Source organism: Streptomyces sp. ITFR-6, assembly GCF_031844725.1.
GTDB lineage: Bacteria > Actinomycetota > Actinomycetes > Streptomycetales > Streptomycetaceae > Streptomyces.
The window spans coordinates 3429437-3541063 of sequence record NZ_CP134612.1; the positions used below are offsets into that span (position 1 = coordinate 3429437).

A 111627-nucleotide genomic window follows, 5' to 3' on the forward strand; every position below is an offset into this window, starting at 1 on the left:
CGCCGTCGTTCGAGGCGAGCAGCACATGGGCCTCGCGGGCGGCCCGGACGGCCTCCGGCCAGCCGTGGTGCTCCAGGTAGGCGGAGACCGGGGCGTCGGCGCCGACCTGGTGCATGATGCGCAGCACCCGCAGCACGGCGACGTCCACGAGGGCGGCCTCGCCGGAGTCCCGGAAGACCGTGCCGACGTATTTCTCGGCGGACCAGTTGTCGAGCCAGGTGTCCTCGACCAGGCGGTACACGGCGTCGGTGACGTCGCCGTATCCCTCCCGGCCGGCCAGCCAGCACTCGTGGTGGAAGACGGGGTCGGAGAGCATGTGCAGCGCCGAGCGCACGTTGCTGCGCCAGCGCCACCACGGAACGTCGTTGAGCGGCATGCCGCCCATGGTGGAGGAGCGACGGCCGCGACGGGAAGTGTTCTCTGAACCTTGCTGCACAGCTGTCGATCGTACGTTCCCTTTCCGGCCTTCCGCGCGGCCCCCTGCAATTCACCCGGATGTCACCGAGCGTTGAACGGACCACACTCCGGTGTTACCCGAGGCCGGGAAGGGTCAGGGCCCATGACCGGACGGCAGCGCCCCACCCTTCCCCGCCCTATCAGGCCGCTCATCGGCACAGTGGCGGCAGGGGCCCTGCTGATGACCGGCTGCGGTGTGCTCCCTGGGGCCTCGGGGGACTCCGGGGAGCCCGTCACCGTCGTCACCTGGGCGCCGAGCGGCGCCTCGGGCCCGGACAGCGCCGACATGGCGGGCATGACCGCCATGGCGCAGACGTACGCGCGCTGGATCAACGGCAGCGGCGAGATCGACGGCCACAAGCTGCGCGTCGTCACCTGCGACGAGCAGGACACCTCGATCGGCGCGGGCCGCTGCGCCCGCCGGGCCGTCGAGGAGAAGGCCGTCGCGGTCGTCGGCTCGTACAGCCGGTACGGGCGGGCGTTCATGGCACCGCTGGAGGTGGCCGGGATTCCGTACATCGGCGGGTACGGCGCCTCGGAGGAGGAGTTCCGCAGCTATATGTCCTACCCGGTGACCGGCGGCCAGTTCGCGCTGCTGGCGGGCAACGCCAAGCAGCTGGCCCGCGGTTGCGAGCGGGTCTCGCTGGTGCGGCCGGACACGCTGGGCGGCGACGGGCAGTCGTGGCTCCTCAGAACCGGCCTCGCCGAGGCCCGCCGGCCCGCGCCGACCGACATCCGGGCGTCGGAGACGGCCACTTCCTACGACAGCGCGGCCGGACAGGCGCTCGCCGGGGCGGGCGCGGCGGGCGGGTGCGTGACGGCCGTACTGGGCGACCGCACGGAGACCTTCTTCGACTCCTTCCGGCGGCTGGCGCCGACGACCGCGGCGGTCAGCATCTCCTCGGTGCTCGGCAGCGTGGGCCAGCCGCTCATCGACCGCACGGGCGGCCGCGACAGCCCGTTCGAGGGCGCGTACGTCACCGGCTGGTACCCGGACGCGGGTGACGCCCGCTGGAACCGGATGCGGCAGGTGATCCGCGAGCACGCCTTCGGTGACAACCGGATCGACCCGGACGACACGGGTGCGCAGACCACGTGGATCGCCTACACCGCCCTGAAGTCGATCATCGAGTCGCTGGACGAGCCGGTGATCACCGCGGGGAAGGTCACCAAGGCCCTCGACAAGGGAATCCGGGTCGACACCGGCGGCCTCACCCCCGAACTGCGCTGGCGCTACGAGGACATGATCGGCTCCGACTCGTATCCGCGCATCGTCAACAGCAAGGTGACGTTCCAGGTGGTGCGCGACGGCAAGCTGGTCGCTGACAAGAAGGGCTTCGTGGATGTGACGAAGACCCTGTCGGACGCGAGCGCGACCGGCTGAGACGGGCGGGCGGGAGGACGGGGCCGGGAGCTTCCGCCCGCCTGCCCGCCCGTCCGCGCCGCCGGGCTCAGAGCGCGGTGGCCTCGCGCTCGGTCAGGCCGTACTTCTTCGCGATGGTGTTCCACAGCTTGGACGCCTCGCGCTTGGCCTTGCTCGCCTCGCCGCTCTGCACGTTGGCCGCCTGCGTCTGCGGGGTCGTACGGGCCTTGCCGTGCTTGCAGACCTTCTTGCTCTTGGCCTGCGCGGCCCAGGCGGCGTAGTGGTCGTCGGCGGACGCGGAGGCCTGCCAGGCCTTGGTGAGCGAGGCGGTCAGCTCGCCGTTGTTCGGCAGCTTGTCGACCGAGAGGCCCTTGAGCCGGGTGACCAGGTCGCGGCGCTGCTTCGCGGCGCCCTTGAGGTCCGACACGGCCTTGTCGAGGTTGGTGCAGGTCTTGGTCTTCTCGACGGCGCCGATGACGGCGGCCCGGCTGTTGTTGCTGTCCGCGAGCAGCTTGTCGAGCTCCTCCGCCTGCGGCTTCGCCGGGTCGGGCGCGGCCTCGCTGGAGGGCTGGGCGGCCGGTGAACTCGCCGAGGCCACCGGCTCCTTGCTGTCCTTGTCGTCGTCGCCACCGCTCAGCAGCGCCCCGGCGCCGAGCCCGATGACGGCACAGCCGACGACGACCGCGGCGATCAGCGGGACGTGCGCGGGCCGCTTGCGCCGCTCCTCGCGCCCGTCCCCCGCCGACCCGTCCTCGGGTCCGCTGTACGGGGGCGGCTGCTGGTACGACTGCTGGGGCTGCGGGGGGCCCTGGTACTGCGGGGGCCGCTGCTGCGCGGGGTCGAATCGGGGCATCTGCTGCGTGGCGCCCGCGGGCTCGTCGCTGCGGAAGAGGTTGTCGAACTCGGCGGGCGGCGGGCGCTCGCCGGGCGTGCCGGGCCTGATTCCGTACGGAGCTCCACCGGGCACCGGGGGTATGTACTGGGTCGCGTCGGCGTCCTGGCCGCCCTGCGGCGGCTGCTGGTACCCCTGCGGCCGGCCCTGGCCCAGGTACTGGGTCGACTCCGCGGGGTTCTCCGGCGGCAGTCCGCCCGGCGCGGGGCCCGGGGGCACCGGAGCGATGTACTGCGTGGCGTCCGAGTCCCCGCCCATGCCGGGCACGGCCTCCGGGGGCAGCGGCTGAGCGTACGGGCCCTGCGGCTGGGCGGGCGGCAGCGGTTGCGGCTGCTGGCCGTAGGGCGGTCTCTGGTGGCCCGGCTGTCCCTGGCCGCCCTGCTCGTACTGGCCCTGCTGCCCCTGCTCGTACTGGCCCTGGCCGTACGCCGGGGCCTGCTGCTGCCCCTGGTCGTACTGCCCGTGCTGCTGCCCGTACGCGGGCTGCCCGCCCTGCTGCCCGTACTGGCCCTGCGACGCGGCGTCCTGGTGCGGCGCCTGCGGCCCCCAGGGCTGGCCCCACGGCTGGCCCTCCGCCGGGGCGGGCTGGTTCGCCGGTGCCCCCGGCGTCCAGGGCTCGCCGCCACCCGCGGGCAGCACGACACCCTCGTGTGCGGGTCGTACAGCAGGGAGCTGCTGCTCGTCGCCCTGTCCGCTCTGTGTCACCGGGACTCCTACGTGTGAACCTATGGAATCGTCGGCTCACGCTACCGGGTGGCAGCCGTCGTTCGCCAAGCGCGTGAGCTCACTCACCACCCCTTCACAGCGGCTGTAACACTCAGCGGCCTTAAGACGCAGTTAAGGGGTCGGCCGGGCGGATCCGCCGATCCGGACGCCGCAGCGGGCCCCGGCCGCACCCTCCGCTCACGCCGCCTGAAGCTCCAGGCGGGCCCCGAACTCCCGTACCGCGGGCTCGTCCCCGTACGGCACCAGCCGCTGCTGGAGGTCCTCCAGATACTCCGCGCCCCGGCTGGAGCGCACCGAGCCGAGCAGCTCCATCGCCCGCGTCCCGGTGTGGCAGGCCTGCTCCACCTCGCGCAGCTGCACCTGAGCCGTGGCCAGCAGCGCCAGGCCGATGCCCCGGCGGCGGGCCCGGGACTCCGGGTGGCCGTCCAGGGACTCCTTCGCCCGGCGCGCGGCGGACTCCGCCTGGCCGAGGTCGCGGTGACAGTGCGCCAGTTCGTCGGCCAGATAGGCGTGGTCGAAGTGGGCGATCCAGTCGGGATCGTCACCGCTGTCCGGGTCGGCGCGGTCCAGGGCCGCCTGCGCCAGGTTCGCCACGGAGCGGCAGGTGCCGGCGTCTCCGAGGAGGGCGTGGCCGCGCGCCTCAGCGGCGTAGAACATCGCCTCCGCCCTCGGCGTGACCCGTCCGCGCGCACCCTCCTGCGCGGCCCTGGCCAGCTGGGCGATCTCGCGCGGATTGCCGAGCTGGGCCGCGAGATGGCTCATCGACGCGGCCAGCACATAGCCGCCGTAGGCGCGGTCACCGGCCGCCTGGGCGAGGCGCAGCGCCTGGATGTAGTAGCGCTGGGCGAGGCCCGGCTGACCCGTGTCGATGGCCATGTACCCGGCGAGTTCGGTGAGTCGCGCCACCGCCCCGAACAGCTGACGCCCGGTCGATTCGCGGTACGCGCCCGAAAGCAGCCCGGAGACCACGCTGTTGAGGTAGTGCACCAGGACCGGCCGCACATGGCCGCTGCCGAACCGGTGGTCGAGGTCGACCAGCGCGGCCGTCATCGCCCGCACCGCCTCCACGTCCGGCATCCCGACCCGGGCCCCGGCCGCCCGTGCGACCTGCGGGTCCGCACCGCTGATCAGCCAGTCCCGGCTGGGCTCGACCAGCGCCGAGGAGGCCACCGCCGAGCCGGTGAGGAAGTCGCGGCGGCCGACGTCGCTGCGCCACAGCTCGCAAACCTGCTCGATCGCCCCGATCACCGTCGGGGCGAACTGGAGGCCCACACCGGAGGCGAGGTTCTTGCCGTTGGCCATCCCGATCTCGTCGATCGTGACGGTACGGCCCAGCTTGCGGCCGAGTGCTTCCGCGATGATCCCCGGCGCCCTGCCGCGCGGCTGCTGTCCGCGCAGCCAGCGGGCGACCGAGGTCTTGTCGTAGCGGAGGTCGAGACCGCGTTCGGCCCCGACCATGTTGACGCGGCGGGCCAGGCCCGCGTTGGAGCATCCGGCTTCCTGAATGAGCGCCTGCAGCCGTTCGTTCGGCTGGCGTGCGACGAGAGGCCTGGCTGCCATGTGTGTCCCCCTGAGGCCGCAGTGATCGTTGCCGGATCACTGCCCGACATATACCTGAGAAATGCGCCGATTCATCTTGTTGGTCACTTTCACGACGTCTTGCATCTTTCGTCACAGCAAGCGCTCTAAGATGCGAGTCGAACTGTGCCGGAATTCCCGTATCTGGTTACCCCTCCTTCGCCGTGACGCCTACCGCGCGCCCCCGCCCATGCATCGATGCGCCCCGTATGCGGGAGCGGAGCGGCCCCCAACCGCGCACGTCACGCCCGTAACCCCCGTTGGCGGCGGGAGTTGTGCTGTGCGTGGAAGAGCCCATCGGAGTCATGGAAGCCGCACAGGTCCCCCAGCAGCGTGCCGAGCCGCTGCTCGACGCCGCCGTGCGGTACGCGGAGGAGCGGAACTGGGACGTGTGCCCCGGCACCTGGCTGGAGCCGGCCGACGGGGTGGAGCGGTGCTCGTGCGGCGAGGACCGGTGCGCGGTTCCCGGCGCGCACCCCACCCGGGCCGACTGGGCGGACCTGGCCACCGGCAGCGCCGCGGCGGCCCGCCGGATGTGGGAGCGGCAGCCCCGGGCGTCGATCCTGCTGCCGACCGGCCGCACCTTCGACGCGATCGACGTACCGGAGTCGGCCGGATTCCTGGCGCTCGCCCGGATGGAGCGCCTCAGCCTGCCGCTGGGCCCGGTCACCCGCGCCCCCGACCGCCGGATGCAGTTCTTCGTGCTGCCGGGCGCCGCCGCCAAGGCGGACGCGCTGGTGCGGCGGCTGGGCTGGAGCGCCCCCGCGATCGGGCTGCGCGGCTGCGGCGAGGGCCAGTACGTGACGGCACCGCCGACCCGGGTCGGCGGCAGCGGCTCGGTGCAGTGGGCCCGCCGCCCCACCACCGCGAACCGCTGGCTGCCCGAGGTGGAGGAGCTGATCAGCCCGCTCGCCTACGCCTGCGGCCGGGAAGCGGCCGACGCCCGGACCCGCCTTTCGTAGAGCCTTTCCCAGGGCCTTTCGTAGGGCCTTTCGTAGGGTGGCCCCCACACACGGGGACTTCGAAGGGCGTGCACGATGCCGGACCGGCGCGACACCGACAGGACAGCCAGGGCAGAGCAGGCGGCCGACGTGGAATCGCCGCGGGTGACACCGCCCGCGGTGCGCGTGGAGGGGCTCTGGAAACGGTTCGGGGAGCAGACGGCGGTGGCCGGAATCGATCTGGAGCTGCCCGCGGGCAAGTTCATCGGTCTGGTCGGCCCCAACGGCGCGGGCAAGACCACCACCCTGTCCATGGTCACCGGGCTGCTCCGCCCCGACATGGGCCGGATCGAGGTCGGCGGCCGGGACGTCTGGCGCGATCCGGTCGAGGTGAAGTCCCGGATCGGCGTACTGCCCGAGGGCCTGCGGCTCTTCGAGCGCCTCTCGGGGCGTGAACTGCTCGGCTGCACCGGCCGGTTGCGCGGGCTGCCGGGGCCGGAGACGGACAGCCGGGCCACCCAGCTGCTGGACGTGCTGGATCTGGCGGGCGCCCAGCACAAACTGGTCGTCGACTACTCGACCGGCATGCGGAAGAAGATCGGGCTCGCGGCGGCGCTGCTGCACAACCCCGAAGTGCTCTTCCTGGACGAGCCGTTCGAAGGCGTCGACCCGGTCTCCGCACAGACCATCCGCAAGGTGCTGGAGCGCTACACCCGCTCCGGGGCGACCGTCATCTTCTCCAGCCATGTGATGGAGCTTGTCGAGTCGCTGTGCGACTGGGTGGCCGTGATGGCGGCGGGCAGCATCAGGTCCCAGGGCACCCTGGAGCAGGTGCGCGGGGACGCGCCCACGCTCCAGGACGCGTTCCTGGAGCTCGTCGGCGCGGGCGGCCGCGACGACGGCGACGCCCTGGACTGGCTGGGCGGTGCCCGATGAGCGTGCTCGACACCCCGGCGGGATCCGGGCCCCGGGCGGCCGCCGCGGGCGCCCCGGCCGGTATGGGCGGTACGGCCCTGGTCCCCGTCTTCGTCCGGCTGAAGCTGTCGCTGCTGCGCAACGGGCTGCGGCAGTCCTCGGGGCGGCGGGCCGCCTACATCGCGTCCGTCGTGGTCACCCTGCTGATCGCCGCGGGCCAGCTCATCGGACTGATCGCGCTGCGCGGCAACGCCCACGCGGAATCGCTCGTGGTGCTGCTGGCCGAGGTGGTGGCGCTCGGCTGGGCCGTGATGCCGCTGTTCTTCTCCGACGGGGACGAGACCCTCGACCCGAGCCGTCTGGTGATGCTGCCGCTGCGGCCGAGGCCCCTGATCACCGCGCTGCTGACGTCCTCGCTGGTCGGTATCGGCCCGCTGTTCACGCTCTGCCTGACCGCCGGTTCGGTGGTCGCGCTGGCCCACGGTGCGGGCGCGACCGTGTTCGCGGTCCTTGCCGCCCCGCTCACCCTGCTGGTCTGCGTGGCGCTGGCGCGGGCCGTCGCCACGGCCAACAGCCGGCTGCTGACGTCCCGCAAGGGCCGCGATCTGGCGGTCCTCAGCGGGCTGGTGATCGCCGTGGGCATCCAGGCCGTCAACTTCGGCGCGCAGCGGCTCGGCCAGGCCGGCGGCCTCTCCGCGCTGGACCCGGCGGCGGAGGTGGTGCGCTGGCTGCCGCCCGCTTCGGCCATCGGCTCCGTGCACTCCGCGTCCCAGGGCTCGTACGGCCGGGCCGCCGTTCAGCTGCTGCTCTCCGTGGCGGCGCCGGCCCTGCTGGTGTGGCTGTGGCAGCGCAGCCTGGTGAAGCTGATGACGGCGCCGGACGGCTCGACGCTCGCCGCGGCCGAGCCGAACCGGCCGAAGTCCGGCTCGCGCGGCGCCTGCATCTGGGCGCTGTTCCCGGAAGGGCGCACCGGCACGGTGATGCAGCGCAGCCTGCGCTATGTGGCCCGGGACCCGAAGACCAAGGCGGCGTGGGTGACGGCGCTGGCGATCGGGCTCATCGTGCCGCTGCTCAACGCCTTGCAGGGCACCGGCTCCGTCTACTTCGCCTGCTTCGCCGCCGGGATGCTCGGCATCCAGATGTACAACCAGTTCGGGCAGGACACCTCCGCGTTCTGGATGGTGGCCATGACGATCTCCTCGACCCGGGACGCGTACCTGGAGGTGCGGGCGCGGGCACTGGCCCTGCTGCTGATCACCCTTCCGTACACGGTCCTGGTGACGGTGCTGACCTGTGCGCTGCTCGGGGACTGGCAGCAGCTGCCGGGGGTCATGGGGCTGTCGTTCGCGCTGCTGGGCGCGATGCTGGCGACGGGCGCGGTGGCCTCCGCGAATCTGCCGTACTCGATCCCGCAGGACGGCGCGTTCAAGAACGTGGCGCCGGGGCAGGCCGGGCTCGCCTGGATGTCGATCTTCGGCGGCATGGTCTCGGCGGCGCTGCTGTGCGCCCCGGTGATCGCCGCGACGATCTGGCTGCGGGTCTCGGGTGCGCAGGAGTGGCTGTGGGTGCTGCTGCCGGCGGGTGCGGTGTACGGGGCGCTGATCGCCTGGGCCGGGCTGCGGGTGGCGGCGCCCCGGACCGCGGACCGGCTGCCGGAGATCCTGGCCGCGGTCAGCAAGGGGTGACGGGGGCGGGGTGAGGGCCGGGGCGGAAGGGGCGGGGCGGGGCGGGGCGGGGCGGGCGGAAGGTTACGGAGCCACCGGCTCGCGGTCGTCCTTGTCGTCCCGGTCGTCCCGGTCCTCCTCCGCCAGCTGCTCCAGGAAGGGTTCGACCGCGGCCCGCCAGCCCTCGGGCTGGTCGTAGTGGACGAGGTGTCCGGCGTCGGCCACCTCCGCGTACTGCCCGCGCGGCAGCACCCGGACCATCTCCTGAGCCTCCGCCCGGCCCAGCTCGCCGTCCAGCCCGCGGAGCACCAGGGTCGGGCAGCCGACCTGGGCCAGCTCCTCCCAGTGCGCCTCGAACACCCAGGTGGCGCGGGACTGGAGCATCTGGCGGCGGGAGAAGACGGGCCGCCAGCCGTCGGCGCTCTCAGCCATCACCTCGGCGTAGAACTCACCGCGCGAGGGGTTGGGCCGCTCCACCCAGGGGTCGTCCTCCCCGAACCACTTCCGCACGTCGGACAGTGTCGCGAACGGCACCGGCCAGGACCTGAACCAGTCCTCCCACTCCCGCTGCGAGGCCGCACCCAGTGCGGAGGCCCGCATGTCGCAGATGACCAGTGCCCGGACGAGATCGGGGCGCTTGGCGGCGAGCTGCCAGGCGGTGAGCGCTCCCATGGCGTGTCCGACGAGGGTGACGGGGCCGAGGTCGAGCTGTTCGATCGCGGCCTCGGCGTCACTGACGTACGCCTCGCGCGTGTACGGGCCCTCTGCGGGCTTCTCGCTACGGCCGTGGCCCCGCTGGTCGAGGCCGACCGCGCGGTGCCGCTCGGCGAGCCAGCGGGTGGTGGAGGCCCAGTGCGAGGCCCGGCCCATCAGCCCGTGGAGCAATAAGACGCCGGGGGCGCGTTCGCTCTCCGCGCGCTCCTTGGGCGGATCCGTGAACTCCCAGGCCGCGAGGCGTACGCCGTCGGTTCCGGTCACATCGATGCGCCGCACCATAGTTCTGGCACCCCCTTCTGGTCCCTCGATCACCGTGTGGTCGCGTACCAGCAGACTATCGAACTCTTATTCGAAAACCGGGTTCCGGCACACAACACCGCTCGTTCGAGTGACCGCTTCCAAGGATTGACGTCGGCCGCGGAGGGGAGATCTTCTCCGGGAGGCGGGCCACTCGGGGATGAGGGCCCGCAGGGACCGACCTGAAGAGCTCGGGGCTCCAGGTCGGAAGCAGGGGAGGACAGGCCCCGGTGCCGTGAGGCACCGGGGCCATCCGCCGTTCACGGGGCCCCGGAGCGGGGCCGGAAGCAGGCGTGGGCTCGCGTCCCTTCCGGTGCGCGGGCCGGACACGCACAGACGACGGGCGCATACCCTGCTCCCCTCCCCGACCGCGCGGCCGGGCGGCGGACACTCTCAGGTAATCCCACCGGCACAGCCTGGCACGCGAACCCTCCGGGCGCTGCTGTTCCGTACGGAAAGACGGAAGTGGAGGGGTCCGGGAGCGGAGGAGTCAGCGCTTGGCGACGAAGACGTGCGACGCCACCTCCGAGTCCAGCTCCGCCGCCTCCCCGCTGCTGCCGACCAGCACCCCGCCGGGCGACTCCGTCACGCTGACCACGGAACCGGGCTGCACGCCCGCCCGCCGCAGCGTGTACATCAGCTGGGCGTCCGTCTGGATCGGCTCACCGATCCGGCGGACCACCACGGTCTTGCCCTCGGCGCCCGGGTCGAGATCCGAGAGGCTCACCATGCCCTCGTCGAGGAACGGATCGGCCTCGGCCTTCTCGCCCAGCTCCTCAAGACCGGGGATCGGATTCCCGTACGGGGACTCCGTCGGGTGGCGCAGCAGCTCCAGCACCCGCCGCTCCACGGCCTCGCTCATCACGTGTTCCCAGCGACAGGCCTCGGCGTGGACCTGCTCCCACTCCAGGCCGATCACGTCGACCAGCAGGCACTCCGCGAGCCGGTGCTTGCGCATCACCCGCGTCGCCAGCCGGCGCCCTTCGTCCGTCAGCTCCAGATGGCGGTCGCCCGCGACCTGAACCAGGCCGTCGCGCTCCATGCGGGCCACCGTCTGGCTGACCGTCGGACCGCTCTGGTCCAGCCGTTCCGCGATCCGGGCGCGCATGGGGACCACGCCTTCCTCTTCAAGTTCGAGGATGGTGCGGAGATACATCTCCGTTGTGTCGATCAGTCCGGACATTCGTGCCCCTCGATGCAATCGTGCGCTGGCCCTCACCCAATTCTGACGCATACCGCTGACAACCGTGCCTCGTCGGTCCGATGCGGCCCATCGGACCTGGCCGCGCGAGCTCCGTGCGGTATTGACATGTCACTGGTCCAGACCGCAACGTGATCGGCGGTACGGACGCCCCTGGTCACCTCCACCCCGCCGGAAAGGCCCTCCTCAGATGAGCGAAAGCAAGCTTGCCGGTCAGTTCTTCGACGCAGCGATCGGCCTGCTGGAGCGGGTGCGCGACGAGGAGTCCGGCAACATCGCGGCAGCCGGTGCGGCCATCGCGGACACCGTGGAGGCCGGGGGCCGGCTCTTCGCCTTCGGCGCCGGGCACTCCTCGCTCGCCGCCCAGGACGTCGTCTACCGGGCGGGCGGCCTCGCCCTGATGAACCTGATGGCCGTCCCCGGCGCGCTCGGGGTCGACGTCATGCCCGCGACCCTGGGCTCCGCGCTGGAGCGGGTCGGCGGCCTCGCGGGCGCGGTCCTCGACTCCAGCCCCGCGAAGCCGGGCGACGTGCTGGTGATCATCTCGCTGTCCGGGCGCAACGCGCTGCCGGTGGAGATGGCGATGAACGCGCGTGCGCTGGGCCTGAAGGTCATCGGCGTCACCTCGGTCGCGTACGCGGAAGGCACCCGGTCCCGGCACAGCTCGGGCGGCTTCCTGCGGGACCACTGCGACATCGTGCTGGACAGCAAGATCGCGATCGGTGACGCGGAGCTGAACGTCGACGGGATCGAGGCGCCGTTCGCGCCCGCCTCCACGGTGGTCACCAGTGCGGTGATGCAGGCGATGATGGCGGCGGCGGCGGAGCGGCTGCTGGAGCGGGGCGTGGAGCCGCCGTTGCTGCGGTCCGGGAACGTCGACGGCGGGCACGAGTGGAACGGGCGCGTGATGGCGCAGTACGCGGACCGGATCTTCTACCGGCACTGACCGCCCGGCGGCGGGTGAGCGGGGCCGCCGGTGAGCGGGGCCCGCGAGGTGAGCGCCCACCCCGGCGGCGGTTCCGTCCTCAAACGCCGGACGGGCTGGAATTGCCGGAGCCGCCGGACGGGCTGGGGTTGCCGGAGTCGGCGGCCCTCAGCGCCTTGTACAGGTCCACCGATGCCGCGACGCGGTCCGCCACGCTTTCCGCGTACACCGCGTCCGGGCGTTCGAAGGCGGCACGGTGGGCCGAGCGCAGGAACGTCACCACGCCCAGCGTCCGGCCCCGGCTCCGCAGCACCGCGCACAGGGCGTGCACCGAATCGGCCGGCCACTGCCGCCCCGTCGCCCACTCCCCCGCCTCCCCGGCCCCCGCCGTGGCCCGTACCGAGCCCGTGCGGTCCACCGCCTGGAGGGCGGGGTGGCCGGGTGCGTACCGCAGCGGGATGCCGCCACCGGCCACCGGCAGGCACGGCCCCGGCGCGTCCGACGGGGTCGCGGCCGCGCGGACCAGCCGCTCCCCCGCCACCAGGTCGATCAGCGCGTGGTCCGCGAAGCCCGCGAGCGCGTAGTCGAGCGAGGTGGTCGCCGCCTCCATCGGGTCCTCGCACTCGGCCGCGGAGCGCGAGGCGCGGTGCAGCTGGTTCGAGCGGAAGCGCGCCCGGTCCGCGTCCTGGGCGGCGAGCTTCGACTCCGTGATGTCCTGGAACAGCCAGCCGACGCCCAGCGGCACCGGCTCCTCCGCGAGCGGCGAGGCCAGCCGCATGAAGCCGCTGCGCCAGCAGCGCCGCCGGCTGCCCTCCGCCGTCCGCAGCGTCACCCACAGCTCGACCGGGGCGGGCGGCTCCCCGGCGGCCAGCACGTGCTGGAGCGCGCCCTCCAGGTCCTCCACGCCCTGCACGATCAGCTCGCCCAGCGGCCGCCCCAGCAGGGCCGTGCGGCCGCCGCCCAGCGCGCGGGCGGCGTGGGCGTTGACGACGGTCGGCCGCAGGTCCACATCGACGAGGACCACCCCCCACGACGCGTCCCCGAACAGCGCCTCGCTCAGCGCGATGGCCCGCTCCAGATCGATCTGCGCGTGGACCTCGCTGAACGCGCAGTACACCCCGGCCGGCTTCCCGTCCGCGCCACGCACCCCGGCCGACTGGGTCCGCACCAGCACCCGGCCGCCGTCCTTGCGCAGCAGCGCGAACTCGTGCACCTGCCGCCCCGGCCCGTCCATGACGGCCATCAGCCGCCCCTGGACCTCGCCCGCGTCCGCCCGCCGCACGGCCCATCCGGCGAACCCGGGTCTCCCGACGGCCTCCGCCGCGGACCAGCCGAGAATCCGCTCGGCCTCGCGGTTCCAGTGGGTGACGGTGCCGCCCGCGTCGAAGGCGCAGAGCGCGGCGTCCATTCCGTCGAGCAGGGCCGCCAGCAGCTCGGACCCGGGAATCGCCGCGGGCCGTCCGCCTGCGCCTCCGGGGGCGCCGGGGGCTCCTGCCGTCCCTCCGGGCCTTCCTCGGGCCCGAGAGCGTCGGTGGTTCCGCTGCTCCTGGAAGCACTCATCCCCGTACCCCCTGCAGGACGTGTCCGGCATTACTGCACGTCAGACCATTGAACTCGAACGTGACCCAGCACACAGCGACTTCACCGAAATCAATGACGCGGATAATTCGGTTGTGCGGCCCCCGGGGCGGTTTCTAGGCTGTGGGTACACATGAAGGGAGGTGCTCCGGAAGTGATTTCTTTTCGGACTCGTGAGGTGACTGCGGGCTGACGCCCGTCGTCGCACTCTTGCAGTGCAGGGCCGGTCGCCGGCCAATCCCAAGCAGTCACCGACCCGCAGGCTCGCCGGTCAGTCCGGCCGGCCCCTCCGCAAGGAGGGTCCAGAGCCTGCGGGTTTCTGCGTGTCCGGGGGCGGCGTCCTACGGGCTCAGCCGCTCGACGCGCCACGCGGCCCCGCTGTCGGCGGCCCCGTCCACCCCGTCCGCGTCCTCGCGTACGTAGCGCAGCCGGTCGTGCAGCCGGTTCTCGTGGCCCTGCCAGAACTCGATCGTGGCCGGGACGACCCGGAAGCCGCCCCAGTGCGGGGGCGCCGGGATCCGTTCGCCCTCCGGGTAGCGGGCCGACAGCTCCTCGTAGCGCCGCACCAGCTCCTCGCGGGAGCCGATCACCGAGGACTGGTCGCTCGCCCAGGCGCCGAGCTGGGAGCCGTGCGGGCGGGTGCGGAAGTAGGCGGCCGTCTCCTCGCGGTCGACGCGGGCCGCGCTGCCGGTGACGATGACCTGGCGGGCCAGCGGGTGCCAGGGGAAGAGCAGCGACACGCGCGGGTTGGCGGCCAGCTCGCGGCCCTTGCGGGACTCGTAGTTGGTGAAGAAGACGAAGCCGCGCTCGTCGTACATCTTCAGCAGCACCGTCCGGGAGGACGGCACGCCGTCGGGCGTCGCCGTGGACACGACCATGGCGTTCGGCTCGTGCAGCATCCCGCCTGCGGCGATCTGCCGGAACCAGCGGGCGAACTGCCGCATGGGGTCCGTGGCCAGATCGTCCTCGGAGAAGCTCTCGGAACGGTACTGCTCGCGCATCGCGGCCGGATCGGTGGTGGAATCGAAGGAGGAATCTGCGGTGGACACACGCTCATCCTGCCGCAGCGGCCGAGTCTGCCCGGCGAGGAGGGCCGTCAACCGTTCCGGGAGAGAACGGGGAGCTGTGCCGGATGTCACGCTTCCCGGTCACGTCGGAACCCGCCAATATCGTGGGGCGGGCCGTTCGCGGCCCGCCCGCAGCCGCCGATCCGAGGGAGCCGCCTGATGTCCGACTTCGTACCCGGACTCGAAGGAGTCGTCGCGTTCGAAACGGAGATCGCCGAACCCGACAAGGAAGGCGGTTCGCTCCGCTACCGAGGGGTCGACATCGAGGATCTCGTCGGCCACGTGTCGTTCGGCAACGTCTGGGGGCTGCTGGTCGACGGGGCGTTCAACCCCGGCCTGCCGCCCGCGGAGCCGTTCCCGATCCCGGTCCACTCCGGTGACATCCGGGTGGACGTGCAGTCCGCGCTGGCGATGCTCGCCCCCGTGTGGGGCCTGAAACCCCTCCTGGACATCGACGAGGAGACCGCGCGCAACGACCTCGCGCGGGCCGCCGTCATGGCGCTCTCGTACGTCGCCCAGTCGGCGCGCGGGCAGGGGGTGCCGATGGTCCCGCAGAGCGAGATCGACAAGGCCGGGTCCGTCGTCGAACGGTTCATGATCCGCTGGCGCGGCGAGCCCGACCCCCGCCATGTGAAAGCCGTGGACGCGTACTGGACGTCCGCAGCCGAGCACGGCATGAACGCCTCGACGTTCACCGCCCGCGTCATCGCCTCCACCGGCGCCGACGTGGCGGCCGCACTGTCCGGCGCGGTGGGGGCCATGTCGGGCCCGCTGCACGGCGGCGCGCCGTCCCGCGTCCTCGGCATGATCGAGGAGATCGAGCGGACCGGGGACGCCACCGCGTACGTCAAGAAGGCCCTGAACAAGGGCGAACGCCTGATGGGCTTCGGGCACCGCGTCTACCGCGCGGAGGACCCCCGCGCCCGCGTGCTGCGGCGCACGGCAGAGGAGTTGGGCGCGCCGCGCTTCGAGGTGGCGCAGGCGCTGGAGAAGGCCGCGCTGGAGGAGCTGCACGCCCGGCGCCCGGACCGGGTGCTGGCGACGAACGTGGAGTTCTGGGCGGCGATCATGCTGGACTTCGCGGAGGTGCCGGCGCACATGTTCACGTCGATGTTCACGTGTGCCCGTACGGCGGGCTGGTCGGCGCACATCCTGGAGCAGAAGCGGACGGGCCGCCTGGTGCGGCCCTCGGCCACGTACACCGGTCCGGGGACGCGCAGCCCGCGGGAGATCCCGGGGTTCGATCAGCTGGCGGACCTGGGCAACTGAGAGGTGCTGGGGCGGTCCGGCGGCAGAGCCGGGCCGCCCGTCGGCGCGCCGAGCCGTGCCGCACCCGTCGCATTCCTGTGGCATGCCTGTGTCATTCCCGACCCATTCTGAGATGCGTCTGCTGAACGCACCAGCTGTCGTACCGGCAGCTCTCACTGCCAGTTAGGTCGAGATGACATACAAGGGACGCATCTTCTTCGCAGCCGCTCTCGCCACCATGGGGCTCGGGCTCACCGCATGCAGTGACGGCGACGACTCGGCGGCGGCACCGGACTCGCCGTCGGCGTCCGCCCCCGCGTCGGCCGACCCGGCGGCGTCCGACTCGGCGGCGGCGGACCCGAGCAGCCCCGCCGCGGACCCCGGCGACGACGGTGCCGCCCCGGCCGGTGACGTCACCGCGCCGGGCACGAAGCTCAAGGTCGGTGAGAAGGCGGTGCTGCCGTTCAAGTACGGGACCGACAAGAAGGGCACCATCGCGGTGACCGTCACGGCGATCGAGAAGGGCGCGGAGGCCGACATGGCCGGATTCGGCGCGAAGGCGAAGGGCATGACGCCCTACTACATCCGTATGAAGGTGGAGAACGTCGGCGGTACCGACCTCTCGTACGCCTCGTTGAAGCTGCGCGGCGAGCTGGCCGACGGCGGCCCCACGGGCATCGTCCTCATCGGTGACCTCCCGGGCAAGTGCGATAACGACACCGCGCCGCGCGACTTCACCAAGAAGGGCGCGTCGTACGAGACCTGCTCGCTCAGCGCCACGAAGACCACGCCCATCGCGGCCGCCTCGTTCGACGAGGGCGACGCGTACAGCGACAGCCCGGTCCTCTGGACCAGCTGACCCCGTTCCCACGTCCGCGCGCCGGGCATCTCGTCCCCGACGACATGCCCGGCCGACGGCTGCCCGCCTTCGGGAACGTGATGTCGGTCCACCGGTTGGTGCGCACCGAGTCGCCGTTCGCGTCGTAGTAGGTGAGGTCGTAGTTGCCCGTCGAGATGCGGTCGACCCACCAACTGCCGACGCCGGTACGGCCCTTGTTGGCGTAGCAGTCCACGCTGGTACGGCCGTCCAGGTGGGACCAGATCTTCAGGAAGTTCTCCCCGCCGCGGCACTCGACGTGGTCGATGGCGAAGGCGTTGCTCGTGGGCATGACCACTTCACGAAGATCGCCCAGGGTGGCTGCATATGGCAATCACCCACAACCCACCGGTCCGGAAATGGACCCTTAAATATCCAGATCGAGACGTGAGGGAGCTTTGCCGGCTTTCCAGGAGTTGGACCAGTTCCTGGTGGAGAGCACCAGGAGATATCCGTCCGGGTCCTGGACGGTCACGCCCCAGGTGTCCCAGTACGGATTGTGCGCGGACACCCGCTTGCCGCCGTGCTGTTCGAGCCGCTCCAGCAGGGAGTCCGGTACCGGTTCGCCGAGGTAGACGACCAGCAGGTCCTCCGGGGTGGGGCGCGGCTCGGTGGGGGCGGCGGGGTCGTGGACGAGTTCGAGGTGCCAGGCTGCGTCGGGCCACCCGACCATCAGCAGCGAGTGCAGGCCCGGAGTGCCGTCGGCCTCGTGCCGGTAGAGGACGTCGAGCCCGAGCCCGGAGACCCAGAAGCGTTCCGCCGCCCGGAGGTCGCGGGAGGGGCGGGCGATGCGAATGTGCGCCGTGGCGTCGACCGGCATGGGGCAGCCTCCTGGTGTGCTTGATCCGCTTTGACGGACATCCGAGATCAGGGGTTCAGCCCCGGGAGGATGTCCATCATGGAGAGCATAGGGAAGAAGAAGCCTCGCCGCCCTCGTCGTTCGTTCACGCCGGAGTTCAAGGCCGAGATCGTCGATCTGTGCCGACGGGGTGACCGCTCGGTCGGTCAAGTGGCCAAGGACTTCGAATTGACCGAGACCGCGGTGCGGGACTGGGTGAAGCAGGCCGAGGCCGACGGGGGCGAGCGCAACGGGCTGACCAGCAGTGAGCGCGGTGAGCTGGCCGCGTCGCGGCGGGAGAACCGCCGGCTGCGCGAGGATGTCGACGTCCTCAAGCGGGCCACAGCTTTCTTCGCGAAGGAGACCCGGTGACGGTGCACCCGTTCATCGAGGCGGAGAAGCGTGCAGGTCACAGCGTCAAACGGGCGTGTGAGCTGATGAAGGTCTCCCGAACCGCCTTCTGTGCCCGCCGCTCCGGCCTGCCCGGCCCCCGGGCGGTGCGGGATGCCGAGCTGACCGAGCAGATCACCGCAGTCCATGCGAGATCGCGCGGAACCTACGGGGCCCCGCGCGTGCACGCCGTGCTCAAGCGCGAGGGCGCCGGGTGCGGCCGTCGTCGTGTCGCACGACTGATGGGGTCCGCCGGGCTGCAGGGCCGGCACCGCCGCCGACGGTACGTGACCACGGTCCCCGATCCCAAGGCTGCCTTGCGTCCCGACCTCATCGTCCGGGACTTCCAGCCCGGCCGCACCGGGCTCGACACCCGCTGGTGCGGCGACATCACCTACATCCCGACCGATGAGGGCTGGCTCTATCTGGCCACGGTCATCGACATCGCCTCCCGGCGCGTGGTCGGCTGGGCAACCGCCGATCACCTGCGAACCGATCTTGTTGCCGAGGCGCTGACAGCCGCCTGCCGGCAGCGTCGCCCCACCGGTTCCGTGATCTTCCACTCGGACCGCGGCTGTCAATGCACCAGTCAGCAATTCGCCTCCCTGGCAGCCCAGTTCGGGGTCCGGCTGTCGGTCGGCCGCACCGGTCAGTGCTGGGACGACGCGCTCGCGGAGTCGTTTTTCTCGACCATCAAACGGGAACTGCTCGGCACCTCCGCCTGGCCCAGCCGGGCCACCGCCCGCACCGCGATCTTCGATTTCATCGAGGGCTGGTACAACTTGCACCGACTGCACAGCAGCCTCGGCTACCTCAGTCCCGCCGAGTACGAGACCGCACTCGCAGCCTGACCACATACCGATGGTGTCCGTCAAAGCGGAACAAGCTCACCACCACGCCCGGCAGCAGGACGAACACCGTGCCCAGAACGGCCAGCCCCGCCGCCCCGGCCAGCAGAGCCACGGCCGCACGACGCCCGCCCGGCCCGTCGCGCCATGCCCGCCGCCCGCGGTCCGGTTCCCCATGGGCACAGGAGCCTAGGCTCCGCCCGGTAGGCGATCAAGGGGCGGCGCAGTAGGGCGGTGGCGGCCCGTGCCCGTCAGGGGCGGTCCAGGCCCCAGGTCTGGAGGGCGTAGGGCCTGCCCTTCTCCTCGCCCTCGATCAGCGGGATGTCGAGCAGGCTGAAGCCCGCCCGGGTGGCGACCCCGACGCTCGCGGCGTTGTCGGCCTCCAGTTCCAGGATCACCCGGTCCGCGCCCAGCTCCTCGAAGGCGTACCCCGCCATCAGCCGTACCGCCCGTGCGGCCAGGCCGTGGCCGCGGTGGGCGGGGCCGACGGCGTAGCCCAGCTCCGTGCCCTCGGGGGCGCGGCGCAGCATCACCTCGCCGAGCGGGGCGCCGCCGTCCACGGTGATCGCGAGCAGGATGGTCGAGCCCTCCTCCCGCAGGCGCCGGGCCCTGTCCAGGCGGGTCTGGGCGGCCTTCTCGTCGAAGGGCGAGACGATCGGGGTCCAGTGCGCGATGTCGGCGTGGTCGAAGAGGTCCGGCATCGCGGTCAGGTCGGCCTCCGTCCAGTCGCGCAGGACGAGACCCTCCCCCGTCAGCTCGATCCGGGCGGGGAAGGGGGACGTGTTGCTGGTCATGGTGCGGGGCCTCCCTGGCCTGTCGGGACCGAGCAGGATATCCGGGCCCCTCGCTACCAGGCGCCGTGATCGAGCAGCCCCAGCACCAGGACGGCCGCCGCCGTGGCGAGGAACACGATCCCGCCCACGATGTCGCGGGAGCCCACCCGCAGGTGCGCGTAGATCGCGCCGATGAAGTAGAGGATGAGGCCGATGGCGGCGAGGGTGCCCAGGACCGGGACGACGAGTCCGGCCGCCAGCCCCACCGTGCCCGCCGCGAGCAGCGACCCCAGGACCGGGACCCACTTGCGGTCGATGCCCTTCATGTCCGCCTGGGTCTTCGGGTAGTCGTGGCCGATCAGACAGGTGACGGCGGCGGCGCCGTTGAAGACCACGCCGAGGATGGTGAGGGTGAGGTATGCAGCGGACATGGCTTCTCCGATTCAAGGGGTCGAGCACGGCCCGGCGCTCCCCTGCGGGAGGTCGTTTCCCTGAACGACGAAACGGGTGCCGCCAGTTGTGACATCGCCGCCGGACGGGTGGTGCCGCGCCCCGGTCGGCGTCAGCCCAGCGCGTCCTCGATCATCGCCGCCCACTGCGCCACCACGCGGCGGCGGCGGGCCGTGTCGTCGGTGAGGACGTTGGCCAGGCCCAGACCGCGGGCCATGTCCAGGAGGCCCTGGACCGTTTCGCGTACGCCGGGGCGGTTCTCGTCGGCGTGCAGGAGGCCGACCGCGATGCGGTGGGTCTCGCGGCCGACGCGGGCCTCCAGCTCGGTGACGCGGGGGCGGAGCTGCTCCTCGTTGGAGGCGGCGACCCAGAGCTGGAGGGCGGCGCGGAAGAGCGGGCCGGTGTAGAGGTCGACGAGGGCGGCGACGACCGCCGCGCGGTCCTGGTCGGGCAGGGCCCGCAGGGCGGCGGAGCGTTCCTCCGCGACGTACTCGACGGCCGCGGTGAACAGGTCCTCGCGGGTGGGGAAGTGGTGCTGGGCGGCGCCGCGCGAGACCCCGGCGCGTTCCGCGACGACGGAGACGGTGGAGCCCGCCCAGCCGTGTTCGGCCAGGCAGGAGACCGCGGCTTCCAGGAGCCGCATGCGGGTGGCCCGGCTGCGGTCCTGCTTGGGGCCGGGGCTTCTGCCCTGTGTCACCACACCCATGCGGGATCCCGTCGTTCGAGGAAGGCCGTCATCCCCTCCCGGGCCTCCTCGGAGGCGAAGAGTGCCGCGGAGCGGGCGATGAGGTCTTCCGCGTGCTGGTCGAAACTCTCCAGCACACTAGCCGTGACCAGCTCCTTCGATGCCCGCAGCCCCTGCGGGGAGGCCCGGCGCAGCCCGTCGAGTACGGGGGCCAGCGCCTCGTCCACGCCGTCGTCGTCGGCGGCCAGTGTGATGAGGGAGATCCGGGCGGCCTCCGTGGCGTCGAAGCGTTCGCCGGTGAGGTAGTAGCGGGCGGCGGCGCGCGGGTCGAGGCGCGGCAGCAGGGGCATCGAGATCACGGCGGGGGCGAGGCCGAGACGGGACTCGGTGAGCGCGAAGGAGGCGGCAGGCCCGGCCGCCGAGATGTCGCAGGCACCGAGCAGCCCGAGCCCGCCCGCCCGGACGTGGCCGGTGACCCGGGCCACCACCGGTTTGGGCAGCGCGACGATCTGCCGCAGCAGCGCGACGAAGGCCGCCGGGTCCGCGGGGGCGGTCAGGTCGGCGCCCGCGCAGAAGGTGTTGCCGGTGTGGGTGAGGACGACGGCCCGTACGGTGTCGTCGGCGGCACAGGCGCCCAGCGCCACCGTCAACTCCCCGACCAGCCCCGCGCTCAGCGCGTTGCGGTTGGCCGGGGAGTCCAGGGTGAGGGTGGTGATGCCGCGCTCGTGGGTGGGGGCGGCGAGCTGGCTCATCGGGTTGCTCTCCTTCTGCCGTGCCACGGAGGACCGTCGGGACGAGCGTGGCAGCAGGACGAAGAACAATCAAGCACGCTTGCATGATTTGGACGGCGGAGGGATCACCAGCCGGTCAGCGCCCTTGCGATCAGCCCCCGCCCGGCGGCGTCCTGCGCGGCCTGCGCCGGGTCTCCCATCCGCAGGGTGAAGGTCGCACTGGTCGCGGCCCGTGCGCCGTCCGGTGTCACCCCGCTCTCGGAGACGATCCCCAGATGGGTGCCGCCGTGGAACCAGATCCCGTCGCGGCTCCCGGCCACCGGCCGCCAGGCGATGCCCAGGCCGTAGCGGACGCCCGGAGCCGCGATCCAGTCGTCGGCCGCCACCGTCTCCTTCATCGCGGCGAACTGGGCCGGACGCAGCAGCCCGCCGCTCATGAGCGCGCGCAGGAAGACGCCGTGGTCGTGGGTGGTGCTGATGAGCGAGCCGTCCGCCCAGCCACCGGAGGCCAGCGTCGTGTCGGTCGGCCGCTCCACGTCGGGGAACCAGGTGTACGCGGTGGCCGTGGGCGCCGGGACGTAGGGCGAGGTGCCCGGGGTGAGTGTGTGGCGCAGGCCCAGTGGTTCGATGAGCCGGTCGTGGATCTCCTGCTCCCAGGAGTGGCCCGTCACCCGTTCGACGATCAGTCCGGCCAGCACGTAGTTGGTGTTGGAGTAGCCCCAGCGGCTTTCCCGTTCGGGGTGCCCGGCGTTCGGCAGCCAGAGCGGGGGCTGGGTCAGGGCGGCCTTCAGCTGGTCCTCGGGGACCGTGCTCAGGAAGCGCGAGCGGCGGTACCCGGCCGGGGTGAACGCGCCGGCCGCGTCGGGGGAGACGGCGAGATAGTCGTTCAGGCCACTGGTCTGCCGCAGCAGATTGGCGACCGTGATCCTGCGGCCGTCGTTCCCGTTGCCCCGCACCGCGCCGGGCAGCCGGCGCTCGACCGTGTCGGTGAGCGCGAGCCGCCCTTCGCCGACCAGTTGGAGGACGAGCACAGCCGTGAAGGTCTTGGTGTCGCTGCCGATCCGGTAGTACGCGTCCCAGGGGACCGGGTGCCGCGGGCCGGACCCGTCGGCGCGGCCCGCCCGAGCCGTCGTCCGGCCGTCGGCGGTCTGTACCTCGGCCAGCACACCTGTGGCGCCGGTGGCCAGGATCGCGTCCGCGTCGCGCTGGAGGCGGGCGCGTGACCGGCTGTCGCCGTGCGGTCCGGTGGTACGGAGGGGTGGCGGCGCGGCGGTCGCCGCTGTCGGGGCGGCCCCCGCGGTGAGCAGGGTCGCGGCCGCGGTCGCCAGGCCTCTGCGTCGGCTGATCACCGGGTCTCCTCCGTACGGCGGCAGGTCAGGTCGGCGTCGGGAAGCGTGCCGTCCCGCAGGTAGCCGACGACGGCCCGGTCGGCGCAGGGCACAGGGGTGAGGCCGTCCAGCCCCAGCCCGAACACGCCGTGCGACCGGATGTCCGCCGTCACCAGGCGTGAGCCGGTCAGGCGGCTGTGCAGGGCCAGGGCCCCCTCGAACGGGACGTTGTTGTCGCGCCGGGCCTGGAGCATCAGCAGGGGGACGTCGTTGCCGATCACCGTCGCGGGCTCGTGGGACGCGCTCGGCCAGAACACGCACGGCGCGATCATCCCGTTGACGAACGGACCGAACACGGGCTGGCTCACGCGGCTGCGTTCCATGTTCCGCCAGTACGTCTCCGGGTTCCCGGGCCAGCCCCCGGCGGGCCAGCCGCGGTCTCCGCACATGAAGAGCGCCCCGCCCACCATGCTGTCCGCCAGCTCGGGGGAGGCCAGCAGTTCCAGCATGGAGGCGAGCTCCGGACCGGGCTCGACCGGCCGGCCCGCAGCGGCCTCGACCAGGTCGTGCACGGTGGAGGCGAGCGCCGGGTCGAACTCCCCGTGCTGGATGAACTGCCGCAGCACGAGCCGCAGCGCCCCCGCGTCGAGGCGGACGCCGGAGACGACGACAGGGCGCCGCTCCGCCCCGTCGAGCAGCGTCTGAACGCTCGCGCGGACGCGGGCGGGCGTACGGCCGAGGTGGTAGGCCGCATCGCGCCCGGCGGCCCATCCGGCCCACTCGTCCAGTGACTCTTCGAGGGGCCGGCCCGCCCGCTGGAACAGCTCGTACTGGGAGGCGGTGGGGTCCGTGGACGAATCGAGGACGATCCGGTCGGCGCGGCGGGGGAACATCTGGGTGTAGACGGCGCCCAGGTCGGCGCCGTACGAGACGCCGTAGTAGGAGAGCTCGGGCGCGCCCAGCGCCGCGCGGATCGCGTCCATGTCGCGGGCGACGTTCCGGGACGTGGCGTGCGGCAGGAGCCGGGCGTTGTCCCCGTGCTCCTGGCAGCGGCGTGCGGTGTCGCGGGCGTCGCGCACCGACCGGTCGAAGTCCTCACGGCGGGTCGTGGTGGGGCCCGGCGCGGGCGCCGGAGCGGCGGGGTCGCAGCTGACGGGCGTGGACTCGCCCAGGAAGCGCGGGTCGAAGCCGATCAGGTCGTAGCGGTCCGCCGCATCCTTCAACGCGGGGCGCAGATGAAGCGTGTTGGCCAGGCCCGTGCCGCCGGGGCCGCCCGGGTTGGACAGCAGGATGCCCCGGCGCTTCCCGTGCCCTCCCTTCGCGGCGATCCGTGAGACGGCGATCTCGATCGTCGGGCCGTCGGGGTCCGCGTAGTCGAGCGGCACGGTCACCCGTGTACAACGCGCGCCCGCGGCGCGCAGTTCCTCCTGCTGCGGTGAACAGGAACTCCAGACGAGAGGGGGGCGGGACGACCCGGCGGACGCGGGCGGCGGAACGGTTGAGGCCGACGCGGGCACGCTGCCCGCGAGTACGCAGGTCAGGCCGAGACCAGCGGTGACGAGACGGGCAACGCGCATCGTGCTCCTCGGATCGGAGAAGAGGTATGCGCACGACGCTATGGGTCCGCGTGGCCCGGTAACACCGGGTCACCTGGTGGACCGCACCTGGGGAAAACCCCCGAACAGGGCCCCGGACGGGGGGAGTTGGCACCGGCGGCGGCTCGGCCGGCCGGTACGTCAACGCCGCTTCTCGCGGTCGCGCAGTTCGCGGCGGAGGATCTTGCCGGACACGGCGCGCGGTACGGCGTCGATGAACTCGACCTGCCGGATCTTCTTGTACGGGGCGACGCGCTCGGTGACGTACGCCATGACGTCGTCGGCGGTGAGGCCGTCGGGGGCGACGGTCTGCCGGCGGACCAGGAAGGCCTTGGGGACCTCGTTGCCGTCGGCGTCGTACACGCCGATGACGGCGGCGTCGGCTATGGAGGGGTGGCCGAGCAGCAGCGCTTCGAGTTCGGCGGGGGCGACCTGGTAGCCCTTGTACTTGATGAGTTCCTTTACCCGGTCGACGACGAACAGCCAGCCGTCCTCGTCCACCCGCCCGATGTCCCCGGTGTGCAGCCAGCCGTCGGTGTCGATCATCGCGGCGGTGACGTCGGGGCGGCCGAGGTAGCCCTTCATCACCTGCGGGCCGCGGATCAGGATCTCGCCGTCGGTGCCGGTTCCGACGTCCTCGCCGGGGGCTTCGATGGAGACGATGCGCATCTCGGTGTTGGGCAGCAGGGTGCCGACGGCCCCGGGCGGCGGGTTCTCGGCAGCCAGCGGGACGACGTGGGTGCCGGGCGACAGCTCCGTCATCCCGTACGCCTGGCGCAGGGGCGGCAGGCCGAGCCGCCGGGAGCAGGCGGCGGCCAGTCCGGCGTCGAGCGGGGCGGCGGAGCTGACGATGTACTCGATGGAGGACAGGTCGTACCGGTCGACGACCGGGTGCTTCGCGAGGGCCAGCACGATCGGCGGGGCCACGTAGAGGCCGGTGATGCGGTGTGTCTCGATCGCGGTCAGGAACTGGGCGAGGTCGAAGCGCGGCAGGACGACGACGGTGGCACCGCTGCGCAGCGGTGCGTTCATCAGGGCGGTGAGCCCGTAGATGTGGAAGAAGGGGAGCACGGCGAGGATGCGGGCGTCGGTGTCCATGGGGACGAAGGGGCGCAGCTGTTCCAGGTTGGTGGCCATGGAGCGGTGGGTGAGCATGACGCCCTTGGGGACGCCGGTGGTGCCGGAGGAGTACGGCAGCGCGGCGATGTCCTCGGCCGGGTCGATGGTGACCATCGGTTCGGGGGCGGTGGTGGTGAGCATGTCGAGGATCGAGGTGTGCCCGTCCGCATGGTCGCAGACGAAGATCTCTTCGATGCCGCCGACGAGCTCGGCCGCGCGGCGGGCGGTGTTCAGGAGCGGGGAGGCGGTGACGATCCAGCGCGCGGAGGAGTCGCGGAGCTGCCCCGCGAACTCCTCGGCCGTGGCGAGCGGGTGGGCGGTGGTGACGGTGGCCCCGGCCCGGGTGGCGCCGAAGAAGACGGCCGGGTAGGCGATGGTGTTCGGGCTGTGCAGGGCGAGTACGTCGCCCTTGACGAGTCCGGCGCCGGCCAGCCCGGCGGCGATCTTCCGGTGGAAGGTGTCGAGCTGCCGGTAGGTGAGCCCGCGGCTGTCGTCCGTGCCGTCGATCAGGGCGACCCTGTCTCCGAACTCCGCGGCGGCCTGGCCCAGCACCGCGTCGTGGATGGCCGTGTCGAGTGGCTGGACGTCGGGGTAGTCGCTCCGGAACACGTGCGCCATGACGGGAGTCCCTTCGATGCGGATGGCGGGGCGGCCGCTTCGGCGGGCCGCCCCGTACGACGCGTGCGAGGTGACGTGCGACGCCGGGCCGGGACCCGCACCCCGCCCCGGGGAGGGGATGCGGCCGGTCCCGTACGGCGTGGAGGGACAGAATGGCGGCTGTCAGTACGACTTGGGGAGACCCAGGGACTGATGGGATACGTAGTTCAGGATCATTTCCCGGCTGACCGGTGCGATCCGGGCCACCCGGGACGCGGTGATCAGGGAGCCGAGGCCGTACTCGCGGGTGAGGCCGTTGCCGCCGAGGGTGTGCACCGCCTGGTCGACGGCCTTGACGCACGCCTCGCCCGCCGCGTACTTCGCCATGTTCGCGGCCTCGCCCGCCCCGGCATCGTCCCCGTCGTCGTAGAGCCGGGCGGCCTTCTGCATCATCAGCCGGGCCAGTTCGAGTTCGATGTGGGCCTGGGCGAGGGGGTGCGCGATGGCCTGGTGGGCGCCGATGGGCTCCTTCCACACCTGGCGGGTCTTCGCGTACTCGACGGCCCGGCCCAGCGCGTAGCGGCCCATTCCGATGCCGAAGGCGGCGGTCATGATGCGCTCGGGGTTGAGCCCGGCGAAGAGCTGGAGGAGGCCCGCGTCCTCGTCCCCCACCAGTGCGTCTGCGGGCAGCCGCACCTCGTCCAGGACGAGTTCGAACTGCTTCTCGGGTGCCTGGAGTTCCATGTCGATCTGCGAGCGCTGGAAGCCGGGGGCCTCGCGCGGGACGATGAAGAGGCAGGGCTTGAGCCTGCCGGACCTGGCGTCCTCGGTGCGGCCGACGATGAGCGTGGCGTCGGCTATGTCGACGCCGGAGACGAAGACCTTGCGGCCGGTGAGCACCCATTCCTCGCCGTCGCGGCGGGCGGTGGTGGTGATCCGGTGCGAGTTGGAACCGGCGTCCGGCTCCGTGATGCCGAACGCCATGGTGAGGCTGCCGTCCGCGAGGCCGGGCAGCCACTGGCGCTTCTGCGCTTCGGTGCCGAAGCGGGCGATGACGGTGCCGCAGATGGCCGGTGAGACGACCATCATGAGGATGGGGGAACCGGCGGCCCCCAACTCCTCCAGGACTATGGAGAGTTCCGCCATCCCGCTGCCTCCGCCGCCGTACTCCTCGGGCAGGTTCACCCCGAGGTAGCCGAGCTCGGCGGCCTCCGCCCACAGCTCGCGGGGGTGGGCACCGTCGCGGACGACGGACGTCATGTAGTCGCGCCCGTACCGCTTTCCGAGGGCGGCGACGGCTGCGCGCAGGGCCTGGTGCTCTTCGGTTTCGAGGACGGTGCTCATGCGGTCCCAGTCTCCTCAGCGGGTGCGGATACGTCTTCCGTAGCGGGTCCGGACGCGTCTTCCGTGACGACGGCGAGCAGGGCGCCGACCTCCACCTGGAGGCCGGGTGCGGCGTGGAGCGCGGTGAGGGTGCCGGTTGCGGGGGCGAGGATGCGGTGCTCCATCTTCATCGCCTCCAGCCAGATCAGCGGCTGCCCGGCCTCGACGGTGCTCCCGGCCTCCAGGCCTTCCGCGAGGCGGACGACGGTGCCGGGCATCGGGGCGAGCAGGGAGCCGGGTTCGGTGCGTGCGGCGGGGTCGGTGAAGCGGGGCAGGGCGGTGAAGGCGTAGGAGCCGGTGGCGGTGTCCACGTACACGCGGTCGTCGTGGGCGGTCACGGTGAAGTGCCGGGTGACACCGCCTGTTTCCAGGGTGACGCGGTCGGGGCGGGCGGCGACGATCCGGAGGTCCGGGCCGGTGGTGAGCCCGTCGCGGGTGGTGCGGTAGGTGATGTCGTACTCACGGCCGTCGGGTTCGCTGCGGTAGCGACGGAGCTGGGGCTGCGAGGGGACGTTGCGCCAGGCGCCGAGACGGGCGGCGACCCCGACTGCGGCGGTGCGGGCGGTGGCGGTGCGGGCGGTGGCGGTGCGGGCGGTGGCGGTGCGGCGCGCGGCTGTGGCGAGGGCGGCGGCGGTGGCGGCCGGACGGACGGCCGCCTCTTCGGGGGCGGGGGTCAGGGCGGCCAGGTGGCGTCCGTAGAAGCCGGTGTCCAGGCGGGCCGCCGCGAAGTCCGGGTGGCGCAGGGAGCGTACGAGCAGTTCGCGGTTGGTGACCGGGCCGTGCACGCGGGCGCGCTCCAGGGTGCGGGCGAGGAGGCGGACGGCTTCGGCGCGGGTGGGGGCGTGGGCGATCACCTTGGCGATCATCGGGTCGTAGTGCACGCCGATGGTGTCGCCGTCGGTGTACCCGGTGTCCAGGCGCACACCGGGCTCGTCCGGCACCTCGAACGAGAGCAGTGCTCCGGTCTGTGGCTGCCAGTCGCGTGCCGGGTCCTCCGCGTAGAGCCGGGCCTCGACGGCGTGCCCGGCGGGCTGCGGGGGATCGGCGGAGGGCAGCGGTTCGCCCTCCGCCGTACGCAGCTGGAGGGCGACCAGATCGACGCCGAACACGGCCTCCGTCACCGGGTGTTCGACCTGGAGGCGGGTGTTCATCTCCAGGAAGTACGGCCGCCCGTCCTCGGTGACCAGGAATTCGACGGTGCCCGCGCCCCGGTAGCCGACGGCCCGTGCGGCGGCCACGGCGGCGGTGTGCAGCCGGTCGCGCAGCCCGTCGTCCAGACCGGGCGCGGGGGCCTCCTCGATGACCTTCTGGTGGCGGCGCTGGAGCGAGCAGTCCCGGGTGCCGAGCGCCCAGACGCCGTCGTGCTCGTCCGCCATGACCTGGACCTCGACATGCCGGCCGCGCTCCACGTACGGCTCCGCGAAGACCTCCCCGTCCCCGAAGGCGGACAGCGCCTCCGCGGCGGCGACGGTCAGCTCGCCTTCCAGGTCGACCAGTTCGCGGACGATCCGCATGCCCCGGCCGCCGCCGCCGGAGGCCGCCTTGAGCAGCAGCGGCAGGTCCTCGGCGCGGGCCGCGCCCGGATCGACGGGGGCGAGGAGCGGCACCCCGGCGGCGGCCATCAGCTCCTTGGCGCGGGTCTTGGACGCCATCAGCTCGATGGCTTTGACCGGCGGGCCGACCCAGATCAGCCCCGCGTCCCGCACGGCGGCGGCGAACCCGGCGTTCTCGGAGAGGAAGCCGTACCCGGGGTGGACGGCGTCGGCGCCCGCCGCGAGGGCGCCGGCCACGACGAGATCGCCGCGCAGATACGTATCGGAGGGGGCGGCCCCCGGCAGCCGTACGGCGGTGTCGGCCTCCCGTACGTGCAGCGCACCTGCGTCCGCGTCGGAGTACACGGCGACGGTGGCGATGCCCAGGGCGCGGCAGGTGCGGAAGATCCGGCAGGCGATCTCGCCCCGGTTGGCGACGAGCAGGGTGGTGATCATGCGGGTGCTCCTCACATCCGGAAGATGCCGAAGCCGCCGCGGGCGCCCTCGACCGGTGCGGTGTGGATGGCGGACAGGCACATCCCGAGGACGGTCCTGGTGTCGCGCGGGTCGATGACCCCGTCGTCGTACAGCCGCCCGGACAGGAACATCGGCAGCGACTCGGACTCGATCTGCTGCTCCACCATGGCGCGCAGTCCGGCGTCCGCCTCGTCGTCGTACGGGCGCCCCTTGGCGGCGGCAGAGGCTCGGGCGACGATGGAGAGCACCCCGGCCAGCTGCTGCGGGCCCATGACGGCGGACTTGCTGCTCGGCCAGGCGAACAGGAAGCGCGGGTCGTAGGCCCTGCCGCACATGCCGTAGTGCCCGGCGCCGTAGGAGGCGCCCATCAGGACGGACAGGTGCGGGACCCTGGAGTTGGACACCGCGTTGATCATCATCGCGCCGTGCTTGATGATGCCGCCCTGCTCGTACTCCTTGCCGACCATGTAGCCGGTGGTGTTGTGCAGGAAGAGGAGCGGGATGTCGCGCTGGTTGGCGAGCTGGATGAACTGCGCGGCCTTCTGCGACTCCTCGCTGAACAGCACGCCCTGCGCGTTGGCGAGGATGCCGACGGGGTAGCCGTGCAGCCGGGCCCAGCCGGTGACCAGGCTGGTCCCGTAGAGCGGCTTGAACGCGTCGAAGTCCGAGCCGTCGACGAGCCGGGCGATGACCTCACGCGGGTCGAAGGGGACCTTCAGGTCGCCGGGGACGATGCCGATCAGCTCGTCCTGGTCGTACTTCGGTGGTTCGGCTTGGCCCGGTTCTGCGTGCTCCTTGCGCCAGTTGAGGCGGGCGACGATCCGGCGGGCCTGGCGCAGCGCGTCCTGCTCGTCGGCGGCGAAGTGGTCGGCGAGGCCGGAGGTGCGGGCGTGCATCTCGGCGCCGCCGAGCGATTCGTCGTCGCTCTCCTCGCCGGTCGCCATCTTCACCAGCGGCGGTCCGCCGAGGAAGACCTTGGACCGCTCCTTGATCATCACGGTGTGGTCGGACATCCCGGGGACGTACGCCCCGCCTGCCGTGGAGTTCCCGAAGACGACCGCCACGGTCGGGATACCGGCGGCGGAGAGGCGGGTGAGGTCGCGGAAGAGCGCCCCGCCGGGAATGAAGATCTCCTTCTGGGAGGGGAGGTCGGCCCCGCCCGACTCGACCAGGCTGATGGTGGGCAGCCGGTTGGCGAAGGCGATCTCGTTGGCGCGCAGCGCCTTTTTCAGCGTCCAGGGGTTGGAGGCGCCGCCGCGTACGGTCGGGTCGTTGGCGGTGATCAGGCACTCCACGCCCTCTACCACGCCGATCCCGGTGACGAGCGAGGCGCCGACCGCGTGATCACTGCCCCAGGCGGCGAGCGGCGACAGCTCCAGGAACGGGGTGTCCCGGTCGACGAGCAGTTCGATGCGCTCGCGGGCCAGCAGCTTGCCGCGCGAGCGGTGCCGCTCGACGTACTTCTCACCGCCGCCCTCCAGCGCCTTGGCGTGTGCGGCGTCGAGTTCGGTGAGCTTGTCGAGCATCGCCGCCCGGTTCGCGGCGTATTCGGGGCTCGCGGTGTCGAGCCCGGTGGGCAGGACGGTCATGCGTGCACCTCCGGTGCGCTGTCCAGCAGAGCTGCGGGTATCTCCAGGTGGCGGGAGCGGAGCCACTCCCCCAGCGCCTTGGCCTGCGGGTCGAAGCGGTGCTGGGCGGCGACGCCCTCACCGAGCAGCCCGTGGACGGTGAAGTTCAGGGCGCGCAGGTTCGGCAGGACATGGCGTACGACGGAGAGCGGTGCGGTCTCCGGGAGGAGTTCCCGGAAGCGCTCCACGGTCAGCTCGTGGGCCAGCCACCGCCATGCCTCCTCGCTCCGTACCCACACCCCCACGTTCGCGTCCCCGCCCTTGTCGCCGCTGCGGGCGCCCGCGACGAGCCCGAGCGGGGCGCTGCGGGTGGGGCCCGCGTCCAACGGCGTTGGCAGTGACGGCTGTTCGGTGTCCGCGAGGGGGAGCGTCCGTACGGGGGGATCGATGGTCCGGCGCGTTCCGTCGGGCAGTACGGCGACGTGCCCGACGGAACGCGCCGGTACGTACCGGGCCTCGAACACCCCGTAGGGCGCGCCCTTTCCGGGCGGGGCGGTGACGTGGAAGCCGGGGTAGCTGCCGAGGGCCAGCTCGATCGCGGCGCCGGACAGGGCCCGCCCGACGGCGTCCGGGTCCTGGTCGCGGACGACGAGCCGGAGCAGGGCGCTCGCGGTTTCCTCGGTCGCGGCGTCGGCCCGGTCGGTACGGGCCAGCTCCCACCGCACCTCGGCCGGCCGCTTTCCGGCGCGGGCGAACGCGCCCGCGATCTGGTCCCTCAGCAGCCGTTCCTTGGCCTCGATGTCGAGACCGGTGAGGACGAAGACGACCTCGTTGCGCCAGCCGCCGAGCCGGGTGAGCCCGGCCTTGAGGGTGGGCGGCGGGGCCTCGCCCCTCACGCCGGAGATCCTGACCCGGTCGGGGCCGTCGGAGGACAGCCGTACGGTGTCGAGCCGGGCGGTGACGTCGGGTCCCGCGTACCGGGCGCCGCCGGTCTCGTACAGCAGTTGGGCGGTGACCGTGCCGGGGTCGACGACGCCGCCGGTGCCGTCGTGCTTGGTGATGACGGACGTCCCGTCCGCGTGGATCTCGGCTATGGGGAAGCCGGGGCGGCGGATGTCGTGGTCGCGGGAGGAGTCGCGGAAGAAGGAGTAGTTCCCGCCGGTCGCCTGGGTGCCGCACTCCAGTACGTGCCCTGCGACAACGGCCCCGGCGAGCGCGTCGTGGTCCTCGGGCCCCCAGCCGAAGTGGGCGGCGGCGGGCCCGGTGACGAGGGCCGCGTCGGTGACCCGCCCGGTGACGACGACGTCGGCACCGGCCCGCAGACAGGCGGCGATGCCCGCGCCGCCGAGGTAGGCGTTGGCGGTGAGATACCCGTCGGGTACGGAGAGGCTGTCGCCCTCGACATGGGCGACGCGCACCGGGACGCCCACCTTGTCGGCCAACGCGCGGATGGCGTCCGCCAGTCCGGCCGGGTTGAGGCCGCCCGCGTTGGCGACGATCCGTACTCCGCGCTCGCGGGCGAGCCCGAGGCCCTCCTCCAGCTGGCGCAGGAAGGTGGTGGCGTAGCCGCGCGCGGGGTCCTTGAGGCGGCTGCGGCCGAGGATGAGCATGGTCAGCTCGGCGAGGTAGTCCCCGGTGAGGACGTCGATGGGGCCGCCGGTGAGCATCTCGCGCACGGCGTCGAAGCGGTCACCGTAGAACCCGGAGGCGTTGCCGATCAGCAGCGGCGGGGGCTGCGCGTCCGCCCCCGGGGTCATGCGCCGCTCCCCCGCTGCGCGGCGCGCCCCGGACCGGCGGGCCCGGCGAAGGCCTGCGCGATGCCCAGCCACACCTCCGCGTCGGGCCCTTCTGCCCGTACGGCGAGGTCGTCGCGGTGGGCGCGCTGGGTGACGAGCAGGCAGAAATCGTGCAGCGGCCCGGTGACCCGCTGGGCGGCGTCCTCGGGCCCGTACGCGATCAACTCGCCTCCGAGACCCTCAAGTTCCACCCGGAACTCTTCGCCGGGCGCCGGGATGCCCCGTACCAGGAAGGCGTAGTCCCGCGCCCGTACCCCGATCCGCGCCACGTGCCGCAGCCGGGCGGTGGGGGTGCGGGTGACGCCGAGCGCGTCGGCCACGTCCTGGCCGTGCGCCCAGGTCTCCATGAGGCGGCCGGTCGCCATGGAGGCGACGCTCATCGGCGGCCCGTACCAGGGGAATCGGGTCCCGGCGGGGGCCGAGCGCAGGGCCTCCTGGAGCCGCTGCCGCCCGTCGCGCCAGTGGGTCAGCAGGGCGGGCGGTGCGTACGCCGCCACGACCTCGGCGGCGGCCTCGTCGACGAAGCCCTCGGGGTCCCGCATCGCCTTCGCGACCTCCTCCCCGAACTGCTCCGGTTCGGTGACGGAGAGCAGCGCCACCTCGTCGGTCCAGCTCAGATGGGCCACCTGGTGGGCGACGGTCCACCCTGCGGCGGGCGTCGCGCCCGCCCACCGCGGGGCGCTCAACCCAGCTACCAGCAGGTCGAGTTCCTCGCTCTCGCTGCGCAGATCGTCGAGCACGGCTGAGGCATCGGACACGGTGCGCTCCCCTCGGGGCGTGGCGGTGTGCCCCGGAGCCTGCCAGCGGAACAGAAAACAATCAAGCATGCTTGCATTGTTTTCTGCGCCTTCCTCCCCGCCCGTACGTCCCGCTCGGCGCCGCTGTCAGTGGGCAGCGCTAGCGTCGTCGTCATCCATGGGCTCGGCCACCCCGTACACGCATACGCCTGCGCTCCCGGTGACCGGCTCCGTCTGTCCTTCCGACCGATGCCTCAGGAGTGATGCCACGTGGCGGACCGACTGGACCGTGAACCTGAGCCGGAAGCCGTGACCGCGTCCCGGCGAAGGCCTGTGCACCGGCAGGCGGACGCCGGACTCGGCCCGCTCAAGGACGCGCTGGACCGCCAGCGCGAGCACGTACTCGGCTTTCTCGAAGGGCTCCCGGAGGAGGCCCTCCGGCGGCCCGTACTGCCCAGCGGGTGGAGCTGCCTGGCACTGCTGCGCCACCTCACCGTGGATGTCGAGCGCTTCTGGTTCCCCGGCGTCGTCGCGGGCGAGCCGGACACGGCCGCCCAGCTGATGGCGGGCGCGGAGGCGCACTGGTACGTACCCGAGGGGATGAGCGCCCAAGAGGTCTTCGCGGACTACCGAGCCGCCATCACCCGTGCGGACGCCGTGCTCGCCACCGCCGCCCCCGGCCAGGAGCCCGCCGCGTGGCCGGTGGAGATCTGGCCGGACTGGCGGCTGCCCGACGTCCAGCACATCCTGATCCACGTGGTCACCGAAGTCGCCTGCCACAGCGGTCATCTCGACGCTGCCCGCGAGCTCATCGACGGGACCACCTGGCTCGGCGGCAGCCCGTACGCCGCACCCGGGTGAGGGCGGCGGACGCCGTCGCGCGCGTTCTCCGGCGGGACGGCGGGCCGGGCGTCTTCGCCCAGGAACCCGCGCCGTCCGGTCCGGCGGGGAACGCTCAGCCCGTCGGGCCGCCCACGAGGACCGACCAGCCGCCGTCCACCCGCAGAGTCGTACCGGTGGCGACGCCGAGAGCGGGGTCGGCGGCCAGTGCCACCGCGGCGGCGACATCGTCGGGCTCAAGCATCCGGCCCAGCACGGATTCACGGGCCAGCAGCGCGCCGCGCTCACTGGTCAGGACCTCCGCGGTGGCGGGCGTCCGGACGGCCCCGGGGGCGACGACGAGCACGCTGACGCCGTCGCGCGCGCTCTCCGCGGCGATGTGCCGGGCGAAGGTGGCCAGCGCGGATTTCGCCGTGCCGTGCGCGAGCCTGCCTTCGCCGACGTAGTCCGCGGCGGTGCTGCCGATGTAGATGATCCGGCCCGCGCCCTGCGCCCTCATCGGCACGAGGGCGCGCTTGGTGATGTGGAAGGCACCGGCCAGCTCGCCGGTGACCTTGGCCGCGAAGTCCGTCCAGGCCAGGTCCGTGAGCGCGGCGAAGGGCGGCGGAGCGGTGTTGGCGGCCGCGACGACGGTGTCGATCCGCCCGTGGGCGGCGAGAATCCCGGCCATCAGCTCGTCGACGGCGGCCGGGTCGGTGACGTCGGCCCCGGCGATGGACGCGCTGCCGCCCGCGGCCTCGATGGCACGCACGGTCTCGGCCGCTTCGGCTGCACCGGTGCGGTAGTTGACGATCACGTGGTGACCGCGCGTTCCGAGCTGCCGAGCGATGGCCGCCCCCAGGCCGCGGGCGGCGCCGGTGACGAGTGCGGTCGGTTTCATACTGCCTCCTCAGGTCGTGAGCAGGTCGCTAACCTAAGGAGAGCGCGGTTGCGGCGGAAGGCGCTCACCACGTGGTGCGGTGCTCACCCGACGGTGAGCGCGCAGTCCAGGAGCCCGGGAGAGACGTGATGGGTGACGTGTTCCACAAAAACTGCCCGGCGCGTGAGGTGTTGGGGCACCTCGCCGGCCGGTGGACGATGCTGATCCTCACGGCGCTGCTGGCCGAACCGCTCCGCTATCACGAGCTGCGCACGGTGGTCGCGGGTATCAGCGACAAGAGCCTCGCGGCCACGCTCCGCTCACTCCAGCAGGACGGACTGGTGCACCGCCGGGTCGGCACGGGACAGCCGCCGTCCGTGACGTATTCGGTCACAGAGCTGGGCCGTGGCGCGGCGGCCGCGCTGGACCCGCTGCTGCGCTGGATCCGCGCCAACGCGGCGGACATCACGGCACACCGCGAGACGTGACCGGGCGCTCCGGCGCGAGACGTGACCGGGCGGTCCGGCCGGTCCGAGTGAGAGCTACGGGACGGCAGGCCCTTCGCCCCGCGGCTTCCGCCGGCCCCCGACCTGGCTGCGTACCGCGCCCATGCTCGCCCCGATGACCAGGGCGATGGCCAGGGCGTCCGTGGTGGAGAGCGCCTGGTCGAGGATGAGGAAGCCGGCCGTGGCCGCGATGGCGGGTTCCAGGCTCATCAGGATCGCGAAGGTGGGGGCGGGCAGTCTGCGCAGCGCCATGAGTTCGAGGGTGTACGGGAGGACGGAGCTGAGCACCGCCACGGCCGCACCCAGTCCGAGCGTGCTGGGCACCAGGAGCTTCGAGCCGGACTCCATGATGCCGAGCGGGAGCGAGAGCAGGGCGGCCACCACCATGGCCATGGCCAGTCCGTCGGCCTGCGGGAAACGGCGGCCGGTGCGGGCGCTGAAGATGATGTACGTCGCCCACATCGCTCCCGCGCCGAGCGCGTACGCGGCGCCCACCGGATCGAGCCGGTCGAAGCCGCCGCCGCTGAGCAGCAGGACCCCGCCCAGGGCGAGGGCCGCCCAGACCACGTTGACCAGGCGGCGCGAGGCGAACACCGAGAGGGCGAGCGGGCCCAGCACCTCCAGGGTGACGGCCGCGCCGAGCGGGATGCGGTCGGCGGCCTGGTAGAAGAGCGTGTTCATGGCGCCCATCGCGATGCCGAAGGCGAGCACCGTGCCCCAGTCGGCGCGCGAGTGGCCGCGCAGCTTGGGGCGGCACACGACGAGCAGGATGAGCGCGGCGGCCGCGAGGCGCAGCGTGACGACTCCGAGGGCGCCGGCCTTCGGCATCAGCAGGACGGCGACCGCCGCGCCGAACTGCACGGAGAGGCCGCCCGCGACCACCAGCGCGACCGGGGCGAGCGCGGCTCCGCGCCCTCCGGCGGGGGCCGGACCGCCCGGCTCACCGAGGGCCGCGACCGCCTCCGGTACGGCGACGGCGGCGGCCGGTTCTGCGGCGGTGCCCTGGTCGTTCACCTGTGGCCTGACTTCCCTGGTTCACGGCATGCGAAACAAGTGCAATATGCCGCACTGCCCAATTGAAGATACTGCACTCACTTCGTGCAGCCCATTTTCTTACCGTAGACACCTCGGCGTGGCGCCTGAAATGCCGACTGGGCTCCCGTTATGCTCCCGGCGCATGAGTACGGGACAGGGCGCGGGCCGGAGCGCCGGACGTGGTGTCGAGGTCCGTCATCTGCGCGCGTTCCTCGCCGTCGCCGAGGAGTCCAGCGTGACCCGGGCCGCCGCCCGGCTCCGGCTCACCCAGCCCGCCGTCTCCCGCACCCTGGCCGCCCTGGAGCGCCACCTCGGCATCCGGCTCGTCGACCGCTCCACCCACCACCTGGCCCTCACCCCCGAAGGCGTCGCCTTCCGCGACAAGGCCGCCGTCGCCGTGGCCGCGTTCGACGAGGCGCTCGACCCGGACGGGCTGCGCGGGTGGCCGCTGCGGCTCGGGCATGCCTGGTCCGCGTTCGGCCGGTACACCACACCACTGCTCCGATGCTCCGAGGCTGGCAGGAGCGGTATCCGCGGACCCCGCTCGAACTTCTGCGGATCGACGACCGCACGGCCGGGCTGACCCGTGGCGAGGTCGATGCCGCGGTACTGCGCGGGCCGGTCGAGGCACCCGGCCTCCTCACCGAGGTGCTGTACGAGGAGGAGCGGGTAGCGGCCGTGGCGGCGGACGGCCCCCTCGCCCGCCGCGACGCACCCGGCCATCCGGCGCTGGGCGATCTCGCGGCGCCGGCCCGGGAGATCGTGGGGCGGAAGGCGGAATCAAGCCCCTCCGGCGATTGAGGAGCGGGGGTCCGGGGGCAGCGCGCCCGGGGGCAGCCCCTCCGCCAGCACCTCCGCCAGGTGCCGCGCCCGGACCCCGCCCAGCTGGGCCAGCTGCGTCCGGCAGGAGAACCCGTCCGCCAGCACCTCCGCTCCCACCGGCGCCTCCCGTACCGCCGGGAGCAGCGCGTCCTGCGCGCAGGCCACGGAGACGTCCCAGTGGCCGCGTTCGAAGCCGAAGTTGCCGGCCAGTCCGCAGCAGCCGCCGGTCAGTTCGCCGGTGAGGCCCGCCCGTTCACGGAGGCGGCGGTCCGGGCCGTCGCCCAGGACCGCGTGCTGGTGGCAGTGGGTCTGGCCGGTGACCGGGCGGTCCAGTTGCGGGGGCCGCCAGTCGGGGGCGTACTTCTCCAGGTACTCGGCCAGGGTGTGGACGGAGGCGGCCAGTCGGGCGGCGCGCGGGTCGTCCGGCAGCAGCTCGGGGAGGTCCGTGCGCAGGGTGGCCGCGCAGCTCGGTTCGAGGACGATCACCGGGGAGTCGTGGGTGCCGGCCAGCCGGTCCAGGGTGCGGCGCATCACCGTGCGGGCCCGGTCCAGCTGGCCCGTGGAGACGTAGGTGAGGCCGCAGCACAGTCCGCGGCCGGGCGGGATCACCCGGCGGCCGGTAGCCGCCTCCACGACCTTCACCGCCGCCCGGCCCACCTCGGGCGAGAGGTGTTCGGTGAAGGTGTCGGGCCAGACCGTGGCCACCTGGTCGCTGGAGAAGAGGAACGTCCCCTTGCCCCAGCGCCTGCCCAGCCACCCGGTGAACGTCTCCCGCGCCAGGACCGGAATCCCCCGCTCCGGTGCGATGCCCGCCAGCCGCTTGGCGAGCGCGGCGAGCGGCCGCACCCGGGCCAGGGCGTTCAGCACGCCCGCGAACGGGGCCGCCAGGCGCAGCCACTGCGGGAGCCGTCCCAGCGCGTAGTGGGAGGCGGGACGCAGCCTGTGCCGGTAGTGGTGGTACAGGAACTCCGCCTTGTACGTGGCCATGTCCACGCCCACCGGGCAGTCGCTGCGGCAGCCCTTGCAGGACAGGCAGAGGTCGAGCGCGTCCCGTACCTCCGTAGAGCGCCAGCCGTCCGTGATGACCCCGCCCGCCGGTCCGGCCAGCATCTCGTGCAGCAGCCGGGCCCGGCCCCTGGTCGAGTGGGCCTCCTCGCCGGTCGCGCGGAAGGACGGGCACATCACGGCCGGGCCCGCGGCCTCCGTCGTACGGCACTTGGCGACGCCGACGCACCTGCGCACCGCTGCCGAGAAGTCGCCGCCGTCGTGCGGGTAGCCGAAGGCGACGTCGACCGGTCCGCGCGGCAGTACGTCGAAGCGGAGGTTCTCGTCGAGGCGGGCCGGGCGGGCGAGGATGCCCGGGTTCATGCCGCCGTCCGGGTCCCAGAGGTCCTTGAACCGGGCGAAGAGGCCGACGAGTTCGTCCCCGTACATCTTCGGCAGGAGTTCGGCGCGGGCCTGGCCGTCGCCGTGTTCGCCGGAGAGCGATCCGCCGTGTGCGACGACGAGTGCGGCCTGCTCCTCCGAGAAGCGGCGGAAGCGGGCCACGCCGTCGGCGCTCAGCAGGTCGAAGTCGATCCGCACGTGGATGCAGCCGTCGCCGAAGTGCCCGTACGGGGTGCCGCGCAGCCCGTGTCCGGCGAGCAGGGCGCGGAAGTCGCGCAGGTAGGGGCCGAGCCGGGCGGGCGGCACCGCACAGTCCTCCCAGCCGGGCCAGGCCTCGCTGCCGTCAGGCATGCGGGTCGCGGTGCCGGACGCGTCCTCCCTGATCCGCCACAGCGCCCGCTGCCCGGCCGGGTCCGTGACGACGGCGGTGTCGACGGCGTCCGGGGACGCGGCCCGCGCGATCCGTTCCGCGTGGGACCGCGCCTCCGCCGGGGTGGCGCCGCCCGTCTCGACGAAGAGCCAGGCCGCGCCGCGCGGCAGCCCGGCCGGTTCGCGTACGAGGTCGGCGGCCATGCCCTCGACGGTCAGCGGGTGGTACGGGAGGAGGCCGGGCGCGGCCTCCGCGGCGGCGGACTCGTCGGCGTAGCCGAGTACGGCGAGCGCGCGGACCGCCGGAGCCTCGACGAGCCGCACCACCGCCTCCGTCACCACGCCGAGCGTGCCCTCGCTGCCGCAGAACGCGCGGGCGGGGTCCGGTCCGCGCTCGGGCAGCAGGGCGTCCAGGGCGTATCCGGAGATGCGGCGCGGGAGTTCGGGGAATCCGGTGCGCAGCAGGGCGAGATGGGCGGCGACCAGCTCCGGGACCCCGGCGGGTCCGGGCGCGCCGGGCTCCAGGCGCAGGGTGTCGCCGCCGTAGCGGGCGACGGTCAGCGCGTGGACATTGTCGGCCGTGGTGCCCCAGGCGACCGAGTGCGCGCCGCAGGAGTTGTTGCCGATCATGCCGCCGATGGTGCAGCGGCTGTGTGTGGAGGGGTCCGGGCCGAAGGTGAGCCCGTGCGGGGCGGCGGCGGCCCTCAGCTCGTCCAGGACGACGCCCGGCTGGACCACCGCCGTACGGGAGCCGGGGTCCAGCTCGACGACCGAGCGCAGGTGGCGGGTGAGGTCGAGGACGACTCCGGTGCCGGTGGCCTGCCCGGCGATGGACGTGCCGCCGCCGCGCGGCACGACGGGCACCCCGTGCGCGCGGCAGACGGCGAGCGCGGCGGCGATGTCGTCGGCGTCGCGCGGGGCGACGACACCGAGCGGCACCCGGCGGTAGTTGGACGCGTCCATCGTCGTCAGGGCCCGCGCGGTGGCGTCGAACGCGACCTCGCCGCGCACCGCTGAGCGCAGGGCCGAGCGCAGTGCTCCGGCGAGTGCGGTGCGGTCGGGGGCGGTGCGGTCGGGTCCGTCGCGGTCGGAGTCGGTTGTTGCCTCAAGAGGTGCCATCCGGCCAGGATCCCGCCGGTCCGGTCCGATGCGCGCCCGCCTGCTCGCGTTTCCGCCGAATGCGTCAATACCTAGGAATTCGACGGGTAAGCGAACACATACGCAACAGAGAGCACCACAAGTTCTTCCCAAACAGATCGTCAATTCTCATATAGTGACTGAGACTTGTCTGGGAATCTTCTGTTCCAGTTATCTCACTTCCCTACCGCATAACCGACTTGCCCGAACCGTCCCGCCCGCCCGTCACCATCCGCCCGTCACCGTCCGCCCCGAGGACTCCGCTTGCGCCCCTCAACCAGGCCGACCGCACTTGCCCTGCTGGCCACGGTCGTCATCACCGGGTCCCTGTGTCTCCGGGCGGCCCTCGCCGCCCCCGACTCGGCCAGGACCGCTGTGGCGTGGGGGGCCGGTGCCGCGGCCGTGCTGCTGTCCGCCGCCGTCGCCACCGCCGTCCACGCCCGTGCCACGGTGCGGCGGCTGCGGGAGGCGAACGCGGCCGAGAGCAGCCGGTTCACCGCGGAGACCTCCCGGATGGTCTCCGCCTCCACCCAGGAGGCCCAGCGGTTCACCGCCGAGACGGCGAAGCTGAAATCGGCCGCCGCCGCGGAGGCCGCCCGGATCACCGAACAGGCCGCGGCCGACGTCGAGCGCCTCACCGCGCAGAACGCCGCGCTCAAGGCCCGCGCCTCCCGCAGCGAGACCGAGCGCGCCGCCGCCGTCGCCGCCTGCGCCAACGCCGCGGGCCGGATGCAGGCGCTCGCCACGAGCATGCTCGCCGACCTGCGCGAGATGGAGCACCGGCACGCCTCGGAAGACGTACTGGGCGACCTGCTGCACCTGGACCACCGCACCGCCCAGGCGGGCCGGCTGGCCGACTCCATCGCCGTGCTGACCGGTGCGCGCTCCGGGCGCCGCTGGGCCAAGCCCATCGTCATGGAGTCGATCCTGCGCGGAGCGATGGGGCGGATCAGCGGCTACCAGCGGATACGCCTGCACTCCACCAGCGATGTCGCCGTCGCCGGGCACGCGGCGGAGGGCATCATGCACGCGCTGGCCGAACTCCTCGACAACGCCGCGAACTTCTCACCCCCCACGGCCGAGGTCCACGTGTACGTGGAGGAGGTGCCGGCCGGCATCGTGCTGACCGTCGAGGACAGCGGCCTGGTCATGAGCGAGGTGCAGCTGCGCCGCGCCGAGCGCGCCGTCTCCGCGGAGAGCCAGGATCTGACCGGCCTCTCCGGCACCCGGCTCGGCCTCGCCGTCGTCGGGCGGCTGGCCCGCAAGCACGGGCTGACGGTCTCCTTCCGGCCGTCGGCGCGCGGTGGCACGGGCGCGCTGATGATGCTCCCGCAGGAGGTCATCACCAGGACCCTGGCACCGGCCGTCGCCCCGGCCCCCGCACCCGCCCCGGAAGCCGCCTCCCCGAGTGAACCCGAGCCCGTCCACGCCCCGGTGGCCGACGAGCCGCCGGAGGCGGGCCGTACCGACAACCCGGCCGGAACCGGCCGTACCGCCGAGACCCCGGACGCCGAAGCCTCGGACGACTCCCGCACCCTGGAGTTCCTGCGCTCCGACTCCCTGCCGAACTCAGCCTCCGACACCACGTCGGACACCACCGGCGGCCTCCCCCGGTTCGGGGAGAGCGGGCTGCCCAAGCGCTCCCGGGGCCGCACCCTGGCCGCCGCGGAGTCCCGCGCCAAGGCCGCTGCCGACGGCAACGGGGACGGCGACGCGACCGACGGGGCGGGCTCCCGGCCCCGTACGTCCGGGCCCAAGGCCCAGGCAGCCCGCTTCAGCAGCTTCCGCCAGGCCGTACGGCCCAACTCCCCGCACCCGGAAGGCAACACCCGATGACCGCGACCACGGACGAGAAGCTCAACTGGCTGCTGGAGGGGCTCCTTGAGCGCACCCCCGGCACCCGCCACGCCCTCGTGCTGTCCAGGGACGGCCTCAAGCTGTGCCGCACCCCCGAGCTCTCCGTCGACCAGGCCGACCAGCTGGCCGCGATCTCGGCCGGCATCCAGAGCCTGTCGCACGGCGCGTCCATCGAGTTCGGTGACGGCACCGGCGGCGTACGGTCCGCGATGGCCGAGTTCTACGGCGGCGTGCTGTTCATCGTGGAGGCGGGCGCGGGCGCCCACCTCGCCGTCGTCGCCTCCGAGGACGCCGACGTCGGCCTCGTCGGGCACAACATGAGCGAGCTCGTCGAGCAGCTCGGCGAGCACCTCGTCGCCCCGCCGCGCGAACCCTCCGGGCCGCCCGGGGCCGCCGGGGCCCAAGAGAACGCGGCCGTATGACGCCCCGCCCGCGTCCGGGCCGGGACGACGACCCGGACCGGCTGTACACCCTCACCGGTGGCCGCAGCCGCTCCGACTCGGACGTCTTCGACCTGGTGACACTCGTCGTCTCGGAATGCGAACCGGCCCCCGGTATGCAGTCGGAGCACGTCGCGATCCTGCGCATGTGCGAACGGCCCACCGCGGTCGTCGAGATCGCCGCGAGCCTCGACCTGCCCGTCAGCATCGTGCGCATCCTGCTGTGCGATCTGCTCGACACCGGCCGGATCAGCGCCCGCCACCCTCGTACCGCACGCGTCGCGGACCGGCTCCCCGACCCCGACATCCTGGAACAGGTGCTCGTTGGACTCCGCAACCTCTGACCGTGCCGCCCTTCGGGCCACGGCCGACAACGGACTGAAGATAGTCGTCGTCGGCGGCTTCGGCGTCGGCAAGACCACCATGGTCCGATCCGTGAGCGAGATCCGTCCGCTCAACACGGAGGAGACGATGACCCGCGCGGGCGAGGCCGTCGACCACCTCGACGGCGTTCACTCCAAGACGTCCACCACCGTCGCCTTCGACTTCGGCCGGATCACGCTCGACGAACGCTCGGTGCTCTACCTGTTCGGCGCGCCCGGCCAGGAGCGCTTCTGGTTCCTGTGGGACCGGCTGTTCTCCGGGACGCTCGGTGCCGTCGTACTCGTCGACACCCGGCGCCTCGCCGACTCCTGGTACGCCATCGACCGGCTGGAGCACCACGGCACACCGTTCATCGTGGCGTGCAACGACTTCGGCGGCCCGCTCCACACCGAGCAGCAGATTCGCGAGGCACTGGCCCTCTCGGACGACGTGCCGCTCGTGGAGTGCGACGCGCGCGACCGGTCCTCCAGCAAGTACGTACTGATCACGCTGGTGGAGCACCTGCACGCGATGTCCGCCGCCCGCGCCGCGGGTGACGGACAGACCCTCGCCGCGGACGGCGGCCAGGCCCTCGCCGCCCTGACCCCGGAGTCCGCCCCGTGACCCAGTGCCCCCACGCGGACGCCACCGGCACCAGCACCGGCACCGGCACCGAGGCCGTCCACCTGTACGGCGGCCGGTTCCAGGACGAACCCGCCCGGCTCTACCGGGAGATGCGGCGCGACCACGGGCCGGTCGCCCCGATCGTGCTGCCCGGCGACATCCCCGCCTGGCTCGTCCTCGGCTACCGCGAGCTGCACCAGCTCACCGGGGACCCCGTGCTCTTCAGCCGGGACTCGAAGCTGTGGAACCAGTGGCCGGCCATCCCCGACGGCTGGCCCCTGATGCCGATGATCAGCCGGGAACAGCCGTCCATCCTCTACACCGTCGGTGAACGCCACAGCCGCCGCTCCGCCGTCATCAGTGACGCGCTGGAGGCGGTGAACCCGTTCGAACTCAAGGAGAGCACGGCGGAGTTCGCGGACGAGCTGATCGACTCCTTCTGCTCGGCCGGCACCGCGGACCTCATCGCGGACTACGCGATGCTGATGCCCGTACGGGTGCTGGCGAAGCTCTTCGGATTCTCCGACGAGAAGGGCCCCGCCCTCGTCACCGCGATGAACGACATGATCAACGGCGGGGCGACCGCGCTGGCGGGCCAGCGGCACATCGCCACGTCGGTGTACGAGCTGGTGGCAGAGCGGAAGGCCACCCCCGGCGACGACGTCGTCTCCCGGATGCTCGCCAACACCGGCGGCTTCACCGACGAGGACGTCTCCCGCGACCTCATGGTCATGATGGCGGCCGGCCACCAGCCCACCGCCGACTGGATCGGCAACTCCCTGCGCCTCATGCTCACCGACGACCGCTTCGCCGCCTCGCTCTCCGGCGGCCGGCACAGCGTGGGCGAGGCGATGAACGAGGTGCTCTGGGAGGACACCCCGAGCCAGAACATCGCCGGCCGCTGGGCCAGCCGCGACACCCACCTCGGCGGCCGCCCCATCAAGGCCGGCGACCTGCTGGTCCTCAGCCTGGCCGGCGCCAACGCCGACCCCCAGGTCCGCACCGACGGATCCACGCTCACCGGCGGCAACAACGCCTTCTTCTCCTTCAGCCACGGCGACCACCGCTGCCCGTTCCCCGCACAGGAGACCGCGGAGGTCATCGCCCGTACGGCGATCGAGGTCATCCTCGACCGGCTGCCCGACGTCGACCTCGCGGTACCGGAGGAGCGGCTGACCCGGCGCTCCTCCCCGTGGCTGCGCGGACTGACGGACCTGCCGGCACGCTTCACGCCCACCCCCGCCCTTGGAGGCCGGAGATGACCGCGACGACGACCGAAGTGCCGGGCAGCAACGACGAGCGGGAGCCCATCGTCCTGGACCCGTTCGTCACCGACCTCGACGGCGAGAGCGCACGGCTGCACGCGGCGGGCCCGCTCGCCCGGGTGGAGCTGCCCGGCGGGGTCCGCGTCTACACGGTCACCCACCACGCCGAGGCCAAATCGCTGCTCACCGACAGCCGCCTGGTCAAGGACATCAACATCTGGGGGGCCTGGCAGCGCGGCGAGATCCCGCTGGACTGGCCGCTGATCGGCCTGGTCAACCCGGGCCGCACCATGCTCACGGCGGACGGCTCCGAACACCGCAGGCTGCGCGGACTGGTCGCCCAGGCGCTCACCGTACGGCGGGTGGAGCGGCTGCGGGACGGCATCGAGGCGCGCACGAAGGTGCTGCTGGACCGGCTGGCGGAGCGCCCCTCGGGCGAGACGGTCGACCTGAAGGCCGAGTTCGCCTACCCGCTGCCGATGAACGTCATCAGCGAGCTGATGGGCGTCGACTCGGCCGATCTGCCCCGGATGAAGGAACTGTTCGACAAGTTCTTCTCCAACATGACGCCGCCCGCCGAAGTGCCGCAGATGATGGCGGACATCCACACCCTGTTCTCCCGGATCCTCGACGAGAAGAAGGCGTCCCCGGCCGACGACCTGACCGGCGCGCTGCTCGTGGCCTCGGAGAACGGCGACCACCTCACCGACGAGGAAATCCTCAACACCCTGAAGGTGATCATCGCCGCCGGGCACGAGACGACGATCAGCCTCATCGTGAACGCCGTCGTCGCCCTCCAGAGCCACCCCGAGCAGCGCCGCGCGGTGCTCGCGGGCGAAGTGAGCTGGGACGGGGTGATCGAGGAGACGCTGCGCTGGTCGGCGCCCACCTCACACGTACTGATCCGGTTCGCCACCGAGGACGTCGAGGTCGGTGACCGGGTCCTGCCGAAGGGCGAGGGCATCATGATCTCGTTCGCCGCCCTCAGCCGGGACGAGAAGCAGTGGGGGCCGACGGCGACGGAGTTCGACGTCACCCGCTCCCCCAACCGCCACATCTCCTTCGGCCACGGCCCGCACGTCTGCCCCGGCGCCGCGCTCTCGCGCCTGGAGGCGGCCGTCGCCCTGCCCGCGCTGTACGAGCGGTTCCCGGAACTGGCCCTGGCCGTCCCGGTAGACGAGCTGCGCAACAAGCCGATCGTCACCCAGAATGACCTCGTCTCGCTCCCGGTCACCCTGCGGTGAACAGGAGTTGAGGCAGAGCGGTCAACGCCGATCACGTGTGGGGGAGAACAGCACTGGAGCTGCGTCTGTGGGTCGAGGGAGCCGATCCGGTCGAGGATCTGGACGACTGGCTGAGCCAGGAATCCGGTCTTCGGGGGCGGGTCAAACCGGCTCCGGTGATCCCGGCGGCGGGTGAGCTCGGCGGGCTCCCCGAAGTCCTCATCGCGACGCTGGGCGCGGGCGGGGTGGCGAGCGCGCTGGCCACCTCCCTGGGCGCGTACCTGTCGCAGCCGAGGCGCCGGGCCGTACGCATCAAGGTGAAGGGTCCGCAGGGCCAGGAAGTGGAGCTGGACGCGCAGTCCGCCGACGACGCCGAGCGCCTCCTGAGGATCGCCCTGGGGCAGGCGGAGGAACGTCGGTGAGCGGTCACGGTATCGATCCGGCGCGCTCCCGCATCGTCCTTCTCAGCTCAGCCGCGTACGAGGACGAGCAGCTGGCGGACGTGCCGCAGATCGAGGCCAATCTGCGCGACCTGGCGGCCGTCCTCACCGATCCGGGCCTCGGCGGATTCCCCGCCGAGGTCTGCGTCACCGTCCCGCCCGGGGCGACCGGCCGGGCGATCGGCCAGGTGCTGCACCGGGCGGCCGATGAGGCCGAGGACCTGCTGCTGTTCTACTTCGCCGGGCACGGAATTCCGCTCGGCCGCTCCCACGAGCTCTATCTCGCCCTCCACGACACCGCCATGGACGCCGTGGAGTACAGCGCGCTGCGGTTCGACACCGTGCGCGGGACGTTCCTCGGCAGCAGGGCCAGGAACCGCGTGATCATCCTCGACAGCTGCTTCAGCGGGCGCGCCATCGGCACGACCCTGAGCGCCGGTCAGCAGGAGGTCCTCGGGCAGCTCGACATCCAGGGGACCTACACCCTCATCTCCGCCCCGCCCAACAGCACGGCGCTGGTCCTCCCCGACGAGGCGCACACCGCGTTCACCGGGCGGCTCCTCACGCTCCTGCGTGAAGGCGCCCCGCACACCGGTCCGTTGATCACCATGCAGGACATCTACCGGACCTTGTGGAGCCGGTTCACGGCGGAACGGCTGCCGCTGCCGCAGCAGCGGGGCACCGAGAACGCCGACCAGCTCGGGCTCGTACTCAACCGCGCGGCGGCCACCGGCCGGCCCCCCACCGGCCAGGATCTCCCGCCGCTCCCACCGCTCCCCCCTCGCCCGCCGGACCCCAGCGCCGAATCTCTGGCCCACCGGCACGAACAGGCCGCCGAGCTCCACGCGGACGGCCGCGCCGACGAGGCGAGCGCCTTGTACAAGGAGGTGGCCGAGGCGCGTAGCCGCGTCCTGGGACCCGAGCATCCGTACACGCTCGAAACCCTCGACAACCTCGCCGCCTCCTACGATGACGTGGGACGTACCCAGGAGGCGCTGCGCCTTCGGGAGTGGGTGGCCGAGGCGCGCACCCGGGTGCTGGGGCCCGACCATCCCGACACCCTCGCGACCTTCCACCATCTCGCCGCTTCCTACAGCTTCCTGGGACGTAACCGGCAGGCGGCCGACCTGGAGGAGTGGGTGGCGGCGGCGCGCACCCGGGTGCTGGGGCCGGACGACCCCGACACCCTCGACCTGCTGGCCGACTTCTACAGCGCCCTGGGGCACGTCCGGGAGGCGGAGGCTACGGAGAAGCGGGCGGCGGACGCCCGCGCACGCGTCGGGACGAGCTGACTGACGGAGGCGTGCGCGGGCACGGGTGACGCCGAGAGCGGTACCTGGACGACAGGGCACCGTGTCACACCACGGGGAGCCGTTCCACCAGCAACTCCACCCGCTGCTCGGTCTCCTCCGGCAGCAGCCGCCCCGACCGGGTCAGGGTCGCCACCCCGTGCAGGGACGCCCAGAACACCTCGGTGAACAGAGCCGGGTGGACGCCGTCCCCGGCGACGGAGCCGAGGCACTCCAGCAGCGCGGCGAAGGCGTCCTTGAGAGGTTCCGGGGTGTCCTCCCGCGCGTACGGGAGACCGCCGTCGAGCTGGAAGATGGCGTCGTAGACCGCCGGGTTGCGCGTGGCGAAGTCGAGGTAGGCGCGGGCCAGGGCGTAGACCCGCTCGCGCGGTCCGTCCGCGGCGGCGGTCGCGGCACGCACCGCCGCGGCCATCTCGGCGGCGCCCTCAAGGGCGACGGCGCCGATGATCTCCCGTTTGCCGCGGAAGTGGCTGTAGAGGACGGGCTGACTGTATTCGATGCGCTCGGAGAGCCGGCGAGTGGTGACCGCGTCCCAGCCCTGTTTCTCGGCGAGCTCGCGGGCCGTGGCCACGATGAGCCGCTCACGTTCCGCCCGTTCACGCTGCTTGCGTTCCTGTACCGACATAACTCGATCCTAGCACCGCTAGACAATCGGGCGGCAGTAGCGCTAGCGTTGAGCACATCACCTAGCGCCGCTAGAAATTGAGCGGGAACAACGGGAATCAAGAGGGGTCGTCATGATCAACGCACTTGAGGTCGTCACCACCGTGTCCGTCGGAATGATGGTGGGGGTGGAGTTCTCCGTCGCCTTCGTCATGAACCGGATCTTCAGCGCGCTCCCCGAGGACAGCGGCCAAATGGCCCGTGCCCACGGGGGCCGGATGCTCGGCGCCGTGATGCCGGTCTGGTACATCAGCTCGGTCGTCCTCGTCGCGATCCGGGCCGTCGCCGGATGGCACGACTCCGGCACCGGCCTCGCCGTCATCTCCGGCGCGCTGCTGATGGTGAGCGTGCTCATGTCGATCCTGCTGCTCGTCCCGATCAACAACCGGAGCAAGACGTGGACCCCCGAGAACCGGCCCGCCGACTGGAAGGAGCAGATGAGCCGCTGGGACCGCTTCCACTACGCCCGCGTCGCCGTCCTCGTCGCCGCCCTCACCCTGCTCGTCACCTCCCTGCTCTGAGCGCACCGAGGGCGGCGAACCCCCTACCCCGCCCCACCTGGCGATACCGTCCACCGGTCGGATCCGGTGTCTCACCGGACGGACGCATTCGGTAGCCGCGGTGCGGAGCCGCTACCCTCCGAGTCGTGGCCGATATCGAGATTCCCGCTGACATCAAGCCCGCAGACGGACGCTTCGGCGCCGGTCCTTCAAAGGTGCGTACGGAGGCGCTCGACGCGCTGGCCGCCACCGGAACATCGCTCCTCGGCACGTCCCACCGCCAGGCCCCGGTGAAGAACCTGGTCGGCGCGGTACGGGACGGAGTGCGCGACCTCTTCTCCCTCCCCGAGGGGTACGAGGTGATCCTCGGCAACGGCGGCTCCACCGCCTTCTGGGACATCGCGACGCACGGTCTGATCGAGTCGAAGTCCCAGCACCTCAACTTCGGCGAGTTCTCCTCGAAGTTCGCGAAGGCCGCCAAGCTCGCCCCGTGGCTGGCCGACCCGACCGTGATCGCCTCGGACCCGGGCACCCACCCGGACCCGGAGGCCGAGGCGGGCGTCGACGTGTACGCCCTCACCCACAACGAGACCTCGACCGGTGTCGCCGCGCCCATCAAGCGCGTCACGGGCGCCGACGCGGGCTCCCTGGTCCTGGTGGACGCCACCTCCGGCGCGGGCGGCCTGCCGGTCGACGTGACCGAGACCGACGTCTACTACTTCGCCCCGCAGAAGTCCTTCGCCTCCGACGGCGGCCTCTGGATCGGGATCTTCTCCCCGGCGGCCCTGGAGCGCGCGGCCCGTATCCACGCGTCCGGCCGGCACGTACCGGAGTTCTTCTCGCTGCCGACCGCGATCGACAACTCCCTCAAGAACCAGACGTACAACACCCCGGCCCTGGCCACGCTGTTCCTCCTGAACGAGCAGCTGACCTGGATGAACACCCAGGGCGGCCTGGACTTCACCACCGGCCGCGCGGCCGCCTCCTCCGGCCACCTGTACGGCTGGGCCGAGGAGTCCAAGTACGCCACCCCGTTCGTCACGGACCCGGCCAAGCGCTCGCAGGTCATCGGCACGATCGACTTCGCGGACGAGATCGACGCCACCGCCGTCGCCAAGGCCCTGCGCGCCAACGGCATCGTCGACACGGAGCCGTACCGCAAGCTGGGCCGCAACCAGCTGCGCGTGGCGATGTTCCCGGCGATCGACCCGTCGGACGTCCAGGCACTGACGGCGTGCATCGACTACGTCATCGAGAAGCTGTAGCTGTAGCTCCACCGCTGACGCGTCCGGAACGGCCCTGCACACGTGACCACGTGCGCAGGGCCGTTTCTGCTTCACTCGGCCGAGTGGCGCGGTGCGCGCGGGCCGCAAAAGGGGGCGCATTCCAACGATGCTGCTCTGGACATCAGCCCTTTGAGGAGGCCCTCAATGTCTTCAGCAGCAGTCGAGCAGGCCCGTGACGGTGAGCCGGATCGGCCGGAGCCCGAATCGCTGCTCGAAAGCGCCAACCGGCTTTCGGGGAAGCTCTCGGAGCGGCTCCCGGGTCACCGCGTCGAGATCAGCGGGGGCACCATCACGGTGGCCCCATCGCCGGACGGCGCGCACGCCAATGCGCTGACCTCGCTCATGGTCCCCTTCCTGGCGGCAGGCCTCCACAGCGAGGAGTCCAAGGTCCTGCAGGCTGTCGGCGTCTGGCTGCCCGGCGGCCCCTCCGACTACGCCATCCCGGACCTCGCGGTCGTGGACGCCGATTTCGACAAGGGCGAGGCCAGGAACAACTGCTACGACCCCGGCGCCTTCCGCCTCGTCCTTGAGGTCACCTCCGGCAACTACCAGAACGACCTGCGGAACAAGGTCGTGGCGTACGCCGCAGCCAAGATCCCGGTCTACGTCATCCTGGACCGCAGGCACGGCCGCGTCCACGTCCTCACGGAACCCTTCGCCAGTGGGTACGACAACCACCAGGTGTACGCGCCGGGCCACAAGGTCACGCTCCCCGGCTCGATCGGCGCCGAGGTCACACTCGACGTCGCCGCCCTGGTGGCAGCGGGCCGCCCCCGCCCGAAGCCGGAGCCGTCACCGGAGCCCGCCGCCGAGCCGGGGACCGAGCGGTCGCCCGAGCCGTCCGAGAGCTGAGCTCATCGACGGATCAACAGGCGACCACCCCTGATCACGGAGCGCGCTGCGGCAGGCCCCGGACCCCGCCCCTCATCGCGCGTCCCGCCTCCACCGCACCTCGCCGTCCTCCCGCTCGTCGGTCCGCGCCAGCCCCGCGGAGGCGGCCACCGCCTCGGACGCCGCGTGGTCCGGGTGGATGTGGGCGACGACCGTGCGCACCGCTCCCCCGTCCAGCAGGTGCGCCACCAGGCCGGCCGCCGCCTCCTTGGCGTAGCCCCGGCCCTGCCAGCCGGTCCCGATCACCCAGGCGATCTCCGCGCGCGCACCGGTCACGTCCACCGTCGCCTGGACGTAGCCCGCGAGGCGGCCGTCACCGCGTACGGACAGCACCCAGTTCCACCACCGCTCGGCCGGGTCCGGCGAGCCCGCCGTCTGCCGTGCGTAGCGGGACCGCAGCGCCTCCGCGTCCTGCGGGGCGCCGCCCGTGAAGGTGTGCAGGGCGGGATCGGAGAGCACGGCCGCCATCTCGTCCGCGTGGGCCACCCGCAGCGGCAGGGCGTCCAGGCGAGGCGTGGCGAAGGGCGTCGGCCCGGTGTGTGTCGTCATCAGCGGAGGATCTTATAGCGGGCCCGGTCAGCCGTTCCGGTCGCGGCCGTGAAACGCCCGTTCGCCGGTCCGCCCGGGGATGACACGGCGCCTGGCCTGCGGACCATGGAAGGTATGGACACGATTGCCGAGCTCAAGCCGTTCGTGAAGCAGTACGCCGTCCTGCTCAGCACCCGTCGGCAGGACGGTACGCACGTCGACACCCCGGTCAACATCGCCGTCGGGGGCGACCACGCGTACATCCGTACGTTCTCCTCGGCCTGGAAGGTGGAGCGGATGCGCAACCACCCCACGGTCCTCGTCGGCCCGTGCACGGTACGCGGCAGCCCGACGGGTCCGCAGATCACCGCCCACGCGCGGCTCCTCCAGGCGGGCTCGAAGGAGAACACGCACGCCGCCCGGATGCTGTCGCGCAAGCACCCGATCGTGCAGGGCGTGCTCGTCCCGCTCGCGCACCGGATCAAGCGCGACCGGACCCTGCATTACGAGATCCGCCCGATGGAGACGTGAGCGCCGTCCCGCGGATCAGCTCTTCCGGCGGCGCCTGCCCAGGAAGAGCACCAGCCCGATCACGGCCAGGACGCCCAGCCCGGTCGCCGTCGTGCCCTTCACCGGCACGCCGTCACCGCCCCCGTCACCGCCCGCACCGGCCGACGAGGGCGACTTCACCCCGGTACGGCCCGACTCGCCGCCGTTCTTCAGGTCCACCCGCACCACATCGCTCCGCTCACCCTCGGAGCCGTACATCAGCGCCGAACCGTCAGCCGTGTACGTGACCGACTCCGCCTGCCCCAGTAGCGGCGACTCGACCGAATAGTCCTTGCCGAGCCTGCCGTTGGCGAACACGTAGCCGCGCGCGCTGAAGTACGAGCGCAGCACCAGCTCCTTCCCGTCCGGTGAGAACGCCCCGTCCGTCACCCACGGCACCTCGCCGACCCGCCGGAAGATGTTGTCCGAACCGGCCGTGAGCTTCGCCGGGCCCTCGTAGAGCCCGCCGCCGCCCTCCTTCTTCGAGGCGATGTACACCCGCCCGGTCTTCGGGTGGACCATCAACGCCTCCGCGTTGCGCGGCCCGTCCGCGTACTTCACGTCGAACTGCGTCGCGCGGACCGTCGCGTCCCGCAGCACCTTCGGCTCGGGGAAGCGGTAGATCCAGACGTGGTCCCAGCTGCCGTTGAGGTTGTCCCCGATGTCACCGACGTACAGATTCCCGTCCGGTCCGAGCGAGATCGCCTCCACGTCGCGCGGCTCACCGACGCCCTTCATGGTGATCGTCGCGACGGTCTTCCCGGTCCGGGAGTCGACGGCGTAGACGTACGGCCCGTCGTCGCTGTCGTTGTGCGTCCAGTAGATCCCCGGATGGGCGCGGCTGGCGGCCAGTCCGCTGGACTCGGTGATCCTCGGGTCCTTGATCGTGAAGCTGCGGTCGGCCCCGCCGTCGTCGGCCACGGCGGGCACCGCCGCCGCGAGGGAGAGGAGCGCGGCGGCGCCGAAGGCAGTCAGTCGATACGAGCGCATGGCACAAGTGTCCATCGTCACGTCGCAGGCCGAAGCCATGATCGGCCATGATGACGCCATGCGTTTCATGTTCGTCGGCGATTCCATGACCATCGGGCGCGCCGGCGACTTCACCTGGCGCTACCGCATGTGGCAGCACCTCGAAGCGTCCTTCGACGCCCCGTACGCAATCGTCGGCCCCCGCACCGGGCTGTACGACACCGCCACGGGCACCCCCGTCTCCCACGCGTACGGCGCCCCCGCCTTTCCCGCCGGGGCCCGCGCGCACCTGGCCGGCTGGGGCGAGGGCTGGCTGCACATGGCCCCGGTCATCGCGGACACGGTCACCGCCCATCGCGCGGACATCCTGCTCGTCTCGCTCGGCCTGATAGACCTCGGGTTCTACACGGACAGCGAGCAGACCGCCCGCAACGCCCGCGCCTTCCTCGCGGCGGCCCGCACCGCGAACCCGCACATCAGGTGCGTGCTGCTCCCCGTCATACCGAACATCCGGGCCGAGACCGACGCCCCCTTCGCCGCCGAGTGCGCCCGCTTCAACGAACTCCTCGCCAAGACCGTGGCCGACCTCGACGAACCGTCGTCCCCGCTCCTGCTGGCCTCCCGCCCGCCGGGGTACGACATCCACACGGACACCTACGACGGCACGCATCCCGGCCCGTCCGGCGAACACCGGCTCGCGGCCGCCTACGCCGACGCGATGCACCAGGCGTGGGGGCTGGGCGGGGCCTACGCCCCGGCGGCGGACCGGTCTCCTGCCCGCGCGGCTACTTGAGGAAGCCGGCGAGTTCGTCCACCGTCCAGTCGGCCTGCCGCAGAATGGAGCGCAACGTGCCGGGAGCGAGAGAGCGGTGCAGCGGAACGATCACGGTGCGGTCGTCTCTGCGCTATTCGGCGTGACTGCCGCGCGTCGACACGTGAGCGAATCCCGCGCGGTCCAGGGCCTTGGCGATCTCGGCTCCCGACAGTCCCGCCGGCACAGCAGGGCTCATGCGACACGAACCTCGACGGGCGCGGTGATCACGTCGATGACCTCTGGAGCCGGGGCGTCCTCGAAATAGAGCTCCAGTGCCTCGCGGAGGTTGTTCAACGCCTCCTCGATGGTCTCGCCCTGGCTGGTGACCTCGACCTGAAGGCAGCGAGCCACATACCACTCGGCTTCGTGCGTGACTGCGGCGGTGAGATGCAGTGCGTGCGATGTCATGGAAAAAGTCTGGCACGCCCACCCGCCACCGTCCTCCGGGTCACGGAAGCCCCGGAGCCCGGCCGGCCGACAATCCCACCCCTACGGCTTTGCCGTCGGCTTCGCCCGTACGTGCATCCGCTCCCCCTGCGGTCCGAACAGGCTGAGGAACTCCACCGGTTCCGGCCCGACGTTGCCCCACCAGTGCGGGGTACGCGTGTCGAACTCCGCCACCTCGCCCGCCTTGAGCACCAGGTCGTGTTCGCCCAGCACCAGCCGCAGCCGCCCCGAGAGCACGTACAGCCACTCGTACCCCTCGTGGACCCGCTGCTCGACCGGCCCCGGCGGGCCCGTCAGTCCCGGCATGACCTGCTTGTACGCGTTCACCCCGCCGATGTGCCGGGTCAGCGGCACGAACGTCATGCCGTGCCGGTTGAACGGGCGGAACGTGACCCTCGGATCACCGGCGTCCGGCGCGCCGACGAGCTCGTCCAGCTGCACCCCGTACGCCTTCGCCAGCGGGAGCAGCAGTTCCAGGGTCGGCTTGCGGCCGCCGGACTCCAGCCTCGACAGCGTGCTGAGCGAGATCCCGGTGGTCTCGCTCAGCTGGGCCAGCGTCGTGCCGCGCTCCGTCCGCAGGGCGCGCAGCCGGGGGCCGACGCCTGTCAGGACGGACGAGAACTCGTCGTCCGCCGAACCGTCCGCCCGCCCGTCCGCCGTGCCGCCGTCTTCCACGCCGTGGTGCTGATGCTGGTGTGCTGCCATTCCTCCATGATGCCTCCGCTTGCCGATCCGGCAACCGGCTTTGTCGGGCGGTGCGGCAGGCTGTACGGCAGGCGGTGCGGTCAGGCGGAGGCGCCGGGTACGGCTCCGGGGCCGATCATGGCCAGCGACATCCGGGTCAGCTCGCTGGTCAGCCAGTCGCGCGGCACCTGGCGCGGGCGGCGTCCGTGGTGGGCGAGGAGCTCGTCGACGGAGTGCGTCAGCACCTGCACGACGACCGTGAGGTCACCGTCCGCCCCATGGCCCCGCTCCGCGGCCCGCTCGGCCTCGCGGGTCAGGAACTCGACCCAGACCGACCGCCACATCGCGAGGTGTTCGTCCATCGCCCGGCTCACCCCGAGCACCTCGACGAACGCCACCCTCGCCGCCTGCGGGTCCCGGGTGACGACCCGCACATAGGCGTCGAAGAGCCTGCGGATGCGCTCCTCCGTCGAACAGGTCTCGATGCCCTCGGACGAGAGCTCCAGCTCGGTCGCACGCATCCCGCCGATCGCCACTTCGTCGTACAGATCGAAGAGCAGCGCCTCACGTGATTCGAACTCGCGGTAAAAATCACGCAGTTGTACGTGAGCCGCGACGCATACATCCTCGACGGAGGTACGGGCGTACCCGTACACGGCGAACAAGGTCCGTCCGGCCGCCATCAGTTGCTCACGGCACCGCACCGGGTCCCTCGTCGCCCGAACTCCGTCCCATTGGTCAACCATGGCATCCACCACCGGTCCTCCTCAGTCCGTCCAGGCCCCTGGGCCCACTCTCCCCGCTCCACCGCGCCAGCGGTGGAACCGCCACACCAGCAAACGGCCGTACACCTCAGCCGGCACCGCCGGACGCGTCCTGCGCGAGGACGGCCGCGACCCGCTCCCGCCAGGGCAACGGCTCGGGCTCCTCGAAGTCATCGCCCCGATCGGGCACGTAGGCGGGCCACTTGGCCGCGTGCGCCCGCCAGGCCGCTTCCTGGGCGCACGGCACGCAGACCGTCTCGTCGCCCTTGGGCCGGAACAGGTGCTCGTGCCTCGACCCCTCGCAGGGGATGAGCAGCCGGGCCGGGGACGGTACGCCTGCGGGCACGGAGGCCTGCGCGCACACCGGCTCCGGAAGCTTCTGCACCAGCCGGTACCGCAGGAACCCCACGGCCGACCGCACCCCGCCCGCAGGCAACTCGCTGACCAGCGCCAACCGCAGCTCCGCCGCCTTCACCCCGCGCCGCAGCCAGTCGGCAGCGGCCTCGGCCAGGCCCCGGGCCTCGCGGACCCCGAGGTGGAGCTGCGGGTTGGCGTGCCGCAGGGAGAGCAGTACGCGCTCGGCCTCGACGACCTCGGCGTCACGCGGCGGAGCGGTTTCGGCATCGGGTTCGCGATCGGGTTCGCTCGCAGGTTCGCTCTCCACGGATTCGATCGAATCCGGAATCGCCTTGGAGGGTGGGTGGGTTGAGTTCTTCTCACGTTCTTCATCCACCGGTAGGTAACCACCGGCCGACCGAGTACCCGGATAACCGACCGCCGGATAGTGACCACTCGGTCCCACCTGCGGTGATTCCGTTCTCGCGTCCCGGAACCTGCGGGCCTCCTCGTCGGAGAGCGACACGTTGCTGACGAGTTGATCGGTCACCCACAGCCCTCCGTCGTTCTGCCGCCGCCACTCGTGCACGAACCCGTCTTCCTTGAGCTGCGCCTTGGCCTTCTGGTACGCACGCCCCTTGATCCCGATCCACTTGGCGTGATCGCTCAACGCCCGCTCGGCCCTGCCCGGGGGCAGCCCCTGCACGTAGGTGATCAAGACCTTCGCGTCGCTGCCGAGGCGCGGATGCCGGATGACGTCATGGGACGCCTTCACATAGCCGTAGGACGGCGAGATAACATGAAAAAGCATTCTCGGTGGGCCTCTAGACCATCGCGGGTGAAGGCCCTCGGCACGGTGTTGGTAGCACCACCGGGGGCCGCCCCATGCGCGGATGCGCACGGAGCGTAATGACGCGGTCACGTTACCTCACAATTCTCGGCCTCCACCACACCGTTGAGCAGGTCGAACAGCAGTTCCGTATCCACGAACGGGACTTCGGCGGTGGGCCGCGAACGCCAGTCCAGCGGATACGTCAGCCCCTCCAGCGCGGGCACCCCGACGAACCCCGCCCCCTCCCGCACCAACGCCTCGGACCCGGCCGGCCACCGGCGGCCGCGAGCAGTGCCGGGCGGCAGCAGGAAGTACATGCTCCGATCCCCGATCCGGGACCTGACGATCGGCCCCGCCTGGAAATCGGTGAACTGCATGATCTCGTAAGCCACTTGCTCGCCCAGGTAGCCGATGATCCGCACGGCGTCGAAGTAGATCCCGGCATGCCGCAGGGCGTGCCCGCTCGCGGGAATCCAGGCAGGCATCAGGTCGGGTGAAGTTTTCGGTTCCATACGTAAAGCGTCGGCACCCACACGTACGGTGACCAGGGACACAAGGCATCTGTGCACTGCTGTGCAGTTTGGGGGTGGGCTGTGCACGCCAGCAAAGGCGGGGGCGGCAACGCAGAGATGTTCGGCGCTCTGTTGCGGCACTATCGCGAACAGGCCGGGCTCTCCCAGGAGGTGTTAGGGCTCAGGATCGGCTTCTCCAAGTCGCAGGTAGCGATGGTGGAACGGGGAGAGCGCCCCCCGAAGGGCGGCTTCACCCCGCAGGCCGACATTGCGGTCGGCGCCCGCGGGGCCTTGGTCGCGGCCGCTGAAAAATTGACGTCCAGCCGTGTGGCTTCCTGGTTCGGCCCGTTCGCCGAGGAGGAAGCGGTGGCCAGGGCCCGGTACGAGTACGAGTCCCACGTCGTGCCTGGGCTTCTGCAAACCGAGGAACACGCACGTGCCCTGTTTCACGGCGCCTGCCCACCCCTTGAAGACGACGAGATCGAGGCATTGGTCGCGGGCCGTCTCGCGCGACAGAGCATGCTGACCCGCAAACCGTTGCCGGACATCAGCTTCGTCCTGGAGCTCAGTCCACTCACGCGCCCGATCGGTGGGCGGGACGTACACCGGAGGCAGCTCCACCACATTCTTGAGGTCAGTCGGCTGCGTCACGTGCACATTCAGGTCATGGCGCCACAGCGGGAGACCCACGGAGGCCTGAGCGGTTCCTTCGTTCTGTTGGAGACCGATGACCGGCGGCGACTGGCGTACCTGGAGGTCCAGCGCCAGAACTTCCTGGTAAGCGAACCAGCTGATGTGGCACCGTTGTTCGCCAGATATGGCATTCTGCGGACTCAGGCCCTCGGGCCAGAAGAGTCACGGATCATGATCGAACGGGTAGCACGGGAACTATGAGCGCTGACCTCCGGTGGTTCAAAAGCAGCCACAGCACCGACGAGGGCGGTAACTGCGTAGAGGTCGCCCTCTCCTGGTCCAAGTCCAGCTACAGCGCACCGAACGGCGGCGACTGCGTCGAGGTCGCCACCTGCCCTCACACCGTTCACGTCCGCGACTCCAAGGACATCACCGTCCCCGCCCTCACCCTTTCCCCCGCCGCCTGGTCGGCCTTCATCCAACACACGGTGGTTTAGCGCAATGTCCTGGTTCGACGAACTGCCCGAGGTCATCACGCGAGCCGACTTCGGCTCCCTCGTCGGGCGGCCGCCGCGCAACATCGAACTCATGGCGTCCAGGGGGCTGGCCGCTGATCCCTTGGCCCGTAATCGCAACAAGTTCGTCTGGAGCGAGGAAGCCGCGCTCGACTGGTTCCGTTCGCTCCAGGAGCACGCGGTGATCGTGCCCGCGAGCAAGCAGGTCATGGACGATCTCGCCGCGTACAACGCGTACGTGTGCCCGCTGGACAGCAAGCACGTCGGGCTGGCGCGGCCAAAGATGCTGGTGATGTACCGGCCGGGCGGCACGGGGCTGGTCTTCGGTGTCGATGCCGTGGAGACCGTCAACCAGGAGATCGACGGCACGCGGCCCGCGTCCGCGCAGACGCGTCGGATCACGCGGAACGGCGAGGCCCTGGACAGCAACCCCTTCCCCCGGCCGTGGACCGTCTTCCGGCTCAAGGAAGCCGGGACGATCGGCAAGGTCACACCGGCGGTCCACCAGGGCCGCTATCTGCGCATCGACGACGTCCTGGACGCGTTGACGACCGACCACCTCGCGCTGCCCACGCTCGACGAGGCGTTCCCCGCCCGCAAGTAGGCGGCTGTCGCTGGAGCGGGTGCCGGGTTCTGAGCGGGAGGACTACGCACCGCCCGGAACCAGGAGACTGAGTTTGCCGTGCTCTCGTATGACAAACGTGGTGTTGGCCAGTCATCCGGTGACTGGCGCGCAGCGACCATGGATGACTTGGCGGCTGACGCAGTCGCCGCGCTGGGCTTTCTCCGTGCTCAGCCTGAGGTTCATCCTCGATCGGCGGGCCTTTTTGGGCACAGCGAGGGTGGCTGGGTTGCTCTGCGCGCTTCTGCGGGGCGGGGTGACGTGCCGTGGGTGGTCACCAACAGTTGCCCGGGGGTGAGCCCTGTTGAGCAGGAACGCTACGCCCTCGGCAACCACCTGAAGGGTCTGCATGGTGCGGGGCACCCTGGGGTCCGCAGGACCCTGGACCTGTACGACCAGCTGGCAGAAGCAGGCCGACGCGACGCAGCCTTCGGCACGGCGCGACAGCTCGTCGATGACGCGGGAGCGCCGTCCGGACTCGCCTACTACTGGAGCGACGTGGACGAACGCCTCTGGTCGTTCCTGAAGCGAAAGCAGGACCACGACCCGACTCCGGACCTGCTCCGGCTGCGCTGCCCGCATCTGGCGCTGTTCGGTGGTGCGGACACCACGGTGCCGGTCGACGAGAGCATCCGTATCTTCGCCACAGCCGCCTGCCACTCCGCCCGCCCGCACCGCGCCGCCCTGACCGTGGAGGTGTTCCCGGGCGGTGACCATCGTCTGCGGGCAGCGGACTCAGCGGCCCTCGTTCCCGGATACCTCGACAAGGTGAGCCAGTGGCTCGCAGACCGCGTCAGGCCGTCAACCGGCGGCGGCGGATGAGGGTGCATTGCGGTCCGGCGTTCCGGCCGGGCGCCTCGGTCAGTCCAGCCTGATCCGGGCGGTCACCGGCAGGTGGTCGCTGCCGGTGGAGGACAGAGGGTGCTGATGGCGTCGACCGTTGCCAGAAGCATCACCGCTGTGTGCCACTTGCGGGTATGCGTCAGCCCTGCCTGCATCTGACAGATGTACCTTCACCAGGGCGCTGGTTGGGGGGCGTGGGCCATTACATCGTGGTCGGCATGAGCGATACCACGCAGATTTCCCTCGGCGCACGCGGGTGGATGGTTCTACTGACCTTGTGCGGCGCCACCTTCATGACCGGACTCGACTACTCGATCATCACCGTGGCCCTGCCGGAGATCGGCAGCAGCCTCGGCTTTGCCAGCCCCGATGCCCTGCAATGGGTGGTTACCGGCTGCCTGCTGCCCACGGCTGCTTTGATGCCCCTGTTCGGGAGACTCTCGGACATCACCGGCCGGCGACGGCTGTTCATCGCCGGGGTGTGCACGTTCACGGGCTTCTCGCTCCTCGCCGGACTCGCCCCTGGGGCTGCCCTCCTCATCACCGCACGAGTCGGCCAAGGCATCGCAGCCGCAGCGATCGGGCCCACAGCACTGGCCCTGATGACGGCTGCCTTCCCCGAGGGGCCTCAACGTACGCGGGCGCTGGGCGTCAACGGCGCACTGCTGTCGCTCGGCTTCGTCATCGGCACCATCGGCGGCGGCGTCGTCACCAGCGGCCTGAACTGGCGGTGGACCATGCTCATCCTCTTCGGTATCGGTCTGCTCGTTCTTGTCGGTGCGGTCACGGTTATGCAGGACACCCGGCACAGCCGGACAACCCGCCTCGACGTACCTGGGGCCGTCTTGGCCAGCGGCGGCCTCTTCGCCTTCGTCTACGGGATCACCACCGGCAACACCAGCGGCTGGCTCAGCGTGCCCACCCTGACCGCGTTGATCGGCGCTGCGGTTCTGCTCGGTGGATTCCTCGCCGCCGAGGCGCGTCACCTGGAGCCGCTCGTGCCGCTGCACCTGCTGCGTCGTACGACGGTGAAGTGGGGCATGACGACAGGCCTGGTCACCTTCGGGATGTGCGGAGGAGCAACGCTGCTGCTGAGCATCTACATGCAGCAGGTCGTGGGGTGGACCGCACTGCAGACCGGCCTCGGTTTCGCCGCCGAGGGCGTCGCCGCCCTGGCTGCGGGCAGCGTGGCCGCACGGTGGATCAGCGCCCGCGGCGCGGCCTTCGCGATCACGCTCGGTCTCACGGTCCAGGGGCTGGGCACCATGCTGATGGCGCTGTTGCCCGCGGACGGCAATCTCACCCTGTTGCTCGGGAGCTCGGCGGCCATGGGCTTCGGGCATGTGCTGACCGTCGTGGCCGTCGTCACCACCATCACATCCGGTCTCGACGAGTCCGACCAAGGCGTCGCTGGAAGCCTGGCACAGATGCCGACCTTCATCGGGTCGATTGGCGTGGCCGGGCTCAGCGCCGTCGTCGCGGCCCGCTCCGCGGCCTTGGCTCCCACCACCACCCGAACACTGGCAACACTCGGTGGACTGCACACGGCCTTCCTGGTGGCGGGAGCGGTCGCCCTGACCGGCGCGCTCCTCGGCGGGAGGGCCTTGCGCCGCGCTCCCGCAGGCCTGCCGACAGACGTAATGGCGACCTGAATCCGCCGCCCTCATACGATCTGAGCGGGCGCCCTTCCCTATGCCCGGGGAGTGGCGCCGCCCAGCAGTATCGGCCTACACCGCGGAGCCGGACGTCAGCTCCGCCAGCCGCCGGAGCCGACCCTGCGAAACCGACCCCGGCTCTGCCTGCAACACGGACACGCCCTGTCCGTCATCGTCTGGGGGGCGCAGCAGTTCTGCAGCCAGGATCATGGCACCCACCTGGGGATGCCGGTACTCCCGCGTGATGGTGGCGCAGTTGCTCACCGGATGCTCGGCCCACAGGTCGCGGAACTCCGGACTGCGCTCCTTCAGTTCATCGATCAGGGACCGCAGTTGCTCGTCGCCCGGGAAGTTGCTCACAGAGACCTGCAGGTAGGCGATGTCGTCCCGTGCCTTTGCGGCCCAGTCGCCGTACAGGGCTCGGGCAAATGCGAGTTCAAGGAAGTCGATGCGAACGAAATTGGGCGGGCGGCCTGCTGGCGCGAAGGGCCAGTGCGGTGCCAACAGGGCATGCGCGAGCGGGTTCCAGGCGAGGATGTCGCCGCGGCGGCCGACGGCGATGGCGGGAGCGTCGGTGAACGCCTTGACCATGTGGGTGAGACCCGGGCGTAGCACTTCGGCCGGGGCTGGATCCTGTGCCTGGGGGATGCGCGCCAGCCGGTGCATGTGGCGCCGCTCATCAGCATCCAGACGGAGCGTGCGAGCCAGAGCGTCCAAGACTTCATCTGAAACGTTCGGTGCCTGCCCCTGTTCCAGCCGGATGTAGTAGCCGATACTCACTCCGGCCAGCGGAGCCAGCTCCTCGCGCCGGAGCCCAGCTACCCGGCGACGGCGAACACCGCCAGGCAGGCCCAACTCTTCGGGCTGCAGACGAGCCCTTCGTGACTTTAGAAACTCACCCAGTGCAGACGAGGGGTACATCCCTCCACCTTGGCATGCAGCTGGCACCCCGAAGATCTGGAGGCCCAACTTCGGGGCTGAGGTCGGAAGGAGCTCGATGCGCCCTCTTGCGGTGCCTGCACCGGCCGGGGCCCCTCAGTCCAGGTTGATCCGGGCGGTCACCGGCAGGTGGTCGCTGCCGGTGGAGGACAGGGTGCTGATGGCGTCGACCGTTGCCGAGCGGGCCATGACCTGATCGATCCGGGCCAGGGGCAGGGAGGCGGGGAAGCTGAAGGCGAACCCGCGCTCGGCCACGTTCAGCCGTGAGGTGAGCGGGGACAGGCCCCGGTCCTCGACCGTGCCGTTGAGGTCACCCATGAGGATCACCTTCTCGGTCTTCTCGGCGGCCAGGTGGCGGCCCAGCAGAGCGGCGCTCTCGTCCCGCAGGGAGGAGGCGAGTCCGCCGGCCCGGATGCGGATCGAGGGCAGGTGCGCGACATACGCCGCGACGTCACCGTGCGGGGTGCGGGCGACCGTGCGCAGCCCCCGGTTCCAGCCCTCCTCGATGCCGTCGGGCCTGATGTCCACCAGACGAGTGCCGGAGAGCGGGTACTTGGACCAGAGCCCGACCGTGCCCCGGACCGCGTGGAACGGGTAGTCCGGGGCAAGGGCCTTCTCGTACTCCGGCAGCGCGGCCGGCACCAGCTCCTCCAGCGCGATGAGATCGGGACCGGCACCGGCCAGGGTGCGTGCCGTGCCCGCCGGGTCGGCGTTCACGTCGCTGACGTTGTGCTGCACCACCACCAGCCCCCGCGCACCGGCCTGCGCCCCGGGCCCGAGCAGCCCGCCGAAGAGGTACGTCCAGACGGCGACCGGCAGGAGCAGCGCCAGCAGGGCGGTGGCGGAGCGGCGCAGCAGCGCCAGTACGAGCAGGAGGACGACGACCACGCTGAGCCAGGGCAGGAACGCCTCCAGCAGACTCCCCAGGTGTCCGGGGGGGGTTGGGCACCTGCCCGTGGAACGCCAGCAGCCCGCCCGTCAGCACCGCGAGGACGGCGAGCACCCGCCCCCGCGCCGGAAGAGGCGGCAACCGGGATGCCGCCGCTCCCTCCCCCGTCGCTGTCGGCGTCCTACCGCTGTCCACGCGCTCCACCATGTGTTTCCGTCCGCTCGGTCCTGCCTTTCAGGACGAGTGGACGGCCTCATCAGTTTCAGCGGCCGCCGGCGCGGCCCTCCCCGGGTACGAAGAGAACGACTGTACCTACTAGTACGTATAGTCGTGGTGTCACGTCGCCGCTCGCACCTGGAGGCCCCATGCCGCTTGTCCGGATCGACGCCCTGGGCTGCGATGTCCAGCGGCTGGAGGCATTGGGGCGGGCCGTCCAAGAGGCGCTGGGAGCGGCCATGGGCTACCCGGAGGACGACCATTTCCAGATCCTGACCGGGCACGACGGAGAGCGTGGCACCGTGCGCCACGGCACCTACCTCGGCGTACAGCGGGACGACGGCATCGGGTACGTGGCCATCACGCTGCGGGGCGGCCGGCCACCCGCACAGAAGCGGGCGCTCTATCGCCGCATCGCCGAACTCGCCCAGGAACACGCGGGAACGGAACCTCGCAACGTCTTCGTCACGCTGACCGAGAACACCGATGCCGACTGGTCGCTCGGCAACGGCGAAGCCCAGTTCCTCGACGACAGGCCGTAGAGCCCTTCGTCCGGATCATGCCGGACTCGCGGGCCCCGTCCGCCGCACCGTCATGACGGCACCTGTGCGCAGGACGCGTCCTTGATGCGGTTGCGGTAGGCGCGCTGCGCCGCCTACGAGCCGCACGCGGTGCCGCAGTACAGGCCGGAGGTGTTGCGGGTCCGGTCGAAGAAGGCCGAGTAGCAGGTGGGATTCTTGCAGATCTTCATCCGCAGCCAGGCGCCGCGTGCGGCCAGGTCCGAGGCGGCGGCCAGGAGTCCGGCGAACGCGCCGAGCACCCCGGACTGGGCGGGCACCGGGCGGCAGCCCTCCGCGGTGACCCTGAGGGCGAGCGGATAGCGCTCCGCGACGCGCGCCAGGTACTGCTCGGCCTCCGGCAGCCGGTCCGCGCTGCCCTACGCCTTCGTGGACTCGCTCCAGTCCCGGCTGAACGCCGAGGTGCGGAACAAGCGTCCCGGGTATTACGCGGGCTGAAGCGGTCTTCGCCGGTCAGCGCGGCGGTGGCGGCCGCAGGGCGTCCATGACGAGGTCGATCAGCCGTCCGGTCTGCTCGGAGGTGTGCGCGGCGGCGCCCGCGAGGAAGATCCCCAGCAGCATCACGGTCACGTCGTCCGGCTCGACGTCGGCGCGGAGCGCACCGGCGTCCGCTCCCGTCCCCGCCTCGGCCCCTGCGGTGAGGATCGTGGCTATGGCGGCGGTGATGCGCTCACGGGTGGCGGACGTGGCGATCCGGCCGGAGGCCCAGCCCGCGCGGAGCGTGTCCGCCATGCCGCGCTTCGTCGCGATGAACGCGGCGTACCGCTCGATCCAGGCCCGGAGCGCCGCGTCCGGCGGGAGCTCCCGGAGCAGGGCGGGGGCGCTGGCGGCGACATCGTCGAGTTCGGCCGCGTACACGGCCTCGACCAGGGCCTCACGGGTCGGGAAGTGCCGGTACAGCGTGCCGATGCCGACACCGGCATCGCGGGCGATGCCTTCGAGCGAGACCGTGCCGTCGGCCGAGGCGAAGGCGGCCCCGGCGACCCGGACGAGCTTGTCCCGGTTGCGCTGCGCGTCGGCGCGGGGGGTGCGTGGCTTCTTCCCGGAGCCTGGGCCGGGAGGTGTCGGACCTGGGGGTACCGGGTCGGTGGATGTCAAAACGGAGGCACCTCCGATAAGAGCGCTACAGTCGATTAGGCGGAGGGTCCTCCGGTTCTCCGCTTCTCCATCGTCTCATGAGGACGGAATCTCCCATGACCGCGAACAACTCCCCCTCCTCCCCCTCTCCGCAGCTCACGGCCACCGGCGCCCCGCGCGCCGGAGGCGCCGGGACGATCGGGGACCTCACCGTCTCCCGCATCGGATACGGCGCGATGCAGCTGGAGCGGCTGCGCGACGACCGTGACGCGGCGATCGCACTCCTGCGCCGCGTGGTCGAACTGGGCGTCGACCACATCGACACGGCCCAGTTCTACGGCAACGGATTCGTCAACGGGATCATCCGCGACGCGCTCCGCCCCGAGGACGGCGTCGTGATCGTCAGCAAGGTCGGCGCGGCCCCCGACCCGGACGGCCCCTTCCCGATGCGTGCCGCCCAGCGGCCCGAGGAGCTGCGGGCCGGCGTAGAGGCCAACCTCACGTCCCTCGGCCTCGACCGCATCCCGGTGGTGAACCTGCGCCGCCTGGACACCCAGCCGGGGCTGCGGGCCGAGGGCGACCAGGTGGTCGACCTCGACGACCAGCTCGCCGAGATGACCGCGCTGCGGGACGAAGGCAAGATCGGCGCGATCGGCCTGAGCGCCGTCACGCTGGACGGGGTGCGCCGGGCCCTGCCCGCCGGGATCGTCTGCGTCCAGAACCTGTACAGCCTGGTGACGCGCGACGACGAGGAGATGCTGCGGCTCTGCACGGAGGAGCAGATCGCCTGGGTGCCGTTCTTCCCGCTCGGAGGCGCCTTCCCCCAGTTCCCGAAGGTGACCGAAGAGCCTGCTGTCACCGGCCTCGCGGAGACTCTCGGCCGCACCCCCGCGCCGGTGCTGCGGGCTCCGCAGGCACCGGCGGCACCGTCCAGCGGTGAACGCGCGGACGTCCGCGCCACCGACCGTAGACGAAGTGCGCGACACCGGCACGGGCCGCCGCCTCCGCGACCGCCTTGCCGCAAGCCGGGAGAGGCCGAAGGGCCAGGGCGCGGACGCGGCCCGGTGACTCCGCCCCGGCGGTCCGTTCAGCGTTCCGTTCAGCGCTCCGGGAACCGCTCCCCGCACTCGGCGCAGAACTTCGGCGCCGGCTCCCGCGACATCCGGCCGCACTCCGGGCACACCCGGTCCAGGGAGCACGGCGCCTCGCCGCCCTCGTGCGCGGGCACCGTCGGCTTGATGGCCAGGCCGGGGCGGCGGCGGTGGACCGTGAGGTAGGCGAGACCGTCCGGGCCCGCGGCCAGCGCGCGCCGCGAGGTGCGCGGGAGCCAGGTGACCGTCGTCGGGGTCAGCTCCAGCGGTGTGCCGCCCCCGCCGGGAGCGAGGCGGCCGCTGCCCGCGAGGACCACCAAGAGGACGTCGAGCACGTCCTCCTGGTGCTCACCCACCTCGGCACCGGGCGGGAGGCGCACCAGGTTGGCGTCCAACTCGCGCCCCGGCTGGGCCAGTTGCCAGAGCGCTCCCCGGTCCTCCGGGGCGGCGCCGGTGAGCAGGTCGTCGAGTACGGCCAGTACCTCGGGAGTCGCGTTCACGGCTCCCACGCTACGCCGACGGCGCGTCAGGCCGGCTGGGCCTGCGGTTCCCGGGCCGGGAGCACGCTGCGGCCCGTCTCGTGGGCGTAGAGCAGCGTGCGGTCCTTGAGCGCGGCGTGCACCGCCATGTGCGCGTCGCGGCGGCGCTGGGCCGGGCCGTCCGGGAGGTGCAGTACGCCCGCGTTGCCGCGCGAGCCGCGCTGGATCTCGGCGGTGCGGGGGTACCCGCAGCGACTCGTAACGTGCCAGCCGGCCGGGGATGCCGTGAGGTGCGGGGCCGGTGAGGCAGGACGCCAGGTCCATCGCGTCCTCGATCGCCTGGTTCGCGCCCTGGGCCATGAAGGGCAGCATGGGGTGCGCGGCGTCCCCGAGCAGTGTGATCCGGCCGCTGGACCAGGTGCGCAGCGGCGGCCGGTCGTGCAGAGCCCACTGGTGGGTGCTCTCCACGGCGTCGACGACGTGCGAGACGAGCCCCGTCCAGTGGCCGAACGCCGCGCGCAGCGCCTCCGGGTCGCCCGGCCGGGACCAGGACTCACGCGCCGGGGCGCCCGTGGTGACCGGGACGGTCGCCGCGTAGCTCAGGTACTCGCCGGAGGCGACCGGATAGCAGACGAAGTGCCCGCCGGGCCCCAGCCAGAGGCGGACCAGCGGCTTCTCCGCACCGGCCGGCAGCGCGTCGACCGGCACCAGACCCCGGTAGATGCCCAGCCCGGAGAAGACCGGCTCGTCGCACAGGAACGTCTCGCGGACCGTGGAGTGGATGCCGTCCGCGCCGACCACGACGTCCGCCGCCGTCTCGGTGCCGTCCGCGAAGGTCAGCCGCACGGAGCCGTCCGGCCCTTCGTCGCCGCCCGACTGCGTGGCCGAGACCAGCCGCTGTCCCAGCCCCAGCCGGTCCCGGTCGACGAGCGACAGCAGGGCGTCGTGCAGATGCGCCCGGTGGATGGTCAGGTACGGGGCGGCGAACATCCGCTCGCACGCGTCGCCGAGCGGTGTCCGGGCGATGGGCCGGCCGCTCCAGCCGCGTACCTCCATCGCCTCGATCCGGACCGCGTGCTCGCGCAGCGCGGGACCGAGGCCGAGGCGGAGCAGCGGACGGATCGCGTTGGGCGAGAGCTGGACGCCCGCGCCGACCTCCGCGAGCTGCCGGGTCTGCTCGTGGATCACGTACGGCATGTCGTTCGCGGCGAGCGCGCCCGCCAGGGCCAGCCCGCCGATTCCCGCCCCGACGACGGTCGTTCGAGGCGTCTGCGCATCCTTGTCTTTCCCGAACCGCACGTCTGGGACCACCACGATGGAGATCCTTGAGGGATTCCGGGAACGCGACGGCGGCAGCGTCCAGGTGCTCGGCCGGGACCCGGGCCGGAAGGCGGACGGGCGCTGGCTGCGCGGGCAGATCGGGCTCGTGCTCCAGGACATCGCAATCGAGCCGTATCTGACGGTGCGCGAGTCCGTCGCCCGCAACGCCGGCTACTACCCGGCGCCGCGCGGCACCGACGAGGTCATCGACCTGGTGGGGCTCGGCGAGAAGCGCGACGCGAAGGTCAAGGACCTGTCCGGCGGGCAGAAGCGGCGGCTCGACCTCGCCCTCGGCGTCATCGGTGACCCCCAGCTGCTCTTCCTGGACGAGCCCACCACCGGTTTCGACCCCAACGCCCGGCGCGGCGCCTGGGATGTCGTACGGAATCTGCGGGACGCCGGTACGACGGTGGTGCTCGCCATGCGGGCCCTGTTCGAGGCGTACTGGGAGCACGCCAGCCCGCTGAACGGCCCCGGCCACCCGGGCGAGGCCCTGGCCTGCGGCCTCACTCCGCAGGAGCGCAAACTCCTCCAGCTCCTGGCCACCGGTCTCACCGACGCCGCGGTGGCACGGGCACTGGGCATCGGGGTCCGTACCGAACGGCGCCTCATGGCCGAGCTGATGGAACGGCTCAGCGCGTCCAGCCGGTTCGAGGCCGGGGTGCAGGCGACGCGTCGGCAGTGGATCTGACGCGCGGCGCCCGCCGCACCGCCGGGGTGCTTCACGACGCGGCCGGCGGAGCGGGCCAGACGAAGTCGTCCGGCGTGCGCGAACCGCCGCCGGCCCCGTGTCCCGGAACGACCTGCCACACGAAGTCACCCGGCGTCCACTGGTCGCCCGCTCCGTCGTGCCCCGGCGCGACCGGCCAGACGAAGTCGTCCGGGGTACGCGGGTTGCCGCCGGGAGCCATCGCCCACACGAAGTCGAAGGTGCTGCTGTGCGCCGTCTCCACACCTGCGGCCTGAGCGGGAGCCGCCCAGGCGAGGGCTCCCAGAACACCGGCGGCAAGGGTGGTGACGACGGCGGTACAACGAGTGGCGCGCGCAGCTCGGTTCATGGCTGGTCTCCATTCCAGGCGTGACTGGTTACCGGATCGGCGGTGCTTCTGGAGCCAGTGGTGCTCGGTAGCTCCCCCGGGCCGTTTCGCGATTTCCGCGTTCCGGCCGCTGAGATGAGATAACCACCGGCGCGGGCCGGCTGTCCGCATCCCGTGAGGCCAGGAAGCTGCCTGGCAGGGAGTTGCCCGAGCACGGCCCTTAGGCTGGCCACCCTTCGCACAGCACACCGCCGGACCGAGGGAGACACCGCCATGCACCGCCGCCCGGACGAGAAGTACCCGCCGATCGAGCCGTACGAGCAGGGGATGCTCGACGTCGGGGACGGCAACCTCGTCTACTGGGAGGCGTGCGGCAACCCGGCGGGCAAGCCCGCCCTCGTGGTGCACGGCGGACCGGGCTCGGGGTGCACGGAGCGGCCCCGGCAGTACTTCGACCCGGACCGCTACCGGGTGATCCTCTTCGACCAGCGGGGCTGCGGCCGCTCCACCCCGCACGCGAGCGACCCGGCCACAGACCTGAGGTCCAACACGACGGACCGGTTGATCGCGGACATGGAACGGCTGCGCGTTTGGCTGGGCATCGACACCTGGCTGCTGTACGGGGGTTCCTGGGGCTCGACGCTGATCCTCGCGTACGCGGAGCAGCACCCGGAGCGGGTCAGCGAGATCGTGATCCCGGCCGTCACCACGACCCGCCGCTCCGAGATCGACTGGCTCTACCGGGGCGCGGGGAACATCTTCCCCGAGGCCTGGGACGTCTTCCGGGCGGGGGTCCCGGAGGCCGCGAGCGACGCGACCCCCGACGTGCTCGCCGCGTACGCCCGGCGCACGGAGAGCCCGGACCCGGAGGTACGGGCGCGCGCGACCGCCGACTGGTGCGCCTGGGAGGACGCGGTGCTCTCCCAGGAGGCGTACACCGGACCTCCGCCGTACAGCGGCCGGCCCGCCCGCGCGCAGCAGGCGCTCGTCCGGATCTGCGCGCACTACTTCTCGCACGGCGCCTGGCTGGAGGAGGGGCAGCTGATCCGCGACGCCGGACGGCTGGCGGGAATCCCGGGCGTCCTGGTGCACGGCCGGTTCGACCTGGGCGGGCCGCTGATCACCGCGTGGGAGCTGGCGAAGGCGTGGCCGGACGCGGAACTGACCGTGATCGACGACGCGGGGCATCTCGGCGGGGCGGCGACGAGCCGGGCGGTACTCGCGGCGCTGGACCGGTTCGCGGGCGGGTAGGGCTTCGTCCGGGTCGCGCCCCACCGCACCGCGCCGGATTCCGCCCTTGCTTCGAGCGGACTCCAAGGCGTTGGCTTGGGCTCATGAAGTACACGCAGCTCGGACGCACCGGACTCAAAGTCAGCCGCCTCGTCCTGGGGACGATGAACTTCGGCCCCCAGACCAACGAGAGCGACAGCCACGCACTCATGGACGCCGCCCTGGACGCGGGTGTCAATTTCTTCGACACCGCGAACGTCTACGGCTGGGGCGAGAACAAGGGCCGCACCGAGGAGATCCTCGGCACCTGGTTCGCCCAGGGCGGCGGCCGCCGCGACAAGGTCGTCCTCGCCACCAAGGTCTACGGCAACATGGCCGCCGACGGCGAGGCCTGGCCCAACCACGACAAGCTCTCGGCGCTCAACATCCGCCGGGCCGTGGATGCCAGCCTGAAGCGGCTGCAGACCGACCACATCGACCTGTACCAGTTCCACCACGTCGACCGGTCCACCCCCATCGAGGAGATCTGGCAGGCCATCGACGTACTGATCCAGCAGGGCAAGATCCTCTATGCGGGCTCGTCCAACTTCGCCGGTTACAAGATCGCGCAGGCCAACGAGGTCGCCAGGCAGCGCGGCAGCTACGGACTGGTCAGCGAGCAGTGCATCTACAACCTGATGGAGCGGGGGGCCGAGATGGAGGTCATCCCGGCCGCCCAGGAGTACGGGCTCGGCGTCATCCCGTGGTCGCCGCTGCACGGCGGCCTGCTCGGCGGCGCCATCCGCAAGGAGCGCGACGGCGGCGGCGCCCGGTCCACCTCCGGCCGCTCCGGCGAGGCGCTCGCGGACCCGAAGGTGCGGGCGCAGGTCCAGGCGTACGAGGACCTGCTGGAGAAGCACGGCCTGGAGCCCGGCGAGGCCGGTCTGGCCTGGCTGCTGACCCGGCCCGGCGTCACGGGGCCGATCTCGGGTCCGCGCACCCGCGAGCAGCTCGACTCCGCGCTGCGCGCGGTGGAGCTGGAGCTGTCGGACGAGGTGCTGACGGCCCTGGACGAGATCTTCCCGGGTCCGGGTCCGTCGCCGGAGAACTTCGCCTGGTAGGAACCGGCGTCCGCGCGGCCGCCCACCCCGGGCTCATCAGCCGAGGGCGGCCGCCGCCGCGACGACGACGAACATGAGCACGAGCACGGCCGCCATAATGCGGTTTCGGGTCTTGGGGTCCACCCGATGAGCGTAACCGCCCCGCCCGGCGTTCCATGTCCCGGCCTCCGTGCGTCCTACGCGATACGGCCCCGGTACCGGGTCTCCCCGGTGGGGGCCGTGATCGTGTGTGGACGGACGAGCCTCAGGCCGCCGTCGCCAGCTGCTCGCGCGGGACGAACCGTACGTGCGGGCGGCCCGGTCGCAGGTCGACCTTGAGGCGCAGGCCGCCGACGCGGGCCAGCATGAAGCCGACGCCGAGCGCGGCCACCAGCGAGAACACGCCGCCGACCGCCATTCCGGTCCGGACGCCGTACGTGTCGCTGATCCAGCCGACGATCGGGGCGCCCACCGGCGTACCGCCGGCGAAGACCATCATGTACAGGCTCATCACCCGGCCGCGCATGGCCGGGTCCGCGGCCATCTGGACGCTGGTGTTCGCGCTGATGTTGGTCGTCAGACCGATCATGCCGATCGGGACCAGCAGGATCGAGAACATCCAGACGGACGGCGACATGGAGGCGATGACCTCCAGCAGGCCGAACAACGTACCCGCCGCCACCAGCATCCGCAGCCGCGAGGAGCGGCGCCGGGCGGCGAGGAGGGCACCGGCGAGGGAGCCTGCCGCCATCAGGATGTTGAAGAACGAGTACATCCCGGCGCCGCCGTGGAAGACCTCGTCCGCGAAGGCCGTCAGCCAGATCGGGAAGTTGAACCCGAACGTGCCGACGAAGCCGACCAGCACGATCGGCCAGATCAGCTCCGGGCGGCCGGAGACGTAACGCAGCCCTTCGCGCAGCTGGCCCTTGGCGCGCGGTACGACCACGGCCTTGTGCAGCTCGCTCGTGCGCATCATCATCAGGCCGACGAGCGGCGCGAGGAACGACAGGCCGTTGAACATGAACGCCCAGCCGCTGCCGACCGAGGTGATCAGCACACCCGCGACGGCGGGACCGATGAGCCGGGCGGACTGGAAGTTCGCCGAGTTCAGGCTGACCGCGTTCCGCAGTTGGGCGGGGCCGACCATCTCGGAGACGAACGACTGGCGGGCCGGGTTGTCCACGACCGTGACCATGCCGAGCAGGAACGCGATCAGGTAGACGTGCCACACCTGGACCACACCGGAGAGCGTGAGTATCGCGAGCGCGACACCGCACAGGCCCAGCGCGGCCTGGCTGAAGAGAAGGAGCTTGCGCTTCGGGAGCCGGTCGGCGATGACGCCGCCGTAGAGGCCGAAGAGCAGCATGGGGAGGAACTGGAGTGCCGTGGTGATACCTACGGCGGTGGCGGACCCGGTGAGGCTCAGGACGAGCCAGTCCTGCGTGATGCGGGACATCCAGGTACCGGTGTTGGAGATCACGGCGCCGGTTGCGAACAGGCGGTAGTTACGGATCTTCAGCGACGAGAAGGTCCCGCCGGGCTTGCTCTCGTGGGTGGAATTCGGTGCGGGGGCGGAGTCTGCTCCGGATCCCGTACTCAAAAGGGTTCGCCTCCTCGGGCGTGGACATCGTGCTGACTGACGGGGATGCGGCGGTGGGGGGCGGTGCGCCGGTGATGGTCCGGCCCGGCCCGCTCCGCTACAGGTGGGCGAGCTTCTCCAGCACGGGGGCCGCGTGGCGAAGCGTCTCCCACTCGTCCTCGTCCAGGCCTTCGGCGAGGGTGGTCAGCCAGGCGTTCCGCTTGTTGCGGCTCTCGGCGAGCATGGCCTCGGCCTGCTCGGTCTGGCTGACCATCTTCTGTCGACGGTCATCGGGGTGCGGTTCCAGTCTGGCAAGTCCCTTCGCTTCCAGCAGCGCGACGATGCGGGTCATCGACGGCGGCTGCACATGCTCCTTGCGGGCCAGCTCACCGGGGGTGGCCGAACCGCATCGGGCGAGCGTGCCGAGCACCGACATCTCGGTGGGGCTCAGCGACTCGTCGACGCGCTGGTGCTTGAGGCGCCGGCCGAGCAGCATGACGGCGGAACGAAGGGAGCTCACGGCGGCGGCACTGTCGCTGTCGTGGATCAGGTCAGGCATGTTTGTTAGCGTAACTCATTACCTACCCTAAAGACCACTCGGTGGTACACGCGCGAGACCCGAATCACCAATCGATCACCCAAACGAGTGAGTCAGTTCCGGAAAGTCACGCGTGTCAGGCCCGGGAAACGTAACCCTGCTTGGCATGGGATCGACAGTGCTCAGCCTGCGGATAGACGGTGAGCTGCTCGACCGGCTCAAGCGGCACGCCGCCAGACGCGGAATGAGCGTCCAGGACTACGTGGTCCGGACGCTCATTCGCGATGACTTCGACGAACGCTTCCAGGCGGCCGTCGACGAGACGGAGAAGTTCTACGGAGCGGAAGGGCGGGCGGCCGAGGAGGTCACCTGACCCCCTCGGCCGCCCGCCCGCCGCCGCGACGGATCACGTGAGGCCGAGCGCCGGCATCGCGTAGTAGAAGACGAAGACCGCGGAGACCGCGTACATGGCCACCGGCACCGAGCGACCGCGCCCGGCGGCCAGCCGCAGCACGCAGAACGCGATGAAGCCGACGCCGATGCCGTTGGTGATCGAGTACGTGAACGGCATCATCACCATGGCGAGGAAGGCCGGCATCGAGAGCGTGTAGTCGCTCCAGTCGATGTCCCGGACCGAGCCCGCGATGATCAGGAAGCCCACCGCCAGCAGGGCCGGAGTGGCCGCCTGTGAGGGGACCATGGTCGCCAGTGGTGTCAGGAACAGCGCCGCCGTGAACAGCAGACCCGTCACGATGCTCGCGAAGCCGGTGCGGGCCCCCTCGCCGACGCCCGCCGTGGACTCCACGAAACAGGTGCCCGCGGAGGCGGAGCTCGCACCGCCCGCGGCGACCGCGATGCCGTCGACGAGCAGCACCTTGTTGATGCCGGGGAAGTTGCCGTCCTTGTCCATCAGCTTGGCCTCGTCACCGACGCCGAGGATGGTGCCCATCGCGTCGAAGAAGCAGGACAGCAGCACGGTGAAGACGAACAGGATGCCGGTGAGCACACCGACCTTGTGGAAGCCGCCGAGCAGGCTGACCTCACCGATCAGCCCGAAGTCCGGCGAGGAGACCGGGTTGCCCGGCCACTCCGGAACGGTCAGGCCCCAGGCCTCGCCCGGCAGGTCCGCGATCGCGTCGATGATCAGCGCGACCACCGTCATCGCGACGATGGAGATCAGGATCGCGCCCGGCACCTTGCGGACGATCAGCGCGAGGGTGAGCAGCGCGCCCAGCACGAAGACCAGGACCGGCCAGCCGTTGAGGTGACCGTCGCCGCCGAGCTGGAGCGGGACGGTGGTGTGCGCGACGTCCGGGATGCGCGAGACGAAGCCCGAGTCGACCAGGCCGATCAGCAGGATGAAGAGGCCGATGCCGATCGCGATGCCCTTGCGGAGCGAGGTCGGTACGGCGTTCATCACGCGTTCCCGCAGCCCGGTCGCAACCAGCAGCATGACCACGATGCCCGCGAGGACGACCATGCCCATCGCGTCGGGCCAGCTCATCCGGGGGGCGAGCTGGAGGGCGACGACGGTGTTGACGCCGAGGCCCGCCGCCAGCGCGATCGGCACATTGCCGATGACGCCCATGAGGAGCGTGGAGAACGCGGCGACCAGCACCGTCGCGGTGACCAGCTGGCCACCGTCGAGCTGGTGCCCGTACATGTCCTTCGCGCTGCCCAGGATGATCGGGTTCAGCACGATGATGTACGCCATCGCAAAGAAGGTGGCGAATCCGCCACGGATCTCCCGCGCGACCGAAGAGCCCCGCTCGGAGATCTTGAAGAAACGGTCCAGGCCGCCTGAGGGCTGGGGAGCCGGGGGCGGCACGGCGTCGACCGGGGCGGGGGCCGAGGGGGACATGTAGGACCTCAGTCGTACCTAGAGGGACTCAAAATGGTCAGCTTTGGATGTTCACACGAACAAATCGAGACAGCCGTAAGCAGATTCAGTATGAATACATAAGGCGAAGATCGCTATCTCCGCGCGTAGACCCTTGGGCCGACTGGCCTGGCCGCGCTTATGTACGCGCCGCATACACTGACCGCATGGCGAAGTGGACACCGAAGCACGAGGCACCCGAGCCCCTGGAGGGGCCCGTCGTCGCCACCATCACGGGCGGCACGATCCTCTGGTTCGTCCTCTTCCTGGTCCAGCTCCCGTTCTACGGCTGGTTCGACGACCACGGACACCTGTGGTGGGTGTGGACGTGCCTGGCCGGCGGCGCCCTCGGCCTGATCGGCATCTGGTACGTCCGGGGCCGCGACGCCGCGCTCAAGCGGGCGGCGGCGGAAGCAGTGGCGGCCGACACCGAGACGGCCGGTCAGGACCCGGCCATCGGCTGACCTGTACGACCACGGGACGATTTCCGTCCTTCCCCGGTCTGATCTTCGGACCACCCGATGGGTGAACCGGACGTTCCACCCGTACCGTCTGAACTATGACTCAGCGGGCAGTCGGCCCCTCCGGGGATGAGCCGAACAGATCCTCCGTGCCTTCCGGCACCGACCGGCCGGTGATGATCGACGCCGGCAGCGAGCTCGACCCGGTGCACCCGGTCGGGCTCCCGGCCCCCGGCGGCGGGCGCGGGCTGACCGCGGCCGAGGTCGCGGAGCGGATCGCCCGGGGCGAGGTCAACGACGTCCCGGTCCGCTCCTCCCGGTCCGTGCGCGAGATCGTCCGCGCCAACGTCTTCACCCGGTTCAACCTGATCATCGGCGTGCTCTGGGTGATCATGCTGTTCGTCGCGCCGATCCAGGACAGCCTCTTCGGCTTCGTGATCATCGCCAACACCGGCATCGGCATCGTGCAGGAGTGGCGGGCCAAGAAGACCCTGGACAGCCTCGCCGTCATCGGTGAGGCCAAACCCACCGTGCGACGGGACGGGGTCGCCGCCGAGATCTCCACCTCCGAGATCGTCCTGGGCGACCTCGTCGAGCTCGGCCCCGGCGACAAGGTCGTGGTGGACGGCACGGTCGCGGAGGCCGACAGCCTGGAGATCGACGAATCCCTGCTCACCGGCGAGGCCGACCCCGTCCTCAAGCGCGCCGGCGACCCCGTGATGTCCGGCAGCTTCGTCGTCGCGGGCGGCGGCGCCTTCGCCGCGACCAAGGTCGGCCGCGAGGCCTACGCCGCCCAGCTCGCGGAGGAGGCCTCCCGCTTCACGCTCGTCCAGTCCGAGCTGCGCAGCGGGATCTCCACCATCCTCAAGTACGTCACCTGGATGATGATCCCGACCGCGATCGGGCTGATCATCAGCCAGCTCGTCGTCAAGGACGACAACTTCAAGGACTCCGTCGCCAGGACCGTCGGCGGCATCGTCCCGATGATCCCGGAGGGGCTGGTCCTGCTCACCTCGGTCGCCTTCGCGATCGGCGTCGTCCGGCTGGGCCGCAAGCAGTGCCTGGTCCAGGAACTCCCCGCCATCGAGGGCCTGGCCCGGGTCGACGTCGTCTGCCTGGACAAGACCGGCACCCTCACGGAGGGCGGCATGGACGTCACCGAGGTCCGCCCGCTCAACGGCGCCGACGAGCCGTACCTGCGCCGCGTACTGGCCGCCTTCGGCGCCTCCGACCCGCGGCCCAACGCCAGCCTCCAGGCGATCATCGACGCCTACCCGGTCCCGGACGGAGGGGAGGGCGGCGAGGGGTGGCGCGTCACCCAGGCGCTGCCGTTCTCCTCCGCCCGCAAGTACAGCGGCGCCGCCTTCGAGGAGGCGGCGGGGCAGCCCTCCGGCTGGCTCCTCGGCGCCCCCGACGTGCTGCTCCCCGAGGACGACCCGGCGCTCACCGAGATCGAACAGCTCAACCAGCAGGGTCTGCGCGTCCTGCTGCTGGCCCGGGTGGACGGGCCGCTCGACGACCCGGCGACCGCGACCGGGGCGGACCCGAGCGCGCTGATCGTCCTGGAGCAGCGGCTGCGGCCCGACGCCCGGGAGACGCTCGCCTACTTCGCCGACCAGCGGGTCGCCACCAAGGTGATCTCCGGCGACAACGCCGTCTCGGTCGGCGCCGTCGCCGCGAAGCTCGGGCTGCCGGGCGCCGAACACACCATGGACGCGCGGAAGCTGCCCACAGACCCCGACGCCATGGCCACCGCGATGGAGGAGAACACCGTCTTCGGCCGCGTCACCCCGCAGCAGAAGCGGGAGATGGTCGCCGCCCTCCAGTCCCGCGGCCACACCGTCGCGATGACGGGCGACGGCGTCAACGACGTCCTCGCCCTCAAGGACGCCGACATCGGCGTCTCGATGGGCTCCGGCTCCGAGGCCACCCGCGCGGTCGCCCAGATCGTGCTGCTCAACAACAGCTTCGCGACGCTGCCGTCCGTCGTGGCCGAGGGCCGCCGGGTCATCGGCAACATCACCCGGGTCGCCACCCTGTTCCTCACGAAGACCGTCTACTCGGTGCTGCTGGCCGTCCTGGTGGTCTGCTTCCAGGTCGAGTACCCGTTCCTGCCCCGGCACCTGACCCTGCTGTCGACGCTGACGATCGGCATCCCGGCGTTCTTCCTCGCCCTGGCCCCCAACAAGGAGCGCGCGCACCCCCACTTCGTGCGACGCGTCATGCGGTACGCGGTGCCGTCCGGCACCATCGCGGCCGCGGCCACCTTCGCCACGTATCTGATCGCCCGGCACGTCTACGCCGGCCCCGGCTCGCTGGACGCGGAGACCAGCGCGGCCACCCTCACGCTGTTCCTGGTCTCGATGTGGGTCCTGGCGATCATCGCCCGCCCCTACACCTGGTGGCGGATCTGTCTGGTCGTGGCGATGGGGGTGGCGTTCCTGATCGTGCTCGTGGTGCCGTGGCTCCAGGACTTCTTCGCACTCAAGCTGGTTGGCACGACGATGCCGTGGACGGCGGTGGGCATCGCCGTGATCGCCTCCGCGGCGCTGGAATACGCCTGGCGCCTGGTGAGCCGCCGCTTCCCGGTCCAGGGAAGCGGCGGCCCGCCGGAGCGGAGGACCGCCGGACCGGCTACTTCACGTCGACGAAGTCACCCGTGGAGTTGACGGCCGGAGTGGAGGCCGTACCGGCGAAGCTGTAGCGCCAGTAACCGTCGACCGAGGCCTTCACCGTGGTCTTCAGGGTGCCGGTGCTGCTCGTCTTGACGGTCTTCACCGTGCTCCAGGACTTGGCGCCCTTCTTGAGGAACTGCAGCTTGACCGGCTGCTTGGTGTAGCCGTGGTACTTGAAGTCGTCCCAGTTGGCCCGCGCCAGCTTGCCGGTGACCGTGATGGTCTTCCCCTTCTTCACCGGCTCGGGGGCGGCGTTGACGGTCTGCGTGGCCGCCCGCTGGAACTTGAAGCTGCCGGCCTTGTCCTTCCAGTTGTAGTCGCCGTCCTCGGCGTCCGCCCACACGTTGACGTACCAGGTACCGGCCACGTCGTTGGAGTACGGCAGGTCGACCTTGGGGGCGACGGTGAACGAGGCGGTGCAGGTGCTCCCGGAGCACTTGGTGCTGTTCGGCGTCAGGTAGCCGAACCCGGGGCCCACCAGCTCTATGTCGATGCCCTTGATGCCGGAGTTGTCCTTGGCGGTCACCGCGACGGTGAACTTCTTGACGGCGCTGGTGCCGACCACCACGTTCTTGCCACCGTTGACCGTCACCTTGGTGATGGCGGTGTCGCCGTAGTGGCCGTTGGCCTGGGCGGCCGGTACGGCGAGGGCCAGCAGGGCCAGAGCACCGACGGCGACGGTCGCAGAGGTACGCATACGCATGTTTTTCCCTGTGGGAAAGGGGCCCCTGGCGCGCAGGCGCACCGGCGGGGCCGATCGGTCTGTTGAACCGGAGTGGCTCAACAGACCAGACAATCGACGAATGTGAAGGGTTGCCTGCGGATATGAAGATTCTGCGAAGGCCCCGGAAATCGCGGACCCGGGAACAGGATCGGGGCGGGGGTCTGGGCGCGGGCCGGGGCCGTCAGTCGAACCAGCGGTCCCGGGCCAGTTCCCCGGTGCGGGACGGGTCCTCCAGCAGCGCCGCGACCTCGAAGCGGCGCGGCCACTGGCCCGCCGCCCAGGCCAGTCCCGCCGCGACGCCCTCCAGCGTCGCGGCGTGCACGGTGCCGTCCGGGGTGCGCCGCCAGTCCAGCTCGACGCCGCCCGCGCGCAGTTCACCGTGCTCGACGTAGGTGTCCGGGGTGCCGGGGCCGAGCAGGGCGCGCACCGACTCCGGGACCTGGTGCTCCTCGCCCTCGGACGTCACCTCCGCCTCGAAGCTCTCGCCGAGCCGCCGCACCCGGAACAGCTCGGCCAGCTCCGCCGCGTTGGCCGGGGCGACCGGCAGCAGCGGCAGCCCTCCGGTCAGCGGGAGCAGATCGGGGGCGTCCGCGATCACCGCGTCCGCCGCGTCGACCACCCGCACCTCGCCGTCGACCACGGCCCGCAGCTCGTCCGGCAGCGTGACCTGCTCCGGGTCCAGCTCGGCCAGGGCGGTGTACAGGGAGTGCAGTTGGACGGGGCCGACCGGGCGGTCCCCGTCCGCGAGCCGGCCGAGGAGTTCGGCCGCACCGCCGGGCTCGTCCAGCAGGGCGGCGACCGAGGTCCGCACCCCGAGGGCGCGCAGCACCTGGGCGTCGTCGAAGCCGGTGGCGTCGGCGGGGTCGTACAGGCCCGCCAGCCGGGGATCGCCCCCGTCGGCGCGCAGGCCCGCCGGGCGGCGGCCGTCCAGCACCGGGTGGTCGCGCAGCCACCAGGCGGTGTACGGGCGCACGGACTGCGTGGTGCCGTCCGGCAGGAGCACCCGCACCGGCTGGGTCAGGGCGTCGCGCAGCGGGGGGCGGGCCAGCATGGCGAGCGCCTGGGGCCAGGCGTCGTCGTCGACCAGGTCGAGGTCGCGGACGGCGACGAGTTCGGTGGCGACGGGCGGCACCACGGTGTCCGGGAGCTGGTCGAGGATGTCCTCGCACCAGACGTCCACGGCGTCGAGCAGCCCGGCGTCGTCGGACTCCGCGAAGTCGCCGTCGCGGGGCTCCAGTTCGTCCGGGTCCAGCACCACATCGGTGGCCCGTACGAGTGCGAACGTGGCGAGCACCCCGCAGGCGGTGAGCGGCTGCTCGCCCCAGCGGCCGGCCAGCTCCTCGTCGCACAGGGCGAGTTCGCCCTCGCGCATGACGGCGGCGAACGGGCTGCCGGGCAGCACGAGTTCACCGGCCGGGGCGGGCTCGCCGTCCTCGTCGGGCAGGGCCAGGGCGCCGAGCCAGGGCTCGTCGCCGGGCACCAGGTCCGCGTCCCGGACGAGCGTGAGGACGGTGTCCGCCAGCTCGTCGCCGTCCAGCGCGTCCTCGTCCCAGATCTCGCCCGCGTCCAGCGAACCGGCGACGGCGGCCCGCACCTGCGGGGTCGTCAGCACGGCGCGCGGGGTGGCGGGCAGGGCGCCCAGCTTCTCCAGGAGCGGGTGCGCGGCGTCCGGGTGGGCGACCTTCAGCCCGAGCCGGGCGAGCCGGTCCAGGACCGGCCCGGTCAGCGCGTCCGGAAGCGGCAGCAGGATCTGCCGGGGGCCGATGGTGGTGCGGGGGACGGCCGGGGCGTCGGGGTCGCCGCCCCGGGAGTCCGTACCGGCGAGCGGCACCGGCAGCCCGGAGAGCCGGTCCGGGTCGATGCCGGACAGGCTGTCGTAGAGCCGCCGCCACCAGACCGGGGCGCGCTCCAGACCGGCGAGCCGGTCGATCGCCTCGGTCAGCGGCACCCGGGCGACGCCGAGCGTGCGCAGCTCGACGCGGCGCTCCAGACCGGCGGGCAGCAGGCAGGGCAGCACCTCCGCCAGCACCGCGACGGTCCCGGCGCCGACCCCCTCCAGCACTTCGGCCTCCAGCGGCCGCAGCGCGGTGGTGGCCTTGCGGCCCTCGTCCGCCCCGGCGTCCCAGCTGTCCCAGCGGTCGGGCTCGGCCGCCGGGTCGCGCGGGGCTGCGGGCTCCAGGAACGCGACGCGCGGCAGCCGCTCCAGGATCGCCGCGCGCAGCGCGCCGTCCAGCTCGCCCTTGCCGAGCGGTCCGGGCACGAGCGCGATGGTGGCGGTGGAGACCGGCTGCCAGTCGGCGAGCAGTTCGGCGTACGCGTCGGCCGCGCGCCGCACCAAAAAGTCGGTGAGCGGGCCCGGCGCGGGGTGGCGGCGGGTGGTGTCGAGCGGCAGCGAGGCGATGAGCAGCGCGGGGACGCCGAGCGGTTCGTCGGTGGGCGTCGGCGCGTGCACGACGGGTGCGGTACGGGGGTGGACCGGGGCGCCCTCCGCGTCCACCGGGACGGCCCAGGTCACCGACCAGTGCGGGCGCAGCCGTTCCTCCAGCGGGCGGCCGACGAGCAGGTCGGGCTCCACGGGGCCGTGCCGGGCGACGGTGCGCCAGCGGTTCGTACCGCGCTCCGAGTCGTCGACGTGGACGTACGGGCCGTGCTGCGAGCGGCTCAACGTCCTTACGCTGTCCGGGGTTTCGATGACGATCTCGTCGAGTCCGCTCAGCGTGAGCAGCAGCGCGTCGTCCACGGCGGTGAGCAGCCGGCCGACCAGGTCCTCCGCGACGCCGTCGCGCAGCGGCAGTACGACGACGGTGTCGTAGCCGTCCGGAGCGGTGCCCTCCGCGGGCAGCGGGAGCCGGAGCAGCGGTACGTGTCCGTCGCGGCGGCGCAGCTCGTCACCCAGCCCCGGGCTGCCGACGGCGGCGTCCCGGGCGAGGTCGCGGGCCTCGGCCAGGGACCAGCGCACGCCCCCGTGCCGGCCGATGACGGCGGGCTCGTCGCTCACCGCGAGCACAGCGGCGAACCCGACGCCGAACCTGCCGACGGCTCCCTCGTGGCCCTCGCGCTTGGCGGACGCGCGCAGCGTGGACAGCGACTCCACCCCGGTGGCGTCCAGCGGCGCGCCGGTGTTCGCGGCGGCGAGGACCGCCGGGGCGGTCGCGGTGGCCGGGTGCAGGGTGAGCCGGAGCCGGCCGGGGGTCTGGGCGCGGGCGGCGGCGTCGGCGGCGTTCTGGGCGAGCTCGACGACGAGGCGGTCGCGGTAGCCGCCGAGCGCGAGGTCCTCCTCGGCGTTGGCGTCCTCCCGGAAGCGGGCGGGGCCGGCGCCCCAGGCGTCGAGCACGCGGCGCCGCAGCCGTGCGGTGCCGAACGGGTCGGCCCCCTCGGTCGCATTCATGCTCACGCTGACTCCCTCTTCCGGTTTCGGGTCCCCGTGCCGCCAAGTGTGCGCCCGAAGCTACCGGGTTCCCGGGGGGGTGCCGCGTTGTCCTCAATCGCCGGACGGGCCGGGGGCGCCCGGCCCGTCCGGCCACATCAAGCCCGTCCGGCGATTGAGGACGGAACCGTTGCGCCGGGGCAGCCCGCACGCGCAGGGGGCCGCACCCCAGGCCACCGCCTACGAGTGGCCGAGGTCCTCCGACGGCGCGTCCGGTTCCGCCGGTACGGAGCCGGAATCCCGCGCCGGACGCAGCGGATACTCGTCCACCTGCATCGTGTCCAGCGCATGCGGCGCCGGCTTCGGCGGCTTCGGCATCACCGCGGCCTCCGAATGCCCGCCACAGCCGTACGACAGGGACACCACGTGCCCGTCCGCCGGGCCGAACTCGTTCGCGCACACCCCGAAGGCCTGCTTCAACGAACCCGCCAGCGGCACCAGGAAGGCACAGGAGACACAGGTGGCCGGAGCCGCCTGGGCCATCGGCGTCTTCGCGCCGAACCCCTCGTCCCAGCGGTCGGCCGCCGCGTACAGCCCGTACCGCGACAGCACCCGCGCACGCCGCATCCCGAGCTCGTCCGCGACGGACGCGATCGAACCCCGTCGCGGGGTCCCCGGGCGCGTCGTCAGCTCCGCGTCCTCCGACTCGACGAGCTCGGCCAGCTCACCGGAGACCGGAGAGTTGGGCGGCGGCTCGTCCTCACCGGTGTAACCGGGCTCCAGCCGCAGATCGTCCGCCTCTGTGGGCAGCAGATCGCCCGGCCCCATGTCGCCCGGCCGCAGCCGCTCGCTCCACGGCACCCACTCCGGCGCGAGCAGCGCGTCACCGCCCGGCAGCAGCACCGTTTCGTCCAGCGTGACGTTCTTCGCGCGGGAGGCCCTGGCGACCGTCACCGCCCAGCGCCAGCCCCGGTAGGCCGGGTCCTTGCACTCGAAGTAGTGCGTGACGACCCGGTCCCCCTCGGGCACCACGGCCACATGCTCACCCACGACCCCTGGCGCGGCTGCCTCCTCGGCCGCCGCGCGGGCGAGGTCTACGGCCTCGGCGCACAAACGGTCGGGAACAGGGGTACGGGCCGTACGGCTTCTCGTCGTCGCAGCACTCACAGGTCTCGCTTCTCTCCTACGCCAGTCTCACGAGCGCGCCAGCACATCCATCGATTTCAGCCATTCGGTTGCGGGCGGAGCGGACCTGGGGGCCGCGTCGACGTCCACACCCGTTGTGCCTGCCTCGGGCGCACCTTCTGCAATCCATTCTGCGGGATCGCCGAGAGGCGCGCGGCCAAGAACAACCGCCGGTGGCGCGCTACGCACGCTACCCTCTCCGCCGCTTCCCGCCCACCTGCCCGTCCCAAACAACGCCGTATCCGGTGCCGTGTCCCGTGTAAAGGGCACTGTCCGGCCATCCGTATCCGCCCGTATCCGCCGGGCCCGCACCCGCTGCGACCTGGCCCGTCACTGACCCGACGGGGCGTCGCGCGCCGCGTCCCGCGCCTGTCCCGGTTCGTGACGACTGGTCCTGGGGCACTATGACCAAGTGGCTTCTGCCAGGTCGCACGACGGACCCGGCCCGCTCCGCAGGACGGGCCGGACGATCGGTCATGCCCTGCGCTCCCCGTTCACCGGGACCGCCCGGTCCATCCGGAAGGCGACGCACGCCCACGGGGCGGGGGAATCCGGTCTCGGCAAGCTGATCGAGCTGCACGCGGTGAACGGCGCGGGTGACGTGATGATCACCGTCGCACTGGCGTCCACGGTGTTCTTCTCCGTACCGACGGACCAGGCGCGCGGCCGGGTCGCGCTGTACCTCGCCGTCACCATGGCGCCGTTCATCGTCCTCGCCCCGGTCGTCGGCCCGCTCCTGGACCGTCTGCCGCACGGGCGTCGCGCGGCGATGGCGGGCTCCATGCTGGCCCGTGCGCTGCTGGCGCTCACCATGTCGGGCGCGGTCGCCACCGGCGGCCTGGAGCTGTATCCGGCGGCCCTGGGCGTCCTGGTCTGCTCGAAGGCGTACGGAGTCGTGCGCAGCGCCGTCGTACCGCGCCTGCTGCCACCGCGATTCTCGCTGGTGAAGGCGAACTCACGGGTGACCCTCGCCGGTCTCCTCGCCACGGGTGCGGCCGCTCCGATCGGGGCGGGGCTCCAGACGATCGGCCCGCCGTGGCCGCTCTACGGCGCGTCCGCGATCTTCGTCGGCGGCGCGATCCTCGCCTTCACCCTGCCGCCCAAGGTGGACTCGGCGAAGGGCGAACGCAAGGCGCGCCTGGTGCACCCGCACGAGGAGGACGGCACCGTCCGGCCGGAGCCGCTCCGCCCGGAGCCGCTCCGCAAGGACGCCACGCCCGGGGCCGGGAGGAAAAGCAGATTCCGGGCGAGGAACGGCGAGAAGCGGCCGGGGCTGCGTTCGGTCGGCCCGTCCGTCCTGCACGGGCTCCAGGCCAACGCCGCACACCGCGCGCTCTCCGGCTTCCTGATCTTCTTCCTGGCGTTCCTGCTGCGCGAGCAGCCGCTCTCCGGGCAGAGCGCCGCGATCTCGCTCGGCATCGTCGGCGTGGCGGCCGGGACGGGCAACGCGCTGGGCACGGCGGTCGGCTCCTGGCTCAGGGCCCGGGGCCCGGAGATCATCATCGCCTCCGTACTGGGCCTGGCGCTGGGCGTCGCCGTACTGGCCGCGGCCTTCTTCAGCACGGTCATGGTCGCCGCGCTCGCGGCCATGGCGGGCTTCACCCAGGCCCTGTCGAAGCTGTCGCTGGACGCGATGATCCAGCGCGACGTGCCGGAGGAGGTGCGCACCTCGGCCTTCGCCCGCTCCGAGACGCTGCTCCAGATGTCGTGGGTGGTGGGCGGCGCGATCGGGATCTCGCTCCCCCTCAACGGCGTACTGGGCATGGCGGTCGCCGCGGGCATCCTCGCGCTCGGTGCGGCGGCCTCCGTACGGGGGCTGCTGGGAGCCGCGCGGCGTGGCTCGCCGCACCCCCGCGTGGCATGAGCCGGAGCGACCGATAGCCTTCGGCCCATGACCGTTGCGTTCTTCTCCGGTAAGGGCCGTCGAATCGGCGTCGCTCTTGGTGCCGTGTCCGCGGGACTCCTTGTCCTCTCCGCCTGCGACAAGCCGACGCCACTCGCCACCGTGACGGTCGGCGACAACTCGGTGCACACCGAGGCGTCCTGCTACAACGACGGCAAGGCCCTCAAGGAAGCCGAGATCAAGGGCTGCCTGAACAAGAAGGCCGACAAGACCGTCAAGGTCGCCATGGACGACAAGGTTCACTTCGGTGTGGACCCGTCGGTCTCGGACAACGGCTGGACGCTCTTCATCAACGGCCAGCAGGCCGAGCAGGAGCCCTTCGAGAAGACCTACCGGTCCATCCCCGGCAGCGCCTTCTTCGCCAGCCAGACCGGCGAGGCCACCGCCGACAAGACGCAGGTCAGCATCGTGGAGACCAAGGGCAAGGAGCTGCTGGGCATCTGGCACTTCGAGCTCAAGAAGACCAGCTGACCCACACCTCTCTCCTATCGCTTCCTCGGAGGCCCCTCCCGTGCGCGTGCTCGTCGTGACCGCAGTCCCGGTGGAACGGGACGCGGTCACGCGTGCGTTCGGGGACGGCTCCGAGGTGTCGGTGCGCCGGGTGCCGGGCGCGGAGATCCACCGCGCGGGCCCCTTCGACGTCCTCGCGGGCGGCGCGGGACCGGCCGCCGCAGCGGCCTCCGCCGCGTTCGCCCTGGCCTCCGACCGCTATGACCTGGTGATCTCGGCGGGCATCGGCGGCGGCTTCACCGGCGTCGCCCCGGTCGGCTCACTCGTCGTGGCCGGCCGCATCGGAGCGGCGGACCTGGGTGCCGAGACCCCCGCCGGCTTCGTGCCCGTCACCGATCTCGGCTTCGGCCGGGTCTGGCACTTCCCGCCCCGCTCCCTGGCCCGCGCGGCGGCCACCGCGACCCACGCGGTGACCGGCGACGTCCTCACCGTCTCCACCGTGACCGGCAGCGCCGAGCGCGCCGCCGCCCTCCTCACCGCGCACCCCGGCGCCGTCGCGGAGGCCATGGAGGGCTTCGGGGTCGCGGAGGCGGCGGACCGGCTCGGCCTGCCCGTCCTGGAGATCAGAGCCGTCTCGAACGCCGTCGGCCCCCGCGACCGCGACGCCTGGCGCATCGGGGACGCGCTGGCCGCGCTCACCGACGCGTTCGGCAAGCTCATACCCGTACTGGAAGGCTGGACGACCCACCATGACCGCAACCACTCCTGACCCGCTGCGCATCGCCTTCTCGCCGTGCCCGAACGACACGTTCGTCTTCGACGCCTGGGCACACGGCCGGGTCCCGGACGCGCCCGCCCTCGATGTCACCTTCGCGGACATCGACCTCACCAACGGCATGGCGGAGCGCGGCGAGCTGGACGTCCTGAAGGTCTCGTACGCGGTGCTGCCCTGGGTCCTCGACGAGTACGCGCTGCTGCCGTGCGGCGGCGCGCTGGGGCGGGGCTGCGGGCCGCTCGTACTGACGCGGGAGCCGGGCACGGACCTGACGGGGAAGACCGTCGCCGTCCCGAGCGAGCGCTCCACCGCCTATCTGCTGTTCCGGCTCTGGGCCGCGGAGGCGGTGCCGGGCGGTGTGGGCGAGATCGTCGTCATGCCGTTCGACGAGATCATGCCGGCAGTACGGGACGGCAAGGTCGACGCCGGTCTCGTCATCCACGAGGCGCGCTTCACGTACCAGAACTACGGTCTGCACAACCTGGCCGACATGGGCCGCCACTGGGAGGACACGACCGGCCTGCCGATCCCGCTCGGCGCGATCATCGCGAAGCGCTCGCTGGGCGAGGAGGCGCTGAAGCTGCTCGCGGAGTCGGTGCGCGCGTCGGTACGGATGGCGTGGGAAGACCCGCAGGCATCGCGCCCGTACGTCCAGGAACACGCCCAGGAGATGGACCCGGCAGTCGCGGACCAGCACATCGGCCTGTACGTGAACGAGTTCACCGCGGACCTCGGCGAGGACGGCTACGCGGCGATCCGCGGCCTGCTGACCCGCGCCGCGGCCGAGGGGCTGGTACCGCCCCTCGGACCGGACGCGCTCTCCTACCCCTGAGCCCCGCCCCCGTACGTCACGTCACGTCACACGTCGAGCTGGTCCGCGACCGCCCGCAGCAGGCCGGCGATCTTCGCTCCGGCCGCCTTGTCGGGGTAACGGCCGCGCTCCAGCATCGGCGTGATGTTCTCCAGCACGGTCGTCAGGTCCTGCACGATTGACGCCAGCTCGTCCGGCTTGCGGCGCTGGGCGGCCGCGACGGACGGGGTGGGGTCGAGGATGGCCACGGAAAGCGCCTGGTCACCGCGCTGCCCGGCGACCACACCGAATTCGACACGCTGACCGGGCTTGAGTGCGTCGACTCCGGTGGGGAGCACCGACGAGTGCACGAAGACGTCACTGCCGTCGTCGCGGGAGAGGAAGCCGAAGCCCTTCTCGCTGTTGAACCACTTGACCTTGCCAGTCGGCAAAGCACGCACCCCATCTCAACCCGTATGCCGGAACAAAGCCTCAGCAGGTCAGGCCGTCCAGTGATCGTGCTCCCCCTGCTGGCAGAAGCCTCCACAGGTGAAGTACCCCTCGTCAAGGCAGGTCATCCGGACTGGTGTCCTGAAAGAACTACTCTGACGGGGTGAGTACTTCCCCTTCTGGCGCGGGCGACCTGCTGGTCCGGCTCGGCGCGATCATCTTCTTCGTCGGTGCCCTGGCGACCCTGGTCACGATGGCACCGCTGTTCCTCGGCACCGAGCCGTTCCCGTCCATCGCGTACGCGGTCTGCATGCTGATGGGCGTCGGCTTCCTGGTCGCCGCGGCGGGCGTCGTCCGCTCGGCACGGGCGGGTGCACCGCAGCGGTAGGGCTTTCCTACGCCGCGTACCCGTTCGCCGCGTACGCGGTGAGCCAGGCCGGGAACTCCGTCAGTGACGACAGGACCACGTCCGCGCCGGCCGCGCGGAGCTCGTCCGCGTCGCACGGGCCCGTCGTCACGGCCACCGACAGGGCGCCCGCGGCCCGTGCGCCACGCACGTCGCCCGTGTGGTCGCCCACGTAGACGCCCGCCCGGTGCTCGCGCAGGGCCTCCGCCTTCGCCTCGGCCCACAGGCCGCCGGCCAGTACGTCGGGCTCGATGCCCACATGGGTCAGGTGCAGCTTCGCGCTCGGCTCGTACTTGGCGGTGACGACCATCGCGCGGCCGCCCAGCCCGCGGATCGCCTCGACCGACTCGCACGCGCCGGGCATGGCGGGTGAGGAGGCGATCGCGTATGTGGGATACATCTCACGGTAGCGGCCGACCATCTCGGGCACCTGAGCCGCCGGGAACCAGTTCGCCAACTCGTCCTCCAGCGGCGGCCCCAGCCGGCTGACCACGAGATCGGCGTCGATCACCGCACCCGTCTCGGCGGAAAGAGCCAGGTAGCAGGCCTTGATGCCGGGCCGGGAGTCGATGAGCGTCATGTCCAGGTCGAAGCCGACCATCAGCGCGTGCGATGCCATGGCCTCCATTGTGCCGAGCGGACACGGGGACCCGGCACCGCCCCGGACCGCCGCCCCGGGGCGGTGCTTAGACTTAGCCAAGCCTTACTTTGCTTCGCTTTTCGATTGGGTCCGATGCCAGCCGCCGCACCACGCCGCTCCAGACGCGCTCTCATGACGGCGGCGGCCGTCCTGGCGCTGCTGTTCGCCGTACTGCTCAGCCTCGCCGTGGGGGCGCGCTCCATCGCCCCGTCGGCCGTACTGGACGCCCTGCTGCACGGCGGGCACTCCGACGCCGCCGAGGTCATCCGGAGCATGCGGGTGCCGCGCACCCTGATCGGGCTGATGGTCGGCGCCGCCCTCGCCCTCGCCGGCACGGTGCTCCAGGGCATCACCCGTAACCCCATCGCCGACCCCGGCATCCTCGGCATCAGCCAGGGCGCCTCTGTCGGGGTGGTGCTGGCCATCGCGTACGCGGGCATCCACACGCTCACCGGGTACGTCTGGTTCGCCTTCGCGGGGGCGGCGATCGCCTCCGTCGCGGTGTACGCCATCGCCTCCAGCGGACGCGGCGGAGCCACCCCGGTGAAACTCGCGCTCGGCGGCGCCGCGATCAACGCGCTGCTGGTGTCCGTGACCATGGCCGTACTGACGACGAAGGCGTCCGCGCTGGACGAGTTCCGGTTCTGGCAGGTCGGCTCGATCGCCGGCCGCGAGTCCCAGGTAGCCCAGCAGATCTGGCCGTTCCTGCTGGTCGGGACCGTGCTCGTGCTCTCCGTCGCCCGAGGGCTCGACGCGCTCGCGCTCGGCGAGGACATGGCGAAGGGCCTCGGGCAGAAGATCGCGACCGTACGGATCGTCGGCGGCATCGGCGCCACCGTGCTCACCGGCGTCGGCGTCGCCGCGGCCGGGCCGATCGCGTTCATCGGCCTCGCCGTCCCGCACATCGCCCGCGCGATCGTCGGCAGCGACCACCGCTGGGTGCTCCCGATGGCCACCCTGATCGGACCCGTGATGCTGCTCGTCTCCGATGTGATCGGCCGGATCGTCTTCCCGCCGAGCGAGGTCCCGGCCGGGGTCATGACGGCGCTCATCGGGGTGCCGTTCCTGGTCACGCTGGTGCGCCGGAAGGCGGTGCCCGCATGAGCGCCACCACGGCCGCCGTACGGCCCGCCGGGTACAGCGTCCTCAAGGTCGGGGCGCGGGGACGGTTCCTGCTGCACCGCCGGGCCGCGGTCGTCGCCGTCTCGCTCGTCGTCCTGCTGGCCGTCGTCTGCGTCGCGTACCTCTGCGTAGGCGAGAGCTACGTCGCCCCCTCCGAAGTCCTCAACGTGATCCTGGGACGGCCCTCCCCCGACGAACTCGTCGTCGGCACGCTGCGGCTGCCCCGCATGGTCGTCGGGCTGCTCGTCGGCCTCGCCTTCGGGATCGCCGGCGCACTGATCCAGACCGTCGCCCGCAACCCCCTCGCGAGCCCGGACATCATCGGCATCAGCCAGGGCGCGAGCGCCCTCACGGTCGGCGCGATGACGTTCGGCATCACCTCGTACACCGTCCTGCCCTACCTGTCGGTGATCGGCGGGGTCGCGGCCGCCGCGCTCGTCTACGCCTTCGCGTGGCGCGGCGGGCTGCACGCCACCCGGTTCGTGCTCATCGGCATCGGCTTCGCCATCGCACTGCGGTCCGTCACCACCCTGTTCCTGACCAAGGGCGACTACCTCGTCGCCCAGCAGGCCCAGATCTGGATGACCGGCTCGCTCAACGGCCGAGGCTACGACGAGGCCGCCCCGATCGGCTGGACGCTGCTGATCCTGCTGCCCGCCGTCCTGTGGGCGGCCCGCGCGCAGCGCACCGTGACCATGGACGACGACACGGCGACCGCGCTCGGGGTACGCCTCGGCCGGGTACGGCTCGGGCTCGTCGCACTCGGCGTGATCCTGGCGTCGGTGGCGACGGGAACGGCCGGACCGGTCGACTTCGTCGCCCTGCTCGCCCCGCAGATCGCCCGCCGGATGACCCGGACCGCGCAGATCCCGCTGTTCTGCTCCGCGCTGCTCGGCGCCGTCATCGTCGTCTTCGCGGATCTGCTGGCCCGCAGGCTCTTCTCCCCCACCGAACTGCCGGTGGGCGTCCTGACGGCGGCGGTCGGCGCCCCGTACCTGATCTGGCTGATCATCCGCGGTCACGGTGGCCGCAGGGGAGGCAACGCATGACCACGACCCAGCAGGACGCGGTGACCAGCCGGCTCACGGTGGCCGGACTGACCCTCGCGTACGAGGACCGCACCGTCGTCCACGAACTGGACCTCGCCGTCCCTGACGGCCGGGTCACCGTCATCGTCGGGCCGAACGCCTGCGGCAAGTCGACGACGCTGCGCGCGCTCGGCCGGCTCCTCAAGCCGCGCGGCGGGGCGGTGCTGCTGGACGGCACCGAGCTGTCGAAGATCCCCACGAAGAAGATCGCCCAGTCCATCGGGCTGCTCCCGCAGACCCCGGTGGCCCCGGAGGCGATCACCGTCTCCGACCTGGTGGCCCGAGGCCGCCAGCCCCACCAGCACTGGTGGCAGCAGTGGTCGCAGGAGGACGAGCGGGCGGTGACGGACGCCATGGAGCGCACCGACATCACCGCGCTCGGCTCCCGCTCGGTGGACGAGCTGTCCGGCGGGCAGCGCCAGCGGGTGTGGATCGCGATGGCGCTCGCCCAGGAGACCGATCTGCTGCTGCTCGACGAACCGACGACGTACCTCGACATCGCGCACCAGGTGGAGGTCCTCGACCTGGTGCGCCGGCTCGCCGCCCCGGCGGCCGACGGCACCCGGGGCCGGACCGTGGTGACCGTGCTCCACGACCTCAACCAGGCCGCCCGCTACGCCGACCACCTGGTCGCCATGAAGGCGGGCCGGATCGTCGCGGAGGGCCGCCCCGAGGACGTCGTCACCGCCGAGCTCGTCCGCGAGGTGTTCGGCCTGGACGCGGTGATCGTGCCGGACCCGGTGACGGGTTCGCCGCTCGTCGTGCCGGGAGCGCCCTGGCAGCCCGCGCACGCGTCCTGAACCCGGACTCCGCCCACCACCGCCCCCTCCACGAAAGGCAATCCATGGCCCCCTCCGTCCGCCGCCGTGGCCTCACCCTCGGCGCACTCGCCCTGACCGGCGCACTCGCACTCTCCGCCTGCGGCTCCTCCGACTCCGACTCCGGCGCCAAGGGCGACGGCGGTTCCTCTGCGGGCGGCGGCACGCACACCGTCAAGACGGCGATGGGCGACGTGAAGGTCCCGGCGCGCCCGCAGCGCGTGGTGGTCCTGGACACCGGTGAGCTGGACTCCGCGCTCACCCTCGGCGTGGAGCCCGTCGGCGGGACGCACTCCGCGACCGAGGACGGCTTCCCCGCCTACCTGCCGGCGGCGAGCACGAAGGGCATCAAGGAGGTCGGTGAGATCTCCAGTCCCAACATGGAGGCCGTCGCCTCCCTGAAGCCGGACCTGATCCTCACCAGCAAGGTCCGCGACGGCGACCGCTACAAGCAGCTCAGCGCGATCGCCCCGACCGTGATGACGGAGTCCACCGGCTCGGACTGGAAGAACAACTTCAAGGTCCACGCGGAGGCGCTCGGCAAGCAGGCGGAGGCGAAGAAGGTCATCGCCGCGTACGACGCCCACGTCGCGAAGGTGACAGCGGCGGTCGGCGGCAAGAAGAAGGCGGCGACCACCGACGTCAACTTCGTACGGTTCGTCGAAGGCGCGGACATCCGCATCTACGGCAAGCAGAACTACATCGGCTCGATCCTCGCCGACATCGGCATGGGCCGCCCCGCCATCACGGACAAGGCCAAGGACGGCTTCTCGTACGACGTGTCGCCCGAGAAGATCGACCTCGCGGACGCGGACGCCGTCTTCACCTCGACGTACGGCGACCCCGACAAGGCGGGCACGACCCGGACCATGAAGAGCGGGCTCTGGAAGAACCTCAAGGCCTCCAAGGACGGAAAGGTCTTCAAGGTCGACGACCGGCTGTGGATCGCGGGCATCGGCTACACCGCGGCCGACCAGATCCTCGACGAGTTCCAGACGAAGATGACGGGCTGACAGCGGGGTTCCCTGAGGTTGCCCCGGCCCGGGGCGCGGGGTTCCGTCCTCAAGCGCCGGACCGGCTCGGGTGGTGCGGGGCCCCTCAGCGCCCTGGCCGAGGGCCCCGCGCCCGCCACACCAGGTAGAGCGCCGAGGCCACGGCCGCGCCCCGCAGCACCCAGGGCCAGGTCTGGCCGATCGCGGGGCCCATCTGCCCGTCCCCGACGGGCGCGCCCCACCGGCCGTCCATCCGGCCCCACAGCCAGACGAGAGCGCCCGCCGCGACCACCCCGGGCAGCCCCATCACCACCCACTTCGCCTCCGCACGGGACAGCTTGCGGGAGCTGTACGCGAGGGCCCAGCCGCCCGCCAGGGCCAGCAGCGCCTGCGGGGAGTCCATCACCGCGCCGGCCACCAGCAGGGCGGCGGCGAGCAGCAGCACGGGGTGCGAGAAGCCGCGCCGGGGCGCCCTGCCCCCGCCCCGGACGCGGCGCGGCCTGGGCAGCCACCGCCGCCGGGGCGCGGCCCGCGCCTCCTCGTACTCCTCGCCCTCCTCCTCGAACTCCCCGTCGCCGTCCTCGTACTCGTCCTCGGCCGCAGCGTCCTCGTCGTCCTCGTCGTCCCCGACCGGCGGGCGCAGCACCGCCGGGATCTCCACCCCGCCGCGGAAGCCCGCCACTTCGGTGCCCGCCCCGAACTCGCCGGCCTCACCGAAGGGGCCCGGTTCGACGCGCCACCAGTCCGCCTCGCTGCCGGACGGGCCCAGTTCGTCCGTGCCGGCCCGGTGCGGGGAGGACGGTCCGCCGCCGGCCGGAGCCGCCGCGGGGGCCTCGGGCGGCTCCGACGCGCCCCTGCGCGAACTGTCTTTCCGGCCGCTCGGGCGGCTGTCCTTGCGGAGCTTCGGTCTGCGCGGACGGGGCACCCCGGGCGCCTTCGCGGGCCCCGGCGCCGCCTCCGGCGACTGCGGCAGCCGCACCGATCCGTCGGCGGACGAGGCCGCCGCGGCGACCAGTTCGTCCGGTGTGCCGAGCTTCCCGATGATGCGGCGCACCGCCGCGGGAGTGTCCGCGGCCTGCTTCACCCGCTGCCGGTCGATCTCGCCCCGCAGCGCCGAGACCAGCCTCATCCGGGTGCCCGAGGACAGCTGTTGCTGCTGTGCGATGTCCCCGACCCGGCTCAGGTAGTCGTAGACCAGCTGATCGCTCTCGATCCCCACGCGATGGTTCCCCTCTGACCGCCCTGCACCGACGGTAGCGCCCTCGGGCCCGTCCGGAGCGACTACCGTGGGACGGATGGGGATGACCACACCACCGCGGACGCTGGCCGAGGCTCTGCGCGCCCGGGACGACGAGTCCTTGGCCGGGCTGCTGCGCGCCCGGCCCGACCTCCTCAGCCCCGTGCCGAACGACATCACCCAGCTCGCGACCCGGGCGGGCACCCGTGCCTCCGTCGTCCGCGCTCTGGAACACCTCGACCGGTTCGCCCTGCAGACCGCGGAAGCGCTCGCGGTAGCGCCCGATCCCGCTCCGTACGACACGCTGCTCGGGCTGCTCACCGGCGACGGCCGGGACGACGGCGAGCTTCGCGGTGACGCGGGCGCGGCCATCGTGGACGCGCTGCCGGGCGCCCTGGACACGCTGCGCGAACAGGCTCTCGTCTGGGGCGAGGACGAACGGCTGCACCTGGTGCGGACGGCCCGGGAGCTCCTGGCGCCCTCACCGCAGCACCCCTCCCCCACCGGTCTCGGCCCGACCGTCTCCGAGGCCACCGCCGGCATGTCGCCGGGCCGGCTCCAGGAGATCCTGGCCGCGGCCGGGCTGCCCGCCACCTACGACCCGGTGTCCGCGGTGACCTCGCTGTCCGCGCTCTTCACCGACCGGGCCCGGATGGGCGAACTGCTGGACACCGCCCCGGTGGAAGCCCTGTCGGTGCTGGACCGGCTGGTGTGGGGCCCGCCGTACGGGGAGGTGACCCCGAATCCGACGCCGCCCGTGAAGTGGCTGCGCGACCGGGGGCTGCTGCTGCCGGTGTCGACCCGCACCGTGGTGCTGCCGCGCGAGGCCGCCCTGCACCTGCGGGCCGGGCGCGCCCACCGGGTGCCGGAGCCGCTGCCGCCGGTCGTGGCGGCCGCGGCCGAACGCGATCCACAGGCTGTGGACAGTGCGGCGGCCGGTCAGGCGTTCCTGTCGGTGTCCACCGTCGAGGAGCTCCTGAAGAGCTGGAACGGCGGCGGCCCCGCCATACTGCGGGCCGGCGGGCTCAGCGTCCGCGAGCTGAAGAAGACCGCGACGGTGCTGGACGTGCCGGAGCCCGTCGCCGCGTTCTGGATCGAACTGGCCTACGCGGCCGGGCTGCTGGCCTCCGACGGCGAGACCGACGAGCGGTACGCGCCGACCCCCGCGTACGACGACTGGACCGAGCTCCCGGCCGAGGACCGCTGGGTGCGGCTCGCCACCGCCTGGCTCGCCGCCACCCGCACCCCGGGCCTGGTGGGCGGCCAGGACGCCAAGGGCCGCGCCCTGTCCACCCTCGGCCCCGGGCTGGACCGCTCCGCCGCCCCCGAGGTCCGCCACCGGGTGCTGGCCCTGCTCGACGCGCTGCCGCCGGGCACCGCCCCGGAACCGGAGACGCTGCTCGCCCGGCTCCGCTGGGAACGCCCGCTGCGCGGCGCCTCCACCTCCGCCGGGGACACCACCGACCTGCGGTCCCGGATCGCGCTGTGGACGCTGAACGAGTCCGAGCTCCTCGGCATCACCGGCCGCGGCGCCCTCGCCTCGCAGACCCGTGCCCTGCTGACGGCCGGGCCCGCGGAGGCCGCCGCCGGTCTCGCCCCGCTCCTCCCGGAGCCCCTGGACCACGTCCTGCTCCAGGCCGACCTGACCGCCGTGGCGCCCGGCCCGCTGGAGCGCCCGCTGGCGGACATGCTCGCCGCGCTCGCGGACATCGAGTCGAAGGGCGGCGCGACGGTCTACCGGTTCACGCCGGGGTCCGTACGGCGCGCCCTGGACGCCGGGCAGTCCGCCGCCGACCTGCACGCGTTCCTCGCCGCGCACAGCCGTACGCCTGTGCCGCAGCCGCTGAGCTACCTCATCGACGACGTCGCCCGCCGCCACGGCCACCTGCGGATCGGCGCCGCGTCCTCGTACGTGCGCTGCGACGACGAGGCCGTCCTCAACGAGATCCTCGCCGACAAGCGCTCGGCCACCCTCCGGCTGCGCCGCCTCGCCCCGACGGCCCTCGCCGCCCAGATCGACCCGGTCTCGCTCCTGGACGGGCTGCGCGAACTCGGCTACGCGCCCGCCGCCGAGTCCGCCGACGGCGATGTGCTGATCACCCGCGCTGGCGCCCGCCGCACCCCGCCCCGCTCGGCCCCCGCCCCGGTCCCCGAGGGCCCGCCGCTTCCGGAGCCCGCCCTGCTGGGCGCGGCGGTCCGGGCGATCCGGGCGGGTGACACGGCCGCCACCGTCGTCCACAAGGACACCGGCCCCGCGGCGCCCGGGGACACGCTGCCCCGTACGACGTCGGCCGAGACCCTGGTGACGGTCCAGGCGGCCGCGATGACGGGATCCGCGATCTGGATCGGCTACGTCAACGCGGAGGGCGCGGCCAGCCAGCGCGTCATCGCCCCGGTCCGCGTCGAGGGCGGCTACGTCACGGCGTACGACCACACGGCCGACGAGGTCCGCACGTACCCGCTGCACCGCATCACGGGCGTCGCGGAACTGGCGGACGACCAGACGGCGTAGCCGCCACCGGCACGGTCAGTGCCGCACCCGCACGGTCAGTGCCGCACCCGCACGGTCAGTGCTGCATCTGCACGGCGCAGACCTTGGCCGATCCGTTGAAGACCGTCCAGGACAGCGTCCGGCGGTCGGTCCGCTGGGGGCAGCTGCCGCCGTTCACCAGCGCCGTGATCCCCATGACCGCGTTCTGCCCCTTGGGGACCTGTGTCCGGTCGCAGCCCCAGACGCTGAACAGCCGCGCGGTGCCCTTGACGGAGCCGTCGGCCTGTTCGGTCAGTACGGCGGGGAAGCACTGGCCCGTGGCGAACACGCGGTCCAGGCAGAGCGCGATGGAGGACCCGTCGTCGTTCACATGCCCCCAGCCGTGCCGGCCGCCGCCCTCGGGGCAGCCGGAGGCGTACGTCGTCACCATCGTCACCTTCGAGAACGCGAAGCTGGCACCGCAGTCCACCGCGGACGGGCGGTCCTGGTTGAGCTTGCCCCAGCCCTCGTCGTACACGTTGAGACAGGTCCCGACGCGGACGGACGCGAACGCCACGTCCACCGGGTCCGGCGGCGCGGGGGTCGAGGGAGCCGGGGTCGAGGGGGCGGTAGTGGTGGGGCTGTCGTCGGGGGCGGGGGTGGTCTGTCCGGCGTCCGGCTTCTTGTCCTCCTCGTCGTCGTCCGTCGGCGGGTCCGGGTGCGGTATGGGTTTCACCGGAGCGTCCACGCCGGTCGCCGGCTTTTCGCCGTCGTCCGGTTCCACCTGATGCCACGGCTTCCACACGGCGAGCAGCACGGCGAGGCCCACCAGTCCGGCGAGCACCGCCGACGAGACGCTGATGAAGTAACTGCTGGTGATGTCGCGGCCGGCGACCGTGACCCGGCCCCGCCCGGACGCCCGCGCGTTGATCCGGGTCCCGCCGGTCCCGCCGTCGCCGTAGTCGTCATCGTCGTCGCCGCCGTAGTAATCGTCGTCGTCGTCGAATCGGCCCGGGTTCCCTCGGGAGTAGCTCAAACCGTCACCTGCGCCTGGTGATGTTGACGTCACGCCCCGCCATGGTGATGCGGGCCCTGCCCGACGCCCGCGCCTTCATGGTGACGCGGTGGGCCCGGAAGTCCTCCGGCCGGCCGGCCGCCCGCACCTCGTCGATCAGCTGCTCCATCGCGGGCACCAGCTCCGGGTGGTCGGCCATCAGCCGGCGCAGGCGCTGCTTCCACTCGGAGACGAGCTCCTCCTCGGTGCCGTCGTCCGCGTCCCGCCGGGCGGCGAGGAGTTCGGCGCGCATCCGGTCCAGATCCCGCACCGCCGCATCCGCCTCGCCGGGCCGCGCCCGGCGCCACAGCTCGCCCACCGCCCGCTGGACCTGCTCCCAGCCGGTCGTCGCCATTCCGTTGACCACCGTCGAAGCGGCCTGACCGGCCAGTGCCGCAAGTTCCAAGTCCATGGCCCCACTCCTGCCTTCGCTGTGCCACCGGAGAAACGTGTATATCGCCCGCGACGGTGAGGCGTCCCGCGATCTGAGGAGTTACTGAGCATGTGCGCACGGTGTCCATGGAGGCCGGTTCCTGACGGGCCGTGAGCATGCCTGGTCAGGACCGGGGCGCCCGCACCCGCCGCATCCCGCGACCGCGTACGGCACACTGGACGTTTGGCCGGTACACGGCCACCCCGCAGTAGAAAGGGCCGAAGCGCGTGACCGGACCCCTCATCGTCCAGAGCGACAAGACGCTGCTCCTGGAAGTCGACCACGAGCAGGCGGACGCCTGCCGCCGGGTGATCGCACCCTTCGCCGAGCTGGAGCGCGCGCCCGAGCACATCCACACCTACCGGCTGACCCCGCTCGGGCTGTGGAACGCGCGGGCCGCGGGGCACGACGCCGAGCAGGTCGTCGACGCGCTGGTGAAGTACTCCCGCTACCCCGTGCCGCACGCGCTGCTCGTCGACATCGCGGAGACGATGGGCCGGTACGGCCGCCTCACGCTCTCCAAGCACCCGGTCCACGGACTGGTGCTGACCTCCACCGACCGGCCCGTCCTGGAGGAGATCCTCCGGTCGAAGAAGGTCCAGCCGCTGGTCGGCGCCCGGATCGACCCCGACACCGTGGCCGTGCACCCCTCGGAGCGCGGGCAGGTCAAGCAGACGCTGCTGAAGCTGGGCTGGCCCGCGGAGGACCTCGCCGGTTACGTGGACGGCGAGGCGCACCCGATCGAGCTGGACGAGAACGGCTGGGCGCTGCGGCCGTACCAGCAGCAGGCGGTCGAGGGGTTCTGGCACGGCGGTTCCGGTGTGGTCGTGCTGCCCTGCGGGGCCGGGAAGACGCTGGTGGGCGCGGGCGCGATGGCGCAGGCGAAGGCGACCACGCTGATCCTGGTCACCAACACCGTCTCCGCCCGGCAGTGGAAGCACGAGCTGGTGAAGCGGACGTCGCTGACCGAGGAGGAGATCGGCGAGTACAGCGGCACCCGCAAGGAGATCCGGCCCGTCACCATCGCCACGTACCAGGTGCTCACGACCCGTCGCAAGGGCGTCTACGCGCACCTGGAGCTGTTCGACTCCCGGGACTGGGGCCTGGTGATCTACGACGAGGTGCACCTGCTGCCCGCGCCGGTCTTCAAGTTCACCGCCGATCTCCAGGCGCGGCGCCGGCTGGGGCTCACGGCCACGCTGGTGCGGGAGGACGGCCGCGAGTCGGACGTCTTCTCGCTGATCGGGCCCAAGCGGTTCGACGCCCCGTGGAAGGAGATCGAGGCGCAGGGCTACATCGCTCCGGCCGACTGTGTCGAGGTGCGGGTCAATCTGACGGACAGCGAGCGGCTCGCGTACGCGACCGCGGAGGCCGAGGAGAAGTACCGGTACTGCGCCACGACCGCGACCAAGCGGAAGGTCACAGAGGCCCTGGTGCGCAGGCACCAGGGCGAGCAGACCCTGGTCATCGGGCAGTACATCGACCAGCTCGACGAGCTGGGTGAGCATCTGAACGCCCCGGTGATCAAGGGCGAGACGAGCAACGCCCAGCGGGAGAAGCTGTTCGGCGCGTTCCGGGAGGGCGAGATCAGCGTGCTCGTCGTGTCGAAGGTGGCGAACTTCTCCATCGACCTGCCGGAGGCCACCGTCGCGATCCAGGTGTCCGGCACGTTCGGCTCGCGCCAGGAGGAGGCTCAGCGGCTCGGCCGGGTGCTGCGCCCGAAGGCGGACGGGCACGAGGCGCGGTTCTACTCGGTGGTCGCCCGCGACACGATCGACCAGGACTTCGCGGCCCACCGCCAGCGCTTCCTGGCCGAGCAGGGCTACGCGTACCGGATCGTCGACGCGGACGAGCTGCTGACGGACGACCGGGACGGCTGAGGGACGGCTGAGGGACGGCCGGGGGGGGGCGGGCGGTCAGCGGCGGCGGACCCCCGCCTCCTCCGCGTACTCACCGAGGACGACGACGCCGAACGCGGTCCGTACGAAGATCCCGGCGGCGCGCAGGGCGTTCCCGGCCCGGTGGCGGTGGTGGTGACCGGTGGCCGCGGTCGCGCCGTGCGCGGGGCCGGTCCTTCGCGGGTTCAGGGTGACGGTGCTCATGTGTTCCATGGTGCTCCGGCCCGGCCGGTGACGTCGTCGGCCCGCAGGGTGAAGGTGCCGGGGCCGCGACTACCCCTGTGGTCCCATGCCGTCCCCTACGGGATGGACCCTCCGGCTGTACCCGGTGTCCATTCATTCGCGTTTATTCATTCGCGCCCGGCCCGGCCCGTCGATACAATCGCCGGTCTGCCCGCCTCCCGCACCGTGGTACCGGCCGTCCGCAAGGACGTGCGCCGGCAGCCGGGGGAGCGCCGCCGACCGGACGGAAACCGGCCGACAGCCGTACGCGCGCCCTCGCGCGTACCAGTGATCGATCCCCGAGCGGACCGCATCGCCCCCGGTGAACGGCCGGGGACGGGAAGCGGTCCGCCGTCCTGCGTTGAATGCCGGAGGCAACACCGTGCCCGCGCACGAACACGAAAGCGACACCACCACCGACCCCCTGGCTCATGAACGCGCCCATCTGGCGGCCTCGCGCGCCGCGCTGCGTGCCATGCGCGAGGACGCCCAGGCCCTGAACATCCGCGATGTCACGGCGAACTGGGTGAACGCCGCGGTACTCCAGGCCCAGATCACCGACCGCATCAAGTCGCTCGCCGACCTCGCCCACACCCCGCTCTTCTTCGGACGGCTCGACTACCTCCACGTGGTCGGCGCGGACAAGGCCGAGGGCGCGGAGGGCGAGCAGTTCTACATCGGGCGCCGCCACGTCCACGACGCCGACGGCGACCCGATGGTGATCGACTGGCGGGCGCCGGTCTCCCAGCCGTTCTACCGGGCGTCCCGCAACGACCCGCTCGACGTCGGCCAGCGGCGCCGCTTCGGCTACACCGGGGGCGAGCTGACCGCGTACGAGGACGAGCACCTCACCGACCCGGCGGAGGCGGCGCAGACCAGCAAGCTGCTCCAGGCGGAGATCGAGCGGCCGCGCGTCGGCCCGATGCGCGACATCGTCGCGACGATCCAGCCGGAGCAGGACGAGATCGTCCGCAGCGAGCTGGGCGGCTCCGTCTGCGTGCAGGGCGGGCCGGGCACCGGGAAGACCGCGGTCGGCCTGCACCGGGTCGCGTATCTGCTGTACGCGCACCGGGACCGGCTGGCCCGCACCGGGACGCTGGTCATCGGGCCGAACCGGTCCTTCCTGCACTACATCGAGCAGGTGCTGCCCGCCCTCGGTGAGCTGGAGGTCAAGCAGGCGACCGTGGACGACCTGGTGACGGCGGACATCGAGGTCCGGGGTACGGACGAGGCGCGGGCCGCCGTCGTGAAGGGCGACGCCCGGATGGCGGAGGTGCTGCGGCGGGCGATCCGTTCGCACGTGACGCCGCCGACGGAGCCGGTGATGGTGGTGCGCGGTTCGCGGCGCTGGCGGGTGCCCGCGTACGAGATCGAGGAGATGGTCGACGAGCTGCTGGCCCGCGACATGCGGTACGGGGCCGCGCACGAGGCCCTTCCGCAGCGCATCGCGCACGCTGTGCTGGTGCGGATGGAGGAGGCGGGCGAGGCGCCCGACGACCGGGTGCAGAACGCGGTGGCGCGCAATCCCGCGGTGAAGGCGGCGGTGAAGGCGGTCTGGCCCGCGGTCGACCCGGCGAAGCTGGTGCTGCGGCTGCTCTCCGACCCGGAGTTCCTGGCCGCGCAGGCGGACGGGCTGCTGACGGAGGACGAGCAGAAGACGATCCTGTGGACCAAGCCTGCCCGCAGCGTGAAGTCCGCGAAGTGGTCGGCGGCGGACGCGGTGCTGATCGACGAGGCGAACGACCTGGTGGCGCGCACGCACTCGCTGGGCCATGTGGTGATCGACGAGGCGCAGGACCTCTCCCCCATGCAGTACCGGGCGGTGGGCCGGCGCTGCTCGACCGGTTCTGCCACCGTCCTCGGGGACCTGGCGCAGGGCACGACGCCGTGGTCGACGCAGAGCTGGGAGCAGGCGCTGCACCACCTCGGCAAGTCGGACGCGGTGGTGGAGGAGCTGACGGCCGGTTTCCGCGTGCCGCGCGAGGTGATCGCGTACGCGTCCCGGCTGCTGCCGGTGATCTCGCCGGGCCTGGCGGCGGTGGAGTCGGTGCGTGAGTCGCCGGGTTCGCTGTCGGTGCGGAGGGCGGAGGCCGCGGACGCGCTGGACGCGGCGGTGGTCGCGGACGCGCTGGACGCGGCGGTGGTCGCGGCCTGCGAGGAGTCGCTGGAGCAGGAGGGTTCGACGGGCCTGATCGCCGCCGACGCCCGTATCCCGTCGCTGGCGGCCGCCCTGACGGCGGCGGGCCACAGCTGCCTCTCCCCCGGTGAGGAGACGACCGCCGAGTCCCGGCTGACCCTGGTCCCGGCGTCACTGGCGAAGGGCCTTGAGTACGACTACGTGGTGCTGGACGAACCGGCGGCCGTGGTCGACGGCGAACCGGACGAACGGACGGGCCTGCGCCGCCTGTACGTGGCCCTGACCCGAGCGGTCTCGGGCCTGATCGTGGTCCACGCGGCGCCGCTCCCGGACCGCATTTCAGACCCCTCCGGCGATTGAGGAACGGGGGCCCGGGGGCGGAGCGCCCGCCACGGACCGGGCCCCCGCCCGCAGGAACACGCAACGGCGGCTCCGCCGCCCTACGCGTCCAGCACCGTCCGCCACTCCCGTACCGCCGCCGCGTCCACCGGCCCCGCCCAGCCGCCCGGCCGCGCCGCGCCGCCGATGTGGACCGCGTCGATCCCCGCGTCCAGCAGCTCCGGCAGGTGGTCGAGGCGCAGTCCGCCGCCGACGAGGATCTGCGGTTCGTACCCCGGCTCCCCCTTGCGCGCGGCCTCGACCAGCAGCGTCGGGATGCCGTCGTCCACCCCGGCGGCCGATCCCGCGGTGAGGTACGTGTCCAGTCCCGGCAGGTCCGCGAGGGCCTTGCGCAGGGCGTCCCGGTCGGCGGCGCGGTCGATCGCGCGGTGGAACGTCCAGTGGCAGCCGTCCAGTTCCGCGATGATCCGCTCGACCGCGACGAGGTCCGGGTGGCCCTCCGCGTCCAGGAAGCCGAACACGAACTCGTCGGCGCCCTCGGCCCGCAGCTCGCGCGCCTTGCGCACGAGTACCTCGATGTCACCGGCCGCGAAGCCGTCCGCCACTCTGAGCATCACCCGCAGGGGGATGTCCACTGCGGCGCGGATCGCCGCGAAGGTCGCACAGGACGGGGTGAGGCCGTCCGCCGCCATGTCGGTGACCAGCTCAAGCCGGTCCGCACCACCCGCCTGGGCAGCGACCGCGTCCTCCGCGTCGAGAGCGATCACCTCCAGGACTGCACGGTTGCTCATGGGAACCCAATCCTCCAGGAAGCAGCTATAGGTCTAGTCCAATGACCAGCCTACGGGCCGAGCGGCTGAGGACACAGTCTCACCGCGCACGCAAGATACGCGAGGTCAGAGGCGCGCCCGCCGAGCGGACGGCCGGAATCCACGGATCCGCCGGGGGCCACCCTTGCGTAGACATAGGGGTAGGGGGTATACCTGAATCAGCACCACATACCCCCCAGGGGTATGAATGACCGACTTACCGAACCCGTGATCACCGTGAAACCCGTGATCACCTACCGAGGAGGCCCCGTGTCCGCGCAGACCGCAGCCACCACCGGCGCCGCAGAGGTCGAGCTCGCCATCGGCGGCATGACCTGCGCCTCGTGCGCGGCGCGTATCGAGAAGAAGCTCAACCGGATGGACGGGGTCGAGGCCACCGTCAACTACGCCACCGAGAAGGCCCGGGTCAGCTATCGGGGCGAGGACGTCTCCGTACAGGACCTGATCGCCACCGTCGAGAAGACCGGTTACAGCGCGCAGGAGCCCGCTCCCCCGGTACGCGGCGCCGCCGCGTCCGACGAGACGGACCCGGCGGCGGAGGCCGACGAGCTCCGCCCGCTGCGGCAGCGGCTGATCACGGCGGTGCTGCTCGCGGTGCCGGTGATCGCGATGTCGATGATCCCGGCGCTCCAGTTCGACAACTGGCAGTGGCTCTCCCTGACCCTCGCCGCGCCCGTCGTCACGTACGCGGGCTGGCCCTTCCACCGCGCCGCGTGGACCAACGCGCGGCACGGCGCGGCCACCATGGACACGCTGGTCTCGGTCGGCACCTCCGCCGCGTTCCTGTGGTCGCTGTGGGCGCTCTTCTTCGGCACCGCCGGGATGACCGGCATGACGCACCCCTTCGAGCTGACCATCGGACGCAGCGACGGCGCCGGGAACATCTATCTCGAAGCCGCCGCCGGAGTCACCGCGTTCATCCTGGCCGGGCGCTACTTCGAGGCCCGCTCCAAGCGGAAGGCGGGGGCGGCGCTGAAGGCCCTGCTCGAACTGGGCGCCAAGGAGGTCACCGTCCTACGCGACGGCCGCGAGGTCACCGTGGACACGGCGGACCTGCGGGCCGGGGACCGCTTCCTGGTCCGGCCCGGCGAGAAGATCGCCACCGACGGCACCGTCGTCGAGGGCAACTCGGCGGTCGACGCCTCCATGCTCACCGGTGAGTCGGTCCCCGTCGAGGTCGGTGTGGGCGACCCGGTGACCGGTGCCACGCTCAACGCGGGCGGCCGGCTCGTCGTCGAGGCGACCCGGATCGGCGCCGACACCCAGCTGGCCCGGATGGCGAAGCTGGTCGAGGACGCGCAGAACGGCAAGGCGGCCGCCCAGCGCCTGGCCGACCGGATCTCGGCGGTGTTCGTCCCCGTGGTGATCCTGCTCGCGCTCGGCACGCTCGGCTTCTGGCTCGCCACCGGTTCGGGCCTGACGGCCGCTTTCACCGCCGCCGTCGCCGTACTGATCATCGCCTGCCCCTGCGCCCTCGGCCTCGCCACCCCGACCGCCCTCATGGTCGGCACCGGACGCGGTGCCCAGCTCGGCATCCTCATCAAGGGCCCCGAAGTCCTGGAGACCACCCGCCGCGTCGACACCATCGTCCTCGACAAGACCGGCACCGTCACCACCGGCAAGATGACCCTCCAGTCCGTCCACACCGCCCCCGGCACCACAGAAACCGACGTCCTGCGCCTCGCCGGAGCCCTGGAACACGCCTCCGAACACCCCATCGCCCAGGCCGTCGCCACCGGAGCCGCCGAACGCACCACCAGTCTTCTCCCCACCCCTGAGGACTTCGTCAACGTCCCCGGCCTCGGTGTCCAGGGCGTCGTCGAGGGACACGCCGTCCTCGTCGGCCGCGAGCAGCTGCTGGCCCAGTGGGAGATCCGCCTCCCCGCGGAGCTGGCGCGCCGCAAGGCCGAGGCGGAGGCGGCGGGCCGCACGGCGATCGCGGTCGCCTGGGACGGCGAGGCGCGGGCGGTCCTGGAGGTGGCCGACGCGGTGAAGGACAGCAGCGCGGAGGCGATCGTGCGGCTCCGGGCGCTCGGTCTGACGCCGATCCTGCTGACCGGTGACAACCGGGCGGTGGCGGAATCGGTCGCGGCGGAGGTCGGCATCGAGAAGGTGTACGCGGAGGTCATGCCGGAGGACAAGGTCGACGTCGTCAAGCGCCTCCAGGCGGAGGGCCGTTCGGTCGCGATGGTCGGTGACGGCGTGAACGACGCGGCCGCCCTCGCCCAGGCCGATCTGGGCCTGGCTATGGGCACCGGCACGGACGCGGCGATCGAGGCCGGTGACCTGACCCTGGTCCGGGGCGATCTGCGGGCCGCCGCCGACGCGATCCGGCTGTCGCGCAGGACGCTGGGCACCATCCGGACGAACCTGTTCTGGGCCTTCGCCTACAACGTGGCGGCGCTGCCGCTGGCCGCGATGGGTCTGCTGAACCCGATGATCGCGGGTGCGGCGATGGCGTTCTCCTCGGTGTTCGTGGTCGGCAACTCGCTGCGGCTGCGGGGGTTCCGCGCCGGGGTGTGACCGCTCATCCTTTCCCCCTTTCCGGGCTCCCGCGCTCAACAGGGAGTCCGGAAAGTCCTGTTGTCAGTGGCCGCGTCTAATCTTCCGGCATGACCAGCTGGATGCACGATTCCTTTCCCGACCACGAGGTGAACCTCGTCCTCGCCCGCGGCCAGTCCCTCGACGCCCTCACCTCAGGACTGCGCGAGCTGAAGCGCGAGCCGCTCGCCCAGGGCGAGGCGGGCGGCTGGGCCTGGGCGGTGCACGACATGGAGGGCGAGGAGTCCGAAGACTATGAGCTGGTCGACTACCCGCCCCTCTGCCCCGAGGGCACGGAGCTCGTGGTGTTCGTCACCGAGCCGTGCAGCGCGAAGGCGCACGGGCCCGAGTTCCACTACCTGCGCGGCGGTGCAACGACTCTGTACTTCAGCTTCGAGGACATCGGACAGCGGCTGGGGGACAACCCCGACTACATCTCGGCAGAGCTCCTCGCCGCGAACCTCATAGGCCCCGACGCTGAGTGCGAGGAGTGGCGCACGGACAAAGGCCACGACTGCTACGAGCACGAGGCCGATAGGGAGATCCGGCTCGTGAGGACGATCGCGGACGCCTTCGACCTGCCGTCGCCCCCGCTCGCACTTGAGGGGGAAGCGAAGTGAACCCGATCCCCCCGGACACCTACATCACCTATGCCAAGGGCCTGGACCTGCCCACCCTCACCGCCGTCTCCACCGAGGCGGCGCTCCCCGTCCGCACGGCGGGCGAGTCGGACGGCTGGGCCTGGGTGACGTACGACGCGGCCGCCGTCAGTGGCGCGGCGGCCCTGCGGCCGGCCCGCGACATCACCGGATTCCGCTACGACGAGCGGTTCGGCGGGCCCGACCGGGTGGTTACGGTCTTCCTGGCCTCCACCCCCGCATGTGAATGCCCGCACGGGCAGAACTACTCGGTCCCGCACTGCGACGACCACCCGTTCAACTACTCCTACAGCCGGGGCGGGTTCGAGCTGGACTACTTCAACATCGGGATGCGCCGTGAGGCGCACCGCAGCGGCGACCGGCTGATCCGGGGGCTGCTCGCCGCCGGGGTCGTCGGCCGGGAGACCCCCGTGTACGACGCCGATCCCTCGTACAACGCCGACGGAGCCGTGACGATGCGGATCATCACCGAGCACTTCGGGCTGCCCGCCGCGAACTGAGGGCCGCCCGAAGGCCGATGAGCGCCCCGGCGGATCACCTCGCCGTGCGCACGAACCGCACCACCGTCCCCGGCACCACCCGCGCCGCCCCGGCCAGCGCGGCTTCCGGGACGACACCCACCACGGGGTAACCGCCCGTCGTCGGGTGGTCGTTCAGGAACACCACCGGACGGCCGTCCGGCGGGATCTGGACCGCGCCCAGCACCATTCCCTCGCTGGGCAGTTCGCCCTGCCGGGCACGGTCCAGCGCGGGCCCTTCGGTGCGCAGGCCGATCCGGTTGCTCTGCTCCGAGACGCGGTACGCGGCGGTGGTGAGCGTGCGCAGGGTGTCGGCCGTGAACCAGGTGTGGCGGGGGCCGAGGAGCAGCGGGAGCACGAGTTCGGCGGGCACCCCCGGCCACGGAACGGCCGCCGTCGCCGGGGGGCCGGTCGGCGGGAGCGGGGGCGGGCCCAGCGGCAGCACGTCGCCGTCGCGCAGGGGGTCCGGGCCGAGGCCGGAGAGCAGGTCCGCGGACCTGCTGCCGAGCACCGGCTCCGGTTCCAGTCCGCCCGCGAACGCCAGATAGGAGCGCACCCCGTGCGCGGCGGGACCGGCGTCCAGCACCGCGCCCGCCGGTACGTGGACCGGCGCACCCCATGCCACCGGCCGCCCGTCCACCGTCACCCGGCAGGGCGCACCGCCGACGACCGCCCGCACCGCGCGGTCCGGGCGGACCGCGCAGCCGGTGACGGTCGTCTCCAGCAGCGCCGCGTCGACGGGGTTGCCGGCCAGCCGGTTGGCGAGCCGGGCGGACGGCGCGTCCAGGGCGCCCGCCCGGCCCACCCCCAGGTGCGCGTGGCCGAAGCGCCCCTCGTCCTGCACGGTGGTCAGGGCCCCGGCGCGGACGACCTCGATCCCGGCGCTCACGCCTGCGCCCCCGGCCCCATATCCGTACCCCTCTCCGTACCGGCCTCGACGAAGCGGACCCGCGCCCCGGGCACCAGCAGTGCCGGTGGTTCGCGGTCCGGGTCCCACAGGGCGGCCGGGTCCGGCGTGCGGCCGATCAGCTGCCAGCCGCCGGGGGACGGGCGCGGGTACACCCCGGTGTACGGGCCCGCCAGGGCCACCGCACCGGCCGGGACCCGGGTGCGCGGGGTCGCCCTGCGCGGCAGGTGGAGGTGGTCGGGCAGGCCCGTCAGATAGCCGAAGCCCGGGGCGAACCCGCAGAACGCGACCCGGAATTCCGTCCCGGAGTGGAGGGCGGCCACCTCTGCGGCGGCGATGCCCCACGCCCGCGCCACGTCGTCCAGGTCCGGGCCGTCGTACACGACCGGGATCTCCACCGCAGGGCCGGTGGCCCGCAGCGGCGGCGGTACCGGCCAGGACGCCAGCTCGCGGGCGAGTCCGGCCGTCTCCCGCGCGATCCCGTCCAGCAGAACCGTCCGCGCACCGGGCACCACCTCGCGTACGCCGGGCAGTTCACCGGCCGCGCGGCGGCGCAGCACCTCTGCGTGGAAGGCCTCCGTCTCCTCGCCGGAGCCCAGCTCGACCAGCAGCGCGTCCGCTCCGACGGCCAGCACGACCGGCCCCGGCCCCCGGCTCTCCCCGTCGGGCGTCGGCGTACTCATGAGAACGCCCGCACGACGACGCCCGCCTCTTCCAGCGCGACCCGGACCCGCCGGGCGATCGCCGCCGCTCCGGGGGTGTCGCCGTGGACGCACAGGGACCGCGCCGCGACCGCGATCCGGCCGCCGTCGGCCGCGAGCACGCTCCGGTCCACCGCGATCCCGACGCTCCGGCGCACCACCTCGTCCGCGTCGTGCACCACCGCGTCCCGTTCGGTGCGCGGGACAAGCGTGCCACGCTCGGTGTAGGCGCGGTCCGCGAAGGCCTCCTCGACCGCCGTCAGCCCCGCCTCCGCGGCCCTTACGAGCAGCCGGGAGCCGGGCAGGCCGAGGACGGCCGGAGTTCCGCCCGCCAGCCGGACGCCCTCGATCACCGCACCCGCCTGCTCGTCGTCGTAAACCGCGCGGTTGTACAGGGCGCCGTGCGGCTTGACGTACGAGACGGTGGACCCGGCAGCCTCCGCGAACACCCGCAACGCGCCGATCTGGTACGCGACTTCGGCGGCCAGCTCGTCGGCCGGGACGTCCATGGAGCGGCGCCCGAACCCCGCCAGGTCGCGGTACGAGACCTGGGCGCCGATCCGCACACTCCGTGCGGCCGCCGTGTCGCAGACCCGGCGCATCACGGAGGGGTCCCCGGCATGGAAGCCGCACGCCACGTTGGCGCTGGTCACGCACGTGAGGAGCGCCTCGTCGTCGGTCAGCGACCAGCGCCCGAACCCCTCACCGAGGTCCGCGTTGAGGTCCATGGGAGCCGCTGCGGCCGAGGCGTCCCCCGGGTCCGCCGGATTCATCAGATTCGTCACGAAGCGCACGTTAGCGTCTGCGAGCCCCCGGAACACGGGCTCAGAACACGAACAGCTCGTTCTCCTTCACGCCCTCCAGCTCGTACCGCGTCCCCACCAGCGGCCGGTTCGCGAACAGCCTGATCAGTGTCGCCCCGTCGCCCCGGTAGCGGCCGGGCGCCCGGCCCTCGTGCTCGGTGCCGATGGTCAGCTCCTCGCCGCTGTCCTCCAGGCGTGCGACCAGCAGCGGCGTCTTCCGGTGCCGGGCGAACGGGGCCAGCAGCGCGAGCGCGTGCGTCAGCCCCGGGCCCCGGTACGCCCCGTCGAGCCCCCACGCCTCGCGTACGTCCCCGGCGTGGATCCACTCCCCCAGCGCCACCCCGTCCAGCACCCCGCCCGCCTTGGCGATCGCGGCACCGGTCTCGGCCATCCCCCGCTCCAGCTCGTCCACCACCTCCGCGTCCGTCCATCCGGCCCGCTCCGCGATGTCGCGGTCGTTGCACTCGGGGCTGAACACGTCCGGTTCGAAGCGGCTCTCCACCACCCGGTTCAGCACGGAACCGCAGTGCGCGAGGACATGCCGCACCGTCCAGCCGGGGCACGCGGTGCGCAGGGCGAAATCGTCCGCCTGCGCGGACCGCAGCAGCGGGATGAAGGCGTCCCGCTCGGTGCGCAGGAGGAGACCGGGCAGTTCTGGATCACGTTCGTCAGCCATGCTCCAAGCCAACCACCCCGCTCCCCCGCGGACTTGGGAATTTCATGAACGCGGCCCGGCGAGAGAGGCGCCTGCCCGGCGACCGGTCACGCGCGGGAGGTCGTAACCTCGGTGGCATGGACGACGACGCACTCCGCGGCCGGTGGCAGGAAGCCCTCGTCGCCGCCCGGCGCGGCGCGGAGGGGCCGGACCCGCTGCCGTACGCGGACAACCTCCTGGCGCGCTGGGCAGAACCCCAGCGCAAGTACCACACCACCGACCACCTGGCGACGGTCCTGGACCATGTGGACACCCTCGCCGCTCACGCCTCCGACGTGGACGCCGTACGGCTCGCCGTCTGGTTCCACGACGCGGTCTACCGCCCCGACCGGACGGAGAACGAGGAGCGCAGCGCCGTCCTCGCGGAGCGCGCGCTGCCGGAGGCCGGGGTGCCCGCCGCGACCACCGCCGAGGTCGCCCGGCTGGTCCGGCTCACGGTCACGCACGACCCGGCCGCCGGGGACGGCAACGGCGAGGTGCTGTGCGACGCGGACCTGGCGATCCTGGCATCGCCGCCGAAGGAGTACGCCAGGTACGCGGCCCAGGTGCGCGAGGAGTACGGCTTCGTACCGGAG

103 protein-coding genes and 8 pseudogenes (2 of these 111 only partly in view) are annotated in these 111627 nt (G+C 72.1%); 54 read left to right on the forward strand and 57 right to left on the reverse strand.

Annotated elements, in window-relative coordinates; translation table 11 throughout:
• Positions 1-385, reverse strand: partial view of an SCO4402 family protein gene (locus RLT59_RS15440; RefSeq protein WP_267008006.1) — the 5' portion only. It extends 62 nt beyond the left edge of the window; only the first 385 of its 447 coding nucleotides appear in the window; it begins with the start codon at positions 383-385; its stop codon lies beyond the left edge, outside the window.
• Between the two features lie 174 nt (positions 386-559).
• Here RLT59_RS15440 and RLT59_RS15445 point away from each other — a divergent pair, with 174 nt between their 5' ends.
• Positions 560-1840 carry an ABC transporter substrate-binding protein gene (locus RLT59_RS15445; RefSeq protein ID WP_311303930.1) on the forward strand — a complete coding sequence of 427 codons (1281 nt, stop codon included), beginning with the start codon at positions 560-562 and terminating at the stop codon, positions 1838-1840.
• A 67-nt stretch (positions 1841-1907) separates the two neighbouring features.
• On the opposite strand, the gene RLT59_RS15450 is transcribed toward RLT59_RS15445, so the two are convergent.
• Together RLT59_RS15450 and RLT59_RS15455 are read right to left on the reverse strand one after the other, a co-directional pair.
• Positions 1908-3416, reverse strand: a complete 1509-nt coding sequence (locus RLT59_RS15450) for a hypothetical protein (RefSeq protein ID WP_311303931.1) — start codon at positions 3414-3416, stop codon at positions 1908-1910.
• Positions 3417-3614: 198 nt separating this feature from the next.
• Positions 3615-4997, reverse strand: coding sequence for an NsdA family TPR-like regulatory protein (locus RLT59_RS15455; protein WP_311303932.1), 1383 nt, complete (start codon positions 4995-4997; stop codon positions 3615-3617).
• 323 nt (positions 4998-5320) lie between these two features.
• Here RLT59_RS15455 and RLT59_RS15460 point away from each other — a divergent pair, with 323 nt between their 5' ends.
• The 3 genes from RLT59_RS15460 to RLT59_RS15470 all read left to right on the forward strand — a co-directional run bounded on the left by RLT59_RS15460 (position 5321) and on the right by RLT59_RS15470 (position 8556).
• A complete protein-coding gene (locus RLT59_RS15460) occupies positions 5321-5977 on the forward strand; it encodes a bifunctional DNA primase/polymerase (protein ID WP_311307733.1) in 657 nt (218 codons plus the stop codon).
• A gap of 75 nt (positions 5978-6052) precedes the next feature.
• Positions 6053-6892, forward strand: coding sequence for an ABC transporter ATP-binding protein (locus RLT59_RS15465; RefSeq protein WP_311303933.1), 840 nt, complete (start codon positions 6053-6055; stop codon positions 6890-6892).
• Positions 6889-8556 (forward strand): transporter, encoded by a 1668-nt coding sequence (locus RLT59_RS15470; protein ID WP_311303934.1) that lies wholly within the window; start codon positions 6889-6891, stop codon positions 8554-8556. The genes RLT59_RS15465 and RLT59_RS15470 overlap by 4 nt, the downstream gene beginning before the upstream one ends.
• Before the next feature lie 63 nt (positions 8557-8619).
• Here RLT59_RS15470 and RLT59_RS15475 read toward each other — a convergent pair whose 3' ends face one another.
• Positions 8620-9531 (reverse strand): alpha/beta fold hydrolase, encoded by a 912-nt coding sequence (locus tag RLT59_RS15475; protein ID WP_311303935.1) that lies wholly within the window; start codon positions 9529-9531, stop codon positions 8620-8622.
• Positions 9532-10039: 508 nt separating this feature from the next.
• Positions 10040-10732: an iron-dependent transcriptional repressor DtxR gene (locus tag RLT59_RS15480; RefSeq protein ID WP_073732829.1), complete on the reverse strand. Its 693-nt coding sequence runs from the start codon at positions 10730-10732 to the stop codon at positions 10040-10042.
• A 208-nt stretch (positions 10733-10940) separates the two neighbouring features.
• On the opposite strand from RLT59_RS15480, the gene RLT59_RS15485 reads away from it, so the two are divergent.
• A complete protein-coding gene (locus RLT59_RS15485; RefSeq protein ID WP_311303936.1) occupies positions 10941-11696 on the forward strand; it encodes an SIS domain-containing protein in 756 nt (251 codons plus the stop codon).
• 79 nt (positions 11697-11775) lie between these two features.
• Here the strand turns inward: RLT59_RS15485 and RLT59_RS15490 are convergent.
• Both RLT59_RS15490 and pdxH read right to left on the reverse strand, forming a co-directional pair.
• Positions 11776-13235, reverse strand: a pseudogene (locus RLT59_RS15490) (PAS domain-containing protein).
• A gap of 359 nt (positions 13236-13594) precedes the next feature.
• Complete coding sequence (pdxH, locus tag RLT59_RS15495) at positions 13595-14254, reverse strand: pyridoxamine 5'-phosphate oxidase (protein WP_311307734.1); 660 nt, start codon at positions 14252-14254, stop codon at positions 13595-13597.
• A gap of 225 nt (positions 14255-14479) precedes the next feature.
• Between pdxH and RLT59_RS15500 the strand changes: the two genes are divergently transcribed.
• Together RLT59_RS15500 and RLT59_RS15505 are read left to right on the forward strand one after the other, a co-directional pair.
• Positions 14480-15589 (forward strand): citrate synthase 2, encoded by a 1110-nt coding sequence (locus RLT59_RS15500; RefSeq protein WP_311303938.1) that lies wholly within the window; start codon positions 14480-14482, stop codon positions 15587-15589.
• A gap of 172 nt (positions 15590-15761) precedes the next feature.
• On the forward strand, positions 15762-16427 hold the full coding sequence (locus tag RLT59_RS15505; RefSeq protein ID WP_311303939.1) for a hypothetical protein: 666 nt from the start codon (positions 15762-15764) through the stop codon (positions 16425-16427).
• Positions 16428-16482: 55 nt separating this feature from the next.
• Here the strand turns inward: RLT59_RS15505 and RLT59_RS15510 are convergent.
• Together RLT59_RS15510 and RLT59_RS15515 are read right to left on the reverse strand one after the other, a co-directional pair.
• Positions 16483-16737, reverse strand: a pseudogene (locus tag RLT59_RS15510) (beta/gamma crystallin domain-containing protein); the annotation flags it as partial.
• Positions 16738-16812: 75 nt separating this feature from the next.
• Entirely contained in the window at positions 16813-17265 is a 453-nt protein-coding gene (locus RLT59_RS15515) for a VOC family protein (protein ID WP_311303940.1), read from the reverse strand.
• A gap of 78 nt (positions 17266-17343) precedes the next feature.
• On the opposite strand from RLT59_RS15515, the gene RLT59_RS15520 reads away from it, so the two are divergent.
• Positions 17344-17655, forward strand: coding sequence for a transposase (locus RLT59_RS15520; protein WP_311303941.1), 312 nt, complete (start codon positions 17344-17346; stop codon positions 17653-17655).
• A complete protein-coding gene (locus tag RLT59_RS15525; RefSeq protein ID WP_311303942.1) occupies positions 17652-18524 on the forward strand; it encodes an IS3 family transposase in 873 nt (290 codons plus the stop codon). Before RLT59_RS15520 ends, RLT59_RS15525 begins: the two co-directional genes overlap by 4 nt.
• 248 nt (positions 18525-18772) lie before the next feature.
• On the opposite strand, the gene RLT59_RS15530 is transcribed toward RLT59_RS15525, so the two are convergent.
• From RLT59_RS15530 to RLT59_RS15585, 12 genes are all read right to left on the reverse strand, one after another.
• On the reverse strand, positions 18773-19315 hold the full coding sequence (locus RLT59_RS15530; RefSeq protein WP_311303943.1) for a GNAT family N-acetyltransferase: 543 nt from the start codon (positions 19313-19315) through the stop codon (positions 18773-18775).
• Between the two features lie 53 nt (positions 19316-19368).
• Entirely contained in the window at positions 19369-19725 is a 357-nt protein-coding gene (locus RLT59_RS15535) for a DoxX family protein (RefSeq protein ID WP_311303944.1), read from the reverse strand.
• Positions 19726-19856: 131 nt separating this feature from the next.
• Positions 19857-20450 (reverse strand): TetR/AcrR family transcriptional regulator, encoded by a 594-nt coding sequence (locus RLT59_RS15540; RefSeq protein WP_073732849.1) that lies wholly within the window; start codon positions 20448-20450, stop codon positions 19857-19859.
• Positions 20438-21181 carry an enoyl-CoA hydratase family protein gene (locus tag RLT59_RS15545; protein WP_311303945.1) on the reverse strand — a complete coding sequence of 248 codons (744 nt, stop codon included), beginning with the start codon at positions 21179-21181 and terminating at the stop codon, positions 20438-20440. Before RLT59_RS15545 ends, RLT59_RS15540 begins: the two co-directional genes overlap by 13 nt.
• Positions 21182-21285: 104 nt before the next feature.
• The gene (locus RLT59_RS15550; protein ID WP_311303946.1) at positions 21286-22509 is read right to left on the reverse strand and encodes a serine hydrolase domain-containing protein; all 1224 of its coding nucleotides are present in this window, start codon (positions 22507-22509) and stop codon (positions 21286-21288) included.
• The gene (locus RLT59_RS15555) at positions 22506-24065 is read right to left on the reverse strand and encodes an alpha/beta hydrolase (RefSeq protein ID WP_311303947.1); all 1560 of its coding nucleotides are present in this window, start codon (positions 24063-24065) and stop codon (positions 22506-22508) included. Before RLT59_RS15555 ends, RLT59_RS15550 begins: the two co-directional genes overlap by 4 nt.
• A 159-nt stretch (positions 24066-24224) precedes the next feature.
• Positions 24225-25820 (reverse strand): 4-coumarate--CoA ligase family protein, encoded by a 1596-nt coding sequence (locus tag RLT59_RS15560; RefSeq protein ID WP_311303948.1) that lies wholly within the window; start codon positions 25818-25820, stop codon positions 24225-24227.
• Positions 25821-25982: 162 nt separating this feature from the next.
• Entirely contained in the window at positions 25983-27143 is a 1161-nt protein-coding gene (locus tag RLT59_RS15565; RefSeq protein ID WP_311303949.1) for an acyl-CoA dehydrogenase family protein, read from the reverse strand.
• Entirely contained in the window at positions 27140-29170 is a 2031-nt protein-coding gene (locus RLT59_RS15570) for an acetyl/propionyl/methylcrotonyl-CoA carboxylase subunit alpha (protein WP_311303950.1), read from the reverse strand. Before RLT59_RS15570 ends, RLT59_RS15565 begins: the two co-directional genes overlap by 4 nt.
• An 11-nt stretch (positions 29171-29181) precedes the next feature.
• Complete coding sequence (locus tag RLT59_RS15575) at positions 29182-30780, reverse strand: acyl-CoA carboxylase subunit beta (RefSeq protein ID WP_311303951.1); 1599 nt, start codon at positions 30778-30780, stop codon at positions 29182-29184.
• Positions 30777-32516 carry an acyclic terpene utilization AtuA family protein gene (locus RLT59_RS15580; protein ID WP_311303952.1) on the reverse strand — a complete coding sequence of 580 codons (1740 nt, stop codon included), beginning with the start codon at positions 32514-32516 and terminating at the stop codon, positions 30777-30779. Before RLT59_RS15580 ends, RLT59_RS15575 begins: the two co-directional genes overlap by 4 nt.
• Positions 32513-33313: a TIGR03084 family metal-binding protein gene (locus RLT59_RS15585; RefSeq protein ID WP_311303953.1), complete on the reverse strand. Its 801-nt coding sequence runs from the start codon at positions 33311-33313 to the stop codon at positions 32513-32515. The genes RLT59_RS15580 and RLT59_RS15585 overlap by 4 nt, the downstream gene beginning before the upstream one ends.
• A 312-nt stretch (positions 33314-33625) precedes the next feature.
• Between RLT59_RS15585 and RLT59_RS15590 the strand changes: the two genes are divergently transcribed.
• Positions 33626-34153, forward strand: coding sequence for a DinB family protein (locus tag RLT59_RS15590; RefSeq protein ID WP_311307735.1), 528 nt, complete (start codon positions 33626-33628; stop codon positions 34151-34153).
• Positions 34154-34247: 94 nt separating this feature from the next.
• On the opposite strand, the gene RLT59_RS15595 is transcribed toward RLT59_RS15590, so the two are convergent.
• On the reverse strand, positions 34248-35012 hold the full coding sequence (locus RLT59_RS15595; RefSeq protein WP_311303954.1) for an SDR family oxidoreductase: 765 nt from the start codon (positions 35010-35012) through the stop codon (positions 34248-34250).
• 128 nt (positions 35013-35140) lie between these two features.
• Here RLT59_RS15595 and RLT59_RS15600 point away from each other — a divergent pair, with 128 nt between their 5' ends.
• Positions 35141-35479 (forward strand): winged helix-turn-helix transcriptional regulator, encoded by a 339-nt coding sequence (locus RLT59_RS15600; RefSeq protein WP_311303955.1) that lies wholly within the window; start codon positions 35141-35143, stop codon positions 35477-35479.
• A 54-nt stretch (positions 35480-35533) separates the two neighbouring features.
• On the opposite strand, the gene RLT59_RS15605 is transcribed toward RLT59_RS15600, so the two are convergent.
• Positions 35534-36511 carry an EamA family transporter gene (locus RLT59_RS15605; RefSeq protein ID WP_311303956.1) on the reverse strand — a complete coding sequence of 326 codons (978 nt, stop codon included), beginning with the start codon at positions 36509-36511 and terminating at the stop codon, positions 35534-35536.
• A 163-nt stretch (positions 36512-36674) separates the two neighbouring features.
• Here RLT59_RS15605 and RLT59_RS15610 point away from each other — a divergent pair.
• Positions 36675-37276: pseudogene (locus RLT59_RS15610) on the forward strand (LysR family transcriptional regulator); the annotation flags it as partial.
• A gap of 36 nt (positions 37277-37312) precedes the next feature.
• On the opposite strand, the gene RLT59_RS15615 reads toward RLT59_RS15610, so the two are convergent.
• A complete protein-coding gene (locus RLT59_RS15615; RefSeq protein WP_399125491.1) occupies positions 37313-40228 on the reverse strand; it encodes an FAD-binding and (Fe-S)-binding domain-containing protein in 2916 nt (971 codons plus the stop codon).
• A 282-nt stretch (positions 40229-40510) separates the two neighbouring features.
• On the opposite strand from RLT59_RS15615, the gene RLT59_RS15620 reads away from it, so the two are divergent.
• The 8 genes from RLT59_RS15620 to RLT59_RS15655 are packed head-to-tail and all read left to right on the forward strand — an operon-like array spanning position 40511 to position 47750.
• On the forward strand, positions 40511-42082 hold the full coding sequence (locus tag RLT59_RS15620) for a sensor histidine kinase (RefSeq protein WP_311303957.1): 1572 nt from the start codon (positions 40511-40513) through the stop codon (positions 42080-42082).
• Positions 42079-42525 (forward strand): roadblock/LC7 domain-containing protein, encoded by a 447-nt coding sequence (locus RLT59_RS15625; protein ID WP_311303958.1) that lies wholly within the window; start codon positions 42079-42081, stop codon positions 42523-42525. Before RLT59_RS15620 ends, RLT59_RS15625 begins: the two co-directional genes overlap by 4 nt.
• The gene (locus tag RLT59_RS15630; RefSeq protein WP_073732868.1) at positions 42522-42887 is read left to right on the forward strand and encodes a DUF742 domain-containing protein; all 366 of its coding nucleotides are present in this window, start codon (positions 42522-42524) and stop codon (positions 42885-42887) included. The genes RLT59_RS15625 and RLT59_RS15630 overlap by 4 nt, the downstream gene beginning before the upstream one ends.
• Positions 42868-43530 carry a GTP-binding protein gene (locus RLT59_RS15635; RefSeq protein WP_311303959.1) on the forward strand — a complete coding sequence of 221 codons (663 nt, stop codon included), beginning with the start codon at positions 42868-42870 and terminating at the stop codon, positions 43528-43530. The genes RLT59_RS15630 and RLT59_RS15635 overlap by 20 nt, the downstream gene beginning before the upstream one ends.
• Positions 43527-44792 carry a cytochrome P450 gene (locus tag RLT59_RS15640; protein WP_399125494.1) on the forward strand — a complete coding sequence of 422 codons (1266 nt, stop codon included), beginning with the start codon at positions 43527-43529 and terminating at the stop codon, positions 44790-44792. Before RLT59_RS15635 ends, RLT59_RS15640 begins: the two co-directional genes overlap by 4 nt.
• Entirely contained in the window at positions 44789-46039 is a 1251-nt protein-coding gene (locus RLT59_RS15645) for a cytochrome P450 family protein (RefSeq protein WP_311303960.1), read from the forward strand. The genes RLT59_RS15640 and RLT59_RS15645 overlap by 4 nt, the downstream gene beginning before the upstream one ends.
• Positions 46040-46074: 35 nt before the next feature.
• Positions 46075-46440, forward strand: a complete 366-nt coding sequence (locus RLT59_RS15650; protein WP_311303961.1) for an effector-associated constant component EACC1 — start codon at positions 46075-46077, stop codon at positions 46438-46440.
• On the forward strand, positions 46437-47750 hold the full coding sequence (locus tag RLT59_RS15655) for a caspase family protein (protein ID WP_311303962.1): 1314 nt from the start codon (positions 46437-46439) through the stop codon (positions 47748-47750). The genes RLT59_RS15650 and RLT59_RS15655 overlap by 4 nt, the downstream gene beginning before the upstream one ends.
• Before the next feature lie 64 nt (positions 47751-47814).
• Here the strand turns inward: RLT59_RS15655 and RLT59_RS15660 are convergent, their stop codons facing one another.
• Positions 47815-48393, reverse strand: coding sequence for a TetR/AcrR family transcriptional regulator (locus tag RLT59_RS15660; RefSeq protein ID WP_311303963.1), 579 nt, complete (start codon positions 48391-48393; stop codon positions 47815-47817).
• Between the two features lie 112 nt (positions 48394-48505).
• On the opposite strand from RLT59_RS15660, the gene RLT59_RS15665 reads away from it, so the two are divergent.
• From RLT59_RS15665 to RLT59_RS15675, 3 genes are all read left to right on the forward strand, one after another.
• Entirely contained in the window at positions 48506-48952 is a 447-nt protein-coding gene (locus RLT59_RS15665) for an anthrone oxygenase family protein (RefSeq protein WP_311303964.1), read from the forward strand.
• Between the two features lie 125 nt (positions 48953-49077).
• Complete coding sequence (gene serC, locus RLT59_RS15670) at positions 49078-50196, forward strand: phosphoserine transaminase (RefSeq protein WP_311303965.1); 1119 nt, start codon at positions 49078-49080, stop codon at positions 50194-50196.
• Positions 50197-50361: 165 nt separating this feature from the next.
• Entirely contained in the window at positions 50362-51069 is a 708-nt protein-coding gene (locus RLT59_RS15675; protein ID WP_311303966.1) for a Uma2 family endonuclease, read from the forward strand.
• Between the two features lie 72 nt (positions 51070-51141).
• Here RLT59_RS15675 and RLT59_RS15680 read toward each other — a convergent pair whose 3' ends face one another.
• The gene (locus RLT59_RS15680) at positions 51142-51657 is read right to left on the reverse strand and encodes a GNAT family N-acetyltransferase (protein WP_311303967.1); all 516 of its coding nucleotides are present in this window, start codon (positions 51655-51657) and stop codon (positions 51142-51144) included.
• A gap of 114 nt (positions 51658-51771) precedes the next feature.
• Here RLT59_RS15680 and RLT59_RS15685 point away from each other — a divergent pair, with 114 nt between their 5' ends.
• Entirely contained in the window at positions 51772-52167 is a 396-nt protein-coding gene (locus RLT59_RS15685; RefSeq protein ID WP_311303968.1) for a PPOX class F420-dependent oxidoreductase, read from the forward strand.
• 15 nt (positions 52168-52182) lie between these two features.
• Here RLT59_RS15685 and RLT59_RS15690 read toward each other — a convergent pair whose 3' ends face one another.
• Positions 52183-53175 carry a YncE family protein gene (locus tag RLT59_RS15690; RefSeq protein ID WP_311303969.1) on the reverse strand — a complete coding sequence of 331 codons (993 nt, stop codon included), beginning with the start codon at positions 53173-53175 and terminating at the stop codon, positions 52183-52185.
• On the opposite strand from RLT59_RS15690, the gene RLT59_RS15695 reads away from it, so the two are divergent.
• Positions 53174-53947: a GDSL-type esterase/lipase family protein gene (locus RLT59_RS15695; protein WP_311303970.1), complete on the forward strand. Its 774-nt coding sequence runs from the start codon at positions 53174-53176 to the stop codon at positions 53945-53947. The two genes, RLT59_RS15690 and RLT59_RS15695, sit on opposite strands and share 2 nt — an antisense overlap.
• On the opposite strand, the gene RLT59_RS15700 is transcribed toward RLT59_RS15695, so the two are convergent.
• The 6 genes from RLT59_RS15700 to RLT59_RS15725 all read right to left on the reverse strand — a co-directional run bounded on the left by RLT59_RS15700 (position 53940) and on the right by RLT59_RS15725 (position 57516).
• Positions 53940-54041 carry a type II toxin-antitoxin system HicA family toxin gene (locus tag RLT59_RS15700; protein ID WP_311303971.1) on the reverse strand — a complete coding sequence of 34 codons (102 nt, stop codon included), beginning with the start codon at positions 54039-54041 and terminating at the stop codon, positions 53940-53942. The genes RLT59_RS15695 and RLT59_RS15700 overlap by 8 nt on opposite strands.
• A gap of 119 nt (positions 54042-54160) precedes the next feature.
• Positions 54161-54376: a type II toxin-antitoxin system HicB family antitoxin gene (locus RLT59_RS15705; protein ID WP_311303972.1), complete on the reverse strand. Its 216-nt coding sequence runs from the start codon at positions 54374-54376 to the stop codon at positions 54161-54163.
• Positions 54377-54457: 81 nt separating this feature from the next.
• A complete protein-coding gene (locus RLT59_RS15710; RefSeq protein WP_311303973.1) occupies positions 54458-55120 on the reverse strand; it encodes a helix-turn-helix domain-containing protein in 663 nt (220 codons plus the stop codon).
• An 80-nt stretch (positions 55121-55200) separates the two neighbouring features.
• Positions 55201-55857, reverse strand: coding sequence for a TetR/AcrR family transcriptional regulator (locus RLT59_RS15715; RefSeq protein WP_311303974.1), 657 nt, complete (start codon positions 55855-55857; stop codon positions 55201-55203).
• Positions 55858-55951: 94 nt separating this feature from the next.
• Positions 55952-57010, reverse strand: coding sequence for a hypothetical protein (locus RLT59_RS15720; protein WP_311303975.1), 1059 nt, complete (start codon positions 57008-57010; stop codon positions 55952-55954).
• 107 nt (positions 57011-57117) lie between these two features.
• Positions 57118-57516 carry a hypothetical protein gene (locus RLT59_RS15725; RefSeq protein WP_311307738.1) on the reverse strand — a complete coding sequence of 133 codons (399 nt, stop codon included), beginning with the start codon at positions 57514-57516 and terminating at the stop codon, positions 57118-57120.
• Between the two features lie 144 nt (positions 57517-57660).
• Between RLT59_RS15725 and RLT59_RS15730 the strand changes: the two genes are divergently transcribed.
• The 5 genes and pseudogenes from RLT59_RS15730 to RLT59_RS15750 all read left to right on the forward strand — a co-directional run bounded on the left by RLT59_RS15730 (position 57661) and on the right by RLT59_RS15750 (position 61808).
• The gene (locus tag RLT59_RS15730) at positions 57661-58437 is read left to right on the forward strand and encodes a helix-turn-helix domain-containing protein (protein ID WP_311307739.1); all 777 of its coding nucleotides are present in this window, start codon (positions 57661-57663) and stop codon (positions 58435-58437) included.
• Positions 58434-58673, forward strand: a complete 240-nt coding sequence (locus tag RLT59_RS15735) for a DUF397 domain-containing protein (RefSeq protein WP_311303976.1) — start codon at positions 58434-58436, stop codon at positions 58671-58673. The genes RLT59_RS15730 and RLT59_RS15735 overlap by 4 nt, the downstream gene beginning before the upstream one ends.
• A 4-nt stretch (positions 58674-58677) precedes the next feature.
• Positions 58678-59295, forward strand: coding sequence for a hypothetical protein (locus RLT59_RS15740; RefSeq protein WP_311303977.1), 618 nt, complete (start codon positions 58678-58680; stop codon positions 59293-59295).
• Between the two features lie 69 nt (positions 59296-59364).
• Positions 59365-60135 (forward strand): annotated as a pseudogene (locus RLT59_RS15745) (alpha/beta hydrolase family protein); the annotation flags it as partial.
• 155 nt (positions 60136-60290) lie between these two features.
• A complete protein-coding gene (locus tag RLT59_RS15750; RefSeq protein WP_311303978.1) occupies positions 60291-61808 on the forward strand; it encodes an MFS transporter in 1518 nt (505 codons plus the stop codon).
• A 75-nt stretch (positions 61809-61883) separates the two neighbouring features.
• On the opposite strand, the gene RLT59_RS15755 is transcribed toward RLT59_RS15750, so the two are convergent.
• Both RLT59_RS15755 and RLT59_RS15760 read right to left on the reverse strand, forming a co-directional pair.
• A complete protein-coding gene (locus RLT59_RS15755) occupies positions 61884-62732 on the reverse strand; it encodes a helix-turn-helix transcriptional regulator (protein WP_311303979.1) in 849 nt (282 codons plus the stop codon).
• A gap of 114 nt (positions 62733-62846) precedes the next feature.
• Positions 62847-63753: pseudogene (locus tag RLT59_RS15760) on the reverse strand (endonuclease/exonuclease/phosphatase family protein).
• A 251-nt stretch (positions 63754-64004) separates the two neighbouring features.
• Between RLT59_RS15760 and RLT59_RS15765 the strand changes: the two are divergent.
• Positions 64005-64397, forward strand: a complete 393-nt coding sequence (locus tag RLT59_RS15765; protein ID WP_311303981.1) for a tautomerase family protein — start codon at positions 64005-64007, stop codon at positions 64395-64397.
• Positions 64398-64510: 113 nt separating this feature from the next.
• Here the strand turns inward: RLT59_RS15765 and RLT59_RS15770 are convergent, their stop codons facing one another.
• Together RLT59_RS15770 and RLT59_RS15775 are read right to left on the reverse strand one after the other, a co-directional pair.
• A complete protein-coding gene (locus RLT59_RS15770) occupies positions 64511-64693 on the reverse strand; it encodes a CGNR zinc finger domain-containing protein (RefSeq protein ID WP_311303982.1) in 183 nt (60 codons plus the stop codon).
• A 193-nt stretch (positions 64694-64886) separates the two neighbouring features.
• Entirely contained in the window at positions 64887-65531 is a 645-nt protein-coding gene (locus tag RLT59_RS15775) for a TetR/AcrR family transcriptional regulator (protein ID WP_311303983.1), read from the reverse strand.
• 95 nt (positions 65532-65626) lie between these two features.
• Between RLT59_RS15775 and RLT59_RS15780 the strand changes: the two are divergent.
• Positions 65627-66409 (forward strand): annotated as a pseudogene (locus RLT59_RS15780) (aldo/keto reductase); the annotation flags it as partial.
• 200 nt (positions 66410-66609) lie between these two features.
• Here the strand turns inward: RLT59_RS15780 and RLT59_RS15785 are convergent.
• Positions 66610-67101 (reverse strand): hypothetical protein, encoded by a 492-nt coding sequence (locus RLT59_RS15785; protein WP_311307740.1) that lies wholly within the window; start codon positions 67099-67101, stop codon positions 66610-66612.
• A gap of 279 nt (positions 67102-67380) precedes the next feature.
• Positions 67381-68394 (reverse strand): annotated as a pseudogene (locus tag RLT59_RS15790) (FAD-dependent monooxygenase); the annotation flags it as partial.
• Between RLT59_RS15790 and RLT59_RS15795 the strand changes: the two are divergent.
• Positions 68336-69091, forward strand: a pseudogene (locus tag RLT59_RS15795) (ATP-binding cassette domain-containing protein); the annotation flags it as partial. The pseudogenes RLT59_RS15790 and RLT59_RS15795 overlap by 59 nt on opposite strands.
• A 31-nt stretch (positions 69092-69122) precedes the next feature.
• On the opposite strand, the gene RLT59_RS15800 reads toward RLT59_RS15795, so the two are convergent.
• Complete coding sequence (locus RLT59_RS15800; RefSeq protein ID WP_311303984.1) at positions 69123-69458, reverse strand: hypothetical protein; 336 nt, start codon at positions 69456-69458, stop codon at positions 69123-69125.
• A 252-nt stretch (positions 69459-69710) separates the two neighbouring features.
• Here RLT59_RS15800 and pip point away from each other — a divergent pair, with 252 nt between their 5' ends.
• A complete protein-coding gene (gene pip / locus RLT59_RS15805) occupies positions 69711-70688 on the forward strand; it encodes a prolyl aminopeptidase (RefSeq protein ID WP_311303985.1) in 978 nt (325 codons plus the stop codon).
• A gap of 83 nt (positions 70689-70771) precedes the next feature.
• Positions 70772-71767: an aldo/keto reductase gene (locus RLT59_RS15810; RefSeq protein ID WP_311303986.1), complete on the forward strand. Its 996-nt coding sequence runs from the start codon at positions 70772-70774 to the stop codon at positions 71765-71767.
• A 244-nt stretch (positions 71768-72011) separates the two neighbouring features.
• On the opposite strand, the gene RLT59_RS15815 is transcribed toward RLT59_RS15810, so the two are convergent.
• Together RLT59_RS15815 and RLT59_RS15820 are read right to left on the reverse strand one after the other, a co-directional pair.
• Positions 72012-73346 carry an MFS transporter gene (locus tag RLT59_RS15815; RefSeq protein WP_311303987.1) on the reverse strand — a complete coding sequence of 445 codons (1335 nt, stop codon included), beginning with the start codon at positions 73344-73346 and terminating at the stop codon, positions 72012-72014.
• A 97-nt stretch (positions 73347-73443) separates the two neighbouring features.
• Positions 73444-73884, reverse strand: coding sequence for a MarR family winged helix-turn-helix transcriptional regulator (locus tag RLT59_RS15820; RefSeq protein WP_311303988.1), 441 nt, complete (start codon positions 73882-73884; stop codon positions 73444-73446).
• 145 nt (positions 73885-74029) lie between these two features.
• On the opposite strand from RLT59_RS15820, the gene RLT59_RS15825 reads away from it, so the two are divergent.
• Entirely contained in the window at positions 74030-74236 is a 207-nt protein-coding gene (locus tag RLT59_RS15825; RefSeq protein ID WP_311303989.1) for a ribbon-helix-helix protein, CopG family, read from the forward strand.
• A gap of 33 nt (positions 74237-74269) precedes the next feature.
• Here RLT59_RS15825 and RLT59_RS15830 read toward each other — a convergent pair whose 3' ends face one another.
• A complete protein-coding gene (locus RLT59_RS15830) occupies positions 74270-75724 on the reverse strand; it encodes an NCS2 family permease (RefSeq protein ID WP_311303990.1) in 1455 nt (484 codons plus the stop codon).
• A 185-nt stretch (positions 75725-75909) separates the two neighbouring features.
• Here RLT59_RS15830 and RLT59_RS15835 point away from each other — a divergent pair, with 185 nt between their 5' ends.
• On the forward strand, positions 75910-76206 hold the full coding sequence (locus tag RLT59_RS15835; protein WP_311303991.1) for a DUF2530 domain-containing protein: 297 nt from the start codon (positions 75910-75912) through the stop codon (positions 76204-76206).
• Between the two features lie 95 nt (positions 76207-76301).
• On the forward strand, positions 76302-78872 hold the full coding sequence (locus RLT59_RS15840; RefSeq protein ID WP_311303992.1) for a cation-translocating P-type ATPase: 2571 nt from the start codon (positions 76302-76304) through the stop codon (positions 78870-78872).
• Here the strand turns inward: RLT59_RS15840 and RLT59_RS15845 are convergent.
• The 3 genes from RLT59_RS15845 to RLT59_RS15855 all read right to left on the reverse strand — a co-directional run bounded on the left by RLT59_RS15845 (position 78838) and on the right by RLT59_RS15855 (position 84136).
• A complete protein-coding gene (locus tag RLT59_RS15845) occupies positions 78838-79581 on the reverse strand; it encodes a calcium-binding protein (RefSeq protein ID WP_311303993.1) in 744 nt (247 codons plus the stop codon). The genes RLT59_RS15840 and RLT59_RS15845 overlap by 35 nt on opposite strands.
• Positions 79582-79783: 202 nt before the next feature.
• Positions 79784-82990, reverse strand: coding sequence for a sacsin N-terminal ATP-binding-like domain-containing protein (locus RLT59_RS15850; protein ID WP_311307741.1), 3207 nt, complete (start codon positions 82988-82990; stop codon positions 79784-79786).
• A 219-nt stretch (positions 82991-83209) separates the two neighbouring features.
• Positions 83210-84136: a DUF3027 domain-containing protein gene (locus RLT59_RS15855; protein WP_311303994.1), complete on the reverse strand. Its 927-nt coding sequence runs from the start codon at positions 84134-84136 to the stop codon at positions 83210-83212.
• A 430-nt stretch (positions 84137-84566) separates the two neighbouring features.
• Between RLT59_RS15855 and RLT59_RS15860 the strand changes: the two genes are divergently transcribed.
• From RLT59_RS15860 to RLT59_RS15875, 4 genes are read left to right on the forward strand one after another with little or no spacing between them, the layout of a single operon-like run.
• Positions 84567-86018 carry an MFS transporter gene (locus RLT59_RS15860; RefSeq protein WP_311303995.1) on the forward strand — a complete coding sequence of 484 codons (1452 nt, stop codon included), beginning with the start codon at positions 84567-84569 and terminating at the stop codon, positions 86016-86018.
• A 27-nt stretch (positions 86019-86045) separates the two neighbouring features.
• Entirely contained in the window at positions 86046-86528 is a 483-nt protein-coding gene (locus tag RLT59_RS15865; RefSeq protein WP_311303996.1) for a DUF2771 domain-containing protein, read from the forward strand.
• A 40-nt stretch (positions 86529-86568) separates the two neighbouring features.
• Positions 86569-87276, forward strand: coding sequence for a futalosine hydrolase (locus RLT59_RS15870; RefSeq protein WP_311303997.1), 708 nt, complete (start codon positions 86569-86571; stop codon positions 87274-87276).
• Positions 87257-88114 carry a 1,4-dihydroxy-6-naphtoate synthase gene (locus RLT59_RS15875; RefSeq protein ID WP_311303998.1) on the forward strand — a complete coding sequence of 286 codons (858 nt, stop codon included), beginning with the start codon at positions 87257-87259 and terminating at the stop codon, positions 88112-88114. The genes RLT59_RS15870 and RLT59_RS15875 overlap by 20 nt, the downstream gene beginning before the upstream one ends.
• 26 nt (positions 88115-88140) lie before the next feature.
• On the opposite strand, the gene RLT59_RS15880 is transcribed toward RLT59_RS15875, so the two are convergent.
• A complete protein-coding gene (locus tag RLT59_RS15880) occupies positions 88141-88524 on the reverse strand; it encodes a cold-shock protein (RefSeq protein ID WP_073732911.1) in 384 nt (127 codons plus the stop codon).
• 161 nt (positions 88525-88685) lie between these two features.
• On the opposite strand from RLT59_RS15880, the gene RLT59_RS15885 reads away from it, so the two are divergent.
• A complete protein-coding gene (locus RLT59_RS15885; protein ID WP_024491308.1) occupies positions 88686-88910 on the forward strand; it encodes a hypothetical protein in 225 nt (74 codons plus the stop codon).
• A gap of 7 nt (positions 88911-88917) precedes the next feature.
• Here RLT59_RS15885 and RLT59_RS15890 read toward each other — a convergent pair whose 3' ends face one another.
• Positions 88918-89556 (reverse strand): HAD family hydrolase, encoded by a 639-nt coding sequence (locus RLT59_RS15890; RefSeq protein WP_311303999.1) that lies wholly within the window; start codon positions 89554-89556, stop codon positions 88918-88920.
• A 105-nt stretch (positions 89557-89661) separates the two neighbouring features.
• On the opposite strand from RLT59_RS15890, the gene RLT59_RS15895 reads away from it, so the two are divergent.
• Genes RLT59_RS15895 through RLT59_RS15910 form a run of 4 tightly spaced genes read left to right on the forward strand, consistent with a single transcriptional unit; the run spans position 89662 to position 93609 of the window.
• A complete protein-coding gene (locus tag RLT59_RS15895) occupies positions 89662-90672 on the forward strand; it encodes a FecCD family ABC transporter permease (protein ID WP_311304000.1) in 1011 nt (336 codons plus the stop codon).
• The gene (locus tag RLT59_RS15900) at positions 90669-91739 is read left to right on the forward strand and encodes a FecCD family ABC transporter permease (RefSeq protein WP_311304001.1); all 1071 of its coding nucleotides are present in this window, start codon (positions 90669-90671) and stop codon (positions 91737-91739) included. The genes RLT59_RS15895 and RLT59_RS15900 overlap by 4 nt, the downstream gene beginning before the upstream one ends.
• A complete protein-coding gene (locus RLT59_RS15905; RefSeq protein ID WP_311304002.1) occupies positions 91736-92578 on the forward strand; it encodes an ABC transporter ATP-binding protein in 843 nt (280 codons plus the stop codon). The genes RLT59_RS15900 and RLT59_RS15905 overlap by 4 nt, the downstream gene beginning before the upstream one ends.
• A gap of 44 nt (positions 92579-92622) precedes the next feature.
• Positions 92623-93609 (forward strand): ABC transporter substrate-binding protein, encoded by a 987-nt coding sequence (locus RLT59_RS15910; RefSeq protein WP_311304003.1) that lies wholly within the window; start codon positions 92623-92625, stop codon positions 93607-93609.
• An 85-nt stretch (positions 93610-93694) separates the two neighbouring features.
• Here the strand turns inward: RLT59_RS15910 and RLT59_RS15915 are convergent, their stop codons facing one another.
• Entirely contained in the window at positions 93695-94807 is a 1113-nt protein-coding gene (locus RLT59_RS15915) for a hypothetical protein (protein ID WP_311304004.1), read from the reverse strand.
• A 76-nt stretch (positions 94808-94883) separates the two neighbouring features.
• On the opposite strand from RLT59_RS15915, the gene RLT59_RS15920 reads away from it, so the two are divergent.
• Positions 94884-97337: a helicase-associated domain-containing protein gene (locus RLT59_RS15920; RefSeq protein ID WP_311304005.1), complete on the forward strand. Its 2454-nt coding sequence runs from the start codon at positions 94884-94886 to the stop codon at positions 97335-97337.
• Positions 97338-97392: 55 nt separating this feature from the next.
• On the opposite strand, the gene RLT59_RS15925 is transcribed toward RLT59_RS15920, so the two are convergent.
• Positions 97393-98331, reverse strand: a complete 939-nt coding sequence (locus RLT59_RS15925) for a hypothetical protein (RefSeq protein ID WP_311304006.1) — start codon at positions 98329-98331, stop codon at positions 97393-97395.
• Positions 98332-98335: 4 nt separating this feature from the next.
• On the reverse strand, positions 98336-98761 hold the full coding sequence (locus tag RLT59_RS15930) for a hypothetical protein (protein ID WP_311304007.1): 426 nt from the start codon (positions 98759-98761) through the stop codon (positions 98336-98338).
• 248 nt (positions 98762-99009) lie between these two features.
• Here RLT59_RS15930 and RLT59_RS15935 point away from each other — a divergent pair, with 248 nt between their 5' ends.
• On the forward strand, positions 99010-100662 hold the full coding sequence (locus tag RLT59_RS15935; protein ID WP_311304008.1) for a DNA repair helicase XPB: 1653 nt from the start codon (positions 99010-99012) through the stop codon (positions 100660-100662).
• A gap of 36 nt (positions 100663-100698) precedes the next feature.
• On the opposite strand, the gene RLT59_RS15940 is transcribed toward RLT59_RS15935, so the two are convergent.
• Positions 100699-100884 (reverse strand): hypothetical protein, encoded by a 186-nt coding sequence (locus tag RLT59_RS15940; RefSeq protein WP_311304009.1) that lies wholly within the window; start codon positions 100882-100884, stop codon positions 100699-100701.
• A gap of 400 nt (positions 100885-101284) precedes the next feature.
• Between RLT59_RS15940 and RLT59_RS15945 the strand changes: the two genes are divergently transcribed.
• Positions 101285-103399 carry a HelD family protein gene (locus tag RLT59_RS15945; RefSeq protein ID WP_311304010.1) on the forward strand — a complete coding sequence of 705 codons (2115 nt, stop codon included), beginning with the start codon at positions 101285-101287 and terminating at the stop codon, positions 103397-103399.
• An 80-nt stretch (positions 103400-103479) separates the two neighbouring features.
• Here RLT59_RS15945 and RLT59_RS15950 read toward each other — a convergent pair whose 3' ends face one another.
• Positions 103480-104169: a copper homeostasis protein CutC gene (locus RLT59_RS15950; protein ID WP_311304011.1), complete on the reverse strand. Its 690-nt coding sequence runs from the start codon at positions 104167-104169 to the stop codon at positions 103480-103482.
• 288 nt (positions 104170-104457) lie between these two features.
• Between RLT59_RS15950 and RLT59_RS15955 the strand changes: the two genes are divergently transcribed.
• From RLT59_RS15955 to RLT59_RS15965, 3 genes are all read left to right on the forward strand, one after another.
• Positions 104458-106731: a heavy metal translocating P-type ATPase gene (locus RLT59_RS15955; protein ID WP_311304012.1), complete on the forward strand. Its 2274-nt coding sequence runs from the start codon at positions 104458-104460 to the stop codon at positions 106729-106731.
• Between the two features lie 89 nt (positions 106732-106820).
• Positions 106821-107369, forward strand: coding sequence for a hypothetical protein (locus tag RLT59_RS15960; protein ID WP_311304013.1), 549 nt, complete (start codon positions 106821-106823; stop codon positions 107367-107369).
• Entirely contained in the window at positions 107366-107908 is a 543-nt protein-coding gene (locus tag RLT59_RS15965; protein ID WP_311304014.1) for a hypothetical protein, read from the forward strand. Before RLT59_RS15960 ends, RLT59_RS15965 begins: the two co-directional genes overlap by 4 nt.
• Positions 107909-107942: 34 nt before the next feature.
• Here RLT59_RS15965 and RLT59_RS15970 read toward each other — a convergent pair whose 3' ends face one another.
• The 4 genes from RLT59_RS15970 to RLT59_RS15985 form a co-directional block, all read right to left on the reverse strand.
• Complete coding sequence (locus RLT59_RS15970) at positions 107943-108815, reverse strand: 5-oxoprolinase subunit C family protein (RefSeq protein WP_311304015.1); 873 nt, start codon at positions 108813-108815, stop codon at positions 107943-107945.
• A complete protein-coding gene (gene pxpB, locus RLT59_RS15975; protein WP_311304016.1) occupies positions 108812-109516 on the reverse strand; it encodes a 5-oxoprolinase subunit PxpB in 705 nt (234 codons plus the stop codon). Before pxpB ends, RLT59_RS15970 begins: the two co-directional genes overlap by 4 nt.
• Positions 109513-110262: a LamB/YcsF family protein gene (locus RLT59_RS15980; RefSeq protein WP_311307742.1), complete on the reverse strand. Its 750-nt coding sequence runs from the start codon at positions 110260-110262 to the stop codon at positions 109513-109515. Before RLT59_RS15980 ends, pxpB begins: the two co-directional genes overlap by 4 nt.
• Positions 110263-110359: 97 nt before the next feature.
• On the reverse strand, positions 110360-111013 hold the full coding sequence (locus RLT59_RS15985; RefSeq protein ID WP_311304017.1) for a maleylpyruvate isomerase family mycothiol-dependent enzyme: 654 nt from the start codon (positions 111011-111013) through the stop codon (positions 110360-110362).
• A gap of 116 nt (positions 111014-111129) precedes the next feature.
• On the opposite strand from RLT59_RS15985, the gene RLT59_RS15990 reads away from it, so the two are divergent.
• Positions 111130-111627 carry the 5' portion of an HD domain-containing protein gene (locus RLT59_RS15990; protein ID WP_311304018.1) on the forward strand. The gene runs 144 nt beyond the window's last position, so the window shows 498 of its 642 coding nt (coding positions 1-498); it begins with the start codon at positions 111130-111132; its stop codon lies beyond the right edge, outside the window.

What these genes read in the sequence shown, in the direction of transcription:
- RLT59_RS15630 (WP_073732868.1), top strand. Translation starts at nt 42,522, where the DNA reads ATGACGCCCCGCCCGCGTCCGGGCCGGGACGACGACCCGGACCGGCTG.
- RLT59_RS15695 (WP_311303970.1), top strand. Translation starts at nt 53,174, where the DNA reads ATGGCACAAGTGTCCATCGTCACGTCGCAGGCCGAAGCCATGATCGGC.
- RLT59_RS15485 (WP_311303936.1), top strand. Translation starts at nt 10,941, where the DNA reads ATGAGCGAAAGCAAGCTTGCCGGTCAGTTCTTCGACGCAGCGATCGGC.
- RLT59_RS15845 (WP_311303993.1), bottom strand. Translation starts at nt 79,581, where the DNA reads ATGCGTATGCGTACCTCTGCGACCGTCGCCGTCGGTGCTCTGGCCCTG.
- RLT59_RS15690 (WP_311303969.1), bottom strand. Translation starts at nt 53,175, where the DNA reads ATGCGCTCGTATCGACTGACTGCCTTCGGCGCCGCCGCGCTCCTCTCC.
- pdxH (WP_311307734.1), bottom strand. Translation starts at nt 14,254, where the DNA reads ATGCGCGAGCAGTACCGTTCCGAGAGCTTCTCCGAGGACGATCTGGCC.
- RLT59_RS15520 (WP_311303941.1), top strand. Translation starts at nt 17,344, where the DNA reads ATGGAGAGCATAGGGAAGAAGAAGCCTCGCCGCCCTCGTCGTTCGTTC.
- RLT59_RS15830 (WP_311303990.1), bottom strand. Translation starts at nt 75,724, where the DNA reads ATGTCCCCCTCGGCCCCCGCCCCGGTCGACGCCGTGCCGCCCCCGGCT.
- RLT59_RS15505 (WP_311303939.1), top strand. Translation starts at nt 15,762, where the DNA reads ATGACATACAAGGGACGCATCTTCTTCGCAGCCGCTCTCGCCACCATG.
- RLT59_RS15465 (WP_311303933.1), top strand. Translation starts at nt 6,053, where the DNA reads ATGCCGGACCGGCGCGACACCGACAGGACAGCCAGGGCAGAGCAGGCG.
- RLT59_RS15625 (WP_311303958.1), top strand. Translation starts at nt 42,079, where the DNA reads ATGACCGCGACCACGGACGAGAAGCTCAACTGGCTGCTGGAGGGGCTC.
- RLT59_RS15765 (WP_311303981.1), top strand. Translation starts at nt 64,005, where the DNA reads ATGCCGCTTGTCCGGATCGACGCCCTGGGCTGCGATGTCCAGCGGCTG.
- RLT59_RS15560 (WP_311303948.1), bottom strand. Translation starts at nt 25,820, where the DNA reads ATGGCGCACGTGTTCCGGAGCGACTACCCCGACGTCCAGCCACTCGAC.
- pip (WP_311303985.1), top strand. Translation starts at nt 69,711, where the DNA reads ATGCACCGCCGCCCGGACGAGAAGTACCCGCCGATCGAGCCGTACGAG.
- RLT59_RS15920 (WP_311304005.1), top strand. Translation starts at nt 94,884, where the DNA reads ATGGGGATGACCACACCACCGCGGACGCTGGCCGAGGCTCTGCGCGCC.
- RLT59_RS15895 (WP_311304000.1), top strand. Translation starts at nt 89,662, where the DNA reads ATGCCAGCCGCCGCACCACGCCGCTCCAGACGCGCTCTCATGACGGCG.
- RLT59_RS15980 (WP_311307742.1), bottom strand. Translation starts at nt 110,262, where the DNA reads ATGGACCTCAACGCGGACCTCGGTGAGGGGTTCGGGCGCTGGTCGCTG.
- RLT59_RS15810 (WP_311303986.1), top strand. Translation starts at nt 70,772, where the DNA reads ATGAAGTACACGCAGCTCGGACGCACCGGACTCAAAGTCAGCCGCCTC.
- RLT59_RS15460 (WP_311307733.1), top strand. Translation starts at nt 5,321, where the DNA reads ATGGAAGCCGCACAGGTCCCCCAGCAGCGTGCCGAGCCGCTGCTCGAC.
- RLT59_RS15615 (WP_399125491.1), bottom strand. Translation starts at nt 40,228, where the DNA reads ATGGCACCTCTTGAGGCAACAACCGACTCCGACCGCGACGGACCCGAC.
- RLT59_RS15910 (WP_311304003.1), top strand. Translation starts at nt 92,623, where the DNA reads ATGGCCCCCTCCGTCCGCCGCCGTGGCCTCACCCTCGGCGCACTCGCC.
- RLT59_RS15565 (WP_311303949.1), bottom strand. Translation starts at nt 27,143, where the DNA reads ATGAGCACCGTCCTCGAAACCGAAGAGCACCAGGCCCTGCGCGCAGCC.
- RLT59_RS15470 (WP_311303934.1), top strand. Translation starts at nt 6,889, where the DNA reads ATGAGCGTGCTCGACACCCCGGCGGGATCCGGGCCCCGGGCGGCCGCC.
- RLT59_RS15475 (WP_311303935.1), bottom strand. Translation starts at nt 9,531, where the DNA reads ATGGTGCGGCGCATCGATGTGACCGGAACCGACGGCGTACGCCTCGCG.
- RLT59_RS15720 (WP_311303975.1), bottom strand. Translation starts at nt 57,010, where the DNA reads ATGCTTTTTCATGTTATCTCGCCGTCCTACGGCTATGTGAAGGCGTCC.
- RLT59_RS15710 (WP_311303973.1), bottom strand. Translation starts at nt 55,120, where the DNA reads ATGGCAGCACACCAGCATCAGCACCACGGCGTGGAAGACGGCGGCACG.
- RLT59_RS15555 (WP_311303947.1), bottom strand. Translation starts at nt 24,065, where the DNA reads ATGCGCGTTGCCCGTCTCGTCACCGCTGGTCTCGGCCTGACCTGCGTA.
- RLT59_RS15445 (WP_311303930.1), top strand. Translation starts at nt 560, where the DNA reads ATGACCGGACGGCAGCGCCCCACCCTTCCCCGCCCTATCAGGCCGCTC.
- RLT59_RS15900 (WP_311304001.1), top strand. Translation starts at nt 90,669, where the DNA reads ATGAGCGCCACCACGGCCGCCGTACGGCCCGCCGGGTACAGCGTCCTC.
- RLT59_RS15645 (WP_311303960.1), top strand. Translation starts at nt 44,789, where the DNA reads ATGACCGCGACGACGACCGAAGTGCCGGGCAGCAACGACGAGCGGGAG.
- RLT59_RS15960 (WP_311304013.1), top strand. Translation starts at nt 106,821, where the DNA reads ATGACCAGCTGGATGCACGATTCCTTTCCCGACCACGAGGTGAACCTC.
- RLT59_RS15580 (WP_311303952.1), bottom strand. Translation starts at nt 32,516, where the DNA reads ATGACCCCGGGGGCGGACGCGCAGCCCCCGCCGCTGCTGATCGGCAAC.
- RLT59_RS15530 (WP_311303943.1), bottom strand. Translation starts at nt 19,315, where the DNA reads ATGACCAGCAACACGTCCCCCTTCCCCGCCCGGATCGAGCTGACGGGG.
- RLT59_RS15755 (WP_311303979.1), bottom strand. Translation starts at nt 62,732, where the DNA reads ATGTACCCCTCGTCTGCACTGGGTGAGTTTCTAAAGTCACGAAGGGCT.
- RLT59_RS15930 (WP_311304007.1), bottom strand. Translation starts at nt 98,761, where the DNA reads ATGGACTTGGAACTTGCGGCACTGGCCGGTCAGGCCGCTTCGACGGTG.
- RLT59_RS15570 (WP_311303950.1), bottom strand. Translation starts at nt 29,170, where the DNA reads ATGATCACCACCCTGCTCGTCGCCAACCGGGGCGAGATCGCCTGCCGG.
- RLT59_RS15800 (WP_311303984.1), bottom strand. Translation starts at nt 69,458, where the DNA reads ATGAACCGAGCTGCGCGCGCCACTCGTTGTACCGCCGTCGTCACCACC.
- RLT59_RS15600 (WP_311303955.1), top strand. Translation starts at nt 35,141, where the DNA reads ATGGGTGACGTGTTCCACAAAAACTGCCCGGCGCGTGAGGTGTTGGGG.
- RLT59_RS15665 (WP_311303964.1), top strand. Translation starts at nt 48,506, where the DNA reads ATGATCAACGCACTTGAGGTCGTCACCACCGTGTCCGTCGGAATGATG.
- RLT59_RS15680 (WP_311303967.1), bottom strand. Translation starts at nt 51,657, where the DNA reads ATGACGACACACACCGGGCCGACGCCCTTCGCCACGCCTCGCCTGGAC.
- RLT59_RS15875 (WP_311303998.1), top strand. Translation starts at nt 87,257, where the DNA reads ATGACCGCAACCACTCCTGACCCGCTGCGCATCGCCTTCTCGCCGTGC.
- RLT59_RS15535 (WP_311303944.1), bottom strand. Translation starts at nt 19,725, where the DNA reads ATGTCCGCTGCATACCTCACCCTCACCATCCTCGGCGTGGTCTTCAAC.
- RLT59_RS15660 (WP_311303963.1), bottom strand. Translation starts at nt 48,393, where the DNA reads ATGTCGGTACAGGAACGCAAGCAGCGTGAACGGGCGGAACGTGAGCGG.
- RLT59_RS15825 (WP_311303989.1), top strand. Translation starts at nt 74,030, where the DNA reads ATGGGATCGACAGTGCTCAGCCTGCGGATAGACGGTGAGCTGCTCGAC.
- RLT59_RS15575 (WP_311303951.1), bottom strand. Translation starts at nt 30,780, where the DNA reads ATGACCGTCCTGCCCACCGGGCTCGACACCGCGAGCCCCGAATACGCC.
- RLT59_RS15740 (WP_311303977.1), top strand. Translation starts at nt 58,678, where the DNA reads ATGTCCTGGTTCGACGAACTGCCCGAGGTCATCACGCGAGCCGACTTC.
- RLT59_RS15735 (WP_311303976.1), top strand. Translation starts at nt 58,434, where the DNA reads ATGAGCGCTGACCTCCGGTGGTTCAAAAGCAGCCACAGCACCGACGAG.
- RLT59_RS15890 (WP_311303999.1), bottom strand. Translation starts at nt 89,556, where the DNA reads ATGGAGGCCATGGCATCGCACGCGCTGATGGTCGGCTTCGACCTGGAC.
- RLT59_RS15730 (WP_311307739.1), top strand. Translation starts at nt 57,661, where the DNA reads ATGTTCGGCGCTCTGTTGCGGCACTATCGCGAACAGGCCGGGCTCTCC.
- RLT59_RS15750 (WP_311303978.1), top strand. Translation starts at nt 60,291, where the DNA reads ATGCGTCAGCCCTGCCTGCATCTGACAGATGTACCTTCACCAGGGCGC.
- pxpB (WP_311304016.1), bottom strand. Translation starts at nt 109,516, where the DNA reads ATGAGTACGCCGACGCCCGACGGGGAGAGCCGGGGGCCGGGGCCGGTC.
- RLT59_RS15905 (WP_311304002.1), top strand. Translation starts at nt 91,736, where the DNA reads ATGACCACGACCCAGCAGGACGCGGTGACCAGCCGGCTCACGGTGGCC.
- RLT59_RS15480 (WP_073732829.1), bottom strand. Translation starts at nt 10,732, where the DNA reads ATGTCCGGACTGATCGACACAACGGAGATGTATCTCCGCACCATCCTC.
- RLT59_RS15455 (WP_311303932.1), bottom strand. Translation starts at nt 4,997, where the DNA reads ATGGCAGCCAGGCCTCTCGTCGCACGCCAGCCGAACGAACGGCTGCAG.
- RLT59_RS15675 (WP_311303966.1), top strand. Translation starts at nt 50,362, where the DNA reads ATGTCTTCAGCAGCAGTCGAGCAGGCCCGTGACGGTGAGCCGGATCGG.
- RLT59_RS15595 (WP_311303954.1), bottom strand. Translation starts at nt 35,012, where the DNA reads ATGAAACCGACCGCACTCGTCACCGGCGCCGCCCGCGGCCTGGGGGCG.
- RLT59_RS15985 (WP_311304017.1), bottom strand. Translation starts at nt 111,013, where the DNA reads ATGGCTGACGAACGTGATCCAGAACTGCCCGGTCTCCTCCTGCGCACC.
- RLT59_RS15685 (WP_311303968.1), top strand. Translation starts at nt 51,772, where the DNA reads ATGGACACGATTGCCGAGCTCAAGCCGTTCGTGAAGCAGTACGCCGTC.
- RLT59_RS15840 (WP_311303992.1), top strand. Translation starts at nt 76,302, where the DNA reads ATGACTCAGCGGGCAGTCGGCCCCTCCGGGGATGAGCCGAACAGATCC.
- RLT59_RS15725 (WP_311307738.1), bottom strand. Translation starts at nt 57,516, where the DNA reads ATGCCTGCCTGGATTCCCGCGAGCGGGCACGCCCTGCGGCATGCCGGG.
- RLT59_RS15500 (WP_311303938.1), top strand. Translation starts at nt 14,480, where the DNA reads ATGTCCGACTTCGTACCCGGACTCGAAGGAGTCGTCGCGTTCGAAACG.
- RLT59_RS15865 (WP_311303996.1), top strand. Translation starts at nt 86,046, where the DNA reads ATGACCGTTGCGTTCTTCTCCGGTAAGGGCCGTCGAATCGGCGTCGCT.
- RLT59_RS15950 (WP_311304011.1), bottom strand. Translation starts at nt 104,169, where the DNA reads ATGAGCAACCGTGCAGTCCTGGAGGTGATCGCTCTCGACGCGGAGGAC.
- RLT59_RS15540 (WP_073732849.1), bottom strand. Translation starts at nt 20,450, where the DNA reads ATGGGTGTGGTGACACAGGGCAGAAGCCCCGGCCCCAAGCAGGACCGC.
- RLT59_RS15545 (WP_311303945.1), bottom strand. Translation starts at nt 21,181, where the DNA reads ATGAGCCAGCTCGCCGCCCCCACCCACGAGCGCGGCATCACCACCCTC.
- RLT59_RS15820 (WP_311303988.1), bottom strand. Translation starts at nt 73,884, where the DNA reads ATGCCTGACCTGATCCACGACAGCGACAGTGCCGCCGCCGTGAGCTCC.
- RLT59_RS15940 (WP_311304009.1), bottom strand. Translation starts at nt 100,884, where the DNA reads ATGAGCACCGTCACCCTGAACCCGCGAAGGACCGGCCCCGCGCACGGC.
- RLT59_RS15705 (WP_311303972.1), bottom strand. Translation starts at nt 54,376, where the DNA reads ATGACATCGCACGCACTGCATCTCACCGCCGCAGTCACGCACGAAGCC.
- RLT59_RS15835 (WP_311303991.1), top strand. Translation starts at nt 75,910, where the DNA reads ATGGCGAAGTGGACACCGAAGCACGAGGCACCCGAGCCCCTGGAGGGG.
- RLT59_RS15515 (WP_311303940.1), bottom strand. Translation starts at nt 17,265, where the DNA reads ATGCCGGTCGACGCCACGGCGCACATTCGCATCGCCCGCCCCTCCCGC.
- RLT59_RS15850 (WP_311307741.1), bottom strand. Translation starts at nt 82,990, where the DNA reads ATGAATGCGACCGAGGGGGCCGACCCGTTCGGCACCGCACGGCTGCGG.